Source organism: Chryseobacterium sp. CH21 (assembly GCF_004119445.1).
GTDB lineage: Bacteria > Bacteroidota > Bacteroidia > Flavobacteriales > Weeksellaceae > Chryseobacterium.
Window position 1 is genome coordinate 1 of record NZ_QICI01000019.1, and the last position, 115,343, is coordinate 115,343.

Genomic DNA, 115,343 nt, shown 5'->3' on the forward strand with positions numbered 1-115,343 from the left:
ACAGGAGTGACAGGGCATATTTTTGCCTTAATCCTTCGATGGCCTCTGCTTGTTCTTTTTGAGAGTTAAGGCGTCTAACTTTTTTAGAAAATCAATTTCAGCCCGAAGTCTTTCGTTTTCCAATAAAAGCTCTTCTTCTCTGGTCAATGGCTTATCGGACTTTCTTTTCTTACGCTTGTGATCACTCATAATACAGGGTCTTCCTTTGGGGTTATTCTTTAACCCTAAAATACCTCTTTTTTCGTAATCCCTTTGCCAATTCAACACGGTAGACTGAGCTGCGATATCGAATCGTATACATGCTTCCCTTTGTGAAATACATTCTGTTTCGATGGCTTTTAGAACTTTAACTTTGAAACTCAGAGAATAGCTCTTGTTTTTTCTCGGTTGTAGCCCCGAGATTCCGTATTTGTTATAAAAACCAATCCATTTACGCAGATTGCTTTCATTAAATCCTTTCTCTGTTGCTATAGATCCAATCGAATGATGAGAAGTTTTGTGAAGATTAATACATTCTAATTTGAAAGCAACGCTAAATTTTTCTTTTCTATACATAAAAAATGCCCCTAAAAAGTGTCTAACTTTTTGGGGGCAGTCCAAAACGGGCAGGATTTATATTTAAAATTCAAGTCAAAAATTATTCCCACTCAATTGTTGCAGGTGGTTTGCTTGAAATATCGTAAGCTACTCTGTTGATTCCTCTTACTTCGTTGATGATTCTGCTTGAAACAGTATCCAAAAACTCGTAAGGAAGTCTGCTCCAAGTTGCTGTCATAAAGTCGATCGTGTTTGCAGAACGAACTACCGCTGTGTATTCGTAAGTTCTTTCGTCTCCCATTACTCCTACAGATTTTACCGGAAGAAGGACTACAAATGCCTGAGATACTTTTTCGTAAAGGTCATTTTTGTATAATTCTTCGATGAAGATATCATCAGCTTCCTGAAGGATTCTTACTTTCTCAGCATCTACCGCTCCCAATACTCTGATTCCTAATCCAGGTCCAGGGAAAGGGTGTCTGTATACTAAATGATGAGGAATACCCAATTCTTCTCCTACTCTTCTTACTTCATCTTTGAAAAGCTCTCTTAATGGCTCTAATAATTCGAATTCCATATCTTCAGGAAGTCCTCCAACATTATGGTGAGACTTGATTACTGCAGATGGTCCGTTGACAGACTGGCTCTCGATAACGTCAGGATAAATGGTTCCCTGAGCTAAGAATTTTGCACCTTCAATTTTGTGAGATTCTTCGTCAAAAACATGGATGAATTCGTTTCCGATGATTTTTCTCTTCGCTTCAGGATCATCTACCCCAGCTAGTTTTGAAAGGAATCTATCCTGAGCATCCACCATTTTAATGTTCATATGGAAATGTTCTCCATACTGATCCATTACTTTCTTACCTTCATCCTTTCTCAATAATCCTGTATCTACGAAGATACAAGTTAACTGATCACCGATTGCTTTATGGATTAAAACAGCGGCTACAGAAGAGTCTACCCCTCCGGAAAGTCCAAGGATTACTTTGTTGTCTCCTACTTTCTCACGGATTTCCTCAACTGTTTTTTCAATATAGTTGGTCAGTTTCCAGTTTTTCTCTGAATTACAGATCCCGAAAACAAAATTTTCAAGCATTTTTGCTCCTTCTTCCGTATGAGAAACTTCCGGGTGGAACTGAACACAGTAGATTTTACTTTCTTCGTTAGCGATAGAAGCAATTACTCCTGATTTTGCGTTTAATTCAAAGCCTGCAGGCAATTCTCCTACTTCGTCAAAGTGACTCATCCAAACTACAGAATTCTGAGTAACTCCCTTTAATAAAGAGCTTTCTTTAACGATTTCTAAGTTTGCTTTACCATATTCTCCTTTTTCTCCTTTGTTTACTTTACCACCTAAAAGGTGAGCTGTCATCTGCATTCCGTAACAGATTCCCAACACTGGAACTCCCTGTTCGTATAAAGCTTTTTCAACCAGATGGGCATTGTCTGCATTTACAGAACTTGGTCCACCGGAAAGGATGATTCCTTTTGGCTGTTTTGCTAAAATATCTTGTAATGGTGTATTGTAAGGCAAGATCTCAGAGTATACCCCCATCTCACGGATTCTTCTTCCGATAAGCTGGTTGTACTGGGATCCGAAATCTAAAATAATAATACCGTTGTTCATTTTTGATAATTGATAAATGATGATTGATAAATGATAGAGCTAATGGCTAATGGCTTCTGGCTTGGAAAAAACTTCCTAATTTCACTTTCAGCAACTAATTTCTAACCTCTAGCGTCTAACTTCTAATTATTAACTGTCTTACAAAAAAAGACTTGGAATGGCTCCAAATCTTTTTTCGTGATTTTTATTAAAACTTTCCGATGTCTTCTCTGTAGAAGCCGTAATCGAAATGTACGTGACTTGCATCTTCGTAAACCTTTTTGCGGGCATCTTCGAAAGTAGCTCCTGTAGCTACAATGTTCAGAACTCTACCCCCATTGGAAACCACTTTGTCTCCTTTGCTGATTGCTCCTGCATATAATAGTTTACTATGTTTCAGTTTATCTTCTCCTGTAATTTCGAAACCTGTTTCGATGTTTCTTGGATACCCTCCCGAACACATTACAAGACAAATTGCTTTTTCGTCTTTAAATTTAAGCTGAATGTCTTTTCCTTCCATACAATCCTGGATCACATCCAAAAGATTGTTTTCCATAAGCGCCATCAATACCTGAGTTTCAGGATCTCCGAATCTCATGTTGTATTCCAAAAGGTAAGCTCCGTTTTTCGTTACCATCAATCCGAAGAAGATGATTCCTTTAAATCCGAAACCTTCAGCTTTAAGCCCTTTAATAGTAGGTTCTAAGATATTTTTCTCAAAATCTGCGTAGTGCTCCTGAGTAAATTCCGGACTTGGTGCGATGGAACCCATACCTCCTGTATTAGGTCCTGTATCTCCGTTTCCAGCTTTTTTATAATCTTTTGCTGCTACACATGGAAATAATTTATCTCCGTTAGAGAAAGCAATGATAGACGCTTCAAAACCTTGTAAATATTCTTCAATAACTAAACGGATACCAGCATCTCCATAGATTCTTCTGATCATGAAGTCGTGGATCGTAGCTTCAGCTTCTTCCAGAGTATCACAGATTACCACCCCTTTTCCTCCAGCTAAACCACTTGCTTTAACTACTAAAGGATACTGCTGTGTTTTCACATACTCTATAGCTTCGTTATATGAATCAAATACGACAGCTTTAGCTGTTTTGATATCATAGGTTTGCATAAATTTCTTAGAGAAAGCTTTACTTCCTTCCAGGCTTGCTACTTTTTGGGTAGGCCCGAAAACTTTAAGATCGTGCTTTTTAAATTCGTCCTTGATACCCGCTACAAGAGGAGCTTCCGGACCTACAATTGTAAGATCAATCTTTTCTTTAATGGCGAAATCTCTAAGTTCTTTGATTTCCGATAAATGAACATTTTTCCCTATTACATCGGTAGTAGCATTCCCGTTGGCAAAAAACATTTTAGAAATTCTTGAGTCATTCTGAAGCTTTGCCGCTAAAGCAGATTCTCTACCGCCTTCACCTATGATTAATATTCTCATACTTTATATTATTATCTAGTCTATTTTACAAATATATAATTTTGAATGCTAAAAATACAATCCCTAATTATTTTTTAATTCTATTTTAATTAGTGGAAAAAGTGTCTAACTCCTGTAAACATCATTGGAATATTGTGCTCATTGGCAGCCTCAATACTATCCTGATCTTTTACACTTCCACCCGGCTGAATAATCGCCTTGATACCTTCCTGAGCACAGAAATCTACCACATCACGGAAAGGGAAAAATGCATCTGAAGCGAGTACTAAATCTCCTGAGAATTTTTCTTTTGCTCTTTCGATAGCCTGCTGAGTCGCCCAGATTCTGTTTACCTGACCGCCACCGATACCGAATGCCTGAATTCCGTTGGAAACTACGATTGCATTAGACTTCACATATTTCACAACTCTCTGAGAGAAAAGTAATGCTTTTTTCTGTTCTTCTGTAGGCTGTACTTCAGTTACTACTTTGATATCATCTGAGAAATGAAGGTCATTATCCTGAACAAGGATCCCTCCGTCTACTTTCACCCAAGTCTGTTTGTCTGAAACAGGGTTTACGATTTTGATGATTCTCAGGTTTTTCTTTTTTCTTAAAACTTCAAGGGCTTCTTCATCAAATTCAGGAGCCATTACAATTTCAAGGAACGTTTTATTTAATTCTTCAGCTGTAGCTGCATCTATTTTATAGTTCATTGCAACAATTCCGCCAAAGATAGAAACCGGATCACATTCAAATGTTTTCTGATAAGTTTCCAACGCTGAAGTTCCGATGGCAACTCCACAAGGGGTAGAGTGTTTTACGGCACAACAAGCCTTTTCTTCTTTGAATTCAGTGACTACTTTCCAGCAAAGGTCCATATCACGAAGATTGTTGAAAGAAAGTTCTTTACCTCCAAGCTGTTCGAAGTCTTTCATCGCTCCGTTCTCGAAAGTAGAAACGTAGTAAGCTGCTGTCTGGTGAGGGTTTTCACCGTATCTTAAATCAGCTACTTTTTTATAAGAAGCATTCAAATAAGTAGGATATTCTTCATCTAAAAGCATTCTGGAAATCGCTGCATCATACGCAGAGGTAAGGTTGAATACTTTTCCTGCAAGCTTTTTACGGGTTTCGATGTAGGTATCTCCGTTTTGCTCCATTTCAATTTTCACGGCTGCATAATCTTCTACATCAGTGATTACCGTTACAGAATCAAAGTTTTTAGCTGCAGAACGAAGCATTGAAGGGCCTCCGATATCGATAAACTCTACTTTTTCATGTAAAGAAATGTCTTTGTTTACATTTTCAAAGAAAGGGTAAAGATTTACGATCACCATGTCAATCAGATCAATTCCGTGCTCCTGAACGGTTTTCATATGCACTTCGTTGTTACGAACAGCCAGCAATCCTCCGTGAACTTTCGGGTGTAAAGTTTTCACTCTTCCGTCCAGCATTTCAGGAAAATTGGTTACCTCATCAATCTGAATAGGATTTAAACCAGCGTCTTTCAAATGTTTGAACGTTCCTCCTGTAGAGATCAACTCATAATTCTGAGCTTCCAAAAACTGTGCGAATTCTATTAATCCACTTTTGTCAGAAACACTGATTAAAACTCTCTTTTTACTCATTTTACTTTCGATTTTTTACTTTTTACAGCTATTTCAAACTGTGTCCGGGTCTTTCACCTCCGAACTTACTTTTATTTTACTTAGATTTTTCTATTTTCCTGTCAAAAATTAAAAATTTTTGACACCCTTCCAAAGGAAAGGAATTAATTTCCCAGGACCTTATTGATCGCTATTGGAAATATTTCATATTCAATCTGGTGAACTTTTTGAGCCAGGGTTTCAGGAGTATCTTCAGCAGTTACTTCAAAAGCTTTCTGAAGAATAGGTGCTCCCTCATCAATACCTGGTGTCACAAAATGTACAGTCGCCCCACTCTCTACTTCTTTGGCTTCAATGACTGCATTGTGAACGTTCATTCCCCACATTCCTTTTCCTCCAAATTTCGGAAGCAAGGCGGGATGAATATTGATTATTTTACCATTCCAGTTTTCACAGAATTCAGATTTTAAGATGGATAAAAATCCTGCCAATACGATCAAATCTGTATTTTCAGGGACTACTTTAGCCAATTCACTGCTGAAATTCTTTCCTCTCGGAATCAGTATATTTTCTATATTGTGATTCTTTGCTCTTTCCAGTCCGAAACATTCTCTGTCAGCTACAACTAAACTTACTTGTGCATTCTGGATTTCTCCGGAATCAATAGTATCAATGATTCTCTGCAGATTGGTTCCTGAACCGGATACGAGTACAACGATGTTCTTCATTATTCAGATGTTAGATGTCAGATTTAAGATTACAGACTTACCGTCTGATGTCTAGGGTCTGAAATCTGATGTCATTTAAAATTTCAAATCAATTTTCTCTGCTCCTTCAGTGATTTCTCCGATTTCGTAAGCATCATCTAAAAGGTGTAATACTTTTTCAGCATGTTCAGCATCTACAACGATTACCATCCCTACACCCATATTGAATGTTCCGTGCATTTCTTCACGTTTCACTCCTCCTCTCTTTTCAAGCTCAAGCATTACGCTAGGAATTCTGATTTTTGATTCGTCAATAGAAGCACAAAGTCCTTCAGGAATAATTCTTGGAACATTTTCATAAAGGCCGCCTCCTGTGATGTGAGCAATTCCGCTTACTTTTACTTCTTCCAATACTTTATGAATATCTTTATAGTATAGTCTTGTAGGAACTAAAAGAGTTTCATATAAAGGTTTTCCTTCAAATTCTTCTTCGAAATTAGGGAATACTTTTCTTACTAAAGAGAATCCGTTTGAGTGGAATCCTGAGCTTGGTAATGCAATAATTTTGTTACCTGCTTTGATGGTAGAGCCGTCAATAATCTGGTCCTTTTCTACAATTCCTACACAGAATCCTGCAACATCATAATCTCCAGGCTGGTACATTCCCGGCATTTCAGCAGTTTCACCACCAATCAAAGCACAGTTGTTATCCTTACAAGCGGCAACCATTCCTAAAACGATTTCTGCAGCAATTTCTGAATCAAGTTTTCCGCAAGCCAGATAATCTAAGAAGAACAAAGGTTTTGCTCCGTGGCAAAGAATATCATTGGCACACATTGCGAAACAATCTACTCCGATAGAATCATATTTTTTGGTATCTAAAGCTACTTTAAGCTTTGTTCCTACTCCATCTGTTCCTGATACAAGAACCGGATTTTTGTATCCACCGATTTCATAGAAAGCACCAAAACTCCCCAAGTGGTTCAGTACATTGGAATTGTGGGTTTCACCGACCGCTTTTTTGATCTTGTCAACCGTTTTGTATCCTTCTTCTTTGTCTACTCCTGCTGATTTGTAAGTGTTGCTCATGTCTGCTTAGATTTTTAGATATCGGATTTCAGATTTCATACTATTTATGATCTAGTAACTGCTTCTGGCGTCTTCTTATCTTTTAATATTTCAATTACTTTTATACTTGATTTTAGAAAACAAAAAAGCCGACAATCTTTTCAGATTATCGGCCGTTATTTTATCTCAGAATTTCAGAGCCCACAATTTTCCCTTTATGAGAAAAACATTGTTTATAGGAGGTCTGAATTTTCATCTCTTTTCTTTTTGCAAAAATAGTAATTTTAAATGAATATTCAAATTCTATTTTTCAAGGATGGTTTCAATAGCCGCAATCTTCTTGATTTTCTCTTTCAACTCATTGATTTTCTCTTCGTTAGAAATTTTTTGAGCTGCTTTATCAAAGTTATCATTAAAGAAAGGAAGAGAAAAAGTTTCCACCACATTTCCTCCGTGGAAAGGGAAACGCTTTGATGCTGCTTCCAAAACACCTGCTCCACCTCTACCTCCGGGAGATGTAGACATCAATAACATGGGCACTTCATTCCAAACTGTTCTGTCTTTGATTCTAGACACCCAGTCGAACACATTTTTAAATGCTGTAGAATAGGTTCCGTTGTGTTCTGCCAAAGCTACCAACAATACATTAGCACCGTCAATTTTAGAGGCAAAATCGTGGGCTTCCTGAGGAACACCTCCCGCTAATTCTCTTTCATGTTTGTAGATGGGCATTTCGAAAGGATTCAGATCCACTACTTCTACTTCTGCATTTTCAAATAATGTTGATGCGTAGGCAACCAACTGTTTGTTCATTGAAACTTCTGAGTTGCTTCCTGCTATTGCTAAGATTTTCATATGTGAGGTTTATTTTTAAGATTACAAATTTAGTTTTTTATTTAAGATAAGCTGGCAATTCCATTGGGACTTCCATTAATAAGACTTCAGTGTCTTCCACAGCTTCGATATTAAAGCTCTGAGTATCCCAGATTCCCAATCCGTCTCTTTCATTCAGGACACGGTCTCCAATTTTTGCACTTCCTTTTAATACGAATGCATAGACTCCGTTTCCTTTTTTGTTGAGCATGTAATTTTTACCGTTTCCTTTTGTAAAATTGGCCAGATTGAACCATGCATCCTGATGAATCCAAACTCCGTCATCATTTTTATTAGGAGATAGGATCTGCTGGAATCCATTTATTTTTTCTCCTTCTTTGATACTTTTCTGATCGTATCTTGGTTCAACATTCTGTTCTTTCGGGAACACCCAAATCTGAAGGAATTTTACTTCCTCATCTTTATTTTTATTGTATTCGCTGTGCATGACACCTGTTCCTGCACTCATCACCTGAATTTCTCCTTTTCTGATCACCGCTGTGGTTCCCATTGAATCTTTATGTTCCAAATCTCCTTCCAAAGGAATTGAAATAATTTCCATGTCTCTGTGCGGGTGTGTTCCGAAGCCCATTCCCTGAGAAACGGTGTCATCGTTCAATACTCTTAAAACGCCAAAGTTTGTTCTGTCTCTGTTTTGATAGTTGGCAAAACTGAATGTATGGTATGAATTTAACCATCCGTGGTTGGCATGGCCTCTTGAATCTGCTTTATGATATACTGTTTTCATTTTCTGTGATTATTTATAGTACAAATGTACGGGATGTGGGTGGTTAAAAAGTTGATGTAGGTTAAGAAAGGAAATTGGAGAAGTAAAAAGGGGTGAGAGAGCTCATAAAGTGAAGGTCATTTATAGGTTGGATTACGCAAAGACGCGATTTTTTTCAATATGTTTTTAAGGCGCAAGGATTTTATCTGTGATAAAATTTTATACTGGATATTTTTTCTTGCGATGATTAAATAAGTGCAAGCATCTGCGATATCTGTGAAAATCTGTGGGAGATTATGATATTCTGAAGATCAAAAAAACTAATAAGTATACGAAGGATAGATTTTAAGTTTTGGCTAAAGCCAATTGATTAATTTCTAAAAGAAAAACGGGCTCCCTTCGACTACGCTCAGGATAATAGCCCATTCCTATTGATATTTTAGATTTAAAAATTGAAATTTATTTTTTAAAAATAATGGTGGTATAATCTGTATTATAAGTTCTTGTTTCGACACTGAGTTTATTTAAAAGAATTTCGGCTTCAAGTCTTATATTTTTCCATGTTTCATGGTGATCTAAAAAGTCCCAGTCCCAAATTTCTACAGGGATATCATCTACTTTCTTTTTAAAATTCAGAAGGTCTTCCTTAAAAGATTCGTCAATGAGTTTATTTCTGAAAATGGTATCAAATAAAACAGGGAGGAATGCATAATCAAGTTCTTCATACAGTTCTGCCAATGGGTCTATTAAAATGGGAGCCATCTCATCCAATTGGTCTACATTATAGGTATAAAGAATCAGTGAGTTTATAATATTGGTATAATAGAAATTCACATGTTCACCATATTGAAGCAATTCTTCCTGAAGTAATTCTTCTTCAGTAAACCCAGTATCATCAAGATCTTCAACAATAGCCTCATTTTTCTGCTTCTTACTTTTTTTGTTTGAAGGAAAAAGTTTATTTAAAAAATTAAGCTTCATGATAAATAATTTTGGTTTTTTAAAAAAAATTGCAAAAAAAGATAGGTTTTGGCTAAAGCCGATCAATAAATATGGAAAGAGAAAACGGGCTAAAGCCCGCTCCTATTGAATTGTATGATGCAATTTTAAATTAATTTCAAAACAGATTACATTACTAATTTCTAACCTCTAACTTCTAGTTTCTAATTTAAAAATGCACCTGCTTGATTTCTTCTTCAATTTCCTTTGGCGTTTCATCTTCTGATTTTACAAAAATCATCGTTACTACAGCTCCAATCAGCATGCAAACACCACCTACAACAACATAATCCATAGCCTGCTTTCCAAAAACACCACTTACAATAGGGCCTCCGAATAAACCATTGATGATCTGCGGAATCACAATAAAGAAGTTGAATATGCCCATATAAACACCCATTTTTCGTTGTGGAATCACCTCAATAAGCATAGCATAAGGCATTGCCAGAATACTAGCCCAGGCAAAACCTAATCCGATCATTGAAATCCATAGGTTGTTGACATCTCTAATAAAATACATTGAAACAAGCCCCAAACCTCCACACAATAAAGCTAAGGCATGAGTCTGTTTTTTACCAATAAACTTAGCTATAGGCGTCAACAGAAAGGCAAACGGGATTGCCCAAAGATTATACATCCCAAAGAGCTTTCCTGTTAAGTCTCCTGCGTCATTGAATGCTTTGGAATGGGTATCTTCCGGAGAAAGTCCAAAATGATGGGTTGCCAATGCACTGGTGGTAAATACCCACATGGTAAACAATGCAAACCATGAGAAAAACTGAACAATTCCCAGCTTTTTCATCTGTATAGGAATCGCAGCAAAATCTTTGAAGATATCTGAAAACTTGGAATTATGTTGTTCTCCTTCTTTTCCATCTTCAAAATCAGCAAACTCCTGTGGGGAATACTCTCTGGTTGTCATAATGGTGTACAGAATTGATATGATAAGCAAAGCTGCACCAATATAAAAGGAATAAATGACATTATCTGCTACAAACCCTTCTGGTGCTTCATTGGAAATCCCCATTTTTGTTAACCAATCCGGTAGATATGAACCCAATACCGCTCCAATTCCGATCAGAATAGTTTGTACAGAAAATCCTATGGTACCCTGATGTTTTGGGAGCATATCTCCCACCAGGGCTCTGAAAGGCTCCATTGCAATATTCACTGAAGCATCCATCATAGCCAGAAATATTACGGCTAATAAAAGAGCATTAGCTGCAAACATCTGGGTAACAGAAGCAGCATTTGGAAGTAAAACCAGACCGATGGCACACAAAACAGCCCCAATTAAGAAATAAGGCTTTCTTCTTCCCAGCGGACTCCATGTATTATCACCCATGTGACCGATAATAGGCTGAACAATCAAACCTGTAACAGGAGCCACCAGCCAGAACCAGGATAATTCGTGAACATCAGCTCCTAAATTCCCAAGAATACGGCTCGCATTTCCATTCTGTAAACCAAATGCCATCTGAATTCCCAGGAATCCCATGCTCATATTGATAATCTGGAGCATCGATAAGTCCGGTTTTTTCCTTTTTCCTATCTTCCCAGTATCATATTTCCCCATCATTATTGCCATTATGACTTCAGTTTTTGAATTAATGCATCTTCGATAGGGGCTTTTTCAGGAACCACTTTATCTACCACTTCATTAGGAACCGTCATGGAAAGAACATATTGTTTTACCTTCCAGCTTCCGTTGATTTTTTCTACCACACCGGAACCTCTGCAAATTTTCATTTGGGTATCCAATAGCTCATCAAACCACGCCAGTTTTCCATCTTTATTGAAATAAACATTTCTTTTAAGAGCCTTAAAATTCCAGGTTTTCTTTTTATCAAAATAAGGTTTTGCCCACACCATGAATTCTTTTTTATTCCAGATTTCGGTAGCATCTGTTCCAATGAAGGTTGATTCATCTGCAAAGAAATTGAAATAAGTATTGTAATCCGCTTTTGCAGCAGCTACATTGAACGCATCAAGCATGGTACTGATTTCTGATTTTTCTTTCTCAAATGTATTTTTTGATTGTGCAGTGAGTATAGAAAATCCCAGTACAAATAGGATTAGCGTATAAACTGTCGTTAGTTTTTTCATGTATAATAATTATTTTTCGAGTTCAATAATCAACGGAGTTTTTGCAGAAATATTCATAGTATTTTGTAATGATATTTCTTTTCCTGATATAATTTCTTTTCCTTTTGTAAATCCTTTAAGAGATTCAGCAAAACGTTTCAGGTCTAATGTCTGATCTTTTTCTTTATTGTTGATCACTACCATTACACTTTCTTTGTCATTATATCTGAAATAAACAAAGACACCATCCTGAGGAACGAAATTTTTAGTTTTCCCGTTATGAATCACATCTTTACCTTTTCTCCAGTTCAGTAATTTTTGAGTAAACTGAAAAAATTCTTTCTGTTCCGGAGTCTGAGCGGATGGCAGGAAAGCATTTTGTTTGTCAGACTTCCAGCCACCCGGAAAATCTCTGCGGATATCGGCATCTCCTCCGGCATTTTTATCGCCACGCATTCCTATTTCTGATCCGTAGTAAATTTGCGGAGTTCCCCGAACTGTTGAAATCAGGGCAATTGCCATTTTATAAGCATCCGGATTGGCATTAAAGATTTCGTTCCATCTTTCGGTGTCATGATTTTCGAAGAAAACTAAAAGATTTTTAAGATCCGGATATAGGAAATCACTGGTAAAAGTATCATAAATCCTTATCATACCTTTGTCCCACCCTTCTTTTTCTTTAAGGGCTTTCGGCATATTTTCAAACAGCATAAAATCCATTACCGATGGTAAGTTTGAATTGTATCCTGCAATCTCCCCCACTTTGGAATCTTTTTGCCATGCTGCAATTTGTGCGGCTGTATACAACCAGGTTTCGCCTACGATATTGAATTTCGGATATTCATCAGTAATTGCCTTTGCCCATTTTGCCATCGCATCTTTATCATTATAAGGATAGGTATCTACACGAAACCCTCCCAGTTCGGCATATTCTATCCACCAGATGGCATTTTGAGTCAGATATTTTAAAACTAGTGGATTTTTCTGATTGATATCCGGCATGGTTTTGTCAAACCATCCGTCCAGCGCAGATTTTTTATCAATATCCGAAGCATTAATGTCAAATTGTGTTGTCGTTTTATAATTGGAACGTTTAAATCCATTCTCTCCTTCATCGAACCAGTGTATCCAGTCTTTTGATGGCAGATCTTTGATCATCCAGTGTGAACTCCCCCAATGGTTGGTTACATAATCCATTACCAACATCATTTTTCGTTTGTTCAGCTCCTGAGATAAAGTTTTGTATTCCTCATTGGTACCGTAGCGGCCGTCTATTTTGTACAGATCGGTTTGGGCATAGCCATGATAAGAATATACTTTTTCGTTATCCTCATTTACAGGGGTAAGCCATACTGCTGTAGCTCCAAGATTCTGAATATAATCCAGATTGTTTATAATACCACGGAGATCTCCACCATGCCTTCCATTAGGCAGACTTCGGTTTGCTTTTTCTGTAAGTTCAGGTTTCGAGTCATTCTTCTCATCACCATTAGCAAAACGGTCTGGCATGATCAGGTACATCACATCTTTTGAGGTAAAAGATTCCCGGTTGGCAGAACCTGATTCTCTCTGCTTAAGTTCATAAATATAAGAACCGATGTTTTTTTTATCTTTTTTAATATTGATAGTAAACTTCGGAATGTTTATTTCGTTGGTATTGACTGTAATAAAAACATAGTTCGGATTTTCTACTTTCTTGATGTCTTTGATCTGAATTCCATCCGAAAGTATAATTTCGTTATGGGCAATGTCTTTTCCGTAAACAAGAATCTGAAGTTCTGGATTTTTCATTCCCTTCCACCAAAAAGCAGGTTCTACTCTTTCCAATGTTTTTTGGGAAAAAGCGACAGAAGCTATTGAAAGGGCTAATGCGGCGTATATTGTCTTCATATTAGTGTTCAATTTAGCATTAAATTTTCATATATCCATTCAAAAATGGAGCGCATAGCGTCTTTTTTATCACTATTAATATAAATTTTCAAAATTTAACCCATTATTTAGATTTTCATTTGAAAAAACTTAAACTTTTCATAAAAAATTCATCCTGAAAATTGATTTTTCATCCTTTTTATTTCTAGTTTTACAGAAAAAAGAAATGTTTGATTTCAGTAATATGTTCAAAACAGAGGGACCAGACGTTGTTTACAGCTGGACTATTCCTGTATTTGCTGTGATTATTTTTATAGAGATGGCTTACAGTCATTTTAATAAGGAAAAGATTTACGAGACGAAAGATGTAGCTACCAATGTTCTTTTTGCTTTGCTTAATTATGGATTAGACATCATTATGAAAGGTTTCTCGTTGTTTGTCATGATGTTCTTTTACCATCACCGTATCTTCGACTGGCAAGAAGGTATCTGGTATTGGATTGCGGTATTCCTTGCTCAGGATTTTGCTTATTATGTCCATCATTACGTAGATCATCACTCAAGGGTTTTCTGGGCGGTACATATTACCCATCATAATTCTGATTATTTCAATATCAGTACAGGATTCAGAAGTCCTGTATTTCAGCCGTTGTACAGATATCTGTTTTTCTCTCCGTTAGCTTTTATGGGATTTCATCCTTGGCATATTCTGGTAGCCTACTCTGCAATACAGATTTATGGTACTTTTGTTCATACCCAATCCATTAAAAGTATGGGATTTCTAGAATATATTCTGGTTACTCCTTCTCATCATAGGGTACATCATGCCTGTAATATCAAGTATCTGGATCGCAATATGGGAATGGGACTGATTATCTGGGATAAAATTTTCGGAACTTTCGAAAAAGAAGACCCTGAAGTACCTGTTAAATATGGGGTTTATCCAAAAATTAAATCTAAAGACCCCGCTACCATGCTTTTCTATGAATGGAGAAGAATAGGAAAAGATATCAGACAACCGGGATTATCGTTTAAAAATCGTATAAAGTATCTTTTTTATTCACCGGGATGGCGACATGATGGTACTGGAAAAACGGTAAAGCAATATCAAAAAGAATATAAAGAAAAGATAAAAAACAGAACCTCATCTGTAAAAGAACAAACATCAGAAACTGAATATCAATATTCAGCACTGAATCAGCATGCAGGAGATAAATAATCTCTCATTAAAAAAATACCCCGGAACATCAATATCTGATGAACCGGGGCACCTTAGTGTCTCTTCAAATTATTTTACCGGCTTAATAGAAATTGCGAACCCGCCACTTCTTGCCATTTTAAAATTAATTTTTGATTTACTTGTAATCTCTTTTTTATAGATATTATAGCTTTGAGGATTATCAATATAATCAGCATCTTTTCCATCTTCATAGATTGTTGCTTCATATTTCTTTCCTTTGTCTAAGAAAGAGAAGTCTACTGCATAATCACGTTTGTTTTCATCGGTAATACCTCCTACAAACCAATTTTCAGTCCCTTTTGCTTTTCTTGCCGTGATGACATAATCTCCAGGTTCTGCAGATAAGATCTTTGTATCATCCCAATCTGCTGCTACATCCTTGATAAACTGGAAGGCATCCATATGCTTTTTGTAGTTCTCAGGAAGGTCTGCAGCCATCTGAAGCGGCATATACATCGTTACGTAAAGAGCTAACTGCTTTACCAGAGTAGTTTTTACAAAACGATTATCTCCAGGGAAATAATAGTCTAGTTTTGTCTGGAAAATTCCTGGTGTGTAATCCATAGAACCACCCATCCATCTTGTAAACGGAAGAACCGTCTGATGATCTGGCTTATTTCCTCCGAATGCTTCATATTCCGTTCCACGTGCAGCTTCTGCAGAAATATAGTTCGGATAGGTACGGCTTTCTCCTGTAGGACGTACAGATTCGTGAGAATTGACCATGATTTTATAGTCATTTGCTTTTTCTGCAATTCTGTAATAATGATTGATTGTCCATTGAGAATAATGATGCTCACCTCTAGGAATAATATCTCCTACATATCCTGTTTTTACCGCATCATACCCATATTTGTTCATGGTTTGGAATGCTTTGTCTGCCCATCTTTCATAGTTCGTGGCAGAACCTGAGGTTTCGTGGTGCATGATCAGCTTTATTCCTTTTGAATGGGCATATTCATTCAACATTTTGATATCAAAATCCGGATAAGGGGTGATGAAATCGAAAACAAATTCTTTAGAGTGTCCGAACCAGTCTTCCCAACCAATGTTCCAACCTTCGATCAACAATCCCTGGAACCCGTTTTCTGCAGCAAAGTCAATGTATTCTTTAACTTTTGTATTATTGGCTGCGTGTTTTCCGTTTGGAGTTAATTTCGCAAAATCAGTTTTACCTAAATGAACGTTTTCAGCGGTGGAATACGCCCATTGTGATTTTCCGATGATCATTTCCCACCAAACTCCCATGTATTTTGTAGGGTGAATGTAAGAAGTGTCTGTGTACTTTGTAGGCTCATTAAGGTTGAAGATCATTTTAGAATCCATCACCTGTTCTGCTTTCGGAGCTACGATAATCGTTCTCCAAGGCGTTACTGATGGTGTCTGAATGTATCCTTTTGCTCCCTGTCTATCGGCAGTCAAATGCGTTTTGAATTTAAAATTCTGTGCATCTACTTCAAGATGTGAAGCCGGATAGTCTAATACTGCAGCTTCTGCAACGTTGATATACAATGGTTCTTTTCCTTCTTTTTTAAGCATCAAAGGAGACTGAACTGCATTTTTCACCAATGACTGAGAAGCATTGGCATCGTATGCTTTATCCCATTTTGCCGGAATTTCAGAAACTTTTGTTTCCTGATACTGGTATTCCTGAGAGTCATAATCTGCAACCATCCACCATGCCTTCATATCGGTAGGGAAATCAATTTCAGAATCTTCTTCTCTGATTACGAAATAATTAAGATTTTTTTGTTGTGGAAACTCATATCTGAAACCCAGACCATCATTGAACAATCTGAATTTCACTACAATACTTCTGTCTGTAGAAGCCTGATTCAGGGTAACTGCCAGCTCATTGTAGTTATTGATATAGTTTTTCTTTTCTCCTAAAACCGGTTGCCAGGTTTCATTTTTGGAGTCTCTTTTTTCATCTGTTTTTGCAAAACCGTTGTTCAGGTCGTATTTTGCATCTTCTGGTTTGGCTATTTCAGAAGCAAACTTTATGGCTGTGTCTTTAAATAATCTCAATCCCAATTTAGAATCTTCAACTACTACTGCACCATTGTATTTCAGGTTATAGTAAGGTATTCCTCCTTTCAGCTGAAAATTCATTTCAAACTTTCCGTCCGGAGATTTTAAAGATTGGGCTTTCAAACCTGTAAACATCATTGAGAGCAAAAGCGCTCCAACTGTAATTTTCTTCATAATGACTATTTAATTAACTTAAAAATAGATAAAAGTGCTGCGGGAAAGCAGCACTTTGCTTTTATAAACTCAATATTCTTATAATTTTGTAATCGTCAACTTATAATATGCTGAATTGTGTAAATCCAGTTCAATTTTATAATTACCTGCTTGTGAAACTTTATATGCAGGATCTCCTGTTACTGTGTTCTCTGAACTTAAATAAGACTGAACGGCAGTTCCGGAAGCCAAAGTCTGATCTGCATCTTTTGGCTGGAATTTCATTGCCCAATCATCATTAGCTCTGAATTTAAATACTCCTGTAGTAGATAAAGCAATTGAATTGATCACAAAAGTCTTAGTTACAGGATTATACACAAAATCAGTATCTGATCCCCATCCAGTAGGCGTTGCGTCGCCAATTACCCCAAAGTTTGCAATAACTGAAGAGTAAGTGTTTGCAGCCCAGTTTACCTTAATGTAGTATGTTCCTGCAGCAGGAGCTTTTATATTGTCTCCATCTGCTTTCAATTTTCCAGAATTGCTTCCATCATCTCCTTTATTTCCAGGCCAGTCTTCATTGATTGCAAATTTATATTTTCCATCTTCAGCACCAGCAACAGTATTGATCCAGATAAATCCTCTGTACTCATCATTCTTTCCTGGAGAGAATAAATTAGGTGAGTTACCCGGAGTCCAGTTTGCATACCCTGCAGCCCCTGCATAGCTTCCCGGTACATTGATCTTAGGATATACCAAATCCGGGTTTGGAGTATAAGGAGTTACTTTGAGTGCTATTACATTGGAATAAAAAGCTGCAGGCCCCACAGAAGTTTTTAATCTTACCTCAATATCATTTACAACATCCGGAACAGCTCCGATACTGAACATAGCAGCGTTCATAGCAGCATTAGTAACAGGACCTGAAGTCATATCGTTGGAAAAGTCAACGGTAGCACTTTTTTTGAAACCGTTTCCTTTCAATCCAAATTCTAATTGCTGGCTGGAAGCAACGGAAATATTGTATGTAGGTTTTGTCCAGTTAAAAGTGATTACAGCAACATTAGCATTAAGCTCATTAAGCACAATTGCACTTTTATCAGCAGATAACTTACCTGCAGATGTTTCATTAATAACTGCCTGATCCTCGTCTTTTTCACAGGAAAAAACTAAAAGTCCTGTAAAAACCAGGGCTAATATTTTGAATAAAGTTTTCATTTTAATAGTGTTTTTAATTAATAACCAGGATTCTGAACCAGATTAGGGTTAGCAACGATGTCGTTAGCAGGAATTGGAAATAAGTTTCTATAATCTTCAACTGATTTACCATCTTTTACACCACCTTTCCAAGGCCACAGATATGAAGCTGAAGTAAACTTACCATAACGAATCAGGTCGGTTCTTCTCGTTGCTTCCCAAGACATTTCTCTAGATCTTTCGTCTAAGAAAAAATCGGTATTAACTGAAGCAACAGCAACTCCTCCCGCTCTTGTTCTTAAGGCATTTACATATCCTAATGCAGTGGCTGCATCTCCTCCTGATCCACCTCTTGAAACGGCTTCACCATACATAAGATAAATATCCGCTAAACGATATAAAGGAATATCCGCATCAACAAAATTACCTGATGCATCTGACCCAGGGGCACCATTAGAAAACTTTATATTTTTATATTTAACAAATGCATAACCATCTGTAAATGTTGATACATTATTTATTTCTAAACTTTGACCACTTGTATAGAAATTTCCTCTTTGGTCACTTGGGGAACCAGCAAATAGATTAACAAAAGATTTTGTAGTTCTTATACCACCCCAACCTCCATTGATTCCGAACTGAGAAGCAGGCATCGATCCTCCTACTGCAGCGTGTACCATAAAAGTTGAACCTCCATAAGTTTTTGTACTTGTACCATCGTAGTTTACAGATAAAATAACTTCAGGATTATTTACATTATTATCTGCCATAAATAATGATGAATAGTTTGATTTTAATGAATATCCTGCGTTTATTACTTTATTACAGTAAGTAATACAATCTGTATATCTCGCTGTACCCGTATAAACTTGCGCATTCAGATATAATCTCGCTAATAAAGACCAAGCAGCAGCTTTATCTGCTCTACCGTATTCATTACTTCTTGCATCTTTAAGATCATTTGCACAAGCTAAAAGTTCAGACTCTACATATTTGAATAGTTCTGCTCTGGCAATTCTTGGAGGAGGTGTATTAATAATATCAGTAGTCTCCGTTACCATTGGTACATTTCCAAATAGATCCATTGCATGATAATACGACTGAGCTCTTAGAAAACGAGCTTCTGCACGCATATATTTCGCTTCTGTAAGATTAGTTCCAGTAATTCCGTTTGTAGAAAGTTTTTCGTCAGTTGTATTTTTAATAAACTCATTACTTACCGCAATTACATTGAATATTCTATAGTATATTGCTGCAACAAACGGATTGGAAGCATTCCAGGTCATATTGTGCATCTCTGGAAGGCCTGAATCAGCCCAAGCAATAACAGCTTCATCTGTTGTTAAAACCTGCATACTGTACATTTGACGAAGATAGTTTGAGAAACCTCCATCAATTCCACCTATATCCGTATTTCCGTCTGCATTATTTTGATCTCCCTGCCCTCCAATTGCCAGCCCTGCATAAATTTTAGCTAAAGCAGGTTTATAATTATTAAAATCTTTGTATAATACAGAAGCTGTTAATCCTAAACTTGGTTCTCTCTCAAGATCTTGTGTACAAGAACCTGCAAAAAATAGAGCCCCTAGAGTAATAGACCCTATAATTATTTTTTATATAAATATTTATTTTTCATGTTGATTAAAATTGGAAGTTAAACCCTACTGAATACACTTTCGGTCTTTGATAGAAACCATTGTCAATTCCTCCAAATACCTCAGGATCTACGCCTTTATATTTTGTAATTACAAAACATTTTGTGCCATTGCATTTACTCTTAAATTGGTTCCTTTTCCCATAAATTCTCCTGCATTATAAGCAATCGAGAAATTATCCATTCTAAGGAATGATGCATCTTCAATGAACATATCCGAGAAAAGTTGTGTGGCAGCAAACTGTGTTGTTAAAACACTTGAATTTGTATTACTCAAGAAATTATTCGCCTGAATATTTGCAATTGAGCTATTAGAAGCAGAATTATTATAAACGTAGTTCCCTAAAACAGCTCTAAGCGATGTACTAAATTCCCATTTTTTCACGCTTACCTTTGTAGAAAAGCCTAAGATTACATCAGGATTTGGAGATTTGTAGAAATATTTATCATCTTCAGTAGATTTCCCATCACCATTTCTGTCAAAATACACTCCTTCTAAAGGCTTTCCATTACTATCATAGACTTGTTGATACACATAAAATGCATTGAGTGGCTGACCGACTGTAATTGCTTGAATGTAGTTATTAATACCAGTAAGCGTTCCCACTTGAATTTTATATGATGAATCTACATATTGAGATAAACTTGTAACCCTAGGATTAAATCTAGTAGCATTAAGATTTACATCCCAAGTTACGGTTTCATTTTTCACAGGAATCAAATTCAAGTTAGCTTCAAAACCTTTATTAGCAATAACTCCAACATTTTTAATATTAAAGTTACTTAAATCACCTGCCCAAGTGGGTACTTTTGCAATAAGGTTTTCAGATTTTTTATCAAAATAATCTATTGAACCACTAATTCTATTATTTAAAATAGCAAAGTCTAAACCTAAGTTTTTAGTAGTAGTTGTTTCCCAAACCAAGTTTGGATTGTAAACATCTGGACGAAGTAAAGTATAGAAACTATTACCAAACTGGTATTGTGCAGTACTACTATTACTATAAGAATAAGAACCAAATGCAGGATAGAAATTACCTGTTTCTTGCTGACCTGTTTTACCCCATCCTGCTCTTATTTTTAATGATTTAATCGCTGAAATATTTTTTAAGAAGCTTTCTTCATTAATTTTCCATGCAACTGACACTGCTGGAAAATTACCCCATAACTGGTTTTTATCTGCTCCATTCCAGAATGTTGAAGAACCGTCTCTTCTGATAGAACCATTGATAACATACTTATCTGCTATCGTAAAAATCCCTCTGGCATAAAAAGACAGTAATGTTCTCTGGGTATCTCCTGCAGTTGAAAAATCGGTTTTTTGACCATTTCCATAATATGTAGGAGCTTCCGGAGTAATTGATCTTGTGTCTTGATAAGAGTAACCACCAATAATATCCACAGTTGTATTAATGGCATTAATCTTTTTTACATAATTTAGATAAGATTCAAATAATTTACTTTTAATTTCCTGCGAATATGAACGATAAGATCCTAAAGTTCCAATTCCCTGAGCGTACTCTTTGTATGTGTTAACAGAACCATCACTTTTTGCATAATCATAAGATCCTGTTATATTCAGCCTTAAATCAGGTAAGAAATGAAACTTATAATCTAATTGTAAACTTGGAATGACTCTAAAAACAGATGAAATATCTCTTTTACCATATAATAAACCTAATGGGTTTCTTGTTCCATTTACGTTTAAACCTGTAGCAGTGTTCGCAGGATCTAACCATTCGTAATATCCTCCATATTTAGAATTCCCCGAATATACAGGTTGCGTTGGATCAAAATAAATAGATGCTCCAATAGCTCCAGCATCTGGAAACCTGTTCTCAGAAAAAGTTCCTTTAAAATTACCATTAACAGTTAAATGATTATCAAAAAATTTAGGCGAAAAATTTAAACCTAATGAGGTTCTTCTGAATTCATTTGTCCTTACAATCCCGTTTTGCTCATTGTACCCCAAAGAAACTCTATACGGCAAACCTTTTACCCCCCCTGAAAATGCAACATTATTGTCTGTTCCCCAGGCTTGTTGATAAATTTTATCCTGCCAGTTAGTATCTGCTTTACCCAGATAAGATTTTTGAACACCTGTTCCAAAAGTATTCACAAAACTTCTAAACTGATCAGCATCCAAAACATCTACATTACCCATTTTAGTGGAGACAGAAAAATTAGTATTGAAATTAACTTTGAATTTACCTGCGGTACCTTTTTTCGTTGTAATTAAAATAACCCCGTTTGAAGCTCTATTTCCGTAAATAGCTGCAGAAGATGCATCTTTTAAGATATCAAATGTTTCGATATCATTTGGATTAATCAATGATAACGGATTCGTTGCTCCACTCAAACTGTTAAAATCAATAGGAACACCATCAATAACAATTAGCGGATCATTATTAATGAATGAAGAACCACCTCTTACTCTAATTGTAGAACCTGAACCAGGAGCACCGCTGTTACCCGTAATTTGTACCCCAGGAGTTTTACCAACAATTAATTGATCGGCAGTGGCTGCTCCCCCATTAAAATCTTTGGATGTTACAGAAGAAATAGATCCTGTAAGATCCGTCTTCTTCTGCTTACCATATCCAATCAAGACTACCTCATCTATTTTTTTTTCTTTAGAAAGAGTGTCTTTAGTCTGCGCATGTAATACTGTACTGGCCAGTAAAAAAGCGGGCGCAATTTTTAATACTGTTGTAAAATTCTTCACAATCTTATTTTTTTATAGTTTCGTTTTTCAGTCATATTTTGGCCCAGAGCCAGACTCGCAATTTAAAAAAAATTAGAATTATTATAAATTTAATATAATTTTAGTTAAAATTATGTATATTACGAAACCGATTTTAGTTAGTTTTTTAGGATCCAATATTTTACAGCGTCTTATGCTATGCATAATATTTGTTTTAAATTAATATAATGTTAAACAAACGTTTAACTTAATTTCATATTCAGCACTTAAAATTTGCATTCTTGATCATAATAATGCCACTAATAGCGGTATTCGACAGATATTCCTTATCTTTGCATTTAAACTTTACTATAAATGTCAAACAGAAAGATGATTACGGCAGCTTTGCCTTATGCAAACGGGCCGGTTCATATAGGACATTTGGCAGGTGTTTATATTCCTGCGGATGTTTACGCAAGATTTCAGAGAAGATTAGGAAAAGATGTAGCGTTTATCTGTGGTTCAGATGAGCACGGAATTCCTATTACCATAAGAGCTAAAAAAGAAGGAGTAACTCCTCAGGATATTGTTGACAAATATCACGAGATCATTAAAAAATCTTTTTCAGACCTTGGAATTTCATTTGATGAATATTCAAGAACAACGTCTAAAAATCATTATGAAACCAGTCAGGATTTCTTCAAGGTTTTATACGAAAAAGGAAAATTTACAGAAGAAATTTCTGAGCAGTATTTTGATGAGCAGGCAGGAGAATTCCTTGCTGACCGTTATATTGTAGGAACATGTCCTAATTGTGGTAACGAAAACGCTTACGGAGACCAATGTGAGAAATGTGGTTCTACCCTTTCTCCTTCTGAGCTGATCAATCCGAAATCAATGCTTAGCGGAAATGTTCCTATCCTTAAAGAAACAAAAAACTGGTATCTTCCATTAAATGAATACGAAGACTTTTTAAACGAATGGATCATTGAAGGTCATAAAGATGACTGGAAGCCTAACGTATACGGACAGGTGAAGTCATGGTTAAATGACGGCCTTAAGCCTCGTGCAATGACTAGAGACCTTAACTGGGGAGTTCCGGTTCCTCTTCCGAATGCAGAAGGAAAAGTATTATACGTATGGTTTGATGCTCCTATCGGTTATATTTCTTTCACTAAAGAATGGGCGGAGAAAAACGGAAAAGACTGGAAAGACTACTGGCAGAGTCCAGACAGCGATCTGGTACATTTTATCGGAAAGGATAATATTGTTTTCCACTGTATTATTTTCCCTTCGATGATGAAAGCGCACGGAGATTATATTATGCCGGCTAATGTTCCTGCTTTTGAATTCCTGAACCTTGAGAATGATAAGATCTCAACATCAAGAAACTGGGCAGTATGGGCTCATGAATATGTGGAAGATTTCCCTGGACAACAGGATGTTTTAAGATATGCTCTTCTTTCATCTGCTCCGGAAACAAAGGATAATAACTTTACATGGAAAGATTTCCAGACTAAGAATAATTCTGAATTGGTAGGGATCTTTGGAAACTTCATCAACAGAGTTGCTGTTCTTATTCACAAATATTATGACGGTGTTGTTCCACAAGGTGATGTAAACAGCCCTGAACTACAGGAAATAAGTAAATCTGCAAAAGAAATCTCAGGATTCCTTGAAAATTATGAATTTAGAAATTCATTAACTGCATTAATGAATCTTGCTCGTTTTGGAAACCAGTACCTTCAGACAGAAGAGCCTTGGAAAACCATCAAGGACAACCCTGAAAAAGCAGCTCAATCTTTATTCGTTGGAGCACAGATAGCTGTTGCTTTAGCTCAGTTATGCGAACCTTTCATGCCTTTCAGCTCTGACAAATTATTGAACATGTTCAATGTTGAGAAGAAAGACTGGAGCTCTATTGAAAACCAATCGGTGCTAATTGAAACAGGGCATAAAATCAACGAATCATCTCTTCTTTTCTCAAAAATTGAAGATGATGTCATTGAAGCTCAAATCCAAAAGCTGGAAAACACAAAACAAAACAATAAAAAAACAAACCCTAACGCAAACCCTATGAAAGAAGAGATCACATTTGATGACTTTACTAAAATAGACCTTAGAACAGCAACCATTTTAGAAGCTGAAAAAGTAGAAAAAGCAGACAAATTATTAAAGCTTACTGTAGATACAGGAGTAGATGTAAGAACTGTTGTTTCCGGTATTGCTGAAAGTTTCACTCCTGAAGAATTAATCGGGAAGCAGGTGATGATCCTTCTGAACCTTGCTCCAAGAAAGATCAGAGGAATTGAATCTCAGGGAATGTTATTATTAACAACAAAACCAGACGGAAAATTATCTTTCGTAACACCGGATGACAGCAATGTTGAAAACGGTATTGAGATCGGATAATTAAAATCCTTATAAAGATAACGGGCTGTTTCACGAGAAGCAGCCTTTCTTTTATATACAGTTTATGGTCAACAAAAATGTTTTAAGAAAGCTTTCCAATCAGGAATTGGAGGGATATTTAAAAGAAGGCAACCGCTTTGTTCCGGAGGCTGTTCAGGCAGCTTTTGAAATTCTGGAAGAAAGGGGACGTGTTTTCAGTGAACAGGAAAAAACGGCTGTTCAGCAATTGATTCAGCATAAAAAAGAAGCTGAGGAAGCAAAACGTGCAGAAGAAGTGGAAGTTTGGAAAGATCATATTACAGAAGATCCGGAGGCCATAAGGCTTTATTCACGGATGACAATTTTGGTCACCAGTGTTTTTTCAGTACAATTCCAGGAGCAATTTTACTGTGTCTTAATCTAATCAAACTCAAAAAATACTTCCCGGCCTTTCTTACACTTGTATTTGGATTGCTGTTTTTTATATTTCAGAAGTATGTTCTGCTTTCCCATTTTGACTTTGGTACAACTTCCAGATATAGTCCCGAAATTGGAGTTATTTCAATAGGAGCTTTAGGTTTACTTGTCATCAGTGTTCTAGCAACTCCAAAAAAACTCCCTTACCGTGCTGAATCTTATATTCTTCCTGTTATTTTATGTATCGGAACGGCTGTTCTGATCTATTTTTATTATCAGGAATGGTTTTCTTATTATCCTTTTTTAAGAGCCATACAAATATTCAGACAATCATAAGGAGCTTATTCCCGCTATCCACTTTTACTCCTCGCTCCCAGCTGTCACCCTGAGCGTAGTCGAAGGGCCTCTTCTTTGCTGTGGGGTAACCGTTTCTATCGGGGCTAGAATAGTACAAAAAAAGTCATCCCGGTTTACAGGATGACTATATATGAATGAGATTGCTTCGCTTTCAGCTCGCAATGACTTGTTGTCAATTATTTCTTAGTCAGTTTTGCTAAGTAAGAATCTTCATCTTTCAACACTCTTTCTATTTTGAAACCATTATTTGTGGCAGCATTTTTCAACGTATTAAAGTCAAGATACAGCCAGGTAATCGGTTCCTCGGATTCTCCTTTATAATGAACTACGTATTCCAGTTCTCCGTAATATCCACCAGCCGGAATATATACTCCGCCATCTTTATCACGGTCGAACATATAAAGAATATCCGTACTGTCAATTAAAACCTGTCCGCCATCATTCAGTAAAGTATGCAGCTTTTGAAGATAAGTATCAATTTTCGCAAGGCTTTCAAAAACTCCGGTACCGTTCATCAATAATAAAAGGGTATCAAAAGTTTCTCCTGAAAAATCAAGCATATTTTCACAAACTGCTTTTTTAATACCTCTCAGCTTGCAGACCTCAATTGATTTTGGTGAAATATCCAATGCGGTCACCTCAAGATTTCTTTCATTTTGAAGGTATAAAGAATGAGAACCTGCTCCCGCTCCGATATCCAGAACTTTTCCGTTGGATAACTGCAATGCTTTCTGCTCAATATCATTCATTTCTTCAAAATCTCTGAATAAGTAATCTACCGGAAGCTCATCCAGCTCAGAAATTGACGTTTCAGTCTGCAGATCTTCAGGATTGTCATTGTGGTAATAATCCCAGATCGCTCTGCCCATTAAATCTTTCATGGTGCAAAGATAAGAGTTCGGGGTGATAGTTGCCAGTTTATTTTGTTGTGGGGTGCTGGTTTCGGGATGCGGGTACGAGTTGCGAGTTATTATTTTTTGTTGCGAGTTGCGAGGTGCTGGTTGTTTTTGTTCCTGGTTACCCCACAATGTTAAACCTTGAACTTTAAACTCTCAAACCCTCCCACTCTCAAACTCTCAAACTCAAAACCCCTGCCATCTATTCCAACGAATCCTTCTCCTTATGTCTGTCCGCCTGAGATTCATTTTCTGCAACACCTGCTTTCCAGTAAGAATAAGCATATAGTTCCTGGGAAGTCCAGTTTTTTTCTTTTCTCAGATAGGTACGGATTTCTTTCACGCTAGAAAATTCGCAGGCAACATAACCAAATTTGGAAGTTTCTGGAATTTCAATACTTTTTACAGCATTTGAAATTTCACTTCTGATCTGAGGCTCTGCATTGTGTAACCATTTAAAATCAATCTGAGCTTTGGTTTCAAGCAGTTGTTCATCTTCTTTTCCATGAACTTCGATAAAACATATTCCTTTTGCCGTTTCAGGAAGCGTTTCCAAGATAGCACTGATGACCGGAATAGCCGTAGCATCTCCTACCAACAGATACCAATCTGCTGCCGGATACAACTCTTTCCCTTCCAAACGCATCATGACACCCAGTTTTGAGCCTACTTCAGCTTCTCTTACCCATCTGGAGGCTGGTCCACCATCTCCGTGATCTACAAAATCGATGATCAGCTCATTTTTATCCAGATCAATTCCTCTGTGAGTATAGGTTCTGATGAATGGAGCCACTTCTTTTGGCGGATATACCCATTGATGATTTTCATCCAGCGTAGGGAAATGAATCTCATTCAGTCCAGCCGGAGGAACTGCAATCTTATTATTATCTCCCACCATCGTATTTTTAAATAAATGAACTTCTGGTGAGTACAAATACACTCTGATAAAATGGTCAGTAATGTATTCTTTTCTGGTGACTTCGGCAACAATCTGCCCTGTTGAAATTTTAGCCATAACTGATTTTGTTAAAGTTAAAATCCGGTTTCCGATTGATTCAGAAACCGGATTTGAAATACAATATATTTTCAGATCAAGGCATTTTTACCTTCATCTTATTTTTAAAATTCAAAAGTGTAAGAAAGATTGAATGTTCTTCCTCTTCCTTTATAGTTAAACAATTCCGGAAGTCCGTAAGTAGAATACAATACCTGGGAACGTTTGCTCCATATCGTCTGATAATCTGTATTGAATAGATTCTGGATTCCTAAATTGAATTTACCCCAGTGAAATCGGTAACCGATCATCAAATCTGAAGTATTATACCCTTCCACTACATTATTAAGCTCGTCTTTCTGTTTGAAATTCTGCAAAGACTGGAATCTGAATGACCAGTTCTGAATATTATATCCGATATAGGTTACCAATTTGGAAGGAGAAGCATTGTAAATCTCTTGTCTTTGCCACTCTCCTTTATTATCTACCTCAGATTTGATCAAAAGTCCGCTTGCTCCGAAATAAACCCCATTGTTTAAAGAATAAGAAACCTCAGCTTCGATTCCCATGTTTCTTAATTTCAAATCATTAACAAGAATCTGGAAAGTTTTCTTATCTACAGCAACGGTTTTATCAGAAGTACTCAAAAATCCGGCAACCTGGGCTCTTAAACCTCCTCTGTTGATACGGTAACCTACCTCAAACTGATTGGTTTTGATGGCCTGAAGAGGCTGTTCTTTTACATTGATACTGGATACTACATCCCAGTTTGTTCCCACCAGTTTATATTGGCCGATTCCGTAAAATTTAGCAGGATCGGCCAAACTTGCTCCCTGAGAAAAAGTTCCCCAAACCTGATGCTGCTCATTGAATTTGTATAATAAACCTGCATTGGCTAAAGTCACGTTATAAGAACTTTCACCTCCGGGAATTGCGGATGCTGAATTTCCATAGCCCATAGCCATCTGTGTCTGCTGCTCTGAACCGACAAACTCATCCATTTTTACGTTGATATGCTGATAACGGATTCCTGCATTCAATTGCAGTTTTGGAAGAATATTATATTTTGCCTGAACATATCCTGCATAACTCTGTGAATGGTTGGTTGGGTATCTGCCAAGGCTGTATTTTGTTTCATTGATTAAACCTCCGCTAGACATGGTTTTTGCGATATCATAAACAGATTGAGTTCCCTCAAATTTTTCAAAATCGAAATCTGCTCCATAAGTCACATTCAATCCTCGCCATGATTTTGATAGTAAAGCTTTAATTCCTGAGTAATAGGTATCCTGCTGTGAAGAGGACATATAAGGTATTTTCCCTGTCTGTAAAGTAACATTTCCCGGGAATGGATAAAATCCTAATTTTTCACCACGGGTAGCCAATTGCACATACAAATCCTGTCCGCCTAAAATTCCGTTTCCATTATATGCTACAGTTGCCATATAACGTTCTGTTCCTACATTTTTATCGGATGAAAAACCATCTTTCATTTCGAGTAATGAAGGATTTTTTGTAGTAAATGCACTCAGGTTTTGCCCTAAAAATAAACTTCTGTCGCCATTAAATTTAGAATTGTAATACTGAACAGAGGCTGTTATTTTATGCTTGTTATTAAACTGATATCCTCCTGTAGCAAGGATGTCAATGGACTGGTTATACTGAAGGTCAGTCTGGGTAATATCTGTAAAAAGCTGTTTCTGGTCTGCTCCATAGACCCCGCCATTCTGCTGGTAAGCCACTCCCAGTCTTCCAAAGAACTTATCTCCTTTTGCTGCAATAGACTGAGCGGCACGGAAATCATGGTCATCTTTTCCCATAAAACCTGTACGTACCCCCAATTCAGTTTCACCACTGATTCCTTTTTTGGAAGGTGTTTTGGTAATGATATTGATAATTCCGCCAGTCGCATTACCTCCGTAAATTGAGCTTGCTCCTGAAAGCACTTCAATTCTTTCAATATTAAACGGATCAATGGCATCAAGTGGACGGCTTATGGCACGGATACTGTTCAGAGAAACTCCATCAATCATCACAAGTGCAGAACGTCCTCTCATATTCTGTCCGTAATTGGTTCTTCCCTGTGGACCAATATCCATAGACGGGATCAGAATCGACAACATTTCTTTGATAGGAACTCCGCTTTTAGCCTGTTCCTGGATTTTTTCTTTCTGTACAACCCAAACCGTTCCCGGAACTTCTGAGATTTTTGTAGGTTTTCTGGAGGCTACGATCACCACATCTTCAATACCTTTAGAGGCAATAGAATCTTTAACAGTCTGGGAGATCATCACCCCCGAAACCAAAAGACCTATGAATGCATACTGCTTTTTCATTCTTTCTACTTCAAAGTTTTATAATCTCACAAAGATAATTGTTATTTAGAAAGAATAAAAATAACAAAATATGAGATTTTTCCTTTTTCATAAAAAAATGGAAGCTGGAAGAGAGGAGCTGGAAGTTATTGACGATCTGTAATCAATACAAGTTATAATAAATTCTTTTGGAGTAAAGGTTTGAAATAAAACAAATAGCTATAAACCGTCTTTCATTACTTCCTTCTTCCAGCATCCGGCTTCCTTCGTTAAAAAACGTAAAATCCCGACCCAACGAAGGACCAGGATTTTACTAGTGAAAAACAAGGTATTTTTTTATACCGCAGGGCCTGCTGCGTCTTTTATTTCTTCTAATAATTTTTTTCTTTCACGAAGCCTTCTTCTCGCGATGACCGATTTCCCTCCAAGAACTCTCACAAATCTGAAATACTGAAAACGTTTTGCTCCGAAATGATGGGTCACAACATAAATTAACACAGCAAAACCTACTAAAATAATATATCCGAATATCTTTTTGGTGGCTATGATAATGGCATTAAGCTGAATCGCTTTCATATTAGCCGCAACATTTTGAGGAGTAACAGTCATTCCATCCATATAAACGGCAAGGTCACCTATTGCTGTAACTTGGAAACGGTATTGAAACCACGAGTACAATGTTGAAAAAATTCCTACAGCAAGGAATGTTCTCCAAACCAATACAAGCCCGATGGCGGCAAGCATTTCATCCATTTCAAGCTTATCCAGTGTATAAAACCATACAGAGATAAACAGTGAACACATTCCGTAGCCTTTTAAAAACATAGGCAGATACCAGTTGTCATAACTGAATTCCAAAACCATAGAAAAGTACATGATAATGGCATATCCAATCATAGCTGCAAAACCAGAAAAAATATACATTTTCAAAGGTTTTTCTTTTTTGAACCAGAAAATGGCTATGATTCCTGCTAAAATAATTCCGGGGATCATCAATAAGCTTAGTCTGGTATTGGTCAATTGATCATATCCTAATACCCCAACTGCAAAGGTATTCTGAATAGAAGCTGTTCCTAAAAACATTCCCAGCCAAAAAAGCATAAACAGACCGTGCTGTACATTATTTTTTTGAAAATTTTGAATGAAAGATATGGTCTTTTTAAAGTTAACTGACGGATAGAAAGCAGTGCAAAACTCACAAAAGCGGCAATACTTGCATTCATAATATTCTTCGAATTGAACCAGTCCTGTTGTCTCCCAAATGAATACACATACGCAGAGAACATGAATGTTGAGATGAAAAGCAAAATACTCAACCAGTCAATATAATGCAGAGGAACTTTTAACGCAAAATATTTATTGTGCATAAAAATCCAGTGTATTAAAGCTAAAATAAAGCATAAAACGGCTGTGAACAGATAAAACTGCTGCCAGTTGTACATAAGAGCAAACTCTGCTGCATAATAGGTCGCGACCTGATTCATTACCAAAACGAAGGTATAGAATGCTCCGTAAAACATCCCACGATTTCCAATCATCACCATTAGTGGAAGGAATAGCTCTATAGTGACCATCATTTTCATAAAACCGATCAGCAGAGAAGTAAATATGAAAACCATCGGTTGTAAAGTAGTCCCGTTTATGTAGCTGAGCAATCCTAAAAGTACAAGAAGTAAAACCAGTTTATCCCTTACTTTGAATCTCATTTTAATTCTGATAACAACAGGCATACAGGCTCCCATACCAATGGTAGTCGCGTAGTTAGCCCACATAAAATATTCTGTCATGGCACCGGTACCACCTACCAGAGAACTGATATTTCCCGTATACACCCCACCGATAGGCATTACTACAGCAAGCAGTAATACAATCAGCAGCAGCTGTACGGGTTTGGGTACCCAATCGCTATATAATCCTTTGTTGTACATGTTTTTTTAGGTAATAGATTTCAGATTTCAGATATCAGATGACAGACTTTCAACATTCAACCTTAGCCTTCCACAAGCATAATGTCTGGAATCTGATATCTTCCATCTTTTAGTCTTTATTAATATTCACATTCATGTTCATTCCGGCACTCAGTTTATCCAGATCTTCTTTCTTGTTGGAAGCTGTAAATTCGATTCTCACCGGAATTCTCTGCTGTACTTTAATGAAGTTTCCGGTAGAGTTATCAGTAGGTACATTTGAATACCTTGATCCGGTAGCTGCAGAAACTGCTGTGACTACTCCTTCGAATTTTTTACCTCCTAAAGCATCGGCTGTCATGGTCATTTTTTCTCCCTGCTTAATATTCGGCATCTGGCTTTCAAGGAAATTGGCAGTTACCCATTTCTGACCATTTAAAACAATGGTTGCCACCTGTTGTCCCGGTTGGATCAGCTGACCTTCAGTAATTGTTCTTCTTCCCATTACTCCATCATAAGGCGCCGTAATAACAGTATATGAAAGATTGATCCTTGCCATATCCAGAGCTGATTTTGTTCTTTTAATTTCTGCGTCATTAATTCCCAATCTGCTTTTCACTTCAGTTGTGGAAAGGTTAGCGGATTGCTTTTGATTCACCAGCGTTTCATAAGCGGCCTTTTGGGCATCATATTCTGTCTTTACCTGATCATACTGCTGTCTTGTGACTGCTTCGGCTGATAAAAGATTTTTGTATCTATTTAAATTCTGCTCAGCATTCCATAATCTCGCTTTTGCTCCTGCAATATTAGACTGCATAACGTTGATATTGTTGGAAACCGTGTTTACAGAAGAACTTGTTGCTGTTTTTTGAGCCATTGCATTCTGATAAGCTGCTTCTGCCTGCCCCAACTGGGTAAGAATTTCACGTTCGTCAAGGATTACCAGTGTATCTCCTTTTTTTACATGTTGATGTTCAATGAACTTAATTTCTTTGATATAAGCAGAGACTCTCGTATTGATTGGGTTGATAAATTCTTCTACCTGCGCTGCTTCCGTATAGGTTTTGCTTCCGATGTGGAAATATTCACGGATTAACCAGAATAGCCCGAATCCGATCACCAGAAAAACGATGATGTTGGAAATGATGGCTCTGATTTTATTCGTTTTATTTTTCTTTTTTTTATTTTCTACAGCAGATGCTGCCGGAGTTGGTGTTGTATTTTGAGTAGTTTGTTCCTTGTTTTCCATTGTTGATTTTCAGTTTTAAAAATTAAAGTGTCCCTGTAGATTTCAAAAGGTTGTAGTACTGATACAGAACATTGATTTCTGCATTCGCATAATCCAGTTCTGACTGTAGTTTTTGGTTCTGCGCATCAATCATTTCTGCCTGCACAGCCAGCTGATTCAGATACTTGGCTTCTGTAATCTTGTAGTTTTCTTCCGCCAGTCTTTTTGAATCATTCAGAATATCAGCCTGCTGAATCGCTTCCTGATATTTTGTATAGGCAGCATTTACTCCCATATCTACATTCTGCTGTGTCAGGGTCATCACATCATTCGCCTGATTTTTTTGCAGCTCACCTAATTTTACTTTTTCCTTCGTTTTATAAAGGGTATCTATATTATAACTCAAAGAAACTCCTGTCTGCCATCCTCCTGAATACATATCCAAAACAGGATTTCTGGTCGTGATCGGTCTTTGCAGTGTATATCCGCCAAATCCAGCCAGCGTAGGTGCATTATCGGTTTTTATAATCTCAATATTCTTATCTGCCACCGCAATATTTTTTTGAGCCGATTTCAGTAAAGGATTACTTTCGTGGGCAAGATCAGTATAATAATCCATGCTTATTCCGGATTCTTTATTCTCTAAACTTTCTGTAGGAACAATCTCCGTGTCAGAAGATAAACCTAAAGCAATATTCAGATTATAATTAAGGATTTTCTTATTGTTGGTAAGCGTAAGAATTCCCTGCTCCAGATTTTTGATGGCCAATTCTCCACGAATCACTTCATTTCGGGTCACCATTCCCTGCTGATAGAATTTCTGGATATTTTTCAGACGTTCCTGAGCCAGTTTTTTGTTATTCTGAAAAACTTCTTCCTGATTGATAATTTTATAGACATCCAGATAATTGGAAATCACTAAAAATTTCACATCCTGCTTATTTTTCTCTAAATCCAGTTCGGAAAGCTGTTCACGAAGCCCCGCCATTTCAATAGATTTATTTACCAATCCTCCTTTGAAGATCAGCTGTGTTGCCTGTACTGCATACGAACTTCCATAATGCGGCATCGGAACATTTGTAGAATTCGAAAAGTCTTTGTCGATAGCAACAGCATCTCCTAAATAGAACTGACTTGTGGAAGCTGTGATCGTTGGAAGTTTCTGAAGCTTAACAACATTCGTATTTTGTTTTGCAATACCAATGTTTTGGGCAGAAACCTTGAGCTGCTGGTGATTCTGAACAGCGAGTTCCGCTACCTCACCTGCGGTCATCTGCTTGATCTGTTGTGAAAAAACAGCGCAGGAAAGACCGCTATCAGAACTGATAGTGCTGTTTTTACTTGTTTTGTCATTTTACCTTGTTTTACAGATGCAAAGTTAGGTCAACAACAAAATCAATCAAATGTTTGATTTTTGGAAAAAGATGTTCAAATGTAATATTTTAGTTTTCAAACTGATGTCTGTACTGTGTAGGACTTACCTCCAGATGTTTCTTAAAAAAGTGAGAAAACGAGTATTGATCGCTGAATCCGAGAATAGAAGAAACCTCCGAAACCGGTTTATTGGAAGAGTTTAAGAGTACTTTTGCTTCATTAATCACAATTAAAGCAATGATCTGACTTGCAGACTTACCTGTAATGCTCTTCACAACAGAAGAAAGATGTCTGGTTGTAATGGATTGCCGCTCGGCATAGAACTCAACAGTTCTCTCCATAAGATGATGCTCTGCAATATCGGTAAGAAATACAAATACAATTTCTTCCTGTCTGGACATCTGATTCATAGAGCTGTTATCTTCCTTGGAAATAATTCCCGCCATCTGATAACAGAAAACAGAGAAAAGATGCTCTACCATTTCTTTTTTATAAAGCATTTCCGTCTCAGAATCCAGAATATATTTCAGAAAATTGACACTTTTCCAGACGACTTCCATTTCTTCTTCTGGAAAAGGAACTCCTTTATTCATCTGCTGTCTGAAATAACGGTAAGTAATCAGGCGGTTAAATTTCAATGATAAAGCAGAGATAAATTCTCTTTTATAAGAAACCATCCTGGATTGAAAATCATCTGTCACAGATACTACTTCATAAATAGTTTGGGGGTCAGTAACCATAAACATATTGGCAGAAACCTCCAAATCACTGAAGTGCTGGCGAAGTTTTATAGTTCCTGATTTAATAAAAATAAATGCCGGGTTTTCGGGACGGAAAGGTTTATCTACAGCGATTCTCTCGAAAATATTACGTTCCGTAAAAATATCAACGCCAAATTTTTCCAGGGGAGACATAAGACAAATGTAAGCAATCTTACCAGTGATTACAAAATTTTATTATTTTAGCATTAATCCAATTTCCATTCAGCATGAGAAAGGTTGATCTATTATTTGCCGAATACAGTAAAAGCCATAGAAACGCGACCAACAAGTTCATTCACTGGATTTGTGTGCCCTTAATTTTCTGGACAATTCTAGGCTTTACTTCCCTTATTCCCTCCCCACATTTCTGTGCTTCCTATTTCGGATGTGCCAGTATCATAAGTATTGTGGTGATTATTCTGATCACACTGTTCTATATAAGACTCTCTTTTCTGATCGCTATCATGATGATTGTGATCATGCTTGTTATGGAGCATTTCATCTACGTTACCAATATCAGTATGGGAAGACAATCATGGATGGTTTATCTTTCTGTATTCATCATCACCTGGATTTTCCAGTTTATTGGTCATAAAATTGAAGGAAAAAAGCCAACTTTCCTTAAAGATCTACAGTTTCTACTCATTGGACCGATATGGCTTTTAGGCTTTATTCTGAAAAAGGTAGGGATCAAATATTAATCTTCTAAAGCATATACTGCAAAACTGGCCAGCCAGTGATCTCCGCCATAATTTCCTTGGAAAAGCAATGGTAATCCATTATTTAAAAATACATCTGCTGTTTTTCTGAAATCTTTTTTCAATGGATGATTGGCAGGAAGTGCATTGGAAATTCCTTTCATACACCATGCTTTAGAAAAAGACAATCCTACAAGATGAACCGTCTGATAGTCACTCAGATCACTCACCACAGGGATTTTTTCAACATTTTCTAAACTTCTTTTTTCATAGAAAGCATTCAGCCATTGTACAAATTCTTTTTGAGGAAGAACTCTGCGCATCAGATCTGCAATTTCTAAACTTGGAGAAAAGAAATCTGATCCGTCCGGTTCCAGATAAGCAGGTGTTTTCTGATCTTTTAAGAAAAAGTATTTTGCCTTTTCCATCAGCTGGTTTTCAAACTCTTTATCTTTATTGGCTCTTGCCCAGTCTATAGCAAACGCCATGGCAAATGCAGTATTGGGATGAACTCCTGTTCTGTTGGGATACGTTTGTTTTGGAAGGTAGGTTTTCCAGGATTTCAGGATCTGGTCTGTAAGAGGTTTCAGATTTTGGTGCCATATTTTGGCTTTCGGATGATCCCAATTAGTCAATTCTTCATCCAGCTTTAAGATCCATGCCCATCCATAGGTTCTTTCAAAAGTTCCTGTTAACTGATATTTTGTAAAATAATCCGCTTCTGTCTGCAGTTTTTCTTTTTGAAATGATTCATCCAGAATTTTCTCAATCTCTTTAGCATTAGACAGATCAGGTTTTGTTTTCAAAAGTCTTGTAAGCATCCAATGTCCATGAACAGAGCTATGCCAGTCAAAACATCCATAAAAACTAGGGTGAAGATCTTTGGGAGTCAAAGGAACTTCACCGGCATTATTGATGATATGAGCTGTTTTATTCGGATATTCCTGATTGATACAGTGAAGAGGTTTGTCGGACAATTTCATTGCCATTTCGTCTGTAAGTTTCGGGGCTTCCTGGGCATACATCAGAAATGGAGAAAACGCAAATGCTAAAAGACTTTTTTTCATGAATTAAAAATAGAAATAATTTACCAGTCTCAGCAATTTTTGAGGTGGGTTTTACAGCTATTTCCTCTACTTATTAAAACATTTTTCCGTATTTAAATTTTAAACAATCTTATAAACGCATTTTTGAGCACACTTTTTGATCACATCCATAAAAAACTAATTAACCCATGAAAAAAATTATTTTTCTATTATCAAGTCTTATTTTAATCAACTGTAACAAATCAGGCGGTGAAAAACAGGAAGTGAAAGCTGACCTGATGGAAGTTATAACCGAAGATAAAACACCTTCTTCTGCAGCGGCACCTTTACCTCCACCCGCTTTTGTTTCTGAAAAACTGGCTTCTGATGAGAACGGAACCAACAAAGATGTTTATCCCCCAAAGAAAACTGATACAATCTCCAAAAAAATCATTAAAAACGGAGATATGAAGATTCAGGTGGGTGATATTAAAAAGACACAGAATCAGGTCAATGAGATCATCAAAAAAAACAATGCTTATATCCAGAAAGAAGAGTTCCAAAATACGGATATGGATGATAATCTTACTCTGATCATCCGGGTGCCTCATAAAAATTTTGATGCATTGATCAACTCCTTTTCGAATGGTGTAGGAACTGTTTTGTCTAAAAACATTTCATCTAATGATGTTACAGAAGAATATACCGATATCGCCATAAAGCTGGCCAACAAAAAGATATATCTTGAAAAATACCGTGACATGCTTAAAAGTGCTGCTACCACAAAGGATATGCTGGAAATTCAGGAAAATATCCGCGAACTGGAAGATGAGATAGATGTGGCTGAGGGCAGACTTCGTTTTATTGATGACCGAGTGAATTACAGTACTCTGAATTTAAACTTATACAAAGAGAAAGCAAGAAGCTCTACCACCTCAAAAATTGGTTTTGGAAGCCGTTTTATGGATTCTCTGACGGAAGGCTGGAACAGTTTTGTAAGCCTTCTTCTGGGATTGGTTTCGTTATGGCCTTTCTTTTTGCTGATTCCTGTTATTATTGTTCTTTGGAGAAAATGGAAATCGAAGAAGAAAGATCAGAATTAATTTATTAAAAATCCGGGCATCTTCGATGCCCGGATTTCTACTGCATTATCAACAATTTATCCTGTTTCCAGTACTTGTTTACAATCAATAACAATGCAATAGTCTTGTTAACAGCTGTTAAATATTTTTGAAAATTTATTTTCTGATAGTTTTAGTCATACTGCTTCCATTTTTATAAAGAATCTTTACAAAATAGATTCCAGATTGAAGTCGGCTGATATTCATGTTGTTTTGTCCCGGATTCATAAAAGTCATGATCTGAAGTCCGTGAGGAGTAATGACATCTACTCTGCTTATTTTATCATAATAGCTTTCAGGTACAAAATTGATCATATGCTCAGATACGATGATTGAAAGATCATTTTCCTTGCTGGCAAGAACTGAAGCTTTACAAGCCTGCCCTTCATTACAGTCACTTACCACTTTCCAAACTGCATTATTTCCCGGTGCCTCACCTGGATTTGCATACCATTTGTTTTCCCAGATTTTGCAGGCATGGAATACTTTTGTTCCTGCTGTTGGATACGTTTTTGCTGGGCTATATTCCTGCGCTCCACAATAGGTAACCGGACCGCTTGATTCACAACCAGGCCCTTCAGTACATGCACCGACTTCTTCCCATACCATATCGGTTCCCGGCATTTCTCCCGGATTTGCATACCATTTGTTTTTCCAGATTTTGCAAGAGTAGAAAACTTTTACTCCGGCTGTAGGATATGCATTAGCAGCATTATATTGCTCTGCTCCGCAATAGGATTGTCCATTTCCTGGTGTAACTTTCTTCGTTCTGACTTTTAATTCATTGCTGGCATCAGAGAGCTGATCGTTCATGGCAACAGATCTCACGGTATAACGATATTCTGTGTCCTGCGCTAATCCTGTCCTTAAAAAGCTTGTCTGCACGGTTTCTCCTACTTTGATTCCATTTTCAAAGATTTGGTAATTTTTGATTCCCTGTGAGTGGGTAGAAGCCATCCACATGAGTGAAACTGAGTTTTCAGTAACTCCCATTGCATGAAGGTCTGATGGCGCACTCGGTTTTTCGGGATTACCTGGTGTAACTTTCTTCGTTCTGACTTTTAATTCATTACTGGCATCAGAGAGCTGATCGTTCATGGCAACAGATCTTACAGTATAACGATATTCTGTGTCCTGCGATAATCCTGCCCTTAAAAAGCTTGTCTGTACGGTTTCTCCTACTTTGATTCCATTTTCAAAGATCTGATAATTTTTGATTCCCTGTGAGTGGGTAGAAGCCATCCACATGAGTGAAACTGAGTTTTCAGTAACTCCCATCGAATGGAGATTGGATGGTGCAGTAGGTTTTTCAAGTGTTCCCTCACTGTTTGTTTTCACATTGAGTGGCGTGCTTTTTCCTGAAGTGAGCCCTGAAGAACCTTTCGCCTGTATTTCATATGTATAAATCGTATTAGCAGCTAAACCAGTATCTTCAAATGAAACTCCGCTTACCTGTTGAATATTCTGCCCATTACGGAAAATAGTATAGGATGTTGCATCTGATTGTGGGTTCCAGCTTATTTTAGCAGAAGAACTTGTTACTCCTACTTGTGTTAATCCTGTAGGAGTCGCAGGTGCAGAAATTCCTGTTCCGGAAGTTACATTCACATCAATTACATTATAAAATGCATTGGTAGTATCTGCTACATCCCAAACAGCTAAAATAATATGATAACCTGTACGGTTAGCAGGAACAGTAATCTGATGGGAAACATTATCCTGTGGTGGTGTTCCGTTGTGTGTGACTGTACCAATAAGCTCAAGATCCTGTCGGGAAAGAGGCTTATTAGGGTTCCAGCCCTGCTTTGTCATATAGTAATGCCATTTAGCAGTGGCATGATACGCCAGATATTTCCAGATAAAGGAGTTTACCCCTGTGGAAATATTGGTTTTCTTCCAGCGGTCAGCAGTCTGGATATCCAGTGTAGTATCTCCACCTATACTTCCATTAGCTGAAGCGATCTTTCCGTCTGCCGGACCCAATGCAGGAAAACCTTTTGGAGCTTCCAGAGATCCGGGCTCATTAATAATAGATCCATAGATGTTAAGTGCTGCAGAATAACCAAGTGTAGCCTTATCGAGGCTTCCCTGATATCCCCTTGATGCAGGACTTAGTACATATCCGTGTGCGGACAAATGAATTAACGAAGGTACCAGTATGGCCAACATGAGCAATACCGGAAAAAAAATTTTACGTGTAATCATAATTTAAGATTTGATGTTAATTATATTAGATCAATTTTATATAAAACTAATTTTTAAACCATTATAATCTCAATAACTAAAGAAACACAAAGTGTCTTAGCTTAAGTCACTAAATAATTGATGTTACTGAAATTTTAATAAGAAACTTATTTACACTTTTATATTTTAAAACATTAAGATTGTATTAAGCTGATGAGAGTATTAAGATAAGTTTCGTTTTAAGCCAAATAATCAAAATGATTCATCTTAACTATACTTTACTTCTTAATGGTTTTACTTTTTTAAGTTTAAATAGCTTCGAGGGTAAAATTAAATAAATAAACCAGCTGATATTTCAAATTAAAACTTGTAGTAATTGTTTATAACACTTATTAATATCTTAATAATAATATATTAAAGCATAAAAATAGAAAAAATAAATTACTTTAATCACAAATAGTTGAAATAAATTTCACCTTAATCAACCTTAAACATTATGAAAATAGAGAATGAAAATATAAGATGCTTACAATTCTATAATTTGAATAGAATTATTGAAAACGCTTGTATATCAAAAAAAAACTGAGAGAATTAATCATTCTCCCAGCCTGTATATATTAAAAAAGACTTATAAAAGGAATAGAAATTACTTCCCAAGTACAAATACTGCAGGAATTTTATGAAGTTCCGGCTTTTGTTTTTGCCAGTCTTTTATGGTTTTTGTCTTGATAAATTCATGTTCAGGATCATTGATATTAGCAGCAATACAAAGCTTTGTATTCGGCGATAAAAACTTGCACAAATCTTCAAAAAGCTGATTATTCCTATACGGTGTTTCCATGAAAATCTGTGAGTATCCTGTTTTCTGAACAAGACTTTCAAGATTCATAATATGTTTCTTTTTCTCTCCTTTATCAATAGGAAGATAGCCATGGAAGGTGAATTCCTGCCCGTTGAATCCACTGGAAATCAAAGCCAAGATAATGGATGAAGGCCCTGAAATTGGGATCACTCTGATATTTTTCTCATGACACCATTTCACAATCAGGTTTCCGGGGTCTGCAATACATGGTAATCCGGCTTCTGACAGCAATCCAAAATCCTGCCCTTTCATCATCAACTCCTGAGCATCTTTGATATCTGCATTTTCTGTGTATTTATCCAATAGGAATAACTTCAGATCTGCCTGCTTTTTTTCGGGAGCAAAAAATTTCACAACCTTTCGTGCTGTTTTTTCATTTTCCACGAAGAAATAATCAGTCTGCATGATATAATCTTTCAAAACAGGTGAAAAGTGGTTGATAGAAGTATTTTCTGATAAGTAAGCAGGGAGTAAAAAAAGCATTGTATTATTTTTTAGTTCTTTCGTTTAATGTAGGTTGTGGGAAGTATTTTGTCAAATCCATAGAAAAGCTAACGGAAGTAATTTTCCAGGTTCCGTTGATCTTCATTAATGTCCAGATCTCCTTTCCCCAGTTTTCCATTTTACCATCGTACCAAAAACTGTAATCGAAATTGGCAGAAGCTATTGCTCCATCTTCCACAATCTTAATATTGTCAAATTTTTCTTCAGATTTATCATCTTTAAAACTTTTGATAAAAGCTTTATAATCATCTGCAAAGTACACATCTGCTTTAGGATTTTTCTCCAGACGCTTGGCCTGGGTTCTGTCTTTATAAATTCCGGTCCAGAGCACAGGTTCCTGGAATAATGAGAGATATTTGGCTTCATCTCTGGATTTGATACACCCCATGAAGTCATCCATTACCTTACGGATTTCTGTTTCATCCTTGGTTTGGGCAAAGAAGAAGTTAACGCTTAATAAAAACAGTAAAAACAGCTTTTTCATGATTATTATTGTGATATTTGATTTTTGATAGCATCACATCCTTTATCTAAAAGCTGGAAAACCTTTTCAAAATCTTTCATATCTCCCCAATAAGGATCAGGAACCTCAGCATTTTTGTGATCGCCTAATACTTCTAAAAACAAGGATACTTTTTGGCGTTCTTCTTCATTTTTAGTTTTAGAAATAACATCTTCTAATACATCAATATCCATACAATAGATCTTATCAAAAGTTTCAAAATCTTTTCTGGTGATAGGTCTAGATTTTTGCCTGGATATATCAATATCATGATTAGACGCGGTTTTAATGGCTCTCTTATCAGGATGTTCACCTTCATGCATTGAAATTGTTCCGGCAGAATCTACCGTATAATGGTCCGGTAGTTTTGCTTTCATAATACCTTCTGCCAAAGGGCTTCTGCATATATTTCCCAGACAAACCATTAATATTTTCATATTCTGTTTTATTTAAAAAGAATCTTTTGCCACAACAAAACTAAATAAAAAATGAAGAATAAAACTATCCTTCATTTTAATTTATTTCAGCTCAACGCTATTTATTGTTTGATTCTTTCAGTAAGGTCTTTTACGTACTTCTTGATTTCTTTATCAATTTTCGAAACATCTTTGATGGTATCACAAGCATACATTACTGTAGAGTGATCTTTTCCTCCCATCTCCTCACCGATTTTACTAAATGTAGAATTGGTTAATTCTTTGGAGAAATACATAGCAAGCTGTCTTGGTAATGCAATTTCTCTTTTTCTTGTTTTAGAAAGTAACTGCTCTTTCTTGATTCCAAAATAATCACAAACTACTTCCTGAATATAAGGGATATTGATGACTTTCTTCTGGTTGGCAGCAATTCTGTTGATGGTTTCTTTCAACAAATCAAGACTCAGATCTCTCTTATATACTGTAGAGTAAGCGATCACAGAGTTGATCACTCCGATAAGCTCTCTTACATTGGTTTTTGTTTCAACAGCAAGGAAATCAAGCATATCTCCCGGAAGAATGATTCCATCTCTGCTTAGTTTATCTTCGATGATCTGTCTTCTTGTGGATAGATCCGGAGATTTGATTTCTGCAGAAAGTCCCCATTTGAAACGGGAAACAATTCTGTCCTGGATATCCATAATATCTGCAGGCGCTTTATCGGAAGTAAGGATAATTTGTTTTCCATTCTGATGCAGGTGATCAAAAATATGGAAGAAACTGTCCTGTGTAGCAGATTTCCCCGATAGGAACTGAATATCATCAATAATCAGAACATCTACCATCTGATAAAAATTCGCAAATTCAGTCTGCTTATGTGCTTTGGCAGCAGAAATAAACTGCTGGATAAACTTTTCAGAAGACAAATAAAGAACTACTTTATCCGGAAACTGATTTTTTACTTCAAGACCTACAGCCTGTCCTAAGTGGGTTTTTCCAACTCCGTAACCTCCATATAAAAATAACGGGTTGAAAGCTGTTGCACCAGGTCTTTTTGCAATGGATCTGGCTACAGTGGCTGCGAATTTATTGCTTTCTCCTTCTACATAACTATCGAATGAATAGTCAGGTTTCAGGTTAGAATCTATATTTACTTTTCTTATTCCAGGAACTACAAAAGGGTTCACAATATTAGCAGAGAATCCTTGTGGCATTGTTTCCTGTGTTTTCGGAGTAGGAACGCTTTGTCCCTTGATATTCATGGTAACTGGTTTTTCTTCACCTTTTGGTCTGTTTTCCATTACAGAATACCATAATTTCACTCCTTTTCCAATATTTTTCTTCAGGGCAGCAGAAAGTAAGGACAGGTAGTTATCCTCTATATATTCCTTGTAAAAATCGCTCGGTACGATCAACGTAAGGTTATTCGCTACTAATGAAAGCGGCTGAACCTTATCGAATAACATATCGAAAGATTTTTCAAGTTTTTTCAGGTCAGAATTGTCTTCAGCTGCGTTCAGGTTATCACGCATAAACTGAAGGCATTTCTGCCATATCATCATTAAATTGTCATCCATTTTTATGCCCCGATTATTCTTTGTTTGTACTGTGTTTAGAAGGAAGACAAAGGTCTAATTTTTTCTTTTCAAAAAAAAATATTGGAGGTATTGATTATTTAAAAATATATTTGTATGTATAATTTAAGACCTAAAATGACACACACAACACACTCAATACGAGTACGTTACACAGAGACAGACCCGATGAAATATGTATACTATGGTAATTACGCGACGTACTTCGAAGTAGCGAGAGTTGAGCTCTTCAGAACCATAGGAATTTCATACGATGAAATTGAAAACCAAGGAATTTGGCTCCCTGTTTCAGACTATAAAATTAAATATATCCGTCCGGCTTTGTATGATCAAAAATTAGAAATTCATACCTATGTTAAAAAAATTCCCGGTGTAAGAATTGAATTTGAATATGAAATCTACAATGAGGAGCATATTAAAATAACAGAAGCTTCCACTACTCTCTTCTTTTTGGATGCGAAAACCAACAAAGTGATCAGGTGTCCGGAATTTCTCATGGAAATGATTGAGAAGAAATGGAAGGAAAGGGAATAGGGGTTTTGTGTTTGAGAGTGGAAGGGTTTGAGGTTCTGGGTAATCAGGAAGAAGAACAACCCGCAATTCATACTTCGCTACAAAATAAAACCTACAACAAGCAACTAATAACTCACAACCCGAAACAAAACAAACCCGTAACACGCACTCTATTTATGAATTAATTTGCACCTTTGTACCTTTATTTAATCATCCCTTATATATTATTTTATGAAGATTGCATTTTTGGGACCTCACGCCAGTTTCACTCAGCTTGCCACTGCACAGCTTTTTCCGAATGAAGAGTTATTACCACAGGCCAGTATTCTGGATTGTTTTACTGCTGTTGAAAACGGAGAAGCAATAAAGGCGGTCGTGCCTTTGGAAAACTCTATTGAAGGAACCGTTTCTATGACGTTGGATTATTTATATAAAACTCCGTCTATTAAAATTGAAGCAGAAGCAGTAATGCCTATTGCCCATCACCTGATGATTCATCCGGAAAACTCTATTGAGAATATTGAAAGAATATATTCACATCCACAAGCACTGGCACAGAGCTTTCACTTTCTTGACACTCATTATAAAGAGATTCAGAAACAGGACTTCTCTTCTACTGCTGCTGCTGCAAAATTTGTTTCAGAAAATCCGGATACTCCTATTGCGGCAGTTGCCAATCAGTTTGCTGCTAATTTATACGGATTGAAAATCATTAACCGTAACATCCAGGATTTTGAACAAAATCATACCCGTTTTATCATCATCTCCAAACAGCAGAACAAGTACCAGAATGACAAACTGGAAACTTTAGGAGAAAAATCAGGAATGCTGATTACACTACCGGAAGATCATCCAGGTGGATTACATCAGGTTTTATCTGTTTTCGCATGGAGAAAGATGAACCTTAGCAAAATTGAATCCAGAACATTAAAGACGGGATTGGGTAATTATTTTTTCTTCATCAATGTAGAGGGATCTTGGGAAGATATCCTCCATGGAAATGCTATTAAAGAACTTGAATCCATTAAAGCCAATGTTGATTTTCTTGGAAATTATAAAGAATTTCTCCTGGAAAGCTAAGCAAACTCAACAAAAATGATAAAAAAACACCGCCATCAGGCGGTGTTTTTTCTTTTACACCTCCTTAAAATCACAAAAAATTCCAAAATTCCAAAAGAAATCATTCGGGGGATAACAACTCCCTTCCTTTTCAAAATAACCCACTATCAAGGGAGAATTATTTTTTCTTAAAACCCTTATAAACAAAGGATTAATTAAAAAAGAAATATAACAACCTGTAATTAAATTATGTCATAAAATCAATTAAAATATAAACATATGTTTAAATATATTACATCATATTTATATTAAAATTGAGAATATCATAATAAATGATATAGTTTTTATTGTATATTTGCTAAGCAACTAATTAAAATCTTGATCATGAAAACTAAACTTTACGGCTTAATGCTAGCATACGCAGCTATACCACTATTTTCTCAAGTCGGTATTAATACAGCCTCCCCAACTGCAACTCTAGATGTTAATGGAACATTGAAAGTTAGAGATATTCCAGCGGCCACTGCACTACCAGGATATCAGGTTTTAGCTGTTAACCAAGGAACCACTCAGGTCTTTTCTATGGATCCGACACTATTAACTGGTGCTTCAGCAACTAACACGACAGTGTATAATGCCAAAAAAACTTCAGGTCTGAACATTCTAAACTTATCAGCTTTACCTTCAGACTTCCAGCCTGTAAACTTTGTACAAGCTGACAGAACAATAGGAACTGCTACTTTATTTACGAATGCTGATGGTTCTTATAATATTCCATCTGCCGGTGTATACGCCGTTGGGTTTGCATTCAGATATGGAACAGGACTACAGGCTTCCTTATTATCAGGTGCTCCAGGTATTGCAATCGCCAGAACCAGAGCTGCAGTAACAACCCTGATAGACACACGTCCATTCAGCGGTATCAACCTTGCATTAGCAGTTAACATTACATTTTCTGATTCCAGCATCAACTCCTTATATTCTTTTCAGGCGGGTGATAAAATTTCATTCGGACTTGTTGACACAGGAAATATCAGTGTAGGCTTATTAGGATCCAGCATCGCATCCTTTTACATTTACAAAGTATCAAACTAGTAAAACATATTGTTAGTTATCTATACCGTTAACCCATCGCTTATACTGTGATGGGTTAATTTTTTTTAAATAGCTTTTCAAACATTTCTTTATATTTGATAAAACTAATGAAATGAATGAATTTGTTGCCGTCATCATCCTTATCATAATCTTCATTATTTTCAATAATCTGAATACTAAAATCAGAAAACTTGAAAAGGAAATCTCGGATCTTAATTATAAAATAAATAAGACTCCGGCTCCGGCTGAAGTCATTCATAAAAAAACTTCAACAGAAGAAACTATTATCTCACAGCAAATACAACCTCATCAGATTGCTCATGAAGATATAAAACAGAAAGAAAGAGAACAAGAACTCCCAACACCTGAACAAAAAGACTGGCTTACTCCTGTTTTCGATTTTTTAAAACAAAATGCATTGACCATTATTGGTATTTTCACCCTTGTCCTTGGAATTGGTTATTTTGTAAAATATGCTATTGATAAAAACTGGATTGGAGAAACAACAAGGGCTGCTATTGGATTTTGTACCGGAGCAGGAATTATCATTACAGGACATTTTCTCCGAAAAAACTATACCACATTTGCTTCTATTATAACCGGCGGAGGTATTGCCGTGCTGTACTTCACAGCTACCATTGCTTTCCGGGAATATCATCTTTTTACACAGAATACTGCATTTTTTATCACAGCGTTAATCACAGCCGCTTCTATAATCCTATCCTATTATTACAAGAGCGAAGTCTTGATTATTTTTTCATTAATAGGAGGTTTTGCAGCTCCTTTGATGATCAGCACGGGACAAAGTAACTATCTTTTCCTCTTTATTTACCTTACTCTTTTAAATATAGGAATGCTCATTGCTTCTTTTCTTCAGCATTGGAAAAGCGTGGGATGGACAGCCTATCTTTTCACAACAGCCTATCTTTTTTACTGGACAAATGAGAGTACAGAATTACTAAATATTACTTTTTATCTGATCAGCTATGTGATTTTCTACATTTTTGCGCTGCATGATTATTTCAGGAAAAATGCACTTTCAACATCTGATATTTTAATACTTGCTTTGGCTAATTTTTCGAGTGTTCTCGGACTGCTTTACATTTTTGATACTCTGAATTATGAACCGCCAATCATTTTCCCTCTTATTTTCGCAGCAGTAAATTCCATACTGCTTTTTAGAGAATATAGCCGAAAAAACTTTGGCATCGCTTATTCTGTTTTTGCAGGACTGGTTACCAGCCTTATCACAACAGCTATAGCCATTCAATTCAAAACTCACCTCATCACCAGCATTTGGGCTATAGAAGCTACTCTGCTTCTTTTCATCTGGAAAAAACCGGGCATAACATTTTCAGGATTTTCTTTTATATTCTTTTTCCAATGGTCATGATCGCTCAGATTGTAACATGGACGGAATACCTAGGAACCAACGACTTTAATGTTGTATTTAATCCACCTTTTATCACCAGTTCGTTTACCATAGCTTCTATTATTGCCAATTTATATTTATTAAGAAATACTAAACAGGAATCAAAACCCAACAACTTCGTTGAAGATCTCATTACTGTTGCCAGTTATGGAGTTATTTATATCACATTTCTTCTCGAGATTACGTACCACCTTTCAGACATACCATGGGAAGCGATTACCAGCATAGGGTTATTGTTTACCATTATTACATTTTTATCTTATTGATATTCAGAAAACCCCTGAATATCAGAAGTGATATCCAGAATGCTCTTATTTATCTGCTCTTTATTCTGGCAACCCTTAATTTAGCTGGCTCTGTTTCTTCAATGGTTCCTGCTATTTTAACCAAGAGATTACATATAAGTTATTATTTACTTCATTGGCTTCAATGGATACCTTTTATATATATATGTTTCAGAATCATTCCTACTTCGGAATTTCATAAACGTCCGATTTCTTATTGGCTGATATCCTTAGCACTTATCATATGTATTAGTTATGAACTGCATCATTCTTATGTTTTGATGGTTTCTCATGATATTCCTCATTCTTATGAAGCAAGCGGGCACTTCAGCATCCTTTACCTTCCAATCATATGGACCATTCTTGCCAGTATTTTTATTTATACCGGTTTGAAAAAAGATATTCTGGAATTTAATAAGATTGGCTTTGCCCTGATAGGGCTTATGGTATTAAAACTTTATGGTTATGATGTATGGCAAATGGATAATATTTCAAGAATCAGTGCTTTCATTGTACTTGGAATCATCTTATTATTAAGTTCTTTTGCTTTTCAACGTTTGAAAAACATTATCAGAAATATGGTTGATAAAAAAGAGAAAACTGAAGAAAACACAGACTAATAATCGGGATAAAAGTTTTTATTTCTAAATAAAATGTAAAACAATTCAAGAATTTATTCACATTTTATAAAAAATAACTATATTTATCACGTTTTTAACAGTTACATATTCTGATTATGAAAAAATTACTCTATTCTTTTTTAATACTATCTTCTGCTACTTTATTTGCACAGCAAAAAAATCCTGCTGTAAAGTTTGCAGTTGCTGATAATGCTATTGGAACAGTAGAATTATTCAATGCAAAGAAAAACGTATTACAGGTTTCGAAAGTATACAATTCTTCGGCAAATCTTCCCCAAAGCCTAAAAAAATACAGCTCAGTTTTTACAAAAGGGGTAACTGAATACAAATTCAAGAACGGAGAAAATGTATTTGACAGAATGGCACTATCCAATATGAATGCGCAATATAATCTTCCGGCAGATAACCCAGTATTTATTGAAGGATATGAATTTACAGACACGAGCACAATGATCTATCCTGAAATCACGAAAAGAGCAGAAACAAAAGATTACAACGGTAAGAAAACATTGTTTATATACACTACCGAATAAAACTTGAACAATAATTTTTTTTGAACCATTAAGATTGCATTAAGACGTTAAGATTATTAAGATATGCTTCGCTTTAACTTAAAATCAGAATGATTGATCTTAACTATAACTTTAATTCTTCAAAATTCTTAATGGTTTTAAAATAGCTATACCCTTTTTTCACTTTATAATAGCTGAAATAGTATAGGTTATAAAAAATAAACAGATTTAATATAAAAAGGATGCCGTTTTTCAGCATCCTTTTTTATTTTAATAGGTAATTATACGCTAGTTTACACTAGCTTTTTAAAAATAAAAGAGGACTAAAATTAATTAGTCCTCTTGTTCTATATGGTCACATGAAAAGAAATCATCAACATTGTCCTTAAAATTATAACAATCCTTATCTGCTATAAAATACATGTTAAAACAATCACTTCCTTCAAAATCTTCACAATGACTCCTTACAAATCTTTGTACTTTCTCGTCAGCCTCATCTTCTGCTTCATACCATCTATTAAAAAGTATTTCCCTACATTCCGCTTTTCCTCCTTCGTTATCACAAAAAACACTAAGCTCTGGCATCGTTCAGTTAAAACTTGTTTTAAAATAGCAATGACAGTTTCTTTGACTCTTTCGTCAGGTGTAGGTTTTCCAGAAACACATTTTAAATCTACCTCATAAATATCTTTACATTCCGAGCAAAAATCAGCAAAATGATCTTCTTTTGGTTTTAGGTAGAGATAATAAACATCATGGTTATCTGTGAAAAATTCAAATACATAGTTACCTTTTTCTGTCCAATCGTACATTTGCTTTATTTTGAAAAACAGTATCTATCATTTTACCATTACCTTTATCTCTATTAGGTAATTTATCAACCAAATACACTACTTTTTTAGGGTATTTTATTCCATCTATTATAGTCCATTCAAGGACTTTTTTATCCTTATATTTCATATTTACAATTAAATACAAATATAGAACCATTCTTTTATATTACCAAAAACCTTGATTTTTAAATTAAGATTCTTTATCTTTCTTTTTAGGTTTAAAATTCAAAACCTTTTTCATATTCAAATCGAATTCCACTAATTTAAGCACATGTTTGCCATCAACTAAAGGAATATCGTCTATGTAAATTATTTCAGTTCCATCGAATGCAAAGTATTCATAATTTTTCTTTATATCTTCAACATAAAAATAATCTACACCATCTTTTGTAATGTATCTCACATTTTTTTCTTTAAGTGCTTCACCTAATGACATAATTCTTTATACTTAGTTCGGACATTTGAATTTGACAACAAATATCTGAATTTTTCTTGGTCTGTGACCTTTCTCAGGTTAAATCTATACACAAATTCATCAACATATTTTTGAAGATGCTTTTTTGAAACGTGATTATACATTCCTGAAACACTTCTTTTCAATATGTTCCAACTTCCTTCTATGTTGTTTGTGTGTATATTATTGTCCTGCAAACTTACATACTCTTTTTTAGAATGGTCGATTACATTATGAGTATAATATTTATCTAAGCCTTTATAAGCCCACCATTCATCACTTATTAATATTGTTTTTTCAGGATTTACATATCTGCAAATCAAAGGTTGAATGCTTTTTCTTTTTGTATCAGTTACAACAAAAGCATTCATTTTACCATCTCTTTGTAACATACCCATTACAGGAACTTTGTCTTTAAAACTTCGCCCTTGTGAGTGTGGAACCTTCTTGTCTTTATGACGGTTCTTGTTCTTACCACCAATAAAAGTTTCATCACATTCTACAATACCTTCAAGCTCATTATTATTCTCAATACCAAAACATGCTCTAATTCTTTGTAACATGAACCATGCTGTTGCTTGTCTCACTCCAATATCTTTTCCTAACTGTATAGAACTAATCCCTTTTTTGTGGGACGTAACAAGCCAAATAGCCATAAACCATTTACGAAGACTAACTTTAGAATTTTCAAACATTGTTCCCGTCTTAACATTAAAATATTTGCCTGTATTCTTACATCTATATTGATTATTCTTACACTTATATACTTTTGAAGTTTCATCAAAAGGACTTATAGGAAGTTTGTTCCATTTCAACATTTCCAAATAGTCAATGCAATCCTGTTCTGTTGAAAAGGTTTGAGTTAATTCAAATACTGATTTTATGTTGGTGTTAAACATAGGCTATTTAATTACAAAAAATTCATAAACGTGTTCCCAATCATTGTATCTTACATATAGCTTACGATTCTCGTTTACTATTTCTATTATACATCTTCTACCATTTGCATCCATACAGTAGTATTTACCAATTCCATCTTTATAAATTCCATCAAGAATATCATAAGTCTGGGTTGTATTAGAGTCAACAACTATTCTTTGATCTGAAATATTAACACTAATCAAGACTGAAGCTTTCTTCCAACTTTCCCAATCCGACCACACACTATTTTGATTGACTCTATATGTGTAATAAGTTGTTCTAAGTTTTAAAATTTGTCCAAAAGAAACAACTGATAGCATTAATAAAAAAACTGTCAATAGCTTTTTCATACTATCTTATTTTGCAGTATCAAAAGGATTTTGATTAGCTCCCATAAAAACTGTCCCCATTCGTTTATACTTCATGGGCTTACCTGCAACGCAAACAGAATACATTCCGTTTCCTTTTTGTTCAGAAATTCTAAGAAATATAACATCTTTTTCATCACAATCATTTTCAACTGCAATGTGTTTTCTCAGATCTTCAATTGTAGCGTCACCACGTTTTAACCATGATTGAATTTTCTTATCAGGTTTTGGTTCCTGATAACTTTTTGGTAGATCACATTTTTCTGTTTCTTGTGCAAAAATAATGTTGGTAAAACTAAGCCAACTGTAAGTAATAATTTTTTCATAAGTGAATTTGCTAATCCACTCAAACCCAAAGTAGAAATATTTGATAGTAATAAAAGAAGGCGTGGGTTTGTAGTCTTCATTTATTACCTGAGGCTCTGGATTGCCAATGACATAAACAAGACAACCCACACCCATATAGGATGTAAGTGTCAGTTGTTTATTCTGTGTCATTAATAGAAATTTTCCAGATTTCAGGTAACAGAATAAAAGCTAACGCTTCCTTTTTGTTCGATAAATATTCCTACAAAAATACAAAAATTGTACCTTTTTTACTTATATTTAGGGCAAAATTTCATCACTTATGGATAAAAAAGATTTAGAACAGTTAATTAATATTCTTAAAAATCAATTGGAAATTAACAATCGTACTTTAGCAATACTCGAATATATGACTCCAGGAAGTACTAGTCCTCAACTCAAAAAATTGAAAGATTTAATTACGTCAAATCAATCTTCATTATCTGAATTTGAAAAAAATATAAAACCTTCTGAAGAATAATTTTCTTCATTCCATATTTTTTTAATTCCTGTATTTACAGTTGAATTTTCCATCAGCCATTTTTTCAAAAAGTGTAAAATCCAATGTGCCTTCCAATATGGCTCTCCTTGAAGTTCAATTAATAATTCACTAACTAATCTTTTTATTTTTTGTTGCTTTGTTTCCATTTTGTAAAATTTAAAATTGTTAATAAAAAAAGACCTAACTAATTTAATAGTTGGTCTTTGTTGTTTTCAATTTACACCTTCGGTGTAAACTGGCGTATAATTACCTTTTAATATTTGTTATTCCATTTTTTCTTGAGCTCTTCGTAAATCTTCTTTTCTGTCGAATTATTACCAGGCTCATACAGTTTTACATTCCTGATTTCTTCAGGGAGAAAGTCCTGTTCTACAAAATTCCCTTCATAAGAATGGGCATACTTATATTCTTTTCCGTAATCCAGATCTTTCATCAGTTTTGTAGGAGCATTTCTCAAATGAAGCGGCACAGGAAGATTTCCTGTTTGTTTCACCAAAGCCAATGCTTCATTGATGGCCATATAAGCAGAGTTACTTTTAGGCGAAACCGCAAGATAGACTGCTGTTTCACTTAATATGATTCTCGCCTCAGGATTTCCGATGACATTGATGGCCTGAAAACAGTTATTAGCAACGACCAAAGCGTTAGGATTCGCCAAACCTACATCTTCAGCAGCCAGAATAAGCATTCTTCTGGCAATAAACTTAATATCTTCTCCTCCGGCAATCATTCTTGCCAGCCAATATACTGCTCCGTTAGGATCTCCACCACGCATGGATTTGATAAAAGCAGAAATAATATCGTAATGCTGCTCTCCATTTTTATCATAAAGCGCCATTGTCTCCTGAAGAACTTCCAACACATCAGAATTAATAATTTCTGTGGTATCGGAATTTTTATACTGATTTAAAACCAATTCTACAGAATTGATCAGTTTTCTGGCATCACCACCGGAATATTGGATGAAAGCTTCTTTCTCAAGGATTTTAAAATCGGTTCCTTCATCTTTATTAAATCTTTGGGAAGCTATATCAATTAATTCTTCCAGTTTTTCATAACTCAAAGCTTTTAAAATATAAACCTGACTTCTTGAAAGAAGAGCGGAAACCACTTCAAAACTTGGATTTTCTGTAGTCGCTCCAATCAAGACAATCCAGCCTTTCTCTACCGCATGAAGCAATGAATCCTGCTGAGATTTATTGAACCGGTGAATCTCATCAATAAATAAAATGGGTGACTTTCCTGAAAACAGATTCTGTTTCTTGGCATCATCAATCACATCCCTTACATCTTTCACTCCTGAAGAAACTGCAGAAAGCTTATAGAACTTTCTCCCCGACTGTTCTGAAATGATTTCCGCCAGTGTGGTTTTCCCGGTTCCGGGAGGCCCCCAGAGAATAAGTGAATTCAGGGTATTATTTTCGATCATTTTTCTGATCGTTCCTTTGTCGCCGGTAAGATGTTCCTGCCCCAATACATCGTTCAGGGTTTTGGGTCTCAGTTTTTCGGCTAATGGAATATTTTGGTTCAAAGTAATTCTTTTTTAAGATCAATGTTTCGGATTTTTGATCACCGAAACTTATAACAAATTTAAACTAATTTTCATTTTTTTACCCTATTTTTGCATTGTTTTGAAACTTACATTCAATAAAATCATTACATTTCCACTGGTAATTTTGATAAAATTCTACCAATGGTTTATCTCGCCCTTACTTCCCAAAAATTGTCGTTACGAACCTACCTGTTCTCATTATATGATTGAATCACTTCGCGTTCATGGGATCTTTAAGGGGTTTTGGCTGGGATTTAAAAGAATTTTAAGATGTCATCCTTGGGGAGGCAGTGGTTACGATCCTGTTCCACCCAAACATAAATGTCAATAATCAAACTATTAAATCAATAGAAAATGAATACTATTTTTTTCAGAATTTATCTTGTGCTGTTTGCGTTTACAACGCAGCTTCTTTTTGCACAGGAATACCCTGGGGGTTTATCTGACGGAACTTTAGACATCAACGGAAAAAATGTTCCGGTAAAAATCTATTCTACCACAGAAATGGGGGACCTGACCGCTTTTCCGGACAGAGAATCAGATAAGAGTCAGTCTTTTGTTGTTATCCTTAATGAATCTAATTTCGAGCCTGCTTATTACAATTACGGAGCTTCCACTTTAGCCAAGTTTCAGGAATCAAGCTATCAGTTTTTGGATAAAAACTTTAAATTGATTGACAATCCTGTTACCAAAGACAATATTACAACATTCAAGTATGCGGTAAAATCCGCAAAACCGATCACGGATTCTGATAAAGTAGAACTTAAGACCTCTTTTAAAATATGGGATCCTTCAAAAGGAATTCATATAGGATCTTTTACCCTTCACTTTTATAGTTTGATGTTTGTATTCGCATTTGGTTTCGGATATGTTTTAATGACGAGAATCTTTAAGATCGACAATATCAACCAGAGATATCTTGAACCTCTTTTCACATGGACATTGATTGGAACTATTTTGGGAGCAAGATTAGGACATGTTATTTTCTATCAACCGGAATTATTCAAAGAGGATTTCTGGAGTGTATTTTTACCAATCAGCACAAAAAATGGATTTAAGTTTACAGGATTTTCCGGATTGGCAAGCCATGGTGCTACCATTGCTTTGATTTTCACTACGCTTTATTATTCATTTAAAATCATCAGAAAGAATCCATTCTGGGTATATGACAGATTGGGCATCGTAGTAGCTCTGGGAGGTGCATTTGTAAGAATGGGGAACTTTTTCAATTCTGAAATTGTTGGTAAACCAGCTGATCCCAACTCTCCGTTTGCTCTTCTTTTCCCACAGCAAAGCAGCGAGTATGGTCTTACCGTACCTCGTTACCCAAGCCAGTTATTCGAAGCGGTAGGATATGTTCTATTATTCATTTTACTATGGATCTTATACAGAAAAACGGATAAAAAATATCAGCAAGGATGGTTATTCGGTCTTTTCTTTATTATTCTTTGGGCAATCAGATTCTTTGTAGAATTCCTTAAAGAACCACAGGGAGATGAATTCATCCAGATTGGCGGACTGAATACAGGTCAGGTTCTTTCCATTCCTTTTATGATTGCAGGAGTAATTATTATGATCGTTTCTAAAAAGTTCAAGATCACTCCAGAAGAGAATGAGAAACCGGAATATATTGAAAAAGCTAAGTAAACAACTGGAAATTGAAAAACTCCGGTTTTAAGATAAAAAAGGCTAGTTTGTATTACTACAGATTTGCCTTTTTCTTTTCAATCTAACACAACGTTATTTTGGTCATGTATTCTTTAATCCTTTTGTTTTATTACAAATTCCTTTCAACTCTCCTATTCAGTTCCTCAAAAACATTTCCGAATTCATCAATAACATTCGTAGGAAGCATAGCTTCTTTTGACTTCTTTTCAGCCGCAAAATCAGCCGCTCTTCCATGAAGCCAAACGCTTAAAATACAGGTTTCTTCCTGAGAATATCCCTGTGCTAAAAGTGAGGTCAGGATTCCGGTAAGAATATCTCCGCTACCGCCTTTTGCCAGCCCTGAATTCCCTGTTATATTATAAAACACTTTTCCCTGTGGAGTAATAACCTGGGTATGATGATCCTTGAGCACAATATAAACATCCAGTTCTTTTGCCTTTTCCCTTGCCAGCTCAAGCCTTTTAAATGAATTGCCCGTACTTCCAAACAGTCTTTCAAATTCTTTCGGATGGGGTGTAATAATAGATCCCTTGGGTATTAACTCCAGGTTCTTTTGATCTTTTGAAATGATATTTAAAGCATCGGCGTCCAGAATTAATGGTTTATTATAGTTTTTAAGAAAATCCAGAAAGCTTTTCTCTGTTTCCGGATGAGTTCCCAATCCTGGCCCTATTCCGCAGATAAAATCTTTTTCTGTTTCAAAATTGCTGATAAACTCCTCTCCTCCTTTTATAAACATGGCTTCCGGACATGAAGTCTGAAGTATTTCATATCCACATTGTGGTGCCAGCGTAAAGGTTAAGCCAACTCCGGTTTTTAAGGCAGATTTTGTAGCCAAAACTGCAGCACCTATTTTTCCATAGCTTCCCCCTATAATGACAGCCTTACCAAAACTACCTTTATGGGAAAATTCATTTCTGGGTTTAAAAATAGATTCCACAAGAGCATTATCTGTTACAAAATATGCCGTCTCCGTCTTTTCTGAATATCCGTTACTTAAATCTATATCCAAAACTTCTATTTTTCCGGTATATTTTCCGGTTTCAGGATGAAGGAATGTTCTTTTCCAACATTGGAACGTCAGGGTATAATCAGCTTTTAGAATAACAGCATCATGATCGAACATTTCCTCTGCAGAAAGCCCGGAAGGAACATCAATAGAGATCTTATTATTCTTTTTAGCATTCAATTGCTCCACAAGCATTTTATATTCTCCTTCCAGTGGTCTGGATAATCCGGTTCCAAAAAGGGCATCAATAATGATTGTTTTATCATCAAAATTGTACTGTTCAATTTGATCAAATTTCCTTACGGATATTCCTGACATATCCCGAAGTCTTTTCAGATTCACCGAAGCATCTTCTGAAAATTTCCCTTTTGGATCTCCTACAAATACATCTACATCAAAACCTTTCAGATAAAGAATCCTTGCTACTGCTAAGCCATCACCGCCATTGTTTCCGTTGCCGCAAAATATCACCAGCTTTTTATGATTTTTACAGTGTTCTGAAATCCAGTGCGCCACTGCCATTGAAGCTCTTTCCATCAATTGAATAGAAGAAACCGGCTCATGGGCAATCGTAAACTGATCCCAGTTTCGTATCTGTTCTGCAGTAAAAATTTTCATAGGTAAATCTAACTTTTAAGCAAATTACAAAAGATTTTTCATTATGATGCCACGTCAATAACAAAAATAAAGAGACCTCATTAATGAAATAAAGGATCTGTAAAAAGCTGAAATATTCATTAAAACAAATTCTATAAATTCATCATAAAATTCAATATTTTGGGAATAAAAAACTATAAAAAGTAGTGTTTTTTACATTTTTAAATTATATTTTTGTGTATATACTAATTAAAAAAATATAAATTATGGGATTTGTTAAAGAATTTAAAGAGTTTGCCTTTAAGGGTAATGTTCTCGATCTGGCTGTCGGTGTAATCATTGGTGCAGCATTTGGTAAAATTGTTTCGTCATTGGTGGAAGACGTAATCACTCCTCTGATCTTAAATCCGGCATTGAAAGCAGCTGGTGCAGAAAACATTGCAAAACTGACATGGAATGGTGTTGCTTACGGAAACTTCCTTTCAGCAGTAATCAGTTTCCTTTGTATTGCTATGGTTCTTTTCTGGATCATCAAACTGGCTAATAAAGTGAACAAAAAAGAGGAAGCTGCTCCTGCAGGCCCTACAGAAGATCAAAAATTACTGACAGAGATCAGAGATTTATTGAAAAGCAAAAATATATAATCTGATAACAGTTTAAACATAAAAAGCACCTCCTGGAGGTGCTTTTACTGTATTATATTATATCATTTCAAATTATTGAATCTGTAAGATACTTGAAATCTGCTCTGCCAGAGAAAGCCCGATTCTGTCCTGAGCTTCAAGAGTAGAGGCTCCTGTATGAGGAGTAAGCGAAATTTTAGGGTGATTAAGAATTGCCTTAGAAGGTGTTGGCTCATTAATGAAAACATCTAATCCTGCAAATCTTACTTTACCTGAATCCAAAGCCTCAATCAAAGCGGTTTCATCGATAACTCCTCCTCTGGAACAGTTGACAACAGCCACTCCTTCCTTCATCATTTCAAACTCATTCTGGCCAATCATATACCCATCTTTCTGAGCCGGAACGTGTAAAGTAATAAAGTCTGAATGTTTCAGCACTTCCTGTAACGGTTCGGTTTCGATATCAACATTGATAAACTGATTGTTGTAAAATTTCACTTTAATGCTTGCTTTTCCTACATTATTATCAGCAGCTACCACTCTCATTCCAAGACCTAATGCAATTCTTGCTACTTCCTGCCCGATTCTTCCCATACCTACGATACCAATGGTCTTTCCTCTCAGTTCAATACCGGCAGCATATGCTTTTTTAAGGCTTCCAAATTCAGTATCTCCTACCAAAGGCATTTTTCTGTTGGAATCCTGAAGAAATCTTGCTCCGGAAAATAAGTGAGCGAAAACAAGTTCTGCTACAGATTCTGAAGAAGCTGAAGGGGTATTGATCACATGAATTCCTTTTTCTCTCGCATAATCTACATCAATATTATCCATACCTACTCCACCTCTACCAATAATGTCGATGGACGGGCATCCGTCAATAATATCTTTTCTTACCTGTGTAGCACTTCTTACCAACAGGGTTCGAATCTTATGTTCATTAATATAATCTACCAAAAACTCCTGTGGAACTTTTGTAGTAATCACTTCAAAGCCTTTTTCTGTCAATGCATCTATTCCAGATTGATCCAGGCCGTCGTTTGCTAAAACTTTCATAAAATATCAAGTATATTAAAAAATGAAAGATTTAAAAATTAAAGGAACATGTTCACATTTAATTTTTAAATCTTTGAATTATATTTTTATTCTCCGTCTTCTTTGAATACTTCAATGGTTACTTGTTTTTCAACCAAATCCGTAAATCTGCCTTTATATCTTGTAGCTCTTACCAGGTGGTTGTCTATCCAGTGATAATTTCCTCCTCTTGGTTTTCCGCAAAGCACGCTGTGGTATTTGAAACCATGCTTATCCAGCCAGTCGATCGTAATTTGTTTTAGATTTTCGGTTCTTGAAGTAAAAAAGCAGATCTGGTGCCCTTCATCATACCATTTGTTAATAGTTTCCAGTGCATCAGGATAGGGTTCGCAGGTAACCATCCTTTCCGGTTCTTCGTTGGGAACGTCATCAGTAATGGTTCCGTCGATATCTATTAAGTAATTTTTTATTCCATCCTTTAGAATAGGACTAATGTGTTCAATGTATTCTAATTCCATTACTAAATATTAAAAAACAAAGTTAGCGTTTTTACAAGTATCAGACCTATGAATCTTCATTAATGTTAATATTTTACTACAAAAACTATTATTTAAAGAATAATATTAATATTTTATTAATCATTTTGATACAAATGGTTAAAATTTTTCATCCAGCCTTTTATCTTTAAACAAATAAATCTAACAATATAAAGAAAGTCAGCTAACGAATTTGTAAATTTACTTCGAAGCCTTCACTACTTCCTTCTCCTCATTAACGGTATTATAAAAAGCATGATGTTTATCTAAAAATTTCCAAAATACATTTATTACTCTTACATTTGTAGGAATGGAAGAATTTGTCGTTTTAGTAAATCCTGAAGATGAAGTTTTAGGGCTGATGGAGAAACAGCAGGCTCACATCAATGGCTTGTTGCACCGTGCTTTTTCTGTATTTCTGTTCAACAGTAAAGGAGAAATGCTTCTTCAGAAAAGGGCATCAGGAAAATATCATTCTCCCAATCAATGGACCAATGCAGTATGCTCACACCCGAGAGAAGGGGAAACTTATAAAGAAGGAGCAGTACGCAGACTGAAGGAAGAATTGGGGATAGAGGCAGAACTTTCAGAAAAATTCAATTTTATTTACAAAGCAGATGTGGGTGGTGGTCTTTGGGAACACGAGCTGGATCATGTATTTGTAGGAAATCACGAAGCAGATTTCAATCTGAATAAAGATGAAGTGGAAGAAGTAAGATTTATTACTCCGGAAGATCTGGATAAAGAAATTGCTGAGACTCCTGAAAATTTTACAGAATGGTTCAAAATCATTCTGGAAGAATATAAACACCATTTCTAATGATAAAAAAAATCTTATTTTCCGTAGCCGTTTTCACGGGAAGTTTATTTTTCGCGCAGAAAGCAAAAGTATATGAAAGCCCCAACTATTCTATTAATGTGCCTGAAGGGTGGAAGTCTACTAATGACAGTGAGATTGTGAATATTTTTCCAACAAGTGAAATTGGAGCGATCACGATTTCCGAGTACCACGGACTGGAACTTCCGAAAGAGCAAATGAAAAAATTTGTTCTGGATCTTAATAAATCTACCGATCCGGAAAATAAAGTAAAAGAAAGCAGAAGCAAAAAAGGATATACAGAATATTTCTACGAATATTTTGATGAAAAAGGAAAGCTGTATTGGATTACCAAAGCTTTCCAAAAAGATAAAGATCTGTATCTGATTACGATCAACTGCGGTCAGAAATTCTGGAACGGAAATTATATGACTCAATTCAATGAGGCTTTTAACAGTTTTAAAATAAAGAAATAAGAAATAAAAATTAAATATGAAGAAAACAGCCTTGTACGACAAACATGTTTCTTTGGGAGCGAAGATCGTACCTTTCGCAGGTTTTGAAATGCCTGTTCAATATTCAGGGGTTACAGAAGAACATTTTGCCGTAAGAGAAAAAGCAGGATTATTTGATGTTTCCCACATGGGACAGTTTTTCATCGAAGGACCAGGTTCAAAAGATCTTTTACAGTTTGTAACTACGAATAATGTAGATGCGCTTGAAAACGGAAAAGCTCAGTATTCTTGTCTTCCTAACGAAAACGGAGGAATTGTAGATGACCTTATCGTTTACAAAATGGAAGATGACAAATATTTTGTAGTAGTAAACGCTTCTAACATCGACAAAGACTGGAATCATATTTCAAAATACAATACTTTCGGGGCTAAAATGACCAATGCTTCTGATGAAATGTCTTTATTGGCAGTTCAGGGACCAAAAGCTACTGAAATTCTTCAAAAACTTACGGAAGTAAACCTTTCAGAAATTCCTTACTACCATTTCACTGTAGGAAGTGCTGCAGGAGAAAATAATGTGATCATTTCAAACACAGGATATACAGGAAGCGGAGGTTTTGAAATCTATTTCAACAACGGAAGTGCTGAAAAACTTTGGGATGCCGTAATGGAAGCTGGTAAAGAAGAAGGAATTATTCCTTGCGGATTGGCTGCCAGAGATACTTTGAGATTAGAAAAAGGATTCTGCCTTTACGGAAATGATATCGATGATACTACTTCTCCTATTGAAGCTGGTTTAGGATGGATTACTAAATTTGATAAAGACTTCGTTTCTAAAGATGTTTTCGCAAAACAGAAAGAAGAAGGAGTTGGAAGAAAATTAGTTGGTTTCGAATTGACAGACAAAGGAGTTCCAAGACACGATTATCCTGTAGTAGATGCTGAAGGAAATGTGATTGGAAAAGTAACTTCCGGAACACAGTCTCCAATGAAGAAAGTAGGTTTAGGTCTTGCGTATGTAGACAAACCTCACTTCAAATTAGGGTCTGAAATCTTTATTCAGGTAAGAAACAAGAACATTCCTGCAAAAGTGGTAAAAGCTCCTTTTGTATAATTGTAAAAAATAGCAAAAAGAGAAGAGGCTGTGAACAACTCACAGCCTCTTTTTTGTTTAAAGACAGATACAGCATATTTTTCTGTCGGGAGAGCAAACATCACCTACTCCGGGTGTATTGGAAATCACTCCGCCTGCACCCCCACATAATCTATTACAGTTAACCGGAAGAATATTACCTCCTCCATTAATTTCCTTTAAGGCTGATCTGTTAAGATTCTTTGTTTTTGAAAAGTTTGTTTTCATGATGTAATTTTTGGTGATCATAAATATAGTCATAAATCACAACAAAACACTAAAAATCAACAACTTAAAATACACTCCAAAATAAAAATAATCGGCTTAACAATAGAAATCATTAAGCCGGATAAATTAACTCGTTAAAGTTTTATTTATTCATGTACACCAAAGAACTTATGCAATTCTTCAACGTTCTTCTTATCATTTCCTACAAAAATCTCTTTATCCGTAATAAAAACAGGCCTTTTCAGGAAAGTATAATGATCCAGCAGCAATTCTTTAAAATCTTTTTCGGTTAAAGACTTCACATCCAGCCCTCTCAGTTTGATCTGAGTAGATTTTTTACTGAACAATGCTTCGTATGATTTTGTTTTTTTATACATTTCCGCCAATTCTTCTTTCGTAATCGGCTCTTTTTTAATTTCGCGAAGTTCCCAGTCTGTAAGGTCAAATTGGGCTAAAATTTTTCTGCAGGTATCACAGGTGTTGAGATAAAATACTTTCTTCATTACTGTTTCTAAATCTGTTATGGGTTAAAATTCTCTTTCATTGAAAGTTTCGTCTTTCAAAAGTAGGATTTAATCTAAAACTTTGGAAATTATTAAATAACTTTATTCAAATTTTATAAAGATGCAGAACAAGCCTATTACTTTTCAGTTTATTTCGGAGCCTTCAGATGTTAATTACGGAGGAAATGTACATGGAGGAAGTGTTATGAAATGGATTGACCAGGCCGGTTATGCATGTGCGACAACCTGGAGTGGTAATTATTCCGTCACGGTGTATGTGGGTGGAATCCGTTTTTACGATCCAATTAAAATCGGTGAAGTGGTAAAAGTAGATGCACAGGTGATCTATACCGGAACATCCAGCATGCATATTGCCATCAATGTCTTTTCCCGAAACCTGAAACAGCCGAATTTTGAGAAAAAAACCCACTGTATTATTGTTTTTGTGGCGGTAGACGAAAATGGAAAAAAACTTCCTGTACCGAAATGGATCCCGGAAACAGAGGAGGAAAAGCAGCAGGAAATTTACGCTAAACGCCTGATGGAGCTGAGAACGCAGATTGAGGATGAGATGAAACCGTTTTTGTAAGGGATGCGAGATTCGGGTTGCTAGGTGCTAGTTGCTAGTTATTTTAGTTATTGGTTACTAGTAACCTTAATCTCTAAACCTTGAACTTTAAACTCTCAACTCCTCCCACTCTCAAACTCAAAACCAGGAAATCCTAAATTAACATAACCAGCAACTAAAATAACCTGAACCCGCAACAAAAAACAACCAGCAACCAATAGTTTATTTTTGAAAAACAAATTCTTCTTTCTATATTTGCAGTATCAAAAGGAAATGGTGTTCTTCCTTACCCAACCGCTTTTCAAAAGCTGATGACGCCTGATTAAAAGATTATTAACAAATAACTAATCAGGATTATCATGTCAAAAAGTCAAAGAACACTAGGTAAAAAAGCAGTTTTTCATATTCATTTTTCTTCAGAAAATTTCCGGCTCTACCTTATATTTTAAAATGGTTGTGTATCAGTATTATTATTGGAGCTTTGGTAGGAACGGCTTCTGCTGGATTTCTTCAATCTTTAGAATGGGCAACGAACTTCAGAGAAAATCATCTCTGGCTGATTGCATTGCTGCCGGTGGCTGGATTCCTGATAGGAATTCTTTATTATTATTTTGGAAAAGATGTGGAAGCAGGAAATAACCTGTTGATTGATACGATTCATGAACCCAAGGGAATTATTCCGTTTAAGATGGCTCCTTTTGTATATCTGGGAACAATTGTCACTCATTTTTTCGGAGGTTCAGCAGGTCGTGAAGGAACAGCACTTCAAATGGCAGGAGCTATCGCCGATCAGCTAACGAAACCTTTTAAACTCGACAGAAATGACAGAAAAATATTGATTATTTCAGCAATTGCTGCGGGATTTGGTTCTGTTTTCGGAACTCCACTGGCCGGAGCTGTTTTTGGTCTTGAGGTTTTTCTGATGGGAAGAATCCGTTATAATGCCATCTTTCCCGCGTTTGCTTCTGCTGTTCTGGCAGACTGGGCTACCAATCTCTGGAATGTAAAACATACCCATTATCATATTGATTTCATTCCAAAACTTGAATTTCTCCCCATTCTATACAGTATTCTGGCAGGTATTGCCTTTGGAATCTGTGCAGCTGCTTTCAGCAAGATTATCCATTGGATGGGTTCTCTTTTTAAATCAAAAATCAAATATCCTCCACTCCGTCCTGTTGTAGGAGGAATTATTGTTGCGTTGGCAGTTTTTGCGATGGGAACAACCCGATACATCGGATTGGGTGTGTCCGTGATTCTAGAATCTTTTGATAAACAGCTTCCCCTGTATGATTTTGTTTTAAAAATGATTTTTACGATTGTTACGCTTTCAGCAGGATTCAAAGGTGGGGAGGTTACTCCTTTGTTCTTTATCGGGGCTACTTTAGGGAGTGCTTTGTCGCTTTTTATTCCATTACCTTTTGGATTATTGGCTGGAATGGGATTTGTAGCCGTATTTGCCGGAGCAACCAATACTCCTTTAGCCTGTATGCTGATGGGAATTGAATTATTCGGAGCAGAATGTGGTGTATATGTGGCTATTGCGTGCGTTGTATCTTATCTTCTTTCCGGCCACAACAGTATTTATACAAAACAGAAAATCGGAGAAGCGAAAAACAGAAGATTTGAGAGCCAGCAGGACAGATCTATTTCGGATTTTTTATAGGGGATACGAGATTCGGGGTTCGGGTTGCAGGTTACGAGTTATCTTCGTTGCGGGTTACGAGTTGCAAGTTATATGCCCACAACATTAAACTCTGAACCTTAAACTTTAAACTCTCAAACCCTCCCACTCTCAAACTCAAAACCTCAAAACCTGCAACTCGCAACTCGTATCCCATCATCCTCAAATTCTAAAACTCTCCCACACTCAAACTCACCAACTCCCTTTCACCATTTCCAACTATAATTCGTAATTTTACCCCATGTTCGATTACAGATTAAAAGTTTTCCATACGGTAGCTACCCGATTAAGCTTCACTAAAGCTTCAGAAGAGCTTCACATTTCCCAGCCTGCTGTCACCAAACACATTAAAGAAATTGAAACACAGATAGGTGCCAAATTATTTGACCGTAAAGGAACTTCTATCCAATTGACCCAAAGTGGAAAGATTCTTTTTGAACATGCTGAGAAGATCAGAAATATCTACCGTGATATGGAATTTGAGATTAACCAGATCAGTCAGCAGCATAAAGGAAAACTGATTATCGGGGCAAGTACCACTGTTGCACAGTATATTTTACCGGAAATTTTGGCCAAATTCAATTCTTATTATAAAGACATTAAGATTGAGCTTCTTACAGGAAATACAGAAACCATCTCAACTCTTTTAAAAGAAGAAAAAATTGATCTGGGGATCATTGAAGGAGAATCGCAGTCTTCCTATTTTGAATATAAAACGTTTAAGCCGGATGAAATTGTTCTGACTGCAAAATCAGATCACCCGCTGGCTCATAAAACATTAAATTTGAAAGATCTTTATCAACTGGATTTGATCTTCAGAGAGCAAGGCTCAGGAACATTGGAATTTATCCAAAACAGGCTTAAAGAAAAGGAAATTAATATCCATGAACTGAATACGGTCATGCAGCTGGGAAGCAGTGAAAGTATTAAAAATTACCTTCTCCACTCAGAATGTATGGCATTTCTTTCTATCAGTACCATCCTGAATGAGCTTAAAAATAATGTATTGACCGTTATTGATGTTAAAAATTTCAGTATTGAAAGAGATTTTCATTTTATTCTGCCTAAAGGGGAACAATCTGAACTGATAAAACTCTTCTTAAGATTTGCTGAATGACAACCAATAAGCAATAAGCAATAAGCAATAAGCAATAAGCAATAAGCAATAAGCAATAAGCAATAAGCAATAAGCAATAAGCAATAAGCAATAAGCAATAAGCAAAGATATAACTTTTGGTTATTCGATATAACAAAATACAATTTACTTTGTAATAGTATTTTCCGGAATTTTGATGCAGATTTTAAAAGTTCGCATTATGAAAGATTTCATTCAAAATGAAATGACACGGAAAGTATTTTTTATTGCGTTAGCTGTTTTGTGCCTTACCCCCTTTATATCTTCGCCTATAGCCCTTATTTTAGGATTTTTTCTTGCTATTTTGATAGGAAATCCTTTTGAAAAGCATCTTCATCACTATATTCATTTACTGCTGCAGATTTCAATTGTTGGGCTGGGATTCGGGCTAAAACTGGATGAAGCGCTTCATGCCGGAAAAACGGGTTTGATGTTAACAGTTGTAAGTATTGTTACAGTAATGGTTTTAGGATATTTTCTTGGGAAGGTATTTAAACTGGAAAGACCTTTATCTTATCTTCTTTCTGCGGGAACCGCTATCTGCGGTGGAAGTGCCATTGCAGCCGTCTCTCCTATTATTAAGCCCAGCACAAAGCAGATTTCTCTTGCATTGGCCATTGTATTTACACTCAATTCTATTGCATTGTTTGTTTACCCTGCTATTGGACATCTTCTGAACCTTTCACAAGAACAGTTTGGGCTCTGGTGTGCTGTGGGAATTCACGATACAAGTTCTGTAGTAGGTGCTGCCGGCAAATATGGAGATGAAGCCTTAAAAACAGCAACTACCGTGAAATTGGCGCGTGCTTTATGGATTATCCCTGTTTCATTGATCACCATGTTCATTTTTAAAAGTAAAGATTCTAAAATAAAAATTCCGTGGTTTATTGGTTATTTTATTGTTGCAATCTTATTAAATACGTATTTCCCCATTCTTGAAAGTTTCAGTACTGCAATCACTGTTTTAGCAAAATCCGGCCTGAATCTGACTTTATTTTTCATCGGTTCTACGCTTTCTATTCAGACGATGAAGTCTATTGGATTAAAACCTTTAGCTATGGCAATTATCCTATGGGTAACAATAAGTGTTGGCAGTCTTCTTTACATTATCTATTAAAAAGAGCAGAACCCTTTTGAAATCAAAAGGGTTCTGCATATTAAATGTGGAAATGTTTATTTCTAATTGAAATAATTTTCTTTAGATTGCGGCTTCACCACAAGTATATACCTGCGGGCAACCGATATACTGTACACAATACCAAGGTCCTGTTACAGCACCTGAACAGCTGCATCCGCAAAGAGACAGATCCGGCTTACCGCTTACTCCTCCTGTAATATTTTTCAAGTCTTGTTTTCTCAGTTTTTTAGCGTTTTTCATAATGTTAATGTGATTTAGTTTTGATTAAAAATATAGTTTTAGTTACGTTCCAAAGTTAAACAAATATTAAATACTCGCAACAAAAATCAAAACAAAAATTAATAATTTATTGATTATAACTTCATTATTGTATTCAAAACGAGGAATACCAGCGTATTATTTATTAAACAATTTAATTTACTCTGTAAATTCAAGATCTCTGTCATGCGTTTCTGAAATGGTAAGCGAGGAATAAAATGCAAGCCCGAATACCACCACTCCTACAATGGCTGCACTTTCCACTACCGGAAAATGGCCTTTAAGAGAATCAAACGCAAATATCATCACCGGTACCAATCCTCTTACCATATTGGGAACAGTAGTGGTTGCGGTATTTCTGATATTTGTTCCAAATTGTTCAGCTGCCAGCGTTACAAACATAGCCCAATATCCAGTTCCAAAGCCCAGCCATACGCAAAACAGGTAATATTTTGTTTCTGTATTTGTATTACCAAATAACATTATTGCTACTCCGATCAGGGTAAAAATCAGCATATAAAAAATGGCCATTTTACGTGATTTTAAAGCATGAGAGATAAATCCGCTCAATAAATCACCGACAGAAATTCCTATATACGCCCACATAATTGCTTTTCCGGGGTTAAGGTCTTTTATTCCCATTTCAGGAGCAAACTGATTGGCTAAAACAGCCAGAATCCCGATACAGTACCAGGTAGGCAATCCTACAGCAATGCATTTTAAATATCTTATCAATCGGTCTTTATTCGTGAAAAAGGATAGAAAATTTCCTTTTGAGACATTTTTATGGACAATATTCTTATAAATTCCGGATTCGGATACACTAATTCTCAGCAGCAACAACAGGATTCCCATTACTCCCCCGATAATATAAGAGATATTCCATCCTCCGGCCAGTTCTACGGTAAGCTGAGCCACAACAGCTCCCATTAATCCAAAACCAGCAACTACTGAGGTTCCGATGGCTCTTAAGCTCTTCGGAAGACTTTCAGAAACCAGTGTAATTCCTGCTCCCAGCTCTCCGGCTAGCCCAATACCCGCAATAAACCTCAAACCGGCATATTGATACACCAAATGCTCTTTAGGGAAATAAGGAAGAAAACCACAGGCAATGTTGGCCAAGGAGTATACCAGAATAGAACCGAACAAAACGGAAAGTCTTCCTTTTTTATCACCAAAAATCCCCCAGAAAACCCCTCCAACAAGAAGTCCTACCATCTGGCAGTTCAGAATAAAGGTTCCGTCTGCATCAGGATTCAAACCTAATGCCTTTAAACTTGGAATTCTAACGATACCGAATAAAAGAAGGTCATAGATATCTACAAAATAGCCTAGGGCAGAAATAATAACGGGAATAGAGAAAATGTACTTCAGTTTTGAAGACAGGGACAGTTCTTGCATTTTTAAGTTTTGATAAAAATAAAAAACCTTTCAATTTCTTGAAAGGTTTTTATTAAATATCTTTTTCTGATTATTATCTGGCAATATTCACAGCTCTCGTTTCTCTGATTACTGTTACTTTTACCTGCCCTGGATACGTCAGTTCATTTTGAATTTTCTCTGAGATATCGTAAGAAAGTTGAGAAGCTACTTCATCGTTTACTTTTCCGCTCTCTACCATTACCCTCAGTTCTCTACCTGCCTGAATTGCATAAGCGCTTGATACTCCATCGAAGCTTAATGCTGCAGATTCAAGATCTTTCAATCTCTGGATGTAAGATTCCAATACCTGTCTTCTTGCTCCTGGTCTTGCTCCTGAGATGGCATCGGCTACCTGAATGATCGGAGACAATAAAGACTTCATTTCAATTTCATCGTGGTGAGCTCCGATAGCGTTTACTACTTCAGGGTTTTCACCATATTTCTCAGCCCACTGCATTCCTAGAAGCGCGTGTGGAAGTTCTGATTCCTGCTCAGGCACTTTACCGATATCGTGTAAAAGACCTGCTCTTTTTGCTAATTTTACGTTTAATCCTAACTCAGCAGCCATGGTTGCAGCAATGTTTGCTACTTCTCTTGAGTGCTGTAGTAGGTTTTGTCCGTAAGAAGAACGGTATTTCATTCTACCTACGATTTTGATCAATTCCGGGTGTAATCCGTGGATTCCTAAATCAATGATGGTTCTCTTACCCACTTCAATGATTTCCTCTTCGATCTGTTTTCTTGTTTTTTCTACAACCTCTTCAATTCTCGCCGGGTGAATTCTACCATCAGTTACCAATCTGTGAAGGGATAGTCTTGCAATCTCTCTTCTTACCGGGTCAAAGCATGAAAGAAGAATGGCTTCCGGAGTATCATCAACGATGATTTCTACGCCTGTTACGGCTTCTAAAGCACGGATATTTCTACCTTCTCTACCGATAATTCTACCTTTTACTTCATCAGATTCAATATTGAAAACCGATACTGAGTTTTCGATAGCCTGTTCGGTTCCGATTCTCTGAATGGTTTGGATAACGATTTTTCTCGCTTCGTTTTTGGCATTCATCTGAGCTTCTTCCATGATGCTCTGAACGTGTGCCTGTGCTCTTGTTTTAGCTTCAGCTCTCATGGTTTCTACCAATTCTGCTTTAGCTTCATCAGCTGTATAATTAGAGATTTTTTCAAGTATTTCTACTTTCTTAGCGTTAGCTGTATCTAATTCCTGTTGTTTTCTTTCAAGAATTTCGGTCTTCTTAGCGTAGTCTCCAATCTGCTTATCCAGATCTTTTTCAAGTTTTCCGGTCTTGCTAAGTTCGTCATTCAGCTTATGCTCTTTGTCTTTCGTTCTCTTTTCAACTTCCTGCATTTTCTTTTCACGGGACTGAATGTCTGCATCATGCTGAGATTTCAGTTCCAGAAACTTTTCTTTTGCCTGAAGGTTTTTTTCTTTCTTTATGGATTCAGCCTGTACGTTAGCTTTTTCTATAAGGTTTTCGGCGTTTTTCTTAGCATCATCTATGATGAATTTTGCTTTAGTATTCAGAGAACTTCTGGAAAAAAACATTCCCACGACAGCTCCAATTACTAAACAAACAACACCGACTATAACTTCTATCATAATTTATATTGAGTTTTAATTGTATTCATATCCTTGTTTAATAAAAAAAGCCCACAATAATCCAGAGATTGAGAGTAAACTCCTAATCAACACGATTTGAACTGATTTCCACTGTCTGTAATCCGGAAATCCGGCACGCCATTCGATGGACATTTGTTCGGTAATTGTTTAGCGTTGAGTTTACCTTTAATGTGTTAGAATTATTGTAGGCAGTAATTTTTCAGGAAAAAAATCTATTTCCCGATTTCATTCAACGACTGATTAATCTGCGTTAACCTTTCGTTGGTAGAATTAATATTTTTTTCGTAGTTCAGAGAAACTACTTCTGCATTGGTTCCCAGTTTCAGGGCACACATTGCCAAAGCATCCTGTTTATCTCTTACATCGAAGTTCTGTTCAAAATCTTTAATCATATTCTCGATCTGCTTCCCTACTTTACGCAAAGTTTCTTCCTCTGCTGCCGGTACGTTCAGCGGATATACTCTTCCTGCAATGTTGACGGTTATTCTCCTTATCTCCATTATAATCCACTGTTTTGAAGCTGAGCAATACAGAAATCAATTTCTTTCACCAATCTGTTGATATGGTTTTTCATTAATCTATTGTGTTCAGGATTTCCTGATATTGCTGAATAAAGTTTTATATTTTTTTGTTCTTCTGCTAATACCTGATTCTTTCTTCTTTCCTCATCATACTTCTTCTTCAGTTCTTCATGCTCAATATTTAATTCTTTTAAATTTTCCGTAAGATTTTTATAGTTCTTTTGCAGAGTCGAAATCTTTCTCTCTAATTCTGAAAAATTGTTTTCTAAATCTTGAAGCATTTCAGGTTTGTATATTCTAACTAAAAGCAAAAATAAAAAAATAATAACACTAACAAAAATAAAACACTCTATATTTTGATATAACAATAAAAAAGGAGGCGCTAATGCACCTCCTGTCTATTTTTGAATGAAATATTTTTTATTCAAATTTCAGAACAAACATTACGGCTCTTGTCTGCAGTGTAGAGATGGCAGACGACCAGTAAGGAGGTGTAGTAGCATTATCAGCTACTTTCTCGTTGTTCATGAAGAATGTTCCTCTTACAGCAGGAGTCAGTTTAAACTTATTGAAATAAAACTGAATTCCCATTTCTGCAGACCATGCGAAGTTGTGCGTTGTAGATCTGTAGATTCCCTGCATGTTATCATCTGTAGAAGTTGCATTAGACTGAAGGTTTACTACATAGTTCACCCCCGCTGCAACGTAAGGCCTTGAATTGTACCATCTCTGACCGTGAAGTTCCAAAAGTACCGGAATATCAATCAAAGTAGATTTAATTTCTCTTACTCTATCCTTTTCCTGTAAAGGGATTGGCATAAAAGGAGGATTGGTAAGAGACCCGCCTGCATAAATGTCATTGGATTGAGTATTAAAAGTCAACTGTCTTTGTGCAAACTGTAAACCTGGTTCTATTCTTACGTCAAGATAGTCATTCAGTCTCCATTTTGCAATAAGCCCGGCACCGAAACTATAACTTTCCTTAGAGGTAACAAGGTTTTCATTATCATTCATCCCGTATTTCGGATGCAAAACAATGCGGTAATCCAGTCTGTTCCCGTTCAAATAAAACCCCCAACTGAATTTCTGCTCGTCGAAATCTTCCAACTTATCCATTCTGTTTCGGGTTCTGAATTGCGCGTTAGCAAAAACGGCAACATTTACTGAGGTTAAAACCAGTGCTTTTAATAGAAATTTATTCATAGGTTACTTTGTTGCTTTATAAATTGTGGCTATACCTAAACTTAATTTTTTATATTCAACTTTCTTAAATCCCGTATCTAAAAGAATTTGTTTCATCTTCTCCCCGAAAGGAAAAGCATTTACAGAATCCGGAAGGTATGTATACGCCCTATTATCCTTAGAAACCAATCTGCCGATGGCAGGCAATATATTTTTGAAATAAAACATATAAAATGGCCCCATGAAACCCTCAACCTTTGAAAACTCCAGTATATAAACACTTTTGTTATCTTTAACTACTCTTCTTAACTCTGCCAAACCTTTGGTAAGGTTTTCAAAATTCCTTACTCCAAATGCAACGGAAACAGCATCAAATCTATTGTCCTCGAAAGGTAAATTTTCTGCATCTCCTTTTTGCATGGAAATTTTGCCGTCTAATTTAAGTTTTTTTATTTTAATAACGCCAACATTCAGCATTTGTTGTGATAAATCTAATCCAACTACTTTAGAACCGGTACCTTTTTCAATGGTAATTGCCAGATCTCCCGTTCCTGTAGCCACATCCAGCACTTCCTGCGGATTATCATTTTTCATCCATTTTACCAGTTTATTTCTCCACAGAATGTCAATTTTCATGGATAAAACACGGTTCAGAAGGTCATACTTCGGTGCAATATTGTCGAACATATCCTCTACCTGGCTTTTTTTGTAGCCTCTGAATTGTAGGGAGTAACTTTGGTGATATCTTTTGTCAAAACTTAAAACTTGTAATATTCTTTATAATAATTTAGGTAATCCTGCTTTCTGAAGATTTTAGATCGTGATTCCACTTGCTGGATATTCTTGATCACTTTATCATAGTCTTCATCTACATTGTAATAAAAATCTTCTGTGTAAAGCTTATTGAAGCGTTTCGCTCCTCCGTAATAGTCCTTTCCGTCAATAACGGTTTTATCAAGTGCCGACAGCAACGAATCTTTTTTAAGATTGTATCCGTAATACTGATCATTCACATAATAATCCTGATGGGTAATATTAATCAGACCACGAAGTTTATTCACTTCAAATGCTGAATCGTAAAGCATTTTTTTGTTCTGATCGAAAACCTGAATAGAGTTTTTCCCTTTATTCAAATCCACATGCACATACTGCCCCGCTGAAATAATACCTTCAGATCCGTTATTGATCTTGAAATAATACGTATTCGGGGTAGGATTATCTACCACATAATAATTCTTCTTGGCTAAAAAAAGGAAGTAGATCCCAAAGGCAACGATAAACGCCACAGCTGCAATAAGTAAGCCTTTTAAGGATGAGTTGTTTTTCATAGATTGTAAAGTACAATTTTTGCAAATTTAATAATATTTTTAATTCTCTGTTATTAATATTAATTATTAACTTTGCATCTTTAAAAAAATCATATAAACGAATGCCGAATACGATCATTATTGGCTCTGGATCTTATATTCCGAACAGAGTTATTGGTAGAGATTACTTCATGAATTCCGAGTTTTATACTGAAGACGGAGTAAAGATTGAAAAGCCTGTGGAAGAGACCATTGCGAAATTTGTAGAGATTACAGAAATCGAAAACAGGAGGTTCATTGAGGATGATCTTTCCAACTCAAAAATCGGGTATGAAGCTGCAAAAATTGCTCTTGAAGATGCAAAAGTAGACGGCGAAGAATTGGATTATATCATCTATGCAAGCAATTTCGGGGAAGTTACCGAAAACGGATATGCGGATTTTATGCCAACAATGGCAGCAAGAGTAAAGAATAAGCTGGGGATCAAAAACAGAAAATGCGTAACATATGATATGGTTTTCGGTTGCCCAGGATGGGTAGAAGCTATGATTTTGGCGGATAATCTGATCAAAGCTAAAGTAGCGAAAACAATTCTTGTTATCGGAGGAGAGACTTTAAGCAGAGTAACTGATCCTTATGACAGAAACAGAATGATCTTTGCTGATGGTGCCGGAGCGGTAGTAGTAAAAGCAACTGACGAAGAAAATGTGGGAATTATTGCTCACAACACAATTTGTGACAACGGACCAGAATTGAACTATCTTGAAAACCAGCCATCTATCAATAAAGAAGCGGATCAAAAACGTCTTTACGTAAGAATGTTAGGAAGAAAGATTTATGAATATGCTCTTAAAAATGTACCGGATGCCATCAAAGATACCATTACGGATGCTGGTCTTTCTATTGAAGATATAGATAAAATCTTAATTCACCAGGCAAATGCTAAAATGGATTACGCTATGATTGAAAGACTTCACAGACTTTACGATGTGAAAGAATATGATCACGCAATCTCTCCTATGACCATTCAGGATCTTGGAAATACTTCTGTAGCAACAATTCCTACGATGTATGACATTATAATTAAAGGAAAAATGGAGGGTCAATCGTTTAAAGATAATGGTAACATTGTGATGACTTCGGTAGGTGCCGGAATGAATATCAATGCTATCGTTTATAGATTTCCTAAAAAGTAATATTTAAACAATTAAAATATAAAAGCACAGGGAAGTTTATTCTTTGTGCTTTTTTTGATCAGATATGCAAAAGAATTTTTTAATCATTGCCGGAATCTTCCTGTTTTTGGAAGTATATATTTATCAGGCTGTCAGAACGCTTACCGATAATTTCTGGATCAGAATCGGATATTGGGTAATATCACTGGTCGTATATGGAATTTTCGCCTACGAAGTCACTCATTACCAAAGGTCAGACCGAAGTATGGTAAGAGCTCAGATCATGATTTCACTGTTTTTAATCTTCATCCTTCCAAAAATTTTCGTGGTTCTGTTTTTATTAATTGATGATATCATCAGAACCGGAGGTTACCTGATTGGATTTGCCAAGCCTACGGAAAACTTTTTCCCGGAAAGAAGGAAGTTTCTAAGTCTTGTGGGGCTTGGAATGAGCGGAGTTCTTTCAGCACTATTCATTGACGGAATTACGTTTGGAAAATACAGACATAAGGTAAGAAGAGTAAGAGTGAATTTTGCCAATCTTCCGAAAAGCTTTAAAGGCTACAAAATCATCCAGATTTCAGATGTTCACAGTGGAAGTTTCTCTGATCCGGGTAAGTTACAGCACGCTATCGAACTAATCAACGAACAGAAGCCTGATCTGGTATTATTTACCGGAGACATGGTGAATAACGTCGCAGATGAGTTCAAACCTTTCATTCCTTTATTTTCAAAAATTAAAGCTAAAGACGGCAAATTGGCAGTCTTAGGAAACCATGATTATGGAGATTATGTAAACTGGGAGTCACCCGATGCTAAAAAGAAAAATCTTGACACTTTAATCGGCTATGAAAAGCAGGCCGGGTTTGATATGTTAAGAAACGAGCACAGAGTCATCGAAAAAAACGGAGAAAAATTATACATTCTGGGCGTTGAAAACTGGGGATTAAAACCATTTCCTCAATTTGGAAAAATAGATGACGCTTTAAAAGGCGTACCGGAATCTGCTACTAAAATTTTAATGAGTCACGACCCTACCCATTTTGATTATGTAGTAAAAAAGCACCCTGCCAATATCCACCTAACCCTTTCAGGACATACACACGGAATGCAGTTTGGTTTAGATCTTAAAAATGTAAAATGGTCACCAGTACAATACCGTTACCCAAAATGGGCTGATTTATACGAAAGTGAAGGAAAACTACTGTACGTAAACAGAGGATTCGGTGTATTGGGGTACCCGGGAAGAGTGGGTGTATTGCCGGAAATTACACTTTTTGAACTGAGCTAGAGGTGCGGGCTTCGGATTGCGAGTTGCTCTGATAGCGAGTTTATTTTGTTGCGGGTTGTTTTTATTCCTAGTTACCCACAACCTTAAACTCTCGAACGCTCTCACTCTCAAACTCCCTAAAACCTACAACCTAACATCTGCAACCTAAAAAATATAATCTTTCATACGGGAAGTAGCCATTTCCCTGTCATTGAGAAAAGTAATGAGGGCATCTAATTTGTCCTCCATTTTTTTGCCCGAAAACAAGCTTCGGTAGAATGGTATTTCAAAACGGTATTTCTTGAAATCCGTAAACTGCCATGTATTTAAATAGATCAGCACAAACTCTTCATTCTGCAATGTTTCCAGAACCATATTCTGATAATACTTCATCGGCAGGATCTGAAATACAAAATCATTGTAAGGAAGCTGGCTGTACGGAGAGATACTTTCCGGGACAATACTCAACCCATCTTCTTCTGTGATTACGGTATCTCTTTTGAGTCTTTTGAAGGGAAAAAGAATATTGGCATTATCAATATTGGAAACGTAATTAAATTCCATCAGCTTCAAAATTTCCTGCGAAACTTTTACATCTTTCTGACGAATTCCTCTGATCTGTTTTTCCAAAAGCTCCTGAATATTCTTCTTGGCATTTTCAATTTCTTCCGGATTGGAATCTTTATTATAAAAAGCAATTTCATGCCCTTTGGATGAAATTGCTTTTATTAAATTCTGAAGTTTTTCGGTAAGAGAAATTTCTACAAAAAACTTGACTTGATATTATGAATATCTAAAATTCTAAGAATTGCTCTGGTATTATCTTCTGTGATTTTCAATCTCTCATCAGCAGTAATCTGGGAGCCATTTTTTACTTCAGCTTCAATACACGTGATGTTAAAAGTCAATAATACCATTTAAATTAAAATTTATATAAATTCTATAAAATATTAAAAATCAGACGTTAAAGCAATTATTAATTAAAGTAAAACTTTACATTATTAATCCTTACCCAATTTCACTTTCAGATTCTTGATCATATCCTTTGTCATTTCTGAAATTCCGAAATCATAAGTCAGACCCCAGTCTTTTTTAGCTACAGAATCATCAATGGAAGCTGGCCATGAATCTGCAATTGCCTGTCTGAAATCCGGGTTATAATCAATCGTAAAATCTGGAATTTCTTTCTTGATTTCGTCTGACAATTCTTTTGGAGTAAAAGACATTCCACCCAAATTATAAGAAGAACGAACCGTCAAACTTTCTTTCGGTGCATCCATTAATTTTAAAGTTGCATTGATAGCATCATCCATGTACAACATCGGCATCCCTGTATTTTCGGAAATGAAACTTGTATACTTTCCATCTTCAATCGCTTTATAGAAAATCTCAACAGCATAGTCAGTAGTTCCACCTCCTGCTGGAGTTTTCCATGAGATCAATCCAGGATATCTGATACTTCTTACATCCACCCCATATTTATCGAAATAGTATTCGCACCACTTCTCCCCTGCCATTTTAGAGATTCCGTAAACAGTTGTTGGATTCAACACCACATCCTGCCCTACTTCATGCTTTGGAATTCCTTTTCCAAATACAGCGATAGAACTTGGCCAGAAGATCTTTTTAAGAAGCCCTTCTTTCGCCATTTCACAAAAGTGTAGCAATGGTTCAAGATTCAGTTTCCAAGCAAAAATAGGCTGCTTTTCTGATGTTCCGGATAAAAGCGAAGCCAGATGATACACTGTCGTGATATCGTAATCCTTAATCACCTGTCTTACCAATTGTGTATTGGTAACATCCATTCTTTCATAGTGTCCGGCAGAAGTAATTCCTTCCTGCCATCTGTCTAATCCTGAAGCAACCACGTTTTCAGCTCCGTGGATTTCAACAAGTCTGTTCGTAAGTTCGGTACCAATTTGTCCCAAGGCACCTGTAATCAGTATTCTTTCCGTATAGGATTCCATTTTTCAGATTTTTTAGAATTGTACAAAAGTAAAAAAACATGTCAACCATAATAAAAAAGGTGTATTTAAAAATATTCACCTGATAAACGACATGTATCTTCCATTAGACTACCTCAATCAAAGAAAAAACTAAATGCAATGATCATCAGGCTGTGATTAACTGAAAATTCAATAATTTTGTTTCAAAGAAAAACAATCATATGAAGAAGATTTTAATTGCTTCGATGCTTTTGGCAGCTCAGCTCAGCTGGGCTCAATTCACAGATATCAATATTATTAAGGAAGTACAGGTAAAGAATAAAGGTGTTGTAGTTTCTGCACATCCATTAGCCAGTGAAGCGGGAGCTAAAATCTTAAAAATGGGCGGAAATGCCTACGATGCTGTTACTGCAGCACAATATGCTCTTGCTGTAGTGTATCCGCAAGCAGGAAATATCGGAGGTGGTGGATTTTTGGTAGGTGTGAAAAGTAATGGTGAAAAATTCACGCTGGATTACAGAGAAACGGCTCCTAAAAAGGCTTCCAGAGATATGTATATTGATAAAAAAGGAAAAGCAGATACCGATCTTTCTCAAAACGGAAGACTGGCAGTAGGAATACCAGGAAGTGTGGCCGGATTCTTTGCTACCCTGAAATACTGCAAACTTCCTATGGAAAAGATTATTCAGCCTGCTATTGATCTTGCTGAAAAAGGATTTGCCATTACAGATAAAGAAGCAGAAATGCTGAATAATCAAAGAGAAAAATTCCAGAAACATAATAAATCTTCAATCATTTTTGTAAAAGATACTCCATGGAAAGCCGGAGATCTGTTAATTCAAAAAGACCTGGCTGAGACTTTAAACTGATTCAAAAATTGGGAGCAAAAGGTTTTTATGAAGGAAAAACAGCTGATCTCTTGGTTGCAGAAATGAAAAGAGGTAACGGAATTATTACCCTGGAAGATCTTAAAAATTATAAAGTTGCCGAAAGAAAAGCACTGGAATTTGATTATAAAGGAAATAATGTTGTTACCATGCCTTTACCTTCAAGTGGCGGAGTTCTTCTTGCCCAAATGCTAAGAATGGCAAGTTTTGAAAATCTTGAAAAATACCAGCAAAACTCTACAAAAGCTGTCCAGATCATGACGGAAGCAGAGCGAAGAGCTTATGCAGACAGAGCAGAATATATGGGCGATCCTGATTTTATTCAGGATAAAACCTCTTACCTGATCTCTGATGACTATCTGAAAGGAAGGTGGAAAAGCTTCAGTTTTGATAAAGCTACACCCAGTGCAGAAGTGGGTAAAATCATAGAACAACCTAAAGAATCTATGCAGACTACTCATATTTCCGTATTGGATAAAGATGGAAATGCTGCTTCTGTAACCACTACTCTTAATGGATATTACGGAAGCAAAGTTCTGGTTTCAGGAGCGGGATTCTTTTTAAATAATGAAATGGATGATTTCTCTATCAAGCCTGGTGTACCGAATATGTTTGGAGCTGTAGGAGGAGAAGCCAATTCAATACAGCCGAATAAGAGAATGCTTTCTTCTATGACTCCAACCATTATTCTTAAGAACGGAAAACCTTTTATGGTTGTGGGAACACCTGGAGGAACTACAATCCCAACTTCAGTATACCAATCCATTGTAAATGTGGTGGATTTTAAACTGAATGCGAATATTTCCGTTAATGCGCCGAAATTTCACCACCAATGGCTACCAGAAACCATTACTGTGGAAAACAATTTCCCGGAAAGCACTATTTCTGAACTGAAAAGCAAAAATTATGTCATTGAAAAGACAAAATATATCGGAAAAACAGAAATGATTGTCATTGATGAAAAAGGAAATATCCATGCTGTAGCAGATGGCCGTGGAGATGATTCGGTAGCTGTGGAATAATTACATTTATAATCAATCAGATAAATACAGCTCCGGCTTCATTCATAAAAGGTTTTTATCTTTTATGAATGAAGCCGGAGTTTTTATATATAAGCCTTGCAAGAGATTCTTTTCAATGACTTTCGTCATGTTTTCAGATAAATTTTCTTAATTTTCGCTCTTAAAAAAACAAAACGACTGTTCTTTGAAAGCAAAAAAATACACAATCAGCTTTATTTCCAGGTGATTATAGCCATAGTTGCGGGTATTCTTCTTGGAAAATTTTACCCTGAATTGGGAGAAAAAATGAAACCTTTGGGAGACGGATTCATCAAATTGGTGAAAATGATTATCGCTCCGGTGATCTTTATTACCCTTACTTTGGGAATCGCCCATATGACCGATTTGAAAAAAGTAGGCAGAATTGCCATCAAAGCAATGATCTATTTTTTCACCTTTTCAACCCTTGCCCTCATCATCGGATTAATAGTTGGAAACCTTTTACAGCCAGGTCATGGTTTAAATATTGATCCTTCTACCCTTTCAGGTGATGTTTCACAATACCAGGCCAAAGCTCACGAATCAACGCTTACAGGTTTCATTATGAATATCATTCCTGAAACTTTATTCAGTCCGTTAGTAGGTGAAAATATTCTTCAGGTTCTTTTGGTAGCTATTTTAATGGGAGTTGCTTTGGTTTTAACAAAAGAAAAAAGCCAGAAAGTAACGGATTTTCTACAAGATCTCTCAACTCCGGTATTCAAAATTGTTCATATGCTTATGAAGCTTGCTCCCATTGGAGCTTTCGGGGCTATGGCATTTACGATCGGAAAATACGGACTTCATTCTGTATTGAACCTGATATTTCTTGTAGCCACATTTTATATTACCTCTATTCTTTTCGTTGTTCTGGTGTTGGGAGCGGTAGCATGGTATAACGGATTTAATATTTTTAAACTCCTTTTCTACCTTAAAGAAGAACTTCTTCTCGTTTTGGGTACAAGTTCTTCAGAGTCTGCTTTGCCGGGAATTATGGAAAAACTTGAAAAAGCGGGCTGCTCAAGAGCCATTGTAGGTCTTGTGGTTCCTACCGGATATTCTTTCAATCTTGACGGAACGAATATTTATATGACGCTTGCCTCGCTATTTATCGCACAAGCATTAAACATTCATCTTCCCATTGAAAAACAGCTGATGCTTCTTTTGGTGGCTATGTTAAGCTCAAAAGGTGCCGCAGGGGTTACAGGTGCTGGATTTGTTACGCTGGCAGCAACACTGGCAGTAGTTCCTGAAATTCCGATTGCTGGTATGACTTTAATTCTTGGGATTGATAAATTCATGAGTGAATGCAGAGCATTGACCAATGTAATCGGGAATTCTGTTGCCACAGTAGTGGTTGCCAACTGGGAAAAACAGCTTGATAAGAAGCAGCTTCAATATTGCCTGGATCATCCAACAGAAGTTGAGAAAAAACTTGAGGTTTAGATAGGGAGTTTGAGAGTGGGAGTGTTTGAGAGTGGGAGTGTTTGAGGGTTTTAAGGTTTAGCGTTGTGGGTTACCAGGAACAAAAACAACCCGTAACAAAATAAACTTGAAACCTTAAACCAAAATATTCAAACTCGCAGGCTGTACTTTAACATGAATGGGTGATTTTATTTTATTGAATTCACCGTCAAGATGCCAGTTTTTAGTATTTACTTTAAATGATATTTCGGAAACCGGAAGATAGGTTACATATTCATCATCTTTCAGTCTTTTGGTAAACATTCTGAAAGCAAACAGGGCAGAATAAGTAAGCGGAAACTTTTTTACTAAAACCATATCCACCAGTCCGTCACTTTTACTTGCTTTAGGAGCAATATAAGCATTGTTCCCAAACTGGCGTGTATTGGCGATATTCATCATCAGATAGCGGCCGTTGTACTGCTGGTACTCTTCATCAAAGAACTTCACTTTGATAGGTTTATAATTAAAGAATGTTTTCAGAGAAACTTTGATATAGTTTTTAAATCCACGGCTGGTTTTTTCAAACTCTTTGACTACTTTACCATCAAATCCTGTTCCTGAAACATTGATTGAAAGCCTGTCGTTCACCGTAAATGTATCAATCTTTCTGGAGTTTTTCACTTTTATTTTTTCTAAAAGTTCATCCAGATTTTTACTGAATTGTGTTTCATTGGAAAATCCGTTTCCTGATCCGGCCGGAAAAATAGCCAGAATTTTTTCTGTATTAATAAGATTTTTTGCCACAGTGGAAATAGTTCCATCTCCTCCTATGGCTACAAAGATATCCACTTCATCAAAGTGGTCTTTGATAAACTCATCAGTTCCCAGAATAGATTCTGAAACGTAATATAATGGATTTTCAACCTTATTTTTAAGCTCGTTCAAAAACGGCTGATAATTTTTTTTAGCTGAAAATGGATTGATAATAAATGCTACTTTTTTCATCAACGCAAAATAGAAAATGCTTCCTGAACTGGAAGCATTAATTTACTTAATTTTCATTCTTTCTTTAAATTCTGCATTTAAAGTCCCTTTTAAGTCTTCCCATGAAACAGGAATTGTAATATCTCCAGCGGCAAAAGCTGCAATTTCATAAGGACTGTAGTGGAAATATAGATTTTTATCGTCAAAATAGAAGTTATCTGATGCCGGAATTTTCTCTACTAACAACATTTCGGAGTTTTTCACCTCACCATCACCATCCATTGTTCCGCTGTTCATTTTATCAATATTTTTCATCAGAATGGCCTCAATCTTATTTTTAGGCATTGAAGTAATATCTTTCAGTTCTAATTTTTTGCTGTTTTTAAGATCAAAAACTCTTTCTGAAAAACCATAATTATCATGAGCACCGCCTTCATATCCGCTTCCAACATATTGTATATGCATATATCCGTTTATATTTGAAATCAGATTCATATGTGAGCTTGAATACCAATTTTGGGCATATGTGACGTCTGAGACCCAATCTTTATTATCATTTTTACTGAGTTGAAATAACTATTCTTTTCATTATCCAGATAAGCCTGAAGACCTGCTTTGGAAAAGTCTTTGATTTTTTCATTCTGAAAATAGATGCTGTCTAGGAGTTTTTTATCTTTTAACATTGGAAAAACCAGTAGTTTTGAAGTATAACTCACTTTTAAAGAATCTGTAATTTTTGTAGAATCATTAACTTTAACAGAGTCTACTACAAATTCTTGTTGTGTTTTATTTTCTATTTTTTCTGATGCCCCTCCCGTTTCATTTTTTTACAGGCAGTCATCCCTAAGAAAGAAGATAATGCTATAACAGCAATCGTATTTTTCATAATTCTAATTTTTTTTTGATAGTAAATACAAAAACCATTCAAAAGATGAATGGTTTTTGAAAAAACTTATTTTTATTGATTAAATTTTGTTCAAATTGAATAAAATTTATTTTTTAATAAGGCTGATCACCTGGTTCTCAAATTTGGAGGCTACGCCCCAGATCTGTTTAAATGCAGGATAGTATTCTTTCGGATAATCTGAGCTGCCTATTTTTGTTGTGGTAGTTACTTCCAGTTTATTTCCTTTTTGTTCTATAGAATAACTATATGATATTTCTTTATCTTCTGTAACAATCTTTTTTTCTTTAGGCATTTCCTCTATTACATATCCTTCAGGAATTTCAAGAGTTACTTTCTTAACTTTGGTAGTGGGAGATCCAAAGTCGATAGGATATTTTCTGACTTCAGCCTGATCAAACTCATTGGAACTTTTACTTAAAAACAACATTGGATTGATAATCATTTTCTTTCCTACTCTATCAATAAGGTTTGAAGAAGAGAATTTCATACTGCTTTCAAAATCTCCATTTTCCAACACTTTTGAATTGATATCCGTAAAGTCCATAGAGAAATTTTCTTTGTACTGTTTTTTATATTTTTCTGCATTGTCATCATAACTATCCTTTACATACATCGCATAAGCACCGGTATCCCTATCTGAATAAGTTCCTGAAATACTTCCGTCATCATTAATCTTGGCATTAGCTGTAAGGAAAGTATTGCTTGATTTTAAATTGGACATTTGAATCTGCAGCGTCTTTTCTTTAGTCACCAGAATTCCAAATTGATTCCAGTTTTTAAGAGGAATTTCATCAAGAGAAGACTGCTTCGAGGTTGCATCATAAATATGCAGCTGATCATTAAGATTAATAGCTGCCAATACAAAATTCATATTGGAAATATTGGGAGACACCAGATTAATTATCCCGTTTTCTACTGTAGAAATAACCAAAGGATCAGCTTTAAGCCCGGCTTCACGAAGCATCATCACTAAGAAAAGATTAATTTCTGCGGCATTTCCGACTTTAGTTTCCAACAATTTTTTGATACCATCCTCAGTGTAAACCCCTCTGTCTTTATTCCAGGTAAAAGTTTTCTGAACATAAGAAAAAATGGTATTTGCCTTTTCAAGATCGGTTTTCATTCCTGAAACTTCTGCCGGCATATTTTCTTTAGCCAGTTTTGTTCTTTTCAGTTCTCCACCAAAATCGTCACTTTCATAAAGTCTTTTCCCTATCTGATCCCATGAAGACGAATAGAGTTTAAGCTCACCAAAATTAGTAGAGTTTAGCTCCGCCCCTATTTTCGTCCTGAAGTTTCTGTCATTTCTTACAAACTTTTCAGTTTTAAAACCTTTTATATTTTCATAAGCAAATCTGTATGTTCTGTACTGAGCGCCATATAGATTTCTTTCTTCTATTTCTCTGTATTTAGGAGTCATTTCTCCTGTATAATTTAGATTATAGGACATATTAATGGGAGCGTCCAATACATATTCTGTATTCAGGGAAGGGGTATCGGATTCTATTAATACTTCCGGAATAATGAATCGGAATGGTGATACGATTTCATACTGATATTCTAAGACAGATCCGTTTTTCACACTTGGAAAAGCAAATTTGGTCAGCGTAACGTATTTATTCTCTTTACTTTTATATTGAGAACTCTTCTCTACTTTTACAGGAACTACATTTCCATTTTCAAGATTATAGGTAAAAGCCTTGAATTTACCCAAAGATTCTCTATTGGTTCCTACATTGTAAATAGGAATTTCAAGATTCAACCAGTCTTCAGCTTTATCTTTATTGTAAATTTTAACTCTGAAGTAATATCTTTTGTGAAGGTTTCCTGTATTGGCATCTATCATAAAGTAAGCTGATTTATACAAAATCTCAGCAGGAGCATTTTCATCTAATAATGATTTCACTTTAGACAGATCCGCATCATTGAATTTAGGAGGATTCAGAAACTCATACTTTTTCTGAGCATTCAGCATGATTGCATTGGCAGAACAAAGCACCAATACTATTATTTTTTTCATGGTTATATTTTAGTTATTAAGATTTTTGAATTATCCCTGTTCAGAATTTTTTTTCTGAAACTTATGTAATCGTTGTATTTTTCTTTTGGATATAATCCTTTATTAATCTGCATTTTTCTGATTACTTTTATCTCATCGTTACTTTTAACGAAACTCAACTTGTAAGATCCAAATTCTGAAGTAATATTGGAATTATCTGGTGTTTCATCAATTTTGTAACCTTGAGGAAGAATAAATGCAATTTCATATTCATCTTCATAAGACATCCCTACTTCAAAAGGAAGTTCCCGGCTTTCATCGGTTTTAAAAACAGCATCCGTAAAAATAGGGACAGATCTGAACAAAAGACTGTTTCCTGCTTTTTTAGAAAAATTATTCGTCTTAAAATCCAGATCATAGGTTATGGCAGCATTGTCTCGGTCATTATTAAAGTTTTTCATTTCAACCTTTTCAAAGTTTAAAATATCAAATATCCTTTTTACTGCATCATTTTTTTCTTTAGGGTTAAGATTAGCCAATCCTAAATTATAATCATACTGATTTCCCGTATAGTAAAAATTCCCAGTTCCGATAATGCTGTTATCCTCATGGAGGTTAATTTTCAACGTCTGTTTTTCTTTATTCTGTTCTGCTTTATATACAGGGGTATTGATCAGTTCTATTCCTTTTTGAGTCACAGCCAATACATTTCTATCCGTTGTACTGTAACTTAAATGGTTAAAAGCTATTTGCTGAGACGTGTTTTCAAGCCAGATATTTCCTTTTTCAGTAGGAACCATCAGAATAACATGGTTTCCACCCATAGATGGGAATTCAGGATCAAAGGAAACCTGTGAACGGCTAGAATTGATAATACAATAAGTGGATGGAATACCTGCCTCGGTCAAAAGAATCCTCATATAATTGGTAAGCCCTTTACAGTCTCCATATCCTTTTTTCTGAACTTCATCCGGCAGCATAGGCTGCCAGCCTCCTATTCCTAGAGATACCGCTATATAGCGACTTTTGTTCTGCATGTACTGATAAATTTTCTTCACCTTATCGGCTACGGATCCCTGCAGCTGTAAAGAGGCTACTTCCGCTTTAATAGCAGGAGTAGATCCTGAAACGGGTATCAAAAGATCATTATAAATCCAAGTTCCAAAATCTGTCCAGTTATTCAAAGTTCCCTGTTTTCCTGCCAGACTGAATCTTGCCAGAGCAAAATCAACAGCAGGTAAAATCTTAACAGGCTGTGGTATCATAAAGGCATCATCAATAGCAGGCACGTTTTTGTAAGCATAAGTCTTATCATTTCCACTGCCACTCTCTATTACAGATGTATAATTATATTTTGAAGGATAAATCTTAGTTCTCAACTCAATTCCTGAATTATTAATGATTTTGAACTGTGCTTCTTCCAAAGATGTTTTCACAGAATTAAAAGGCACAAAATCAGGGATAAAAACCGTGTTTTCATCATTCGTTTCGTAAGAAAAATCCACAGTATAAGGATACTGAGCCGGTGTATATGAGTATACCAAGGTTCTGTTATCAGAATAAAAAACTCCCTGAGGATTATTAGCTACATCCTGAAAATCAGACTTCGAGACACTCTTGATTTTTTTCCCGGCTTCATCATAAATCGTAACTTTTATGTTTGAAATACGCCTTTGTTTATCATAAGGAATATAAATAACTGCCTGTTCGTTACCATCTTTATTTAAAACTGTGGTAACCGTGTTATACTGGTATTTTATTTCATCAACTTTATTGATCTGAGCAGTCGTGAAATCTTTTCGTACAACGACGTTAGCATTTTTCTTTAAATTCTCAGGAATGGCAGAGGCAGGATAGCTCTGTGCGAAATGTAATGAGGCTATAGATAAAGCCCCCAAAACTAATATTTTCATCATAGTTATTAAGATTATGCAAAAATAAGAAAATCTTAATAACTGTTAAAAAAATATAAAAGGCTTCAACATGTGAAGCCTTAACCTAATACTTAAAAAGTACTTTTTTAAATGTACCTATAAGGCTATGAACACATTATCAACTTTTCATCATCAAATTCTGAAAAGTTAAAACAGAATATTTATACTCATTCTATATTGGGAGAAGGAAATATTTATTCTGTGGCATGAAGGGATAAACTTCATATTGTCTGCATTTCAAATTTAAAATAAATTATAATTCAGATGTTTTATAGGATGTAGAATTAATAATAAAAGAAAGTACAATAAATTCTACAATTGAAAACATTGTTCATAAAAAAGACCTCATTGCTGAAGTCTTTAAGTTTTTTCTCTTTCTTTTTTAATCATTTGGAACCAGCTTACTATCAAACTGATCGCTTCCAAGACCCAATACAGGAATAAAAATAAATCCAAAAAGGAGAATCAGAATTGTGTAGAGAGGAGTTTCTTTGGAAAAACCTTTAGCCAGCCTGTCATATACTACCCAACATGCATAGATATTCACGAGCGGAATACAGAAAAGAATGATCCACCATATCGGTTTTTTCACAATTTCCAGTAATACAATTGTATTATAAATAGGAATAAACGCAGCCCACGCATCTTGTCTTCCTGCTTTCTGGAAGATTTTATACATGCAGTATCCGTAGAAGATATAGCAAAGTAATCCGAAGAACATAGTTCCTATCCCTAATCCTGCAGCCGCTGCACCAGATACCGAATCAGCCCCATTGTAAGGGTCTGTTTGTAAAAGAGTTAACATATTATTTGTTTTTTTGGTTTATCCAAATATAAAAAAAGCTTCTAAATAATTAGAAGCTTTTTTATGATATTTTTAAAAAGGTTTATGCATCAATTTTTGCATATTTCGCATTTTTCTCGATAAATTCTCTTCTTGGTGGAACCTCATCTCCCATCAACATTGAGAATACACTATCAGCTTCAACAGCATTATCGATAGTTACCTGCTTCAGAATTCTGTGTTCCGGATTAAGTGTTGTTTCCCAAAGCTGCTCCGGGTTCATTTCTCCAAGACCTTTGTAACGTTGCACTTCTACTCCTTTTCCATCCGGGGCCATTTCTAATGTAAACTCTTCACGTTCTTTTTCGTTATAAGCATACACTTTTTTGTTCCCTTTCTTTAATAGGTATAAAGGTGGCTGAGCAATATAGATATATCCATTCTCAATAAGTTCCTTCATATATCTGAAGAAGAACGTAAGGATCAATGTCGAAATGTGGGATCCATCAATATCGGCATCGGTCATAATAACGATCTTGTGGTATCTTAGCTTAGCCATATTCAATGCTTTGCTGTCTTCCTCAGTACCTACGGAAACTCCAAGAGCAGTATAGATATTTCTGATTTCTTCATTGTCATATACTTTATGAAGCATAGACTTCTCTACGTTCAGAATTTTACCTCTTAATGGAAGAATAGCCTGGAAGTGTCTGTCACGTCCCTGCTTAGCAGTACCTCCTGCGGAATCTCCCTCTACAAGGAAAATTTCAGATTCAGCAGGGTCTTTGGAAGAACAGTCAGAAAGCTTTCCAGGAAGGCCAGAACCTCCCATCGGAGATTTTCTCTGAACCATTTCACGCGCTTTTTTAGCGGCCTGTCTTGCTTTTGCTGCCAAGACAACTTTTTGAACAATTACTTTAGCTTCATTAGGGTTCTCTTCTAAGAAATTAGTAAGCATCTCTCCTACAATCTTATCAACAGCACCAGAAACTTCAGAGTTTCCTAATTTTGTTTTGGTCTGTCCTTCAAATTGAGGTTCCATTACTTTTACAGAGATTACAGCTGTTAATCCTTCACGGAAGTCATCACCGGTAATTTCTACTTTTTCTTTTGCAGGAAGCCCTAATTCATCGGCATATTTCTTTAAAGTTCTTGTTAAAGCTCTTCTGAAACCTGCCAGGTGAGTACCTCCTTCGTGGGTATTAATATTATTAACGTAAGAGTGAAGATTTTCGTTGAATGACGTATTATAACGCATTGCTACCTCAACAGGAATATCATCTCTTTCACCTTCCATGAAAATCACGTGTTCCATGATCGATTCACGGTTACCATCAATATAAGCAACAAATTCTTTTAACCCTCCTTCAGAATGAAAAACTTCTGTTCTGAAAGAACCATCTTCTAATGCTTCTCTTTCATCAGTCAGAGTAATTGTAATTCCTCTATTAAGATAAGAAAGCTCTCTTAAACGAGTTGCTAATGTATCGTAATTGTAAATTAATTCTGTAAATATACTATCATCCGGCTGGAAAAACTGCTTGGTACCTCTTCTTTCACTGTGGCCGATCTCTTCAACACCAGTCTGAGCTTTTCCTCTTGAATAAATCTGCTGATAAACGTTTCCGTCTCTGTAAACAGTAGTAATCATTTCGTTGGAAAGTGCATTCACACAAGAAACCCCAACCCCGTGAAGACCTCCTGAAACCTTATAAGAGTCTTTGTCAAACTTACCTCCGGCTCCAATTTTTGTCATTACCACTTCAAGGGCAGATTTTTGCTCTTTTTCGTGAAAATCAACCGGGATACCTCTACCGTTATCACTTACTTCAATTCCGTTTCCTTCCTTGATGTTAACGAAGATTGTATCGCAGTATCCTGCCAATGCCTCGTCAATAGAGTTATCTACTACTTCATAAACCAAGTGGTGAAGTCCTCTGACTCCTACATCACCAATGTACATTGAAGGACGCATACGAACGTGCTCCATTCCTTCCAATGCCTGAATACTACTAGCTGTATATTGTTTTTGACTCATATTAAAAATTAAAAATCCTGCTATATGCAAAGACTTACAAATATCGTGATTTTTTCGAGGTATGAAAGTTAAAAAGTGTCAAAAAAATGTAGAGTTTTCTTAGGGAAAACATAAAGAATAGGATGCCGATAAAAGGTTCAAAATTAAAAGGTATTGGTGAAATACCAACTGTTGTAAATCATATTCAACATCAATAATTTATGCGTAAATTTATTTACTGAAAAGTTGATATTATGGATGATTTTATAGCAGCACGCGCTCAGATGGCACTCTCTCTGGGCTTTCATATCATATTCTCCTGTGTGGGTATGGTGATGCCTTTTCTGATGGCTTTTGCCCATTGGAAATACCTTAAAACCAATAATGAAGTATATAAAGGATTAACAAAAGCATGGAGCAAAGGGGTTGCTATTCTTTTTGCTACCGGCGCTGTTTCAGGAACAATGCTTTCCTTTGAACTTGGACTTCTATGGCCTGGTTTTATGAAGCATGCAGGACCAATTTTCGGAATGCCGTTTTCTTTAGAAGGGACGGCCTTTTTCATTGAAGCTATTGCTATCGGGTTCTTTTTATATGGATGGGAAAGATTCAATAAATGGTTTCACTGGTTCTGCGGATTTCTTGTAGGGGTAAGCGGACTGGCTTCCGGAATTCTGGTGGTAGCAGCCAACTCATGGATGAACTCTCCCACCGGTTTTGATTATATTAATGGACAGTACCTTAATATAGACCCTATCAAAGCGATGTTCAACGATGCATGGTTTCCGCAGGCACTTCACATGACAGTTGCAGCATTTTGTGCAACGGGATTTGCTGTAGCCGGAGTACATGCTTTTATGATTATGCGAAAAAGAAATATTGAATTTCATACCAAAGCGTTTAGAATTGCAGTAGGTTTTGCTTTGATTGGAGCATTTGGTGCTCCATTAAGTGGTGATGTTGCCGCAAAATCAGTAGCAGAAAGACAACCCATCAAATTAGCAGCTATGGAAGCTCATTTTGAAACTGAAAAAGGGGCTTCATTTGTGATTGGGGGAATTCCTGATGAGGAAAAAGAAGAGGTAAAATATGCCGTGAAAATCCCAAAAGTTTTAAGTTTTCTGGTGAGTAACGATTTCAATGCTGAAGTAAAAGGTCTTAAAGATTTCCCAAGAGACGAATGGCCTCCTATTGCTGTTGTTCACTATGCTTTTCAAATCATGATCTTCTTTGGAGTGGTGATGATTGCGATTGGTGCTATTTATTTATATGCTTTCTTCTTCAAAAAAGAATGGCTAAGCAAACATTGGCTGTTAAAAACCTTCTTAATAGCAACCCCTTTCGGATATATAGCACTGGAAGCCGGATGGACGGTAACTGAAGTGGGAAGACAGCCATGGATCATTTATGGCATCATGAGAACGGTAGATGCTGTCACTCCAATGCCGGGAATACAATATTCATTCTACTTCTTTACGGCTATTTTCATCTCATTATCATTGATCCTTGTTTTCCTTTTAAAGAGACAGATCCAAATGGTACCAAGGCTTTACGATCCTACCGATTCTCAGTTTAACGATAAAAACAAACAATCATGATCTACGTTGTAATAGGTTTTCTCTGGCTATCCATATGCCTTTATATTATTCTGGGCGGAGCTGATTTCGGAGCTGGAATTGTAGAACTTTTCACCCATAAAAAAGCAAGGAATAAAACCCAGGAAATCATGTATGAATCCATAGCTCCCGTTTGGGAAGCCAATCATATGTGGCTGATCATCGCAATTGTAATTCTCTTCGTAGGTTTTCCTGAAATATATACTACCATGTCTACTTACCTTCATATTCCTTTGGTATTGATGCTTTTGGGAATTATTGCGAGGGGAACAGCCTTTACGTTCAGACATTATGATGCGGTGAAGGATAACTGGCAGGTTTTATATACTCAGATCTTCTACTATGCAAGTCTTTTGACTCCTTTCTTTTTGGGATTAATTGCTGCTGCAACCGTTTCACATTCTATCAATCCTGATGCTGTTGGCTTTCTGGATTTGTATGTATTTAGTTGGCTGAACTGGTTTGGAGTTTCTGTAGGTTTATTTACAGTAGCCCTTTGTGCTTATCTTGCTTCTATCTTTTCATTAAGAGAAACCCGTGATAAAGCTGATCTTTTATTAATGATCAGAAAATCCAAGCAGACAATGATTTTTGTTGTCATTACAGGAATTCTGGTATTTTTTACCGCTTATATTTCAGATATTCCCCTTTTGATGTGGGTATTTTCCAAGCCTTTGGGGATTATGTCGATTGCTTTTGCAACGATTGCTTTACTGCTTATTTTAAGAGCATTGAACCGTCAGAAACTGCTGCCTGTACGTGCTTTGGCAGGATTCCAGATGGTGATGATTCTGGTAGCCGCAACGTATCAGCATAATCCGGATATTATTTTATTAGGAAACGGGCAGCACCTTTCATTACTGGAACATATGGCTCCTGAAAAAACTATTGCCGCATTAGGATGGGCATTGATGCTGGGTTCATTATTTATTCTTCCGTTTTTATTTTATCTGATGGCTTCTTTCAGCAAATTGAGAAAATAGGTAAAATATGCAGACTTATAAGGACAAAACAGAACTCATTGAAGAGCTAAAGAAAAGATATCTGCTCTATGATGAGGAGTTTAATGATATCAAAGAAGAGGAAAAAGATCTTTTACAGGCTGGAGTTGATAAAACCCCATCGCAAAATATTTCTTATCAATTGGGTTGGACTCACCTGCTTTTACAATGGGAATCCGATGAAAAAAAGGGAATTGAAGTAAAAACTCCCACTCCTGATTACAAATGGAATAATTTGGGAGGGTTATACCAATCTTTTTATCATGAATATGGTTCTCATAGCTTACAACAACAAAGAGAACTTCTGCAAAATCAGGTTAATGAAATTATTAACTGGATAGAAAGCCTTGATGATGACACATTATTCACTCCCGGCCAGAGAAAATGGGCAACCACACCTGCTCAATGGCCAGTCTGGAAGTGGGTTCATATTAATACCGTAGCTCCGTTTAAGAATTTCAGGACACAGCTTCGGAAATGGAAAAAAGAAAAAGGTACAGAATAGTTCTGTACCTTTTTTATTTATATTTTCTGAGAAATCTTAAGCCAATTTCATCAAAAGATTTTCGTCAATCTTCTCTACTTTCACAATATTATTTTTTGTCAAAGTTTTAGAAGCTTTATCCCATTTTTTTCCGGATAACTGGCTTCTTTCTTTTACTTCAGCTAGAGACATTGCTTCTTCCTGAGAATTAAGAATTTCAAGGATTACTTTTTCATCCTCTCCCAATTCAATTTGAGGAACCGCTTTTTCAGGTCTCATCTGAGGGAAGAATAATACTTCCTGAATTGATGCATTATTCGTTAAGAACATAATTAATCTGTCCATACCGATTCCTAATCCTGAAGTTGGAGGCATACCATATTCCAACGCTCTTAAGAAGTCCTGATCGATGAACATTGCTTCATCATCCCCTCTTTCAGATAATGCCATCTGTGCTTCAAAACGTTCTCTCTGATCGATAGGATCATTAAGCTCTGAATAAGCATTTGCGATTTCTTTACCACATACCATTAATTCAAAACGCTCTGTTAAGCCTTCTTTGCTTCTGTGTTTCTTTGTCAATGGAGACATTTCGATAGGATAATCTGTAATGAAAGTCGGCTGAATGAAGTTTCCTTCACATTTCTCACCGAAGATCTCATCAATCAGTTTTCCTTTCCCCATCGTCTCATTCACTTCAATACCGATAGACTTGGCAAAATCATATAGTTCCTTCTCTGTTTTTCCAGTAATATCAAATCCTGTAAATTTCAAGATCGCTTCTGTCATAGAAACTCTTGGATAAGGCGCTTTGAAATCTACATTATGTTCTCCGAACGTAGCCGTAGTAGTTCCGTTTACCTGGATAGCACAGAATTCCAATAATTTCTCAGTGAAATCCATCATCCAGTTGTAATCTTTGTACGCTACATAGATTTCCATAGCAGTAAATTCCGGGTTGTGCGTTCTGTCCATTCCTTCATTTCTGAAGTTTTTAGAGAACTCATATACTCCGTCAAAACCACCTACGATTAATCTTTTCAGATATAATTCGTTGGCAATTCTTAAATATAATGGAATATCTAATGCATTGTGGTGCGTGATAAACGGTTTTGCTGCTGCTCCACCAGGGATAGACTGTAAGATTGGTGTTTCCACTTCAAAATATCCTGCATCATTAAAGAATGTTCTCATGGCATTGAACAGTTTTGTTCTCTTCACGAAAATTTCTTTTACCTGTGGATTTACCGTTAAATCTACATAACGCTGTCTGTATCTCAATTCAGGATCTGTAAATCCATCATGTACAACACCGTTTTCATCAGTTTTTGCCTGAGGTAGCGGACGTAAAGCCTTTGTAAGAAGCGTAAAGTTTTTCACTAAAACCGTCTTCTCTCCTACCTGTGTCGTAAACAATTCTCCTTCGATACCAATAATATCACCGATATCCAAAAGGTGCTTGTATACTTCATTATATAGTTCTTTATCTTCACCCGGACAGATCTCGTCTCTGTTGAAGTAAACCTGGATTTTTCCTTTAGAATCCTGCAATTCTGCAAAAGAAGCTTTTCCTTGAATTCTGCGGGACATCAATCTTCCAGCAATCTTCACCTGTTTACTTTCAGAAAAGTCCTGTTTTATAGATTCTGTAGTATCTGTAATTATATACTCATCCGCAGGGAACGCATTAATCCCCATTTCAGTAAGCTTATTAAGCTTTTCTCTTCTAATGATTTCTTGTTCTGATAATTGCATTTCTTATTTTTCTAAAAGCGTACAAATTTAGGCATTTTTGACCTGATCATCAATGGCTTTTTTCAGAAATTTTAAAAAGTGAACAAGGAATGGAGTTGAGATAAGGGATATAAGGTACTAGAACCAATAATTGAAGTATTTAAACGCTGGGGTCGCAAAGATTATTATTAATATAATGGTAAAAAAAACGATCGCTAAGCCGTTTCACTTAGCAAGACACCCTATTATTAGTTAATTTAGGCTCGTAATTTGGGCTATAGTGCTAGAAACTTTAAACCTTGAACTTTAAATAAACCAGGTTTTTCTGTTTTTTTGAGGAATAAACGTCCAGGCCAGCATCCTGCTTACCTTTTGTCCCTGAGCCATATCAATGGTTTTTACCTCTATGGCTTTTACTTTCTTTAAAAGATGGGTCAGTTTATTGAGGTTCTCTTTTTTGGAAACCAGACAAGTGAACCAAAGCACCTGAGATGAAAACAATGCGCTTTCATTAATCATTTTTGTGATAAATGACAGTTCACCACCTTCACACCACAGCTCAGACTGCTGCCCGCTAAAGTTAAGAAGAGGCTTAGATTTCTTTGATTTACTAAGATTTTTTGTTTTCCTGATATTCCCTTTCATGGCAGATTCTTCAGAATCATGAAAAGGAGGATTGCACATGGTAAAAGTGAATCTATCGTCAGGATTAATAATATTAGTAAAGATACGATCAGCTTCCGGCTGATTTTTTAACAGAATAACAGAATACAGATCTTCATTTTGATCCAGAATTTGTTGAGCATTTTTCAAAGAATCCTGATTGATATCTGTTCCCAGCACCGTCCAGCCATACGACCTGTGGCTGATTAAAGGATATACAAGATTGGCTCCTGTTCCTATATCCAGACCTTTCACAGAATTCCCTATTGGAATTTCATCATTCTGTTCAGCTAAAAGATCCGCAATATAATGTACATAATCTGCCCTTCCGGGAATGGGTGGACAAAGATTGGAGTCTGGAATATCCCAGCCTTTAATAGTATAGAAATGTAAGAGTAAGGCCTTGTTGAGCAGTTTGACTGCTTTGGGAATACTGAAATTAATGGTTACCGTCTGATAAGCATTAATGAAAACATAGTGTTTCAGTTCCGGCACACAAGAAATAAGCTGATCGAAATCATAGGGATTACGATGCAGATTTCTTGTGTGCAGACTGGATTTTTCAGCGGACATATTTTATTTCTTCTGACTTAAAATATATTCCACCATTTTTTGGCATCTTCCTTAGACACCTGTGGATGGGCGGCCATAGGCACACTTCCCCATACTCCACTTCCGCCTTCTATAATTTTGGAAGCCAGCAATTCTGTATCCTTTTCAGAGTACTTTCCTGCAATTTCCTTATAAGAAGGTCCTATCATTCTCTCATTAACAGCGTGGCATCCTGAACAATCTAATGTCTCCATGATTTGATCACCGGAAAGATTGGATTTTGCAGGCTCTGAAACAGCTGCTGTTTCAGAAGAAGGGGCCACTTCTGCTGTATTTTCTTTTTTAGAACAGGAAACGATCATAAGACCCAATATTCCTGCTAAAAGTATTTTTTTCATTATTTCTTCGCTGTAGAATCTGTTTTAGCAGCTTCAGGTGCAGGAGCAGCCGGAGTTGCAGCAGCTGGAGCAGCAGTTTTAGCAGTAGAATCTACAACAGTAGTTGCTTCTGGCTCTTCAAGCATCGTGTTGCTATCCTGTAAAGAGTGATCTGCTTTTTTTGAACAGCTTGCTAATAATAAACCTCCGATAAATGCGATTGCTAATACTTTTTTCATTTTTTTCTAATTTGGAAGCAAAAATATAAAAAATAAACTTCTAAACTTATGACAAATGTTTTCTTTGATAAATATTTTTTAAGGACTGAATCTTAATTTAATTCATGAAAAATAATTCAAAAATTAGAGAAATTTAAATTAGGTTATTATTTTTGTATAACAAATTATCGAACCAAAATCAATCCATTAATATGAAGCTTATGATTAAAAGAAGTTTAATAAGTGCTGCTTTCTTTGCAGTATCTTTTTCTATTGTCCTCTCCTGTAACAGCTCATCAGACGATCCACATTCAGAATATTCTGATAAATTGAATCGGTGACACTTTTAAAGACAACTAAATCATGGGATGGAACGGTATATCCGGCCTATCCTACCACACAGCCGGAAATCACAGTTCTTAAAATTGCTGTACCTCCCAATTCTGCATTGAGTTGGCATAAACATCCTGTGATCAATGCAGCTTATGTAGAAAAAGGTGAAATTCAGGTGGAAAGGAAAGAAGATGGCAAAACACAATGGATCCGTAAGGGTCAGGTGCTGCCGGAAATGGTGAATGTTGGCCACCGAGGAAAAACGGGGGATAAAGGAGTTACTCTGATTGTTTTCTACAGCGGAACTCCTGATATTCCGTTGTCTGAACCCGTACAATAATGGTTTAAACGCTATGTTCGCAAAGAAAATTATCATAAAACTATATTTTTTTTGTTCGCAAGGGCACTGCGTTTAGCTAATGACAGCCGACTTTGCTGAGTGAAACGCCATTGCGACCGTTTTAATAGTAATTTAATAACATCTTTGCGATCTCTGCGTTTAGATGACTCTTCTACAGAACCAATACAATAAATAATTTAAACACTATGCTNCGACCGTTTTAATAGTAATTTAATAACATCTTTGCGATCTCTGCGTTTAGATGACTCTTCTACAGAACCAATACAATAAATAATTTAAACACTATGCTCACAAAGTAATTATTATAAAACTCTATTTTTTTGTTCGCAAGAGCACTGCGTTTAGCTAATGACAGCCGACTTTGCTGAGTGAAACGCCATTGCGACCGTTTTAATAGTAATTTAATAACATCTTTGCGATCTCTGCGTTTAGATGACTCTTCTACAGAACCAATACAATAAATAATTTAAACACTATGCTCGCAAAGTAATTATTATAAAACTCTATTTTTTTGTTCGCAAAGGCACTGCGTTCAGCTAATGACAGCGGGTTTTGCTGAGTGAAACGCCTTTGCGACCGCTTTATACATTAGTATTAAATATATCTTTGCGACCTCAGCGTTTAAATAAAATAATTATATTTAAGCTATGGTTTTAATTTCAAAAATTCTGTTTTTCACCAGTCATCACGGTTTTTATACTGTGGTTCTACTGTTTGTGTTTTTTGGACTTCTCTCCTATCTTACCAAAAAAGCATGGTTATTGATTCCAATCATTCCACTGGCTATATTAAACGGAGTTGGCGGACAGTTTTTGAATGCATGGTTTTTAAATAAATACGGTGTTGAGAGCACAGCCATTATCACATCTGATGTAGAAACCAACTCTACGCTGAATGATATGTATATCCACGATTATGAGGCTATTGTGAAAAAGCAGAACGGAAAATATGTCTCTACTTTTTTCTCCACTACTTCTGCTGCCATCTATCCAATTGAAAATGCCATAAGAATTCCACAAACAGAAGTTTATTTTCCTGTAAAATATATTCCGGGATATGAAAAAAACATGGTCATTCTCTACTATCAGTCTGATGAGGGACAAGCCAATCTTAAGTATTCAAAAATGGCTCCAGTCAACTCCGCCAGAATCAAATATGAAGCAGACCGAACGAATAAAGAGTTCATTGAAGAATATATTTCTGCTTTGGAAGGTTATGTAAAATATGATGATAACGAAACTTACAAAGAAAAAATCAAGGAATTAAAACAAGAGCTCAAGCAGCTTAAATAAAGGATTTCTATATTAAGTTTATTTATTTTTTGATATTTTTTAGTCTTGGTATTAAAAAAATTTCTACATTTGTCCCATGTTAAAAATGAACAACAATATTTGGTGGTGGCTTTCAAACTCTTCGTCGGGTCTGAAGGTATTGTCATGTTGTTAATCACAGCAGAAATAATCAAAAAACAATATATAGGCTTTGACGGATACCGTTAAAGCCTTTTTTATTCCTTAATCTTACAAAAAACAACAAGATGTTTACAAACACAATTAAAATAAAAACTGTTTCGAAAAAAACACTGGGAGATCTTCATACTCCTATGAATATTTACCTTAAGATCAGGGATAAATTCCGTGATACGATTCTTTTGGAAAGCTCAGATTCAAAAAGTATTGATAATAATTTTTCTTTTATCGCAGTGAATGCCATTGCCGGAATTGAAGTGAAAAACCTCAACGAATTTGAAATTAAGCTTCCTGCTTCTGCTCCCGTAAAGCAATTGATTAATGACCAAAAGATCACAGATATATTTGAAAAATTCAGAAATATTTTTAAATGTGAAGAAACGAATGATCCTATAGAACAAACGGCTCAGAGTCTTTTTGGTTACACAAGTTTTGAAGCGGTTCAGTTTTTTGAAAACATTACTCTTAAACCACAAAGCAAGGAAGTTGAAATTCCTGTGATGAGATACAGATTATATCAATATGTAATTGCTATTAATCATTTCAATGATGAAATGCATATTATTGAAAACTTCATTGATGGGGTAAAATCTGAACTTCATCTGCTAGAAAACCTTATTAAAAATCAGAATACTCCGGTTTATCCTTTCGAGAAAACAAGTGAGGAAACCTCTAATATTACTGATGAAGATTATCTTGAACTGGTAAAAACAGCCCAGAAACACTGTATGCGCGGGGATGTCTTTCAGCTTGTTCTGAGCAGAAGATTTGAGCAGAAATTCAAAGGAGATGAATTCAATGTGTATCGTGCTTTGAGAAATATCAATCCTTCTCCTTACCTATTCTATTTTGATTACGGAAATTACAAATTATTCGGATCAAGCCCCGAAAGCCAACTAATCATTAAAAATAATAAAGCAATTATTCACCCGATTGCCGGAACTTCCAAAAGAACTGGAAATTTTGAAGCTGACCTTGAAGCTATTGAGGTTTTAAAAGCCGATCCTAAGGAAAATGCAGAACATACCATGCTGGTTGACCTGGCAAGAAATGATCTTGGAAAACTTGGGAAAAATGTAACGGTTACTAAACTTAAAGAAATCCAGCTGTTCTCTCACGTGATTCATATGGTAAGTGAAGTGACAGCAGATGTTGAAGACAATATCAATCCTCTTGAAATGGTTTCTGCCACTTTCCCTCAAGGTACACTAAGCGGTGCTCCGAAGCATAAAGCACTTCAGCTGATCAATCAATATGAGAAAGATTCCCGTGGATATTACGGCGGATGTATAGGAATTATCGGGTTGAATGGAACCTGCAATCAGGCCATTATGATCAGAACCTTCTTAAGCAAAAACAACACGTTATTTTATCAGGCTGGTGCCGGCCTTGTTGCTAAATCTGTCCCTGAAAGCGAATTGCAGGAAGTCAACAACAAACTAAATGCTCTGAAAAAAGCCGTAGAAAAAGCTGAAAAAATAGTTGAGAAATAAACCTAGCAACAAAAAAGAACCAGCAACCAGCAACAAAAAAACACCAGCAACTATCTAACAAAAAAGCAATGAACAACAATATAAACACACAACAGTCACAGCTTAAAGTTCTCGTTTTCGACAATTATGACAGCTTTACCTATAACCTTGTCCAGATTATTGAAAGAATTCTGGATCAAAGAGTGGATGTGGTAAGAAATGATAAAATAACGCTTGAAGAGATTGGTAAATATGACAAAATTATTCTTTCTCCCGGCCCCGGTATTCCTGAAGAGGCAGGTATTTTATTAGACCTTATTAAAGAATATGCTCCTACAAAAAGTATTCTTGGGGTATGTCTTGGTCAGCAGGCCATCGCTGAAGCTTTTGGAGGAAGTCTGATCAACCTTTCTGAAATCTTCCACGGAGTAGCAACTACTACTGAATTGGTAAAAGAAGACACCAAGATTTTCAAAGATTTACATTCAGGACTGGAAGTGGGAAGATACCACAGTTGGGCAGTAAACCCGGAAGGTTTCCCGGAAGAACTGGAAATCACCGCTGTAGATAAAGATGGAATGATCATGGCTTTGCAGCACAAAACATATGATGTGCACGGAGTACAGTTTCATCCTGAAAGCATTTTAACGCCGGAAGGAGAAGTAATCATTAAAAACTTTCTGTTGTCATGAAAACCTTAGAAATCCCTTCAACAACTATAAAAACACCACAAATGAAAGAAATATTACAATACCTCTTCAACCATAATACGCTTTCAAAATCAGAAGCGAAAGCCATGATGATTGAGATTGCACAGAATAAATTCAATGCTGCAGAAGTTACAGCTTTCATGAGTGTTTTCCTGATGCGAAATATCACATTGAAAGAACTGGAAGGCTTCAGAGAAGCATTGTTAAAGATGGCTGTTTCGGTAAATATTGATGCCAGTGATGCCATCGATATTGTAGGAACCGGAGGTGACGGAAAAGACACCATTAATATATCAACGCTAGCCAGTTTTGTAGTAGCCGGAGCCGGACAGAAGGTTACAAAACATGGAAATTATGGAGCTTCCACCACTACAGGATCATCCAACGTACTGGAAGAACTTGGATATCAGTTTAAAAGCAATTCAGAACAATTGAACGAAGATCTTGAAAGAGCGAATATCTGCTTTTTACATGCTCCTCATTTTCACCCCGCACTGCAATCAGTGGGATTATTGAGAAAATCTTTGGGATTGAGGACTTTCTTCAATCTTTTGGGACCATTAGTGAATCCTGCAAAACCAAAATATTCCATGATTGGAGTTTATAATCTGGAAATTGCAAGAATTTATCAGTATCTCCTTCAGAAAGAGGAACGTGAATTTATGCTGGTACATGGTCTTGACGGGTATGATGAAATAAGCCTTACCGACGACAGTAAAATCATTACAAAAAACGGGGAAGAAATCTATTCTGCTGAAGATTTGGGCTTCAATCCGGTAACATTGGAAAATATTAAAGCAGGAACTTCTATTCAGGAAACTGCAAAAATATTTATGGATATTTTAGAAGGAAAAGGTACGGAACAACAGAACTCTGTAATTCTTGCCAACGCTTCAGTAGCGCTGCACAACACCAACAAATTCGGGACGTATGACAACTGTCTTTTAATGGCTCAGGAGAGCCTTCAAAGCGGAAAAGCATTGAATAGTTTTAATCTTTTGATCCATTAAGATTCACCATTCACTTGCAAAGCAAAATTCACTATTGACAACATTACAGACACAAAAAAATGACCATACTGGATAAAATTATTGAACGAAAAAAAGAAGAAATTGCTGGAGCTAAATCACGTATTTCATCTGACCGATTAAAAAGCACAGCCTTTTTTGGAAGACCAACCCATTCTCTGAAAGAATCCATCGAAAATAAGAACGGAATTATTGCTGAGTTTAAAAGACAATCTCCTTCAAAAGGAATCATCAACAATAGCGTACAGCCTTTAGAAGTAGTTTCTGCTTACGAAAAATTTGGAGCGAGCGGAATCTCTATCCTGACTGACCATGATTTTTTCGGTGGAAACCTTAATGATATTGTAAGTGTAAGAAATGACATCAACATTCCGATTTTGAGAAAAGATTTTATGATTGATGAGTATCAGTTTTATGAAGCCAAAAGCATTGGTGCTGATGTTATTTTATTAATCGCCTCATGTCTTTCTCCTTCACAGGTACAGGAATTTACAGAACTTGCTCATAAACTGAAAATGGAAGTTTTACTGGAAATTCATACGGAAGATGAGCTGAAGCACTTTAATTCAAAAATCGACTTAGTAGGGATCAATAACAGGAACCTTAAGGATTTTAAAGTAGATCTGCAGCATTCTGTTCAGTTAAAAAACCAGCTTCCGAAAGGCGTTTTATCTGTTGCAGAAAGCGGAATTTACAGTCTTGAAGATTTTAAATTTTTAAAAGAAAAAGGATTTGACGGTTTCCTGATGGGAGAATATTTTATGAAAAATACAAATCCGGCGAAAGCTTTTGAAGAATTTTCTTCTCAGATTTAAAATCAATAATAATGAGCCTGCAACCTACAACCTCAAACCTGCCTCCTCAACTCAAAGTCTGCGGTCTTACAAAAACAGATCAGATTCAGGAATTAATTTCGATGAATACAGACTTCCTTGGTTTCATCTTCTATGAAAAATCACCGAGATATGTTTTGAATCATCTGAACCTGAAAGAAATCTCAATGATTGACCACCAGGGAAAAGTAGGTGTTTTTGTGAATGAAGAAATGGATGAAATTTTAAATATTGTTCAACAGGCAGATTTAAATTTCGTACAGCTTCATGGTGATGAAAGCAATAATTTTATTACTGAATTAAGACAAAAACTGAATCCGAAAGTCGGGATTATCAAAGTAATAAGAGTCGGAAATAATGATGATAACAATAAAGATAAGTTAGCACAAACTTTTTCCTCCAACCTGCAACCTATTACCTATTATCTATTCGATACTGACAGCAAAGCTTTCGGTGGAACAGGAAAACAATTCGACTGGAATATTCTTAATGAATTTGAAATTCCCATTCCCTACTTTTTAAGCGGAGGAATTTCTGAAGAAAATATAGGGAATATTAAAGCATTGAAGCAACAGCCTTTTGCTTTAGATATCAATTCAAAATTTGAAACAGCGCCCGGCAATAAAAATATAGACAGCATAAAAAAGTTTAAAACTTTATACCAGCAAAACAGATAACTGATAAAAGACACACAATGATGAATATACATTTGCTAAAGAAGACATTTTATAAAACATTATTCCCGCCCAAATTCGGAAATGAAAAAATCCAGAATCTGTATCACTTTATTGCTGAAAATGACAGTAATATAGAACACTGGGAAGTGGGTGGATTATTGTCTAAATTCATTGGCGCTATTAAAGATTTTGAAGAAAGTGACATCCAGTATTTTTTTGAGAGAATCAGCCTATGGAACAGTTATTATCTGGTTATTATTTCGGATAAATTTTTAGAAAATCACGTAAGATCAGTAGTAAAATATGATTTAGGACTGATTTATGCTAAAATATTTCTGCTGTATGAAGATTCTGATCCTTATTATCTGATTGACAATCTGGAAATTGCCATTACCATGTATCAATCCAAAATAGATAAAGCAACCTTAATTGATTTAATGCATAAAATAGAATTATTGTATTATAAAAAACTGATTACCAAGCAACAATACGATTATAATCTTGCATTTATTAATAGTTTAAATCCATGAAATATCAGATAAAAGAAACGAAAGATTTAACGGAAACAGAGATAGAACATATCCTGGAACTTTGGGATATTTCTGCCTGGAATACGATGAAATCTGACTATTTCCGTACTTTCTTTAAAGATTCAGAATTTCATTTTCTGATGGATACCAATGAAAATATATTAGCCATTATGAGAGTAAATTTTGATTTTACTTTAAAACTGGCAGATAAGAATTACTCCTTTGCAGAAGCAGTAGGACTTGTGTCCGCTCATAAAAAGAAAGGCTATGGTGCTATGTTGGTCAGAAGTTTCAAAGAGAATGTTATTCAGAGGAATATGGAAATGATAGGTTTTTGTCATTCGGATCTTCGCCCTTTTTATGAAAAATGTGATATAGAAATCCTGCAGGATAAAGCCAAAATGATCAAAGAAAGCATCGGCTCCGAGTGGGTGAATTCTGAAGATGATGATGTTTTGATTTTTCATACAACCCAGGAAAGAAAAGAGCTGCTCAATCAGCTAAGTTCACAAAACAATGCTTATTTAATTACTAAAGAATAAAAAAATGAATTATAAAAACCCCGATGAAAACGGATATTATGGAGAATTTGGAGGTGCTTTTATCCCCGAAATGCTCTATCCTAATGTAGAAGAACTGCAAAAAAACTATCTTGACATCATAGCATCTGAAGATTTTCAGGCTGAATATCAGGATTTGCTTAAAAATTATGTAGGAAGGGCTACTCCATTATATTTTGCTAAAAACCTAAGTAATAAATATAATACTCAGATTTACTTAAAACGTGAAGACCTCAACCATACCGGAGCTCATAAGATCAATAATGCTCTGGGACAGGTTTTATTAGCAAAACGTCTTGGAAAAACAAGAATTATTGCTGAAACCGGCGCAGGACAGCATGGTGTTGCGACCGCTACAGCATGTGCTTTACTCGGTCTGGAGTGTATCGTCTATATGGGAGAAATTGATATTCAGAGACAAGCCCCGAATGTGGCAAGAATGAAAATGCTGGGGGCAGAAGTCGTAGCAGCTACTTCAGGTTCAAAAACCCTTAAAGATGCCGTAAATGAAGCATTAAGAGACTGGATCAACAATCCTGTGACGACTCATTATGTCATCGGAAGCGTTGTTGGACCTCATCCTTTTCCAGATCTTGTAGCAAGATTTCAAAGTATTATTTCAAAAGAAATTAAAGAACAGCTTCAAGAAAAAATCGGAAGAGAAAACCCAGATTATGTGATTGCCTGTGTAGGTGGAGGAAGTAATGCAGCAGGAACTTTTTATCATTTTGTGGAGGAAAAAGAAGTGAAAATTATTGCTGCTGAAGCTGGAGGATTGGGTGTAGATTCAGGAAAATCTGCTGCAACTACTTTCTTAGGAACGCTTGGAGTTCTTCATGGAAGCAAAAGCCTTGTGATGCAGACGGAGGACGGACAGGTGATAGAGCCCCACTCTATTTCCGCAGGATTAGATTATCCTGGAATAGGTCCTTTCCATGCGCATTTATTCAAAGAAAAAAGAGCGGAATTCTTTAGTATTAATGATGATGAAGCTTTGAAATGTGCGTTTGACCTTACCAAACTGGAAGGCATCATTCCTGCTTTAGAAAGTTCTCATGCGCTGGCTGTTTTAGACAAGAAAAAATTTAATGAAAACGATGTTGTCGTGATTTGTCTGAGCGGTCGTGGAGATAAGGATATGGAAACGTATCTTAAAGAAATTAGAAGTTAGATACTAGAAATTAGTAAGTATTACCTAATAAAAAGTATTCACCTTCTAACTTCTAACCTCTAATTTCTAACTTCTAACTTCTAACCTCAATAATAAAGAAATGAAAAAACTAAATATATACTTCACAGCAGGGATTCCTCAATTGGAAGATACTGCTGACATTATACAACTGATTCAGGATTCCGGAGCAGATATGATTGAAATAGGAATGCCCTATTCTGATCCTGTTGCAGATGGACCTGTGATCCAGAAAGCTCATGAACTGGCTTTACAAAACGGAATGACTATTGAAAAATTGTTGTCTCAACTGAAAGCCATCAAAGATGAAATCAGAATTCCGATTATTTTGATGGGATATATCAATCCTGTATTAAGTTTCGGATTTGAAAAATTCTGTGCGGCATGTTCGGAAAGCGGTGTTTCAGGGCTGATCCTTCCAGATCTTCCTCCTATTGAGTTTGAAAAAAATTACCAGCATATTTTAAAACAGTATAATCTCAATTTCACCTTTTTGGTTACCCCGGAAACATCTGATGAAAGAATGATCTATCTGGATTCTTTAAGTTCAGGATTTCTGTATGCAGTAAGTTCTTCTTCTACCACCGGAAATGAAAATGCTGTTTTAAAAAATGAGAACTACCTTTCCAGGGTAGCATCCCTTCCACTTAAAAATCCGGTGATGATTGGATTTGGAATCAAGTCGAAAAACGATTTTGAAAATGTAACGGAAAAAGCAGATGGCGGTATCATTGGGACAGCTTTTGTCAACATTTTACTTCAGGATAGAGATTGGAAGAAAAGTGCTATAGATTTTATCCATTCTATAAAAGGGTAAAATTCACTAAATTTGTATATCAAAAATTGAAATGAATACAAATCAAAATAAAGCAGTAGAATTTGAAGATTTAGGAATCAAAGAATATCAGCCAACCTGGGATTATCAGGAACAACTGATGAAAAACATCATTGATACCAAAATAAAAAACAGGGATCTTCCTGCAGAACAACACATTACTACTCCCAACCATCTTCTTCTCGTAGAGCATCCGCACGTTTATACGCTAGGAAAAAGCGGACACGAAGAAAATATGCTTGCCGGTATTGATAAACTGAAAGAAATTGATGCTACTTTCGTGAAAGTAAATCGTGGCGGAGATATTACCTATCACGGTTATGGACAGGTTGTAGGCTACCCTATTCTTGATCTTGAAAACTTTTTCACAGATATTCATTTATATATGAGAAATCTGGAAGAAGTAATCATCAGAACCATTGCCGAATATGGTATTAAAGGAGAACGTTCCCCTGGAGAAACCGGAGTATGGCTGGATGTAGGAAAACCTTATGCCAGAAAAATGTGTGCTATGGGAGTGAAAGCTTCCCGTTGGGTAACTCTTCACGGCTTTGCATTGAATGTGAATACAGATATGCGTTATTTTGAATACATTATTCCATGCGGAATCAAAGACAAACAGGTTACTTCTTTGAAAAGAGAACTTGAAAGAGAACTTACGCCCGTAGAAATGGAAGAACTGAAAGCAAAGATCAGAAAACATTTTGCAGATGTGTTTCAGGCGGAATTGATTTACAAATAGTCATAGTGACTTACGATAATAAACCCAGTTTCAATAATTGAAACTGGGTTTTTAGTTTAACTGTTCTTAGATTGCTTAGATTCCTACGGAATGGACAAAAGCATGGATAGCTTATATAAGATAGGGTGTTTGTCAGTTAAAACGGATACTCCTCCACATTGTCTATTCCGTAGGAATCCAACCTATAAAAATCAAGAAAACCACAATTTCAAAAATTCCCTGTTTTCTGTGAGTTTACCATTAAAATTATTAGATATTATCTCATTTTCAATACTATAAAATCAATAAAATAACAAAATAATTTATTTTTTTTGAAAAAATGCTTGCATATATTTTAAATTTTATTACTTTTAATATCACAAAATAGTGAACTATCACCACTAAAAAGTTCACTGCAAATTAACCACCAAAATATAAAAACTATGAAAAAATTTCTGTTATCCATGATGGTATTCGTGACGATGCTGTCATTCAATGCCTGCTCAGATTCAAGCGCCAATCAGGATCCTAATCTCGTTGCCAAGGAGTCTAACGAAGTTGCGATGAAAGATTTCGGTAAGACTGTCCCGGTAGGGATAGAAAAAGAGGATGGAAAATTTAAAGTTTCATTTATGGTTTCAGCGCAGCCGTATCATATTAAAGATACTAAGGAAAATGCGGGATTCATCTCTATGATCAAAGAAGCTGTAGAAAATGAAACTCCGGTTCAGGTTTTCCTGAAAGCTAATTCTAATGAAATTGCAAAAGTAGACAAACCCACTGCTGAGGATATCCGTTATTTCAAATCAGTATTCAACAAAGAAGAAAGAGGCGACAGTAAAAAAGCAGTAAGTGTTATTCCAAATCTTGCAACGCTGAACAGCTTATTCACTCAAATCAAAAATCAGGCTTGCGGAACTTCTACGGCATCTTCACCATGTATCACATTCAGATATCCTGTGGATGGATGCTATGCCAGAGCTCACAAAATGAGACAAATCCTTTTGAATGCAGGTTACGATTGTGAAAAACAATTCGTTTATGGTAACCTTAGAGCTTCTACAGGAACATGTTGTGTATCATGGGTATATCACGTAGCCATTTTGGTAAGCTTTAAAAATGCTTCAGGAATTGTTGAAAAAAGAATTATTGACCCATCATTATTCTCCAGCGGACCTGTAACTGACGCTGCATGGAGAGCGGCATGTACTAATACAAGCTGTGGATCTGCTTCTGTATCTTCTTTTGCCAATACAGCAGGAAATGTATACTACAGAAGTCCATCCGGATCTTTATTATATGACAATAACTATGTAAATACCAACTGTGTATTGAATATATTCTCATCCCTTTCAGGATGTTCTCCTTCCCCTGCACCTAGTGTAGCGAGCTGTGGATTTTAACTAATTTATAGAGAGCTCCTGCCATATTTTGATATATTGCAGGAGCTTTTTACTTAATCTTTTTTATTATGAAAGCCTGGTCCTATTTACTATTACTTTTTATTATGATTACATCCTGTTCCGGTAATTCCAGTTCACAGAACTTAACCTGGTATAATAACGCCACGATTTCCAACATCATGGAAGATCCCGATAAACCGAATGAAGTGGTACGTGTTGCTATAGGAATCAGTGCACAGGTTTTTTATCTCTCTAAAAAATCACCGGAATACAAAAGCCTAATGGAAAAAGCAACCCAAAGCTTTAAAAAAGGTAAGACCTACAATATTGGTATTGAAAACAAAACCAATATCATCAAAGAAATTAAAGAGATCAAATAATCCACATTATCTGATCACAGAAATTCCGGCATCTACTTTTATCTCTGCTCCATGGATATAAGAAGCCTCTTCTGAAGCCAGAAACAGAACCACATTGGCTATCTCTGACGGTTCACCCTGTCTTTTAAAAGGGATGGTAGGGATGATATCTTCAATAGCACTTTCTATCTGCTCTCCCGTTAATCCTGTATTATTAAAAATATTGGTTTTAATATGCCCTGGACTTACTCCATTCACACGAATTCCACGTTCTGTAAGTTCTACTGCAAACGTTTTGATGAATGACTGCACTGCAGATTTTGCCGCAGAATACACCGAAAAATTGTGCATTGCAATTTCTGTTGCTACTGAAGTATTGAAAATAACTGAACTTCCGGTTTTCATCAGAGGTAATAGCTGCTGAACTGTAAAAAATGGTCCTTTAACCAGCATATTAAAGAGTTCATCAAACTGATTTTCATCTACATATTCTACAGGAGCAAATCTTCCGTAACCCGCATTGGCAAAGACCAGGTCAATATGGTCTGTATACTCTCTGACTTCCTTATACAGGTTCATCAAATCCTTTATATCTCCTGCATTGGATACGATTCCAAAAGCCATTTCTCCGAGCTTTTCCAAAGCATTATTCACTGTTTCTTCACTTCTGCCTGTAATAATGGCTCTACCTCCTTCTTCAATGAATTTCTGAGCAGTGGCTAAGCCCATCCCATTGGTACCTCCTGTAATTAAAGCGGTTTTGTTTTTAAATCTCTGCATTGTTTTTAGTTTAAATTTCTATGGCAAAGATTGGAATACAAAGGCTTTGAAAAAATCCGAATCATGTGGAAATCAACAAAATTGAAGCTATAATTTATCTTTTTAAATTTCATCAATAATAGCGATCAATAAAATCTTTCAAAATTAAATTGTGTACAATTAAATTGAGTGTACATTTGTACAGTTAATTTACTTCAACATAAAAACAGAAGTGATAAAAACGTCAAATAGTTTAATTTAAAAACAAAAGAAAATGTCATTAATAGAAAATCTAAACTGGAGACATGCTGTAAAAGCTTATGATCCAACCAAAAAAATTTCACAAGAAGACCTTAATACTATTTTAGAATCAGCCAGACTGGCTCCTACTTCATCCGGACTACAACCGTTCAGAATTATTGTAGTGGAAAACCAGGAATTGAAAGAAAAAATGGTAGCAGGTGCTTTAAACCCTGAAGTCATGAGAGATTCTTCTCACGTTTTGGTCTTTGCAGCATGGGACAGCTATTCTAATGAAAAAATTGACAAAGTTTACGATTATCATACGGATGTAAGAGATCTTCCGAGAGGCCGTTTCGGAAGCTATACGGACACCATCAAAAAAATTTATGGAGCACAGACTCCTGAAGAGCATTTTGCACATACTGCCCGCCAGACTTATATTGCCTTAGGAATTGCTCTTGCACAGGCGGCAGAACTTAAAATAGACAGTACACCGGCAGAAGGTTTCAACAACGCTGTAGTAGATGAAGTACTGGGATTGAAAGAATTGGGATTAAAAAGTGTAACTCTTTTATATCTTGGATACCGTGACGAAGCTAATGACTGGCTTTCTTCTATGAAAAAGGTTAGAATTCCAATGGATGAATTTATCATAAAAAAGTAATACCTTCATCGAATCTTTCGTACTCAAAAATTATGGAAAATCCGAAAACACCCAAACTAGAAAACCAGATTTGCTTCCCGCTGTATGTAATTGCCAAAGAGATTACAGGGCTTTATCGTCCTTTTCTTGATGAACTGGGCATTACCTATCCGCAATATCTCGTAATGATGATATTATGGGACGGTGACGGACTTACAGTAACGCATATCGGAGAAAAACTGTTTCTGGACAGCGGTACTTTAACCCCTCTTCTTAAAAGACTGGAGTCTAAAGGATTTATCATCAGAAAAAGAAAAAAAGAGGACGAAAGGGTGGTTGAAGTATTTTTAGACGAAGCGGGAAAACAGCTTCAGCAGAGGGCTTGTGAAATTCCGGGAAAAATTCAGGAAAAACTGGGGATACAACCGGAAGAACTTCTGCACCTTAAAGACACCGTCCTAAAAATATTAAACAAAATAGAAAAATAAATGAAAACGTTATATACCACTAAAGTTACTGCTCAAGGAGGCAGAAACGGACATGTGAAAAGTGAAAACGGAGTTTTGGAACTTGATGTAAGAATGCCAAAAGGTTTAGGAGGAGCCAATGATGATTTTGCCAACCCTGAAATGCTTTTTGCTGCAGGTTATTCTGCATGCTTTGACAGTGCATTGAACAGAGTAATCAGTCTTTCTAAAGTAAAAACCGGAGAAACAAAAGTAACCGCTCAGGTAAGCATAGGCCAGCTTGAGAATGGAGGTTTCGGACTGGCAGCAGAACTGGATGTAAATATACCTGGAGTTTCTATTGAGGAAGCTCAGGAATTAACAGAAAAAGCACATCAGATCTGTCCTTATTCTAATGCTACCAGAAATAATATGCAGGTGAAATTTTCAGTAACCAACAACGATTAATCCAATTTTTTTAAGCATAGTTATAACGAAAGGAGCTGTTTCAGTAGAAACAGCTCCTTTTTATTATATGATTTAACCACAGATTTCGCAGATGAGCACAGATGATTGAGGATATTTTTTTATATAATTCTTAAGAATTTCATTCATAATTCATAATTCATAATTCATCATTCATCATTTATAATTTATAATTACCTTCTGTCTTTATTTACATCGCTTTTCTGATAGGCATCTACTTTTCTGTAAGAATCGTTTTTTTCTTTTTCTTTTTTATCGGAAATCAGAATTCCGAAAAGATGGTCTATTTCATGCTGGAAAATTACTGCTGTAAAACCTTCTACAATTTCTGAATATTTCTGTCCTTTCAAATCCACATATTCCAGTTGGATCACTTTACTTCTGTAGAACTGATCTCTGAACTCAGGAATAGACAAATCACCTTCAGGACCAAGATTCTGAAGATCAGAACGCCAAACAATCACAGGGTTGATAAAGTATTCCAACGGAGTTCCTTCTTTATCAAAACGCTGTACCCAGATGATCTTTCTATTGACTCCTACCTGAGGAGCAGCAATTCCTACTCCGCCATCTGTAGAAAGAAGAGATTCTTTCATTCTTTTTACCAGAACAGCTGTATTCGGGTCCAGAGGATCTGCTTCTGAAGAAATACTCAGCAATGTTTTATGCTGATTGGAATCTGTAGTCTGATAAATTGGCAATGCGGTGTTTACGTCTCCCTGATTGATGATTGAAATTTCATGGGAAGTCAGTTTTTGTGCATTGGACAGTCCGGTAAAAAAGATTAGTAGAATGGCTAATTTATTCATGTTTTTTGAATGTTGTACAAAGGTAGATATTGTGGAGTAAAAATGACTGTTAAAAGTTTATCAATAAGTATGTTTTGGCTAAAGCCAATGGATTTTTTAATTAAAAATGGCCGGGCTAAAGCCCGACCCTATTGAATATTTTTTCTTTCAAACAAATGAAAGTTTAAAAAGTCTTTGTCATATCCGCCGGAATAATCAGATTAAAGTCCGTTGGGATATAATCTTTTGCTGGTACTTTCAGTTCGGGATCGTCTGATTCAAAAACGGAGATAACTGCCATTTTCAGATTAGGATTTTTCTGTTTGATATACCAATAAATTCCACCGAATTCTTTGCTGTGGTAGTTTCCGTTGTAATGGATGAAAGTTTTTCCTGCCTGGTAGCTTTTCAGGATAGATTCAGCCATTGTAGCGTCTTTTGTAGCCTGAGCTGAGATAAAATTCATCACTTTGGTTCCTTCTGCATGATCTCCCATCATCTTTTTCATTTCCGGATAGCCAGGAGTGTCTAAAGTCACTTTGATAGGCAACTGAGCAATGTAGGTTTTCTCTTTCTCGCTTAATTTATTCAGAGATTCAAGACCTTCTTTTGCGGTTTGAGACGCATATCTTCTTGGGATATTGGTTGCTATAAAATTCAGCTTTTTATCTTTAGCAAAATCTACCAAAGGCTTGTAATCTGTTGCATAATTATTCCACAAACGGGCAGAATCTTTCAATGTTTTAGCATCAAACTTTCCGTTTACATATTGATCCAGCTGAGCCTGATTGTCTCTTTCAAACATTTCTGCTCCTAAAATAAGCTGTCCGTTCTTCTTTGCAAACAAAGCTTCTGTAATTTTAAGCTGAAGCCAGTGATTGATAGAACTGTTATGATTTTCGCCAAAAAAAACCACATCATAATCTGCCAGTTCTTTTACAAGCTTTTCTGTCTTTATTTCTTTTCCTTTTTTATCATAAAATTGATACGCCTTAAAATCCTGCGCCTTCAATGAACAGAAACCGGCAAGCAGTATCGCTATGAAAATATTTTTCATTTTTTTATATTTAATCACAAATTACACAAATATTCTGGCACCTGCAGATCGCATGCAATAAAAAAGACCGCTTTGAATTTTACAAACAAAACGGTCTCATTCAAATCATCTAATTATTATTTCTCTAATTCTGCTACAAGATCCTTCCACTCCTGAAGTTCAGGAATTCCTGGTTTTCTTTTTCCGAAGAACTGAACGATAAAGTCTCCTTCATTGTTGAATACTTCGATAGCGGTTACTTCTCCGTCTTCAGTTGGTTTTTTAACGATCCATGCTTCTGCAATTTTCGTTACGTCAAGGTGTAAGTTGAAGTCAGGATCCATTACATTGAACCATTGCTGGTGCCAAAGTGTTTTCTTTACATTTCCTGTGTGAATCTGGATAATCCCTCTGTTTCCAACAAATACCATGATCGGTGTATTTTTCTCAGAAGCATCTTCAAGGATGTTCACTACTTTCGCGTTATCAATTTTCTTAGCAAATCCTTCCGGAGCCAATCTTAATGCCTGTGTTCTGCTTACTCCATATTTTCTGGTCATCATGAAGAAATCATGAGTATCTTTCAATTCTGTCCATGCTTTTTTGAATCCTTCCACATCAATATCTGAATCTTCTTTTTCAGCCTGTTTTGGAGCTACTGCTTCAAATACCAATGCCTGATTCTGATCTTCTGCTTTGAATTTTTCTATAATCGCATCGAAAGCAGCTTCATTACTGTCTTTCGTTAAATAAATCTTGTGAAGTGCCAATCCGTCTTTTCCGAAAAACTGAAGGCTCTTTTTGTCACCTTCCAGTACTGCAAAAGCAAATTTCCAGTGGTTAAGGAAAATTCTAAGGTCAATATCTTCACCCACAAAAAGCTGTGCATGCGGGCTGCTGAAATCTCCGTTCAGATACGTTCCTTTTCTTTCATGAACACACTCATCATTACGGGTAAGAGCCATTACTTTTCCTAATTGCTCAGCTTCTGTAAGGATTCCCTGGAAATCCGGGTTCAGGACAGTAACGCCTTCTCCTATGCTTGTTGCCAATAATTCTGCCTCACTTACTTCTAACTGTGCTGCTGCATTTCTTATTCTGATATGTGGATTTTCTGCTTTCAGAGCTTCCCATTTTTCCTTTAAATCATTAACTAATGTGCTCATTACTTTACTTTTTTATGGTTAAAATTGTATAAATTCTTCGTATTGTTTCGTTTCCTGTTTTACTTTTTATTTCTTCTTCTTTTTCAGAAGTTTTCATTCTTTTAAAGCGGCTTTTGGAGATGAGTTCTTCCATTTCACTGTTGCTGTATAAGGTGAAATCATATTCCGTGAACGGCAGTTTTTCCATGAATTCTCTTTGTCCAAACGTAAGGACGAACGTTCCGTCATCTTTCAAAACCCTGTAAATCTCATTTAGAAATTCTACCGGATTTTCCCAGAAGTAGACTGTGTTGACTGTAAATATTTTATCAAAAGATCTATCCC

112 protein-coding genes, 3 pseudogenes and 1 riboswitch (1 of these 116 running past the window's edge) are annotated in these 115,343 nt (G+C 36.0%); of the genes and pseudogenes, 47 read left to right on the forward strand and 68 right to left on the reverse strand.

Annotated elements, in window-relative coordinates; all coding sequences use genetic code 11:
* Positions 1-27: 27 nt before the first annotated feature.
* The 12 genes from BOQ62_RS02390 to BOQ62_RS02445 form a co-directional block, all read right to left on the reverse strand.
* Positions 28-555, reverse strand: a complete 528-nt coding sequence (locus BOQ62_RS02390; RefSeq protein WP_129036811.1) for a helix-turn-helix domain-containing protein — start codon at positions 553-555, stop codon at positions 28-30.
* 82 nt (positions 556-637) lie between these two features.
* On the reverse strand, positions 638-2,185 hold the full coding sequence (guaA, locus tag BOQ62_RS02395) for a glutamine-hydrolyzing GMP synthase (RefSeq protein ID WP_410494171.1): 1,548 nt from the start codon (positions 2,183-2,185) through the stop codon (positions 638-640).
* A 169-nt stretch (positions 2,186-2,354) separates the two neighbouring features.
* Positions 2,355-3,593, reverse strand: coding sequence for a phosphoribosylamine--glycine ligase (purD, locus tag BOQ62_RS02400; RefSeq protein ID WP_129036813.1), 1,239 nt, complete (start codon positions 3,591-3,593; stop codon positions 2,355-2,357).
* A gap of 89 nt (positions 3,594-3,682) precedes the next feature.
* A complete protein-coding gene (gene purH, locus BOQ62_RS02405; protein WP_129036814.1) occupies positions 3,683-5,200 on the reverse strand; it encodes a bifunctional phosphoribosylaminoimidazolecarboxamide formyltransferase/IMP cyclohydrolase in 1,518 nt (505 codons plus the stop codon).
* Positions 5,201-5,343: 143 nt separating this feature from the next.
* A complete protein-coding gene (purN, locus tag BOQ62_RS02410; protein ID WP_129036815.1) occupies positions 5,344-5,907 on the reverse strand; it encodes a phosphoribosylglycinamide formyltransferase in 564 nt (187 codons plus the stop codon).
* Between the two features lie 75 nt (positions 5,908-5,982).
* Positions 5,983-6,975, reverse strand: coding sequence for a phosphoribosylformylglycinamidine cyclo-ligase (gene purM, locus BOQ62_RS02415; protein ID WP_129036816.1), 993 nt, complete (start codon positions 6,973-6,975; stop codon positions 5,983-5,985).
* A gap of 282 nt (positions 6,976-7,257) precedes the next feature.
* Positions 7,258-7,809, reverse strand: coding sequence for an NADPH-dependent FMN reductase (locus tag BOQ62_RS02420; protein WP_129036817.1), 552 nt, complete (start codon positions 7,807-7,809; stop codon positions 7,258-7,260).
* 37 nt (positions 7,810-7,846) lie between these two features.
* Entirely contained in the window at positions 7,847-8,575 is a 729-nt protein-coding gene (locus tag BOQ62_RS02425) for a pirin family protein (protein WP_129036818.1), read from the reverse strand.
* Positions 8,576-9,013: 438 nt separating this feature from the next.
* Positions 9,014-9,535, reverse strand: coding sequence for a hypothetical protein (locus BOQ62_RS02430; RefSeq protein WP_129036819.1), 522 nt, complete (start codon positions 9,533-9,535; stop codon positions 9,014-9,016).
* A gap of 187 nt (positions 9,536-9,722) precedes the next feature.
* Entirely contained in the window at positions 9,723-11,141 is a 1,419-nt protein-coding gene (locus BOQ62_RS02435; RefSeq protein WP_129036820.1) for an MFS transporter, read from the reverse strand.
* A complete protein-coding gene (locus BOQ62_RS02440) occupies positions 11,141-11,659 on the reverse strand; it encodes a nuclear transport factor 2 family protein (protein ID WP_129036822.1) in 519 nt (172 codons plus the stop codon). Before BOQ62_RS02440 ends, BOQ62_RS02435 begins: the two co-directional genes overlap by 1 nt.
* Before the next feature lie 9 nt (positions 11,660-11,668).
* Complete coding sequence (locus BOQ62_RS02445; RefSeq protein WP_129036824.1) at positions 11,669-13,528, reverse strand: glycoside hydrolase family 13 protein; 1,860 nt, start codon at positions 13,526-13,528, stop codon at positions 11,669-11,671.
* A 205-nt stretch (positions 13,529-13,733) separates the two neighbouring features.
* Here BOQ62_RS02445 and BOQ62_RS02450 point away from each other — a divergent pair, with 205 nt between their 5' ends.
* Positions 13,734-14,726 carry a sterol desaturase family protein gene (locus BOQ62_RS02450; protein ID WP_129036826.1) on the forward strand — a complete coding sequence of 331 codons (993 nt, stop codon included), beginning with the start codon at positions 13,734-13,736 and terminating at the stop codon, positions 14,724-14,726.
* Between the two features lie 69 nt (positions 14,727-14,795).
* Here the strand turns inward: BOQ62_RS02450 and BOQ62_RS02455 are convergent, their stop codons facing one another.
* The 4 genes from BOQ62_RS02455 to BOQ62_RS02470 all read right to left on the reverse strand — a co-directional run bounded on the left by BOQ62_RS02455 (position 14,796) and on the right by BOQ62_RS02470 (position 22,507).
* Positions 14,796-16,952: a glycoside hydrolase family 97 protein gene (locus BOQ62_RS02455; RefSeq protein ID WP_129036827.1), complete on the reverse strand. Its 2,157-nt coding sequence runs from the start codon at positions 16,950-16,952 to the stop codon at positions 14,796-14,798.
* Between the two features lie 78 nt (positions 16,953-17,030).
* Complete coding sequence (locus BOQ62_RS02460; RefSeq protein ID WP_129036830.1) at positions 17,031-18,149, reverse strand: SusE domain-containing protein; 1,119 nt, start codon at positions 18,147-18,149, stop codon at positions 17,031-17,033.
* Between the two features lie 17 nt (positions 18,150-18,166).
* Entirely contained in the window at positions 18,167-19,483 is a 1,317-nt protein-coding gene (locus BOQ62_RS02465; RefSeq protein WP_228413597.1) for a RagB/SusD family nutrient uptake outer membrane protein, read from the reverse strand.
* 390 nt (positions 19,484-19,873) lie between these two features.
* On the reverse strand, positions 19,874-22,507 hold the full coding sequence (locus BOQ62_RS02470) for a SusC/RagA family TonB-linked outer membrane protein (protein WP_317127351.1): 2,634 nt from the start codon (positions 22,505-22,507) through the stop codon (positions 19,874-19,876).
* A gap of 333 nt (positions 22,508-22,840) precedes the next feature.
* On the opposite strand from BOQ62_RS02470, the gene metG reads away from it, so the two are divergent.
* From metG to BOQ62_RS22870, 3 genes are all read left to right on the forward strand, one after another.
* Positions 22,841-24,877, forward strand: coding sequence for a methionine--tRNA ligase (gene metG / locus BOQ62_RS02475; RefSeq protein ID WP_129036834.1), 2,037 nt, complete (start codon positions 22,841-22,843; stop codon positions 24,875-24,877).
* Between the two features lie 64 nt (positions 24,878-24,941).
* On the forward strand, positions 24,942-25,280 hold the full coding sequence (locus tag BOQ62_RS22865) for a hypothetical protein (RefSeq protein ID WP_228413599.1): 339 nt from the start codon (positions 24,942-24,944) through the stop codon (positions 25,278-25,280).
* A gap of 47 nt (positions 25,281-25,327) precedes the next feature.
* Complete coding sequence (locus tag BOQ62_RS22870) at positions 25,328-25,609, forward strand: hypothetical protein (RefSeq protein WP_228413602.1); 282 nt, start codon at positions 25,328-25,330, stop codon at positions 25,607-25,609.
* Positions 25,610-25,806: 197 nt separating this feature from the next.
* Here the strand turns inward: BOQ62_RS22870 and BOQ62_RS02485 are convergent, their stop codons facing one another.
* The 8 genes from BOQ62_RS02485 to BOQ62_RS02515 form a co-directional block, all read right to left on the reverse strand.
* Positions 25,807-26,511 (reverse strand): class I SAM-dependent methyltransferase, encoded by a 705-nt coding sequence (locus BOQ62_RS02485; RefSeq protein WP_129036836.1) that lies wholly within the window; start codon positions 26,509-26,511, stop codon positions 25,807-25,809.
* Positions 26,512-26,728: 217 nt separating this feature from the next.
* Positions 26,729-27,541, reverse strand: a complete 813-nt coding sequence (locus BOQ62_RS02490) for a siderophore-interacting protein (protein WP_129036838.1) — start codon at positions 27,539-27,541, stop codon at positions 26,729-26,731.
* 104 nt (positions 27,542-27,645) lie between these two features.
* Positions 27,646-29,856: a TonB-dependent receptor gene (locus BOQ62_RS02495; protein WP_129036840.1), complete on the reverse strand. Its 2,211-nt coding sequence runs from the start codon at positions 29,854-29,856 to the stop codon at positions 27,646-27,648.
* Positions 29,857-30,171: 315 nt separating this feature from the next.
* On the reverse strand, positions 30,172-30,936 hold the full coding sequence (locus tag BOQ62_RS22875) for a hypothetical protein (RefSeq protein WP_228413604.1): 765 nt from the start codon (positions 30,934-30,936) through the stop codon (positions 30,172-30,174).
* Positions 30,909-31,763 (reverse strand): hypothetical protein, encoded by an 855-nt coding sequence (locus tag BOQ62_RS22880; RefSeq protein WP_228413606.1) that lies wholly within the window; start codon positions 31,761-31,763, stop codon positions 30,909-30,911. The genes BOQ62_RS22875 and BOQ62_RS22880 overlap by 28 nt, the downstream gene beginning before the upstream one ends.
* 109 nt (positions 31,764-31,872) lie before the next feature.
* On the reverse strand, positions 31,873-32,991 hold the full coding sequence (locus tag BOQ62_RS02505; protein WP_129036842.1) for an HlyD family secretion protein: 1,119 nt from the start codon (positions 32,989-32,991) through the stop codon (positions 31,873-31,875).
* Positions 32,992-33,013: 22 nt separating this feature from the next.
* Positions 33,014-34,243, reverse strand: a complete 1,230-nt coding sequence (locus BOQ62_RS02510; RefSeq protein ID WP_129036844.1) for a TolC family protein — start codon at positions 34,241-34,243, stop codon at positions 33,014-33,016.
* Positions 34,244-34,412: 169 nt separating this feature from the next.
* The gene (locus BOQ62_RS02515) at positions 34,413-35,258 is read right to left on the reverse strand and encodes a helix-turn-helix domain-containing protein (protein WP_129036846.1); all 846 of its coding nucleotides are present in this window, start codon (positions 35,256-35,258) and stop codon (positions 34,413-34,415) included.
* A 74-nt stretch (positions 35,259-35,332) separates the two neighbouring features.
* Between BOQ62_RS02515 and BOQ62_RS02520 the strand changes: the two genes are divergently transcribed.
* Complete coding sequence (locus BOQ62_RS02520) at positions 35,333-35,806, forward strand: DUF962 domain-containing protein (RefSeq protein ID WP_129036848.1); 474 nt, start codon at positions 35,333-35,335, stop codon at positions 35,804-35,806.
* Here BOQ62_RS02520 and BOQ62_RS02525 read toward each other — a convergent pair.
* Positions 35,803-36,870, reverse strand: a complete 1,068-nt coding sequence (locus BOQ62_RS02525; protein WP_129036850.1) for a DUF2891 domain-containing protein — start codon at positions 36,868-36,870, stop codon at positions 35,803-35,805. The genes BOQ62_RS02520 and BOQ62_RS02525 overlap by 4 nt on opposite strands.
* A gap of 167 nt (positions 36,871-37,037) precedes the next feature.
* Here BOQ62_RS02525 and BOQ62_RS02530 point away from each other — a divergent pair, with 167 nt between their 5' ends.
* Positions 37,038-37,931 carry a DUF4349 domain-containing protein gene (locus BOQ62_RS02530; RefSeq protein WP_129036852.1) on the forward strand — a complete coding sequence of 298 codons (894 nt, stop codon included), beginning with the start codon at positions 37,038-37,040 and terminating at the stop codon, positions 37,929-37,931.
* 135 nt (positions 37,932-38,066) lie between these two features.
* Here the strand turns inward: BOQ62_RS02530 and BOQ62_RS02535 are convergent, their stop codons facing one another.
* The 5 genes from BOQ62_RS02535 to dnaA form a co-directional block, all read right to left on the reverse strand.
* Complete coding sequence (locus BOQ62_RS02535) at positions 38,067-40,154, reverse strand: lytic polysaccharide monooxygenase (RefSeq protein ID WP_129036854.1); 2,088 nt, start codon at positions 40,152-40,154, stop codon at positions 38,067-38,069.
* A gap of 625 nt (positions 40,155-40,779) precedes the next feature.
* Positions 40,780-41,478, reverse strand: a complete 699-nt coding sequence (locus BOQ62_RS02540; protein WP_129036856.1) for an SAM-dependent methyltransferase — start codon at positions 41,476-41,478, stop codon at positions 40,780-40,782.
* Between the two features lie 4 nt (positions 41,479-41,482).
* Positions 41,483-41,983: a nuclear transport factor 2 family protein gene (locus BOQ62_RS02545; RefSeq protein ID WP_129036858.1), complete on the reverse strand. Its 501-nt coding sequence runs from the start codon at positions 41,981-41,983 to the stop codon at positions 41,483-41,485.
* Positions 41,984-41,988: 5 nt separating this feature from the next.
* On the reverse strand, positions 41,989-42,438 hold the full coding sequence (locus BOQ62_RS02550; RefSeq protein WP_129036860.1) for a low molecular weight protein-tyrosine-phosphatase: 450 nt from the start codon (positions 42,436-42,438) through the stop codon (positions 41,989-41,991).
* 101 nt (positions 42,439-42,539) lie between these two features.
* Positions 42,540-43,994, reverse strand: a complete 1,455-nt coding sequence (gene dnaA, locus BOQ62_RS02555) for a chromosomal replication initiator protein DnaA (RefSeq protein ID WP_129036862.1) — start codon at positions 43,992-43,994, stop codon at positions 42,540-42,542.
* A gap of 135 nt (positions 43,995-44,129) precedes the next feature.
* On the opposite strand from dnaA, the gene BOQ62_RS02560 reads away from it, so the two are divergent.
* From BOQ62_RS02560 to BOQ62_RS02580, 7 genes are all read left to right on the forward strand, one after another.
* Positions 44,130-44,546, forward strand: coding sequence for an acyl-CoA thioesterase (locus tag BOQ62_RS02560; protein WP_129037082.1), 417 nt, complete (start codon positions 44,130-44,132; stop codon positions 44,544-44,546).
* Between the two features lie 210 nt (positions 44,547-44,756).
* Positions 44,757-45,605: a prephenate dehydratase gene (gene pheA, locus BOQ62_RS02565; RefSeq protein WP_129036864.1), complete on the forward strand. Its 849-nt coding sequence runs from the start codon at positions 44,757-44,759 to the stop codon at positions 45,603-45,605.
* A 363-nt stretch (positions 45,606-45,968) separates the two neighbouring features.
* Complete coding sequence (locus BOQ62_RS02570; RefSeq protein ID WP_129036866.1) at positions 45,969-46,679, forward strand: hypothetical protein; 711 nt, start codon at positions 45,969-45,971, stop codon at positions 46,677-46,679.
* Between the two features lie 112 nt (positions 46,680-46,791).
* Positions 46,792-48,072 (forward strand): DUF2339 domain-containing protein, encoded by a 1,281-nt coding sequence (locus BOQ62_RS22885; protein WP_228413608.1) that lies wholly within the window; start codon positions 46,792-46,794, stop codon positions 48,070-48,072.
* Entirely contained in the window at positions 48,069-48,377 is a 309-nt protein-coding gene (locus BOQ62_RS22890) for a hypothetical protein (RefSeq protein ID WP_228413610.1), read from the forward strand. Before BOQ62_RS22885 ends, BOQ62_RS22890 begins: the two co-directional genes overlap by 4 nt.
* Positions 48,374-49,015, forward strand: a complete 642-nt coding sequence (locus BOQ62_RS22895; RefSeq protein ID WP_228413612.1) for a DUF2339 domain-containing protein — start codon at positions 48,374-48,376, stop codon at positions 49,013-49,015. Before BOQ62_RS22890 ends, BOQ62_RS22895 begins: the two co-directional genes overlap by 4 nt.
* 116 nt (positions 49,016-49,131) lie before the next feature.
* Positions 49,132-49,569 (forward strand): hypothetical protein, encoded by a 438-nt coding sequence (locus tag BOQ62_RS02580; protein ID WP_129036868.1) that lies wholly within the window; start codon positions 49,132-49,134, stop codon positions 49,567-49,569.
* Positions 49,570-50,012: 443 nt separating this feature from the next.
* On the opposite strand, the gene BOQ62_RS02585 is transcribed toward BOQ62_RS02580, so the two are convergent.
* The 8 genes from BOQ62_RS02585 to BOQ62_RS02615 all read right to left on the reverse strand — a co-directional run bounded on the left by BOQ62_RS02585 (position 50,013) and on the right by BOQ62_RS02615 (position 54,502).
* Complete coding sequence (locus tag BOQ62_RS02585) at positions 50,013-50,360, reverse strand: hypothetical protein (RefSeq protein WP_129036870.1); 348 nt, start codon at positions 50,358-50,360, stop codon at positions 50,013-50,015.
* Complete coding sequence (locus tag BOQ62_RS22325; RefSeq protein ID WP_162149621.1) at positions 50,335-50,508, reverse strand: hypothetical protein; 174 nt, start codon at positions 50,506-50,508, stop codon at positions 50,335-50,337. Before BOQ62_RS22325 ends, BOQ62_RS02585 begins: the two co-directional genes overlap by 26 nt.
* 63 nt (positions 50,509-50,571) lie before the next feature.
* Positions 50,572-50,817 (reverse strand): hypothetical protein, encoded by a 246-nt coding sequence (locus BOQ62_RS02590; RefSeq protein ID WP_076505898.1) that lies wholly within the window; start codon positions 50,815-50,817, stop codon positions 50,572-50,574.
* Entirely contained in the window at positions 50,808-51,734 is a 927-nt protein-coding gene (locus tag BOQ62_RS02595; RefSeq protein WP_129036872.1) for an IS1595 family transposase, read from the reverse strand. The genes BOQ62_RS02590 and BOQ62_RS02595 overlap by 10 nt, the downstream gene beginning before the upstream one ends.
* Positions 51,735-51,737: 3 nt before the next feature.
* On the reverse strand, positions 51,738-52,106 hold the full coding sequence (locus BOQ62_RS02600; protein WP_129036874.1) for a hypothetical protein: 369 nt from the start codon (positions 52,104-52,106) through the stop codon (positions 51,738-51,740).
* Between the two features lie 6 nt (positions 52,107-52,112).
* Entirely contained in the window at positions 52,113-52,622 is a 510-nt protein-coding gene (locus BOQ62_RS02605; protein WP_129036876.1) for a hypothetical protein, read from the reverse strand.
* 276 nt (positions 52,623-52,898) lie between these two features.
* On the reverse strand, positions 52,899-53,117 hold the full coding sequence (locus BOQ62_RS02610; protein WP_129036878.1) for a hypothetical protein: 219 nt from the start codon (positions 53,115-53,117) through the stop codon (positions 52,899-52,901).
* Positions 53,118-53,224: 107 nt separating this feature from the next.
* Positions 53,225-54,502, reverse strand: a complete 1,278-nt coding sequence (locus BOQ62_RS02615) for a replication-associated recombination protein A (RefSeq protein WP_129036880.1) — start codon at positions 54,500-54,502, stop codon at positions 53,225-53,227.
* Between the two features lie 100 nt (positions 54,503-54,602).
* Here BOQ62_RS02615 and yidD point away from each other — a divergent pair, with 100 nt between their 5' ends.
* Both yidD and lgt read left to right on the forward strand, forming a co-directional pair.
* Positions 54,603-54,854 (forward strand): membrane protein insertion efficiency factor YidD, encoded by a 252-nt coding sequence (yidD, locus tag BOQ62_RS02620; protein ID WP_047423501.1) that lies wholly within the window; start codon positions 54,603-54,605, stop codon positions 54,852-54,854.
* A gap of 449 nt (positions 54,855-55,303) precedes the next feature.
* Positions 55,304-56,170 (forward strand): prolipoprotein diacylglyceryl transferase, encoded by an 867-nt coding sequence (gene lgt / locus BOQ62_RS02625; RefSeq protein ID WP_129037084.1) that lies wholly within the window; start codon positions 55,304-55,306, stop codon positions 56,168-56,170.
* A 130-nt stretch (positions 56,171-56,300) separates the two neighbouring features.
* Here the strand turns inward: lgt and BOQ62_RS02630 are convergent, their stop codons facing one another.
* Positions 56,301-57,818, reverse strand: a complete 1,518-nt coding sequence (locus tag BOQ62_RS02630; RefSeq protein ID WP_129036882.1) for an NAD(P)H-hydrate dehydratase — start codon at positions 57,816-57,818, stop codon at positions 56,301-56,303.
* Positions 57,819-58,063: 245 nt separating this feature from the next.
* On the opposite strand from BOQ62_RS02630, the gene mscL reads away from it, so the two are divergent.
* Positions 58,064-58,441, forward strand: a complete 378-nt coding sequence (gene mscL, locus BOQ62_RS02635; protein ID WP_129036883.1) for a large conductance mechanosensitive channel protein MscL — start codon at positions 58,064-58,066, stop codon at positions 58,439-58,441.
* Between the two features lie 72 nt (positions 58,442-58,513).
* Here mscL and BOQ62_RS02640 read toward each other — a convergent pair whose 3' ends face one another.
* The gene (locus BOQ62_RS02640) at positions 58,514-59,473 is read right to left on the reverse strand and encodes a D-2-hydroxyacid dehydrogenase (RefSeq protein ID WP_129036885.1); all 960 of its coding nucleotides are present in this window, start codon (positions 59,471-59,473) and stop codon (positions 58,514-58,516) included.
* Between the two features lie 86 nt (positions 59,474-59,559).
* Positions 59,560-59,970: a phosphoheptose isomerase gene (locus tag BOQ62_RS02645; protein WP_089695560.1), complete on the reverse strand. Its 411-nt coding sequence runs from the start codon at positions 59,968-59,970 to the stop codon at positions 59,560-59,562.
* Positions 59,971-60,298: 328 nt separating this feature from the next.
* On the opposite strand from BOQ62_RS02645, the gene idi reads away from it, so the two are divergent.
* From idi to gcvT, 3 genes are read left to right on the forward strand one after another with little or no spacing between them, the layout of a single operon-like run.
* Complete coding sequence (gene idi / locus BOQ62_RS02650; RefSeq protein WP_129036887.1) at positions 60,299-60,808, forward strand: isopentenyl-diphosphate Delta-isomerase; 510 nt, start codon at positions 60,299-60,301, stop codon at positions 60,806-60,808.
* Positions 60,808-61,281 carry a hypothetical protein gene (locus BOQ62_RS02655; RefSeq protein WP_129036888.1) on the forward strand — a complete coding sequence of 158 codons (474 nt, stop codon included), beginning with the start codon at positions 60,808-60,810 and terminating at the stop codon, positions 61,279-61,281. Before idi ends, BOQ62_RS02655 begins: the two co-directional genes overlap by 1 nt.
* A gap of 16 nt (positions 61,282-61,297) precedes the next feature.
* Positions 61,298-62,374: a glycine cleavage system aminomethyltransferase GcvT gene (gcvT, locus tag BOQ62_RS02660; RefSeq protein WP_129036890.1), complete on the forward strand. Its 1,077-nt coding sequence runs from the start codon at positions 61,298-61,300 to the stop codon at positions 62,372-62,374.
* A 57-nt stretch (positions 62,375-62,431) separates the two neighbouring features.
* Here the strand turns inward: gcvT and BOQ62_RS02665 are convergent, their stop codons facing one another.
* The gene (locus BOQ62_RS02665; RefSeq protein ID WP_129036892.1) at positions 62,432-62,620 is read right to left on the reverse strand and encodes a hypothetical protein; all 189 of its coding nucleotides are present in this window, start codon (positions 62,618-62,620) and stop codon (positions 62,432-62,434) included.
* A 146-nt stretch (positions 62,621-62,766) separates the two neighbouring features.
* On the reverse strand, positions 62,767-63,123 hold the full coding sequence (locus BOQ62_RS02670) for an arsenate reductase family protein (RefSeq protein WP_129036894.1): 357 nt from the start codon (positions 63,121-63,123) through the stop codon (positions 62,767-62,769).
* Between the two features lie 121 nt (positions 63,124-63,244).
* Between BOQ62_RS02670 and BOQ62_RS02675 the strand changes: the two genes are divergently transcribed.
* The 4 genes from BOQ62_RS02675 (at position 63,245) to BOQ62_RS02690 (ending at position 67,627) form a co-directional block, all read left to right on the forward strand.
* Positions 63,245-63,712 carry an acyl-CoA thioesterase gene (locus BOQ62_RS02675; protein ID WP_047432118.1) on the forward strand — a complete coding sequence of 156 codons (468 nt, stop codon included), beginning with the start codon at positions 63,245-63,247 and terminating at the stop codon, positions 63,710-63,712.
* Between the two features lie 239 nt (positions 63,713-63,951).
* Positions 63,952-64,019, forward strand: a riboswitch (Fluoride riboswitch).
* A 126-nt stretch (positions 64,020-64,145) separates the two neighbouring features.
* A complete protein-coding gene (locus tag BOQ62_RS02680; RefSeq protein WP_228413614.1) occupies positions 64,146-65,357 on the forward strand; it encodes a voltage-gated chloride channel family protein in 1,212 nt (403 codons plus the stop codon).
* Between the two features lie 259 nt (positions 65,358-65,616).
* Complete coding sequence (locus BOQ62_RS02685) at positions 65,617-66,492, forward strand: LysR family transcriptional regulator (protein ID WP_129036898.1); 876 nt, start codon at positions 65,617-65,619, stop codon at positions 66,490-66,492.
* Positions 66,493-66,691: 199 nt separating this feature from the next.
* Positions 66,692-67,627 carry a YeiH family protein gene (locus BOQ62_RS02690; RefSeq protein ID WP_129036900.1) on the forward strand — a complete coding sequence of 312 codons (936 nt, stop codon included), beginning with the start codon at positions 66,692-66,694 and terminating at the stop codon, positions 67,625-67,627.
* Positions 67,628-67,708: 81 nt separating this feature from the next.
* Here the strand turns inward: BOQ62_RS02690 and BOQ62_RS02695 are convergent, their stop codons facing one another.
* The 8 genes and pseudogenes from BOQ62_RS02695 to BOQ62_RS02730 all read right to left on the reverse strand — a co-directional run bounded on the left by BOQ62_RS02695 (position 67,709) and on the right by BOQ62_RS02730 (position 73,998).
* Entirely contained in the window at positions 67,709-67,888 is a 180-nt protein-coding gene (locus tag BOQ62_RS02695) for a hypothetical protein (RefSeq protein WP_228413617.1), read from the reverse strand.
* A 177-nt stretch (positions 67,889-68,065) separates the two neighbouring features.
* A complete protein-coding gene (locus tag BOQ62_RS02700) occupies positions 68,066-69,307 on the reverse strand; it encodes an MFS transporter (protein WP_129036904.1) in 1,242 nt (413 codons plus the stop codon).
* A 73-nt stretch (positions 69,308-69,380) separates the two neighbouring features.
* Positions 69,381-70,946, reverse strand: coding sequence for a ribonuclease Y (gene rny / locus BOQ62_RS02705; protein WP_185146783.1), 1,566 nt, complete (start codon positions 70,944-70,946; stop codon positions 69,381-69,383).
* A gap of 233 nt (positions 70,947-71,179) precedes the next feature.
* Positions 71,180-71,467, reverse strand: a complete 288-nt coding sequence (locus tag BOQ62_RS02710) for a cell division protein ZapA (RefSeq protein WP_077415090.1) — start codon at positions 71,465-71,467, stop codon at positions 71,180-71,182.
* Positions 71,467-71,769 (reverse strand): hypothetical protein, encoded by a 303-nt coding sequence (locus BOQ62_RS02715; protein WP_047376863.1) that lies wholly within the window; start codon positions 71,767-71,769, stop codon positions 71,467-71,469. Before BOQ62_RS02715 ends, BOQ62_RS02710 begins: the two co-directional genes overlap by 1 nt.
* A 139-nt stretch (positions 71,770-71,908) precedes the next feature.
* Positions 71,909-72,691 (reverse strand): porin family protein, encoded by a 783-nt coding sequence (locus BOQ62_RS02720; protein ID WP_105701517.1) that lies wholly within the window; start codon positions 72,689-72,691, stop codon positions 71,909-71,911.
* A gap of 3 nt (positions 72,692-72,694) precedes the next feature.
* Positions 72,695-73,425, reverse strand: a pseudogene (gene ubiE, locus BOQ62_RS02725) (bifunctional demethylmenaquinone methyltransferase/2-methoxy-6-polyprenyl-1,4-benzoquinol methylase UbiE).
* A 3-nt stretch (positions 73,426-73,428) separates the two neighbouring features.
* Complete coding sequence (locus BOQ62_RS02730; protein WP_105701516.1) at positions 73,429-73,998, reverse strand: hypothetical protein; 570 nt, start codon at positions 73,996-73,998, stop codon at positions 73,429-73,431.
* A 101-nt stretch (positions 73,999-74,099) separates the two neighbouring features.
* On the opposite strand from BOQ62_RS02730, the gene BOQ62_RS02735 reads away from it, so the two are divergent.
* Positions 74,100-75,173, forward strand: a complete 1,074-nt coding sequence (locus BOQ62_RS02735; protein WP_129036910.1) for a 3-oxoacyl-ACP synthase III family protein — start codon at positions 74,100-74,102, stop codon at positions 75,171-75,173.
* 64 nt (positions 75,174-75,237) lie between these two features.
* Positions 75,238-76,443 (forward strand): metallophosphoesterase, encoded by a 1,206-nt coding sequence (locus tag BOQ62_RS02740; RefSeq protein WP_129036912.1) that lies wholly within the window; start codon positions 75,238-75,240, stop codon positions 76,441-76,443.
* Between the two features lie 144 nt (positions 76,444-76,587).
* Here the strand turns inward: BOQ62_RS02740 and BOQ62_RS22900 are convergent, their stop codons facing one another.
* Complete coding sequence (locus BOQ62_RS22900; RefSeq protein ID WP_228413619.1) at positions 76,588-77,052, reverse strand: hypothetical protein; 465 nt, start codon at positions 77,050-77,052, stop codon at positions 76,588-76,590.
* 371 nt (positions 77,053-77,423) lie between these two features.
* Positions 77,424-78,389, reverse strand: a complete 966-nt coding sequence (locus tag BOQ62_RS02750; RefSeq protein ID WP_129036914.1) for an NAD-dependent epimerase/dehydratase family protein — start codon at positions 78,387-78,389, stop codon at positions 77,424-77,426.
* A gap of 200 nt (positions 78,390-78,589) precedes the next feature.
* Between BOQ62_RS02750 and ggt the strand changes: the two are divergent.
* Positions 78,590-80,277 (forward strand): annotated as a pseudogene (gene ggt / locus BOQ62_RS02755) (gamma-glutamyltransferase).
* A 177-nt stretch (positions 80,278-80,454) separates the two neighbouring features.
* Positions 80,455-81,741: a dicarboxylate/amino acid:cation symporter gene (locus BOQ62_RS02760; RefSeq protein ID WP_129036916.1), complete on the forward strand. Its 1,287-nt coding sequence runs from the start codon at positions 80,455-80,457 to the stop codon at positions 81,739-81,741.
* A gap of 114 nt (positions 81,742-81,855) precedes the next feature.
* On the opposite strand, the gene BOQ62_RS02765 is transcribed toward BOQ62_RS02760, so the two are convergent.
* From BOQ62_RS02765 to gyrB, 6 genes are all read right to left on the reverse strand, one after another.
* Positions 81,856-82,707: a diacylglycerol/lipid kinase family protein gene (locus BOQ62_RS02765; RefSeq protein ID WP_129036918.1), complete on the reverse strand. Its 852-nt coding sequence runs from the start codon at positions 82,705-82,707 to the stop codon at positions 81,856-81,858.
* Positions 82,708-82,749: 42 nt separating this feature from the next.
* A complete protein-coding gene (locus tag BOQ62_RS22905) occupies positions 82,750-83,151 on the reverse strand; it encodes an RsiV family protein (protein WP_228413621.1) in 402 nt (133 codons plus the stop codon).
* A 527-nt stretch (positions 83,152-83,678) separates the two neighbouring features.
* Entirely contained in the window at positions 83,679-85,613 is a 1,935-nt protein-coding gene (locus tag BOQ62_RS02775) for a DUF3857 domain-containing protein (RefSeq protein WP_129036920.1), read from the reverse strand.
* A 2-nt stretch (positions 85,614-85,615) separates the two neighbouring features.
* Positions 85,616-87,508, reverse strand: a complete 1,893-nt coding sequence (locus tag BOQ62_RS02780; RefSeq protein WP_129036922.1) for a DUF3857 domain-containing protein — start codon at positions 87,506-87,508, stop codon at positions 85,616-85,618.
* Positions 87,509-87,908: 400 nt separating this feature from the next.
* On the reverse strand, positions 87,909-88,331 hold the full coding sequence (locus tag BOQ62_RS02785; RefSeq protein WP_129036924.1) for a DUF5684 domain-containing protein: 423 nt from the start codon (positions 88,329-88,331) through the stop codon (positions 87,909-87,911).
* A gap of 82 nt (positions 88,332-88,413) precedes the next feature.
* Entirely contained in the window at positions 88,414-90,348 is a 1,935-nt protein-coding gene (gene gyrB, locus BOQ62_RS02790; protein ID WP_129036926.1) for a DNA topoisomerase (ATP-hydrolyzing) subunit B, read from the reverse strand.
* Between the two features lie 233 nt (positions 90,349-90,581).
* Between gyrB and BOQ62_RS02795 the strand changes: the two genes are divergently transcribed.
* From BOQ62_RS02795 to BOQ62_RS02805, 3 genes are read left to right on the forward strand one after another with little or no spacing between them, the layout of a single operon-like run.
* Entirely contained in the window at positions 90,582-91,925 is a 1,344-nt protein-coding gene (locus BOQ62_RS02795; protein WP_129036928.1) for a cytochrome ubiquinol oxidase subunit I, read from the forward strand.
* Positions 91,922-92,926 carry a cytochrome d ubiquinol oxidase subunit II gene (locus tag BOQ62_RS02800; protein WP_129036930.1) on the forward strand — a complete coding sequence of 335 codons (1,005 nt, stop codon included), beginning with the start codon at positions 91,922-91,924 and terminating at the stop codon, positions 92,924-92,926. Before BOQ62_RS02795 ends, BOQ62_RS02800 begins: the two co-directional genes overlap by 4 nt.
* A gap of 7 nt (positions 92,927-92,933) precedes the next feature.
* Positions 92,934-93,449 carry a ClbS/DfsB family four-helix bundle protein gene (locus BOQ62_RS02805; RefSeq protein ID WP_129036932.1) on the forward strand — a complete coding sequence of 172 codons (516 nt, stop codon included), beginning with the start codon at positions 92,934-92,936 and terminating at the stop codon, positions 93,447-93,449.
* A 36-nt stretch (positions 93,450-93,485) separates the two neighbouring features.
* On the opposite strand, the gene lysS is transcribed toward BOQ62_RS02805, so the two are convergent.
* The 4 genes from lysS to BOQ62_RS02825 all read right to left on the reverse strand — a co-directional run bounded on the left by lysS (position 93,486) and on the right by BOQ62_RS02825 (position 96,993).
* On the reverse strand, positions 93,486-95,183 hold the full coding sequence (gene lysS, locus BOQ62_RS02810) for a lysine--tRNA ligase (protein WP_121487272.1): 1,698 nt from the start codon (positions 95,181-95,183) through the stop codon (positions 93,486-93,488).
* 285 nt (positions 95,184-95,468) lie between these two features.
* Entirely contained in the window at positions 95,469-96,398 is a 930-nt protein-coding gene (gene rlmF / locus BOQ62_RS02815) for a 23S rRNA (adenine(1618)-N(6))-methyltransferase RlmF (RefSeq protein WP_129036934.1), read from the reverse strand.
* Positions 96,399-96,415: 17 nt separating this feature from the next.
* Positions 96,416-96,775 (reverse strand): c-type cytochrome, encoded by a 360-nt coding sequence (locus BOQ62_RS02820; protein WP_228413623.1) that lies wholly within the window; start codon positions 96,773-96,775, stop codon positions 96,416-96,418.
* Positions 96,775-96,993: a hypothetical protein gene (locus BOQ62_RS02825; protein WP_105703150.1), complete on the reverse strand. Its 219-nt coding sequence runs from the start codon at positions 96,991-96,993 to the stop codon at positions 96,775-96,777. The genes BOQ62_RS02820 and BOQ62_RS02825 overlap by 1 nt, the downstream gene beginning before the upstream one ends.
* 316 nt (positions 96,994-97,309) lie before the next feature.
* Here BOQ62_RS02825 and BOQ62_RS02830 point away from each other — a divergent pair, with 316 nt between their 5' ends.
* The 14 genes and pseudogenes from BOQ62_RS02830 (at position 97,310) to BOQ62_RS02895 (ending at position 109,473) form a co-directional block, all read left to right on the forward strand.
* Positions 97,310-97,645 (forward strand): cupin domain-containing protein, encoded by a 336-nt coding sequence (locus BOQ62_RS02830; protein ID WP_228413625.1) that lies wholly within the window; start codon positions 97,310-97,312, stop codon positions 97,643-97,645.
* A 668-nt stretch (positions 97,646-98,313) separates the two neighbouring features.
* The gene (locus BOQ62_RS02835) at positions 98,314-98,958 is read left to right on the forward strand and encodes a hypothetical protein (protein ID WP_129036936.1); all 645 of its coding nucleotides are present in this window, start codon (positions 98,314-98,316) and stop codon (positions 98,956-98,958) included.
* A gap of 245 nt (positions 98,959-99,203) precedes the next feature.
* A complete protein-coding gene (locus BOQ62_RS02840) occupies positions 99,204-100,628 on the forward strand; it encodes an anthranilate synthase component I family protein (RefSeq protein ID WP_129036938.1) in 1,425 nt (474 codons plus the stop codon).
* 68 nt (positions 100,629-100,696) lie between these two features.
* Positions 100,697-101,299 carry an anthranilate synthase component II gene (locus BOQ62_RS02845; RefSeq protein WP_129036940.1) on the forward strand — a complete coding sequence of 201 codons (603 nt, stop codon included), beginning with the start codon at positions 100,697-100,699 and terminating at the stop codon, positions 101,297-101,299.
* A gap of 41 nt (positions 101,300-101,340) precedes the next feature.
* Positions 101,341-102,327, forward strand: a complete 987-nt coding sequence (gene trpD / locus BOQ62_RS02850; protein WP_129037086.1) for an anthranilate phosphoribosyltransferase — start codon at positions 101,341-101,343, stop codon at positions 102,325-102,327.
* A gap of 59 nt (positions 102,328-102,386) precedes the next feature.
* The gene (trpC, locus tag BOQ62_RS02855) at positions 102,387-103,160 is read left to right on the forward strand and encodes an indole-3-glycerol phosphate synthase TrpC (RefSeq protein ID WP_129036942.1); all 774 of its coding nucleotides are present in this window, start codon (positions 102,387-102,389) and stop codon (positions 103,158-103,160) included.
* Positions 103,161-103,171: 11 nt separating this feature from the next.
* Positions 103,172-103,855 carry a phosphoribosylanthranilate isomerase gene (locus tag BOQ62_RS02860; protein WP_129036944.1) on the forward strand — a complete coding sequence of 228 codons (684 nt, stop codon included), beginning with the start codon at positions 103,172-103,174 and terminating at the stop codon, positions 103,853-103,855.
* Positions 103,856-103,872: 17 nt separating this feature from the next.
* The gene (locus BOQ62_RS02865; RefSeq protein WP_129036946.1) at positions 103,873-104,385 is read left to right on the forward strand and encodes a hypothetical protein; all 513 of its coding nucleotides are present in this window, start codon (positions 103,873-103,875) and stop codon (positions 104,383-104,385) included.
* Positions 104,382-104,927, forward strand: coding sequence for a GNAT family N-acetyltransferase (locus BOQ62_RS02870; RefSeq protein ID WP_129036948.1), 546 nt, complete (start codon positions 104,382-104,384; stop codon positions 104,925-104,927). The genes BOQ62_RS02865 and BOQ62_RS02870 overlap by 4 nt, the downstream gene beginning before the upstream one ends.
* Before the next feature lie 4 nt (positions 104,928-104,931).
* Positions 104,932-106,116 (forward strand): tryptophan synthase subunit beta, encoded by a 1,185-nt coding sequence (gene trpB, locus BOQ62_RS02875; protein WP_129036950.1) that lies wholly within the window; start codon positions 104,932-104,934, stop codon positions 106,114-106,116.
* A gap of 88 nt (positions 106,117-106,204) precedes the next feature.
* A pseudogene (trpA, locus tag BOQ62_RS02880) lies at positions 106,205-106,951 on the forward strand (tryptophan synthase subunit alpha); the annotation flags it as partial.
* 31 nt (positions 106,952-106,982) lie between these two features.
* Positions 106,983-107,711: a lipoyl(octanoyl) transferase LipB gene (lipB, locus tag BOQ62_RS02885; RefSeq protein WP_129036954.1), complete on the forward strand. Its 729-nt coding sequence runs from the start codon at positions 106,983-106,985 to the stop codon at positions 107,709-107,711.
* Between the two features lie 422 nt (positions 107,712-108,133).
* Positions 108,134-109,093, forward strand: a complete 960-nt coding sequence (locus tag BOQ62_RS02890) for a protein-glutamine glutaminase (RefSeq protein WP_129036956.1) — start codon at positions 108,134-108,136, stop codon at positions 109,091-109,093.
* Positions 109,094-109,161: 68 nt separating this feature from the next.
* Entirely contained in the window at positions 109,162-109,473 is a 312-nt protein-coding gene (locus BOQ62_RS02895) for a hypothetical protein (protein ID WP_129036958.1), read from the forward strand.
* Positions 109,474-109,479: 6 nt separating this feature from the next.
* Here the strand turns inward: BOQ62_RS02895 and BOQ62_RS02900 are convergent, their stop codons facing one another.
* Positions 109,480-110,232, reverse strand: a complete 753-nt coding sequence (locus BOQ62_RS02900; RefSeq protein ID WP_129036960.1) for an SDR family oxidoreductase — start codon at positions 110,230-110,232, stop codon at positions 109,480-109,482.
* 253 nt (positions 110,233-110,485) lie between these two features.
* On the opposite strand from BOQ62_RS02900, the gene BOQ62_RS02905 reads away from it, so the two are divergent.
* From BOQ62_RS02905 to BOQ62_RS02915, 3 genes are read left to right on the forward strand one after another with little or no spacing between them, the layout of a single operon-like run.
* Positions 110,486-111,118, forward strand: a complete 633-nt coding sequence (locus BOQ62_RS02905) for an NAD(P)H-dependent oxidoreductase (protein ID WP_129036962.1) — start codon at positions 110,486-110,488, stop codon at positions 111,116-111,118.
* A 32-nt stretch (positions 111,119-111,150) separates the two neighbouring features.
* Positions 111,151-111,585, forward strand: coding sequence for a MarR family winged helix-turn-helix transcriptional regulator (locus tag BOQ62_RS02910; RefSeq protein ID WP_129036964.1), 435 nt, complete (start codon positions 111,151-111,153; stop codon positions 111,583-111,585).
* Positions 111,586-112,011: an organic hydroperoxide resistance protein gene (locus tag BOQ62_RS02915; protein WP_129036966.1), complete on the forward strand. Its 426-nt coding sequence runs from the start codon at positions 111,586-111,588 to the stop codon at positions 112,009-112,011.
* Positions 112,012-112,202: 191 nt separating this feature from the next.
* Here BOQ62_RS02915 and BOQ62_RS02920 read toward each other — a convergent pair whose 3' ends face one another.
* The 4 genes from BOQ62_RS02920 to BOQ62_RS02935 all read right to left on the reverse strand — a co-directional run.
* Positions 112,203-112,838 (reverse strand): peptide deformylase, encoded by a 636-nt coding sequence (locus tag BOQ62_RS02920; RefSeq protein ID WP_129036968.1) that lies wholly within the window; start codon positions 112,836-112,838, stop codon positions 112,203-112,205.
* 163 nt (positions 112,839-113,001) lie between these two features.
* A complete protein-coding gene (locus BOQ62_RS02925; protein ID WP_129036970.1) occupies positions 113,002-113,874 on the reverse strand; it encodes a ChaN family lipoprotein in 873 nt (290 codons plus the stop codon).
* Between the two features lie 116 nt (positions 113,875-113,990).
* Entirely contained in the window at positions 113,991-115,019 is a 1,029-nt protein-coding gene (locus BOQ62_RS02930; RefSeq protein WP_129036972.1) for a hemin-degrading factor, read from the reverse strand.
* Between the two features lie 4 nt (positions 115,020-115,023).
* Positions 115,024-115,343: the final stretch of a class I SAM-dependent methyltransferase gene (locus BOQ62_RS02935; RefSeq protein WP_121487249.1), read on the reverse strand. The gene runs 331 nt beyond the window's last position; only the last 320 of its 651 coding nucleotides appear in the window; its start codon lies off the right edge, out of view; its stop codon occupies positions 115,024-115,026.

Coding starts and splice junctions, on each gene's coding strand:
- BOQ62_RS02390 (WP_129036811.1), bottom strand. CDS start 555: ATGTATAGAAAAGAAAAATTTAGCGTTGCTTTCAAATTAGAATGTATT.
- purD (WP_129036813.1), bottom strand. CDS start 3,593: ATGAGAATATTAATCATAGGTGAAGGCGGTAGAGAATCTGCTTTAGCG.
- purH (WP_129036814.1), bottom strand. CDS start 5,200: ATGAGTAAAAAGAGAGTTTTAATCAGTGTTTCTGACAAAAGTGGATTA.
- purN (WP_129036815.1), bottom strand. CDS start 5,907: ATGAAGAACATCGTTGTACTCGTATCCGGTTCAGGAACCAATCTGCAG.
- purM (WP_129036816.1), bottom strand. CDS start 6,975: ATGAGCAACACTTACAAATCAGCAGGAGTAGACAAAGAAGAAGGATAC.
- BOQ62_RS02420 (WP_129036817.1), bottom strand. CDS start 7,809: ATGAAAATCTTAGCAATAGCAGGAAGCAACTCAGAAGTTTCAATGAAC.
- BOQ62_RS02425 (WP_129036818.1), bottom strand. CDS start 8,575: ATGAAAACAGTATATCATAAAGCAGATTCAAGAGGCCATGCCAACCAC.
- BOQ62_RS02430 (WP_129036819.1), bottom strand. CDS start 9,535: ATGAAGCTTAATTTTTTAAATAAACTTTTTCCTTCAAACAAAAAAAGT.
- BOQ62_RS02435 (WP_129036820.1), bottom strand. CDS start 11,141: ATGGCAATAATGATGGGGAAATATGATACTGGGAAGATAGGAAAAAGG.
- BOQ62_RS02440 (WP_129036822.1), bottom strand. CDS start 11,659: ATGAAAAAACTAACGACAGTTTATACGCTAATCCTATTTGTACTGGGA.
- BOQ62_RS02445 (WP_129036824.1), bottom strand. CDS start 13,528: ATGAAGACAATATACGCCGCATTAGCCCTTTCAATAGCTTCTGTCGCT.
- BOQ62_RS02450 (WP_129036826.1), top strand. CDS start 13,734: ATGTTTGATTTCAGTAATATGTTCAAAACAGAGGGACCAGACGTTGTT.
- BOQ62_RS02455 (WP_129036827.1), bottom strand. CDS start 16,952: ATGAAGAAAATTACAGTTGGAGCGCTTTTGCTCTCAATGATGTTTACA.
- BOQ62_RS02460 (WP_129036830.1), bottom strand. CDS start 18,149: ATGAAAACTTTATTCAAAATATTAGCCCTGGTTTTTACAGGACTTTTA.
- BOQ62_RS02465 (WP_228413597.1), bottom strand. CDS start 19,483: ATGCAGGTTTTAACAACAGATGAAGCTGTTATTGCTTGGGCTGATTCA.
- metG (WP_129036834.1), top strand. CDS start 22,841: ATGTCAAACAGAAAGATGATTACGGCAGCTTTGCCTTATGCAAACGGG.
- BOQ62_RS22865 (WP_228413599.1), top strand. CDS start 24,942: ATGGTCAACAAAAATGTTTTAAGAAAGCTTTCCAATCAGGAATTGGAG.
- BOQ62_RS02485 (WP_129036836.1), bottom strand. CDS start 26,511: ATGAAAGATTTAATGGGCAGAGCGATCTGGGATTATTACCACAATGAC.
- BOQ62_RS02490 (WP_129036838.1), bottom strand. CDS start 27,541: ATGGCTAAAATTTCAACAGGGCAGATTGTTGCCGAAGTCACCAGAAAA.
- BOQ62_RS02495 (WP_129036840.1), bottom strand. CDS start 29,856: ATGAAAAAGCAGTATGCATTCATAGGTCTTTTGGTTTCGGGGGTGATG.
- BOQ62_RS22875 (WP_228413604.1), bottom strand. CDS start 30,936: ATGCTTTTTTGGCTGGGAATGTTTTTAGGAACAGCTTCTATTCAGAAT.
- BOQ62_RS22880 (WP_228413606.1), bottom strand. CDS start 31,763: ATGTACAACAAAGGATTATATAGCGATTGGGTACCCAAACCCGTACAG.
- BOQ62_RS02505 (WP_129036842.1), bottom strand. CDS start 32,991: ATGGAAAACAAGGAACAAACTACTCAAAATACAACACCAACTCCGGCA.
- BOQ62_RS02510 (WP_129036844.1), bottom strand. CDS start 34,243: ATGACCGCAGGTGAGGTAGCGGAACTCGCTGTTCAGAATCACCAGCAG.
- BOQ62_RS02515 (WP_129036846.1), bottom strand. CDS start 35,258: ATGTCTCCCCTGGAAAAATTTGGCGTTGATATTTTTACGGAACGTAAT.
- BOQ62_RS02520 (WP_129036848.1), top strand. CDS start 35,333: ATGAGAAAGGTTGATCTATTATTTGCCGAATACAGTAAAAGCCATAGA.
- BOQ62_RS02525 (WP_129036850.1), bottom strand. CDS start 36,870: ATGAAAAAAAGTCTTTTAGCATTTGCGTTTTCTCCATTTCTGATGTAT.
- BOQ62_RS02530 (WP_129036852.1), top strand. CDS start 37,038: ATGAAAAAAATTATTTTTCTATTATCAAGTCTTATTTTAATCAACTGT.
- BOQ62_RS02535 (WP_129036854.1), bottom strand. CDS start 40,154: ATGATTACACGTAAAATTTTTTTTCCGGTATTGCTCATGTTGGCCATA.
- BOQ62_RS02540 (WP_129036856.1), bottom strand. CDS start 41,478: ATGCTTTTTTTACTCCCTGCTTACTTATCAGAAAATACTTCTATCAAC.
- BOQ62_RS02545 (WP_129036858.1), bottom strand. CDS start 41,983: ATGAAAAAGCTGTTTTTACTGTTTTTATTAAGCGTTAACTTCTTCTTT.
- BOQ62_RS02550 (WP_129036860.1), bottom strand. CDS start 42,438: ATGAAAATATTAATGGTTTGTCTGGGAAATATATGCAGAAGCCCTTTG.
- dnaA (WP_129036862.1), bottom strand. CDS start 43,994: ATGGATGACAATTTAATGATGATATGGCAGAAATGCCTTCAGTTTATG.
- BOQ62_RS02560 (WP_129037082.1), top strand. CDS start 44,130: ATGACACACACAACACACTCAATACGAGTACGTTACACAGAGACAGAC.
- pheA (WP_129036864.1), top strand. CDS start 44,757: ATGAAGATTGCATTTTTGGGACCTCACGCCAGTTTCACTCAGCTTGCC.
- BOQ62_RS02570 (WP_129036866.1), top strand. CDS start 45,969: ATGAAAACTAAACTTTACGGCTTAATGCTAGCATACGCAGCTATACCA.
- BOQ62_RS22885 (WP_228413608.1), top strand. CDS start 46,792: ATGAATGAATTTGTTGCCGTCATCATCCTTATCATAATCTTCATTATT.
- BOQ62_RS22890 (WP_228413610.1), top strand. CDS start 48,069: ATGATCGCTCAGATTGTAACATGGACGGAATACCTAGGAACCAACGAC.
- BOQ62_RS02580 (WP_129036868.1), top strand. CDS start 49,132: ATGAAAAAATTACTCTATTCTTTTTTAATACTATCTTCTGCTACTTTA.
- BOQ62_RS02585 (WP_129036870.1), bottom strand. CDS start 50,360: ATGTACGATTGGACAGAAAAAGGTAACTATGTATTTGAATTTTTCACA.
- BOQ62_RS22325 (WP_162149621.1), bottom strand. CDS start 50,508: ATGAAATATAAGGATAAAAAAGTCCTTGAATGGACTATAATAGATGGA.
- BOQ62_RS02590 (WP_076505898.1), bottom strand. CDS start 50,817: ATGTCATTAGGTGAAGCACTTAAAGAAAAAAATGTGAGATACATTACA.
- BOQ62_RS02595 (WP_129036872.1), bottom strand. CDS start 51,734: ATGTTTAACACCAACATAAAATCAGTATTTGAATTAACTCAAACCTTT.
- BOQ62_RS02600 (WP_129036874.1), bottom strand. CDS start 52,106: ATGAAAAAGCTATTGACAGTTTTTTTATTAATGCTATCAGTTGTTTCT.
- BOQ62_RS02605 (WP_129036876.1), bottom strand. CDS start 52,622: ATGACACAGAATAAACAACTGACACTTACATCCTATATGGGTGTGGGT.
- BOQ62_RS02610 (WP_129036878.1), bottom strand. CDS start 53,117: ATGGAAACAAAGCAACAAAAAATAAAAAGATTAGTTAGTGAATTATTA.
- BOQ62_RS02630 (WP_129036882.1), bottom strand. CDS start 57,818: ATGAAAATTTTTACTGCAGAACAGATACGAAACTGGGATCAGTTTACG.
- mscL (WP_129036883.1), top strand. CDS start 58,064: ATGGGATTTGTTAAAGAATTTAAAGAGTTTGCCTTTAAGGGTAATGTT.
- BOQ62_RS02640 (WP_129036885.1), bottom strand. CDS start 59,473: ATGAAAGTTTTAGCAAACGACGGCCTGGATCAATCTGGAATAGATGCA.
- BOQ62_RS02645 (WP_089695560.1), bottom strand. CDS start 59,970: ATGGAATTAGAATACATTGAACACATTAGTCCTATTCTAAAGGATGGA.
- idi (WP_129036887.1), top strand. CDS start 60,299: ATGGAAGAATTTGTCGTTTTAGTAAATCCTGAAGATGAAGTTTTAGGG.
- BOQ62_RS02655 (WP_129036888.1), top strand. CDS start 60,808: ATGATAAAAAAAATCTTATTTTCCGTAGCCGTTTTCACGGGAAGTTTA.
- gcvT (WP_129036890.1), top strand. CDS start 61,298: ATGAAGAAAACAGCCTTGTACGACAAACATGTTTCTTTGGGAGCGAAG.
- BOQ62_RS02665 (WP_129036892.1), bottom strand. CDS start 62,620: ATGAAAACAAACTTTTCAAAAACAAAGAATCTTAACAGATCAGCCTTA.
- BOQ62_RS02670 (WP_129036894.1), bottom strand. CDS start 63,123: ATGAAGAAAGTATTTTATCTCAACACCTGTGATACCTGCAGAAAAATT.
- BOQ62_RS02675 (WP_047432118.1), top strand. CDS start 63,245: ATGCAGAACAAGCCTATTACTTTTCAGTTTATTTCGGAGCCTTCAGAT.
- BOQ62_RS02685 (WP_129036898.1), top strand. CDS start 65,617: ATGTTCGATTACAGATTAAAAGTTTTCCATACGGTAGCTACCCGATTA.
- BOQ62_RS02690 (WP_129036900.1), top strand. CDS start 66,692: ATGAAAGATTTCATTCAAAATGAAATGACACGGAAAGTATTTTTTATT.
- BOQ62_RS02695 (WP_228413617.1), bottom strand. CDS start 67,888: ATGAAAAACGCTAAAAAACTGAGAAAACAAGACTTGAAAAATATTACA.
- BOQ62_RS02700 (WP_129036904.1), bottom strand. CDS start 69,307: ATGCAAGAACTGTCCCTGTCTTCAAAACTGAAGTACATTTTCTCTATT.
- rny (WP_185146783.1), bottom strand. CDS start 70,946: ATGATAGAAGTTATAGTCGGTGTTGTTTGTTTAGTAATTGGAGCTGTC.
- BOQ62_RS02710 (WP_077415090.1), bottom strand. CDS start 71,467: ATGGAGATAAGGAGAATAACCGTCAACATTGCAGGAAGAGTATATCCG.
- BOQ62_RS02715 (WP_047376863.1), bottom strand. CDS start 71,769: ATGCTTCAAGATTTAGAAAACAATTTTTCAGAATTAGAGAGAAAGATT.
- BOQ62_RS02720 (WP_105701517.1), bottom strand. CDS start 72,691: ATGAATAAATTTCTATTAAAAGCACTGGTTTTAACCTCAGTAAATGTT.
- BOQ62_RS02730 (WP_105701516.1), bottom strand. CDS start 73,998: ATGAAAAACAACTCATCCTTAAAAGGCTTACTTATTGCAGCTGTGGCG.
- BOQ62_RS02735 (WP_129036910.1), top strand. CDS start 74,100: ATGCCGAATACGATCATTATTGGCTCTGGATCTTATATTCCGAACAGA.
- BOQ62_RS02740 (WP_129036912.1), top strand. CDS start 75,238: ATGCAAAAGAATTTTTTAATCATTGCCGGAATCTTCCTGTTTTTGGAA.
- BOQ62_RS02750 (WP_129036914.1), bottom strand. CDS start 78,389: ATGGAATCCTATACGGAAAGAATACTGATTACAGGTGCCTTGGGACAA.
- BOQ62_RS02765 (WP_129036918.1), bottom strand. CDS start 82,707: ATGAAAAAAGTAGCATTTATTATCAATCCATTTTCAGCTAAAAAAAAT.
- BOQ62_RS22905 (WP_228413621.1), bottom strand. CDS start 83,151: ATGCATATACAATATGTTGGAAGCGGATATGAAGGCGGTGCTCATGAT.
- BOQ62_RS02775 (WP_129036920.1), bottom strand. CDS start 85,613: ATGAAAAAAATAATAGTATTGGTGCTTTGTTCTGCCAATGCAATCATG.
- BOQ62_RS02780 (WP_129036922.1), bottom strand. CDS start 87,508: ATGATGAAAATATTAGTTTTGGGGGCTTTATCTATAGCCTCATTACAT.
- BOQ62_RS02785 (WP_129036924.1), bottom strand. CDS start 88,331: ATGTTAACTCTTTTACAAACAGACCCTTACAATGGGGCTGATTCGGTA.
- gyrB (WP_129036926.1), bottom strand. CDS start 90,348: ATGAGTCAAAAACAATATACAGCTAGTAGTATTCAGGCATTGGAAGGA.
- BOQ62_RS02795 (WP_129036928.1), top strand. CDS start 90,582: ATGGATGATTTTATAGCAGCACGCGCTCAGATGGCACTCTCTCTGGGC.
- BOQ62_RS02800 (WP_129036930.1), top strand. CDS start 91,922: ATGATCTACGTTGTAATAGGTTTTCTCTGGCTATCCATATGCCTTTAT.
- BOQ62_RS02805 (WP_129036932.1), top strand. CDS start 92,934: ATGCAGACTTATAAGGACAAAACAGAACTCATTGAAGAGCTAAAGAAA.
- lysS (WP_121487272.1), bottom strand. CDS start 95,183: ATGCAATTATCAGAACAAGAAATCATTAGAAGAGAAAAGCTTAATAAG.
- rlmF (WP_129036934.1), bottom strand. CDS start 96,398: ATGTCCGCTGAAAAATCCAGTCTGCACACAAGAAATCTGCATCGTAAT.
- BOQ62_RS02820 (WP_228413623.1), bottom strand. CDS start 96,775: ATGAAAAAAATACTTTTAGCAGGAATATTGGGTCTTATGATCGTTTCC.
- BOQ62_RS02825 (WP_105703150.1), bottom strand. CDS start 96,993: ATGAAAAAAGTATTAGCAATCGCATTTATCGGAGGTTTATTATTAGCA.
- BOQ62_RS02835 (WP_129036936.1), top strand. CDS start 98,314: ATGGTTTTAATTTCAAAAATTCTGTTTTTCACCAGTCATCACGGTTTT.
- BOQ62_RS02840 (WP_129036938.1), top strand. CDS start 99,204: ATGTTTACAAACACAATTAAAATAAAAACTGTTTCGAAAAAAACACTG.
- BOQ62_RS02845 (WP_129036940.1), top strand. CDS start 100,697: ATGAACAACAATATAAACACACAACAGTCACAGCTTAAAGTTCTCGTT.
- trpD (WP_129037086.1), top strand. CDS start 101,341: ATGAAAGAAATATTACAATACCTCTTCAACCATAATACGCTTTCAAAA.
- trpC (WP_129036942.1), top strand. CDS start 102,387: ATGACCATACTGGATAAAATTATTGAACGAAAAAAAGAAGAAATTGCT.
- BOQ62_RS02860 (WP_129036944.1), top strand. CDS start 103,172: ATGAGCCTGCAACCTACAACCTCAAACCTGCCTCCTCAACTCAAAGTC.
- BOQ62_RS02865 (WP_129036946.1), top strand. CDS start 103,873: ATGATGAATATACATTTGCTAAAGAAGACATTTTATAAAACATTATTC.
- BOQ62_RS02870 (WP_129036948.1), top strand. CDS start 104,382: ATGAAATATCAGATAAAAGAAACGAAAGATTTAACGGAAACAGAGATA.
- trpB (WP_129036950.1), top strand. CDS start 104,932: ATGAATTATAAAAACCCCGATGAAAACGGATATTATGGAGAATTTGGA.
- lipB (WP_129036954.1), top strand. CDS start 106,983: ATGAATACAAATCAAAATAAAGCAGTAGAATTTGAAGATTTAGGAATC.
- BOQ62_RS02890 (WP_129036956.1), top strand. CDS start 108,134: ATGAAAAAATTTCTGTTATCCATGATGGTATTCGTGACGATGCTGTCA.
- BOQ62_RS02895 (WP_129036958.1), top strand. CDS start 109,162: ATGAAAGCCTGGTCCTATTTACTATTACTTTTTATTATGATTACATCC.
- BOQ62_RS02900 (WP_129036960.1), bottom strand. CDS start 110,232: ATGCAGAGATTTAAAAACAAAACCGCTTTAATTACAGGAGGTACCAAT.
- BOQ62_RS02905 (WP_129036962.1), top strand. CDS start 110,486: ATGTCATTAATAGAAAATCTAAACTGGAGACATGCTGTAAAAGCTTAT.
- BOQ62_RS02910 (WP_129036964.1), top strand. CDS start 111,151: ATGGAAAATCCGAAAACACCCAAACTAGAAAACCAGATTTGCTTCCCG.
- BOQ62_RS02915 (WP_129036966.1), top strand. CDS start 111,586: ATGAAAACGTTATATACCACTAAAGTTACTGCTCAAGGAGGCAGAAAC.
- BOQ62_RS02920 (WP_129036968.1), bottom strand. CDS start 112,838: ATGAATAAATTAGCCATTCTACTAATCTTTTTTACCGGACTGTCCAAT.
- BOQ62_RS02925 (WP_129036970.1), bottom strand. CDS start 113,874: ATGAAAAATATTTTCATAGCGATACTGCTTGCCGGTTTCTGTTCATTG.
- BOQ62_RS02930 (WP_129036972.1), bottom strand. CDS start 115,019: ATGAGCACATTAGTTAATGATTTAAAGGAAAAATGGGAAGCTCTGAAA.